Below are 115,343 nucleotides of genomic sequence, written 5' to 3'. Positions count from 1 at the left end.
TTTGTCGGCCTCTGCCAAAGTCATGCCGCCAGACCAGATCTCGCTGCCGGTACAGACACCGAACCGGCCCTCTTCATCCTGAAAGCTGACGACTGACACCCCCGGCACACAGCGCGCAACCTCAAGCGCCGCAATCACGCCCAGCGCCCCGTCCAGCCAACCACCCTCGGGCTGGCTGTCACTGTGGCTGCCCAACAGGGGGCCGGGGCGGTCGGACAGGCCAAACAGGTTGCCCATGGCATCAAACACAGGCGTCAACCCCGCCTCGGCCATCCGGCCCGCCAACCAATCGCGCGACGCGACATCAGCCGCGCTATAGGCCGGGCGCCGCACACCCTTGGCCACCCCTGCCGCGCCGAAACCGCGCAGGGTGTGAAGATCGGCAAGGAAACGGTCGGCATCTGGCTGTGTCATCTGTGGTCCTTCAAAATTTTCGTCAGACCATTTCTAGGGCCAAAGGCGCCGCCCGTCTATTCCGCCGCCAGTGTTTCGCCGGGGTTCTCGACCCGCACCGCCGAATATTTGAACTCGGGGATCTTTCCGAACGGGTCCAGCGCCGAATTGGTCAGGATATTCGCCGCCGCTTCGACATAGGCGAAGGGCAGGAATACCATGTCTTCGGCCACGGCGCGATCAGCCCGGGCCATGACATCGACCGTGCCACGCCGGGTGGTCAGGCGCACGTGTTCACCGGGTGCCACACCCAGTTTGCGCAGGGTTTTTGGATGAAGCGAACAATTCGCCTCGGGTTCGATCCCGTCCAGAACGCTGGCGCGCCGGGTCATCGAACCGGTGTGCCAATGCTCCAACTGCCGGCCCGTGGTCAGGATCATCGGGTATTCATCGTTCGGCACCTCGGCGGGCGGCGTCACCCGGGCCGGAGTGAATTTTGCCCGTCCGGCACGGCGCGGAAAGCCATCGCCAAACACCACCGGTTGCCCCGGATCGCTGGGCGACAGGCAGGGATAGGTAACGGCGCCCTCATTTTCCAACCGGTTCCAGGTGATGTGATGCAGCGAACGCATGGACATCTTCATTTCATCGAACACAGAACGCGGGCCGTCATAATCCCAATCCAGCCCCACGCGCCGGGCCAGATCGACAATCACTGCCCAATCCTCGCGCGCCTCGCCGGGGGGCGGCACCGCCTGTCGGCCCATCTGCACCTGACGGTTGGTGTTGGTGACGGTGCCGCGCTTTTCGGGAAATGCGCTGGCGGGCAGAATCACATCGGCATAATTCGCGGTTTCGGTCAGGAAAATATCCTGCACCACCAGAACATCCAGCTTGGCCAGGGCATCGCGGGCGTGTTCCACGTCAGGGTCGGACATGGCCGGGTTTTCGCCCAGAATATACATGCCCTTGATTTCACCACGGTAAATCGCATCGATAATTTCCACCACGGTCAGGCCCGGCTGCTCCTGAATTGCCGTGCCTTTCCAGATGTGGCGAAACAACTCGCGCACCTCGGGGTCGCCCACCGATTGATAATCGGGCATAAGTTGCGGGATCAGGCCAGCGTCACTGGCCCCCTGCACGTTGTTCTGCCCCCGCAGGGGGTGCAGGCCCGTGCCCGGACGCCCGATCTGGCCGCAGAGCAGCGCAAGCGCGATAAGGCAGCGCGCATTGTCGGTGCCGTGAATGTGTTGCGAAACCCCCATGCCCCAGAAAATCATCGCCCGCTGCGCGCCCGCATAGGTGCGGGCCACGTCGCGGATCATCTCGGCGCTGATGCCGCACAGCTCGGACATGCGTTCCGGGGTAAAGGCGCGGATATGGTCGCGGAATTCAAAGAACCCTTCGGTAAAACCTTCGATATACTGACGGTCATACAGCTTTTCCTCAACGATCACGTTCATGATCGCATTCAGCAGCGCCACATCGGTGCCGGGGCGGAATTGCAGCATATGCGAGGCATGGCGTTTCAACGCCTGCCCGCGCGGGTCCATCACCATCAATTTGCCGCCGCGCTTGCAGAATTGTTTGAAAAAGGTCGCGGCGACCGGGTGATTTTCGGTCGGGTTGGCGCCAATCACGATGGCCACGTCGGCGTTTTCGATTTCGTTAAATGTGGCGGTCACGGCGCCACTGCCGACATTTTCCATCAATGCCGCCACGGATGAGGCATGACACAGCCGCGTGCAGTGATCCACGTTGTTGTGGCCAAACCCCTGCCGGATCAGTTTCTGGAACAGATAGGCCTCTTCGTTGGTGCATTTCGCGCTGCCAAACCCGGCCACGGATTTGCCGCCGTAATAGCTGCGCAGATCGACAAAGCCGGCCCCGGCCTTGTCCAGCGCCTCGTCCCATGTTGCTTCGCGGAAATGGGTCCAGGGGTTGTTGGGATCAACGTTCAGCCCCTTTTCCGGCGCATCGTCGCGGCGGATCAGGGGTTTGGTCAACCGGTGCGGGTGGTGGATGTAATCGAACCCGAACCGCCCCTTGACGCACAACCGCCCCTCGTTCGCCGGGCCGTTGATGCCCTCGACATATTTCACCTTGCCATCCTTGACCTTGACCGACACCTGACACCCAACCCCGCAAAACGGGCAGATGCTTTTGGTTTCACTGTCAAAATCAGCGCGGTCGCCCACCTGCGCCGCGTTCACCACAGACGATGGCATCAGCGCCCCTGTCGGGCAGGCCTGCACGCATTCGCCGCAAGCCACACAGGTGGAATCGCCCATGGGATCGGCCAGATCGAAAGTCGGGTAACTGTCATGCCCGCGCCCCGACATGCCGATCACATCATTCACCTGCACCTCGCGGCAGGCGCGCACGCACAGCCCGCATTGAATGCAGGCATCAAGGTTGACCGACATCGCCACATGGGAATCGTCCAACAGCGGAATGCGCTGTGGTTCCAGCTTGGGAAAGCGGCTCTCGCGCACGCCCTGCTGCGCGGCCATTTCCCACAGAGGGGCCGATTTGTCGTGGGCCACGTCCTGGGTTGGCTGATCGGCCACCAGCATTTCCATGACCATCCTGCGCGCCCTGGTTTCCCGCGCGCCTTGCGATGAAACAACCATGCCATCGGTGACTTCGCGAATGCACGAGGCGGCCAGATTGCGTTCCCCATCAATGGCCACCATGCAGGCGCGGCAGTTGCCATCGGCGCGGTATCCCGGTTCATCCCGGTGGCACAGGTGGGGAATATCCGTGCCAACCCGTTTGGCCACATTCCAGATGGTTTCGCCCGGTTGGGCCTCGACCTCTTGACCATCAAGGGTGAAACGCAGGGTATCGGTCATGACAAGGCCTCCGGGCAATTATTGCGCACAGCCTAACGCCTATCACAGGCGGTGGCGATCCTCACGCGCGACGCCCCGCCCGCCATTTGCGCCACCCCCGGTGCGGATCGGAAACCTTTGTTGCACATCCGGCGTCCATGGGCCAAATCAGGGCCAACGAAGGAGTGCAGCCATGGTCGAAATCACACTGGTGCGCCACGGGCAGGCAAACTCTGCCGCGACCGATGAGGCAGAGTATGACCGGCTGTCCGATCTGGGCCGGCAACAGGCGGCATGGCTGGGCGAACATTTGCGCGACACGGATCAGACCTTTGATCATGTGATCAGCGGCACCCTGAACCGGCAACGCGATACCGCAGCGGCGATTTCAGATTGCCTGAACCTCGGGTTTCGTCAGGATGCCCGGCTGAATGAACTGGATTACTACGGCCTGGCCACGTCGCTGCGCGACAATCACGCCATCCCGATGCCGCAGGATCGCGACGATTTTTTGCGCCACATGCCGCAACTGATGACCGCATGGGAGGCAGGCCAGTTGCACAGCGATCTGGAAACCTTCGCCGCCTTCGAGGGACGCGTGCGCGCGATCATCGCCGACGCCGAATCCCTTGGCGGGCGGGTGATGCTGGTCACCTCGGGCGGATTGATCGGCATGGCCATGCGGGTGCTGTTGCGCCTTGAAGTGGCCAGTTATGCCAATGTTTTGTTGCAGATCAACAACACTTCGGTCCACCGCTATGTCAAAGGCGGCGATACACTGTTGCTGGACACCTTCAACGCCCTACCCCATCTTGAGCGGGCCGACCGGGTCCATGCGCGCACCCACATCTAGGGGCGGGCCGGTGACAAGGCAGATCGGAACAGGCACAACATGAAAAAGCTGAAACCTCGCAATTTCGCGGTGATCGGGCTGGGGTCTTTTGGGGCGACAATCGCAAAGGAACTGGCGCGGTTCGGGAATTACGTTCTGGGCATCGACCGCGATCCGGCGGCGGTGAACCGCCTGGCCGAGGAGCTTTCTCAATGCGTGATCGCAGACGGCAGCAACGAAGCCGCGCTGCGCGAAATGGGGCTTGATGGCTATGACGTGGCGGTGATCGCCATGGGCGAGGATCTGGAGGCCAGCATCGTATCCGCCATCACCGTCAAGATGGTCGGCGTCCCCGAGGTTTGGGCCAAGGCCACCAGCCGGATGCACCACCGTATCCTGTCAAAGGTCGGGGTTGATCGGATCATCCACCCCGAAGAGGAAATGGGCCGCCACATCGCACAGATGTTGCACAACCCCTTGGTGCGCGACTATGTCAGTCTTGGAAACGGCTATCACGTGGTGAATATCGTCGTTCCCGAACGGATGGCCGGAACATCCCTGGGCGATCTGAACCTGCTGGACCGGTTCGATCTGCGCTGTGTCGGGGTGATGCAGGGCAGCGAATACAAGGGCAGCGATCTGGTCAGTTGCGTATTGGAACAGAATGACCGCCTGATGTTGCTGGGCCAACGCAGCAACCTGCGCCGGTTCGCCGACACGGTCTGATGGCGCCCCGCTCGTGAACAAACTGCGCAACCTTCCGGCGCCTGCCCTTTTGGCGGCCATGTATCTGTCGCTCATCCTGATTGGCACCGTGGCTTTGCGCCTGCCCGTGTCCCACGACGGCAGCCTCAAATGGATGGACGCGCTGTTCACCTCGACCTCGGCTGTTACAGTGACCGGGCTTTCGGTGGTTGAAACCGGCAGCGCGCTGACCGGGTTCGGGCAGGTGGTACTTGCGATTCTGATCCAGATGGGCGGCGTGGGGCTTATGACATTTGCCGTGCTGTTGCTGTCGGTTCTGGGCATTCCCATCGGCCTGCCCTCACGGATGGTCCTGCGCGAGGATCTGAACCAGACCACCCTGGCAAACCTGCGAAAGCTGGCGCTTCAGGTGCTGGAACTTGCGATGATCATAGAGATAACCGGCGCGCTGGTTCTGGCGCTGGTGTTTGTCCCCGATTTCGGCTGGGGGGCGGGCCTGTGGTACGCGGTCTTTCACGCAATTTCGGCGTTCAACAACGCGGGATTTTCGCTGTTTCATGGCAATCTGACAGCCTTTGCAACCGACCCCATCGTCAACACCGCCATTCCGCTCATGTTTATTCTCAGCGGGCTGGGGTTTGTGGTCATCAGCGACATTCTCCGGGCGCGCAACTGGCACCGGCTGACCCTGCATACCAAACTCATGGTTGTGGGCACGGCCGGTCTGATCGTTTGGGGCAGTCTCAGCTTTGCCGCGCTGGAATGGAACAACCCCGACACCCTTGGCGCCTTTGATCACGCCTGGCAAAAGGCGATGATTTCCTGGTTTCAGGGGGTGACGCCGCGCACTGCGGGGTTCAACACCATTGATACCTCCGGCATGCACGACGAAACCGTACTGCTGACCATTTCGCTCATGCTGATCGGCGGCGGCAGCGCCTCGACCGCCGGGGGCATCAAGGTGACCACCTTTATCGTGCTGATTCTGGCCACGGTTGCCTTTTTCCGGCGCCATTCGGAATTGCGCGTGTTCGGGCGCAGCATCGGCGCGACGGAAATCATGAAGGTTCTGGCCCTCACCACCATGAGCCTGCTGCTGCTGATGGTGTCACTGTTCCTGCTGATGGTGGTGCAGGATGGCGATTTCCTGCGGCTCAGCTTTGAAATCGCGTCGGCCTTTGGCACTGTGGGCCTTTCCATGGGGGAAACCCCGGAACTGAATACCGCCGGTCGGCTGATCATCATCGTCGTGATGTTCCTCGGGCGGGTGGGGCCGCTGACGCTGGGCTTTTTCCTCGCCACACGCTCGCAACCCCGGGTCCGCTATCCCGAGGGGCAGGTTTATCTTGGCTAAATCGTTTCGACCTTACATTGAAACATGACAGATCGCTTTTCGCGTTCGACCGAAGGGAGAGGCAGCGAACAAGCGATGCAAGGTCAAGTCGAAACGCTATAGCACATGGCCGAATGCCTGATCGATTCAACCTCAGCCAACGCGTTGAAATCTTTGATGTCAGACAGGGTCAGGTGATTCAGGTTTTCCCAAAGGCCTTAGAAAAACAGCCGGTAATACAGCCAGTCCGGCAAGAAATTGGCCAGACGCAACATGCCCGCATACCCCAGAGGAAAGCTTTTCTTGAAGCTGTCACCCTGCATGTGTTCGAACACCTCTTGCGCCGCCGCGTCCGGCTCCATGATAAAGGGCATCTTGAAATCGTTCTTGTCGGTCAGGCGGGTTCGGATAAACCCCGGGTTCACCAGTTGCACATCCACGCCCGTCCTGCGCAATTCGCCATAAAGCGACTCGGCCAGGTACATGACACCGGCCTTCGACGCCCCATAGGCCATGCCCCCCGGCAAACCGCGATGCGCCAGGGCCGCGCCGGTCAAAACGATATGCCCCGATCCCCGGGCCGCCATCATCGGCACGACCCGGCCCAGAACCCGCGCACAGCCGGTGAAATTCACGTCACACATGGTGGCCACCTGTTCGGTGTCCCACGCGTCAACCTTTTGCGGCCAATAGGCCCCGGCCAGAAACACCAGTCCGTCGATTTCGCCCACATCCCGGGCCGCATTCGCGACACTCTGTTCGTCGGCGACATCACAGGCGACGACGCGCGCCTTGCCCGGCAGGCTGTCGGCCAGCTCTTGCAAACGGTCGGTATGGCGCGCACTCAGGATCAGATCGGCACCGCCCCTGCTCAGCCGGTCGGCCAGCGCCCGGCCCAGCCCTTCGGACGCGCCCACCAGCCAATATCGTTTGCCTTGCCATTCCCTCATGTCTTGTCCTTTGGTCGTATTGTGGCAACCAGTTCGGCCACCTTGATTCCGAATTTCCGAAACTGGCTGCGATTCATGATGGTCGATTCATCCACCAGATACATCCAATCCACAACGCTCAACACATAACCGCCCGATTCGACGGGCAGGCGGATCTTGTATTTCATTTGCACCGCCGGCCCGCATTGCCGCCCCGTACCGGCACCGATCACATCCTCGGCCAAGGCCCGAACCTCGCCATTTTCAGCCAGTTCAAGATGCCAGGCGCGGTCTTGCCGTTCTCCTCCGTCAAAATAAAACCTCTGGGTCAATGTGCCTTTGTTGCCCTCCCAGCGTCCTATCATGTCGGCAGTAAAGCGCGATGTCACCTGTCCATTAGGGCCATAAACCACCCCGTCACACAGAAGATCACCGCTCAGATGATGGCGCAGGTCAAATTCAGGGACAAGATGCGCATAATCGTCAGGCGCCTGACCGCTGAACGAGGCAAAACGATGGCGCAGCATGACCACCGCAATGGCCAGACACAGGCCAAGCAGGAAAAAAGAATCGCTTCCATCGATCAGCCTCTTTCGATGGGCAATGTCGCCAACATGGCGAATGCACAAAGTTCCGGGGTGCAGGGCACTAAAACACATAACCCTGTCAGTGTAAAAAGCCCGCTCAGGCGGATCGGGTTCCCCCTGCGGCATCGGAAAATTCCCGGCGCTCCGGTAATCTTCGGTGTTAAGAGGCGCGAGGGTGACAAGACCCCGCCTCAGTCCCTGTTGTTCAGGGCCGTTCACCCTGCTGCCCGACAAGGGCCGCTGGCCCGGCCTCCTCGGGCGGGATCTCTTCGAAATCAAAGTTATCCAGCCGCGCCGCCCGTTTTCCGGCGCGCTCTGCCGCAGTGCCGATGCCATCAAGATCGGCGCGGGCCTGATTGAAATGGGTGTTCAGCTTGTCCACCCGCTCGACCACGATCTCAACATCCCGGTGCAATTGCTTGAGCGTCTTGCGAATCGCCCCCGCCTGTTCGCGCATGCGGGCATCTTTCAGAATCGCGCGCATGGTGTTCAGGGTGGCCATGCAGGTGGTGGGCGATACGATCCAGACCCGGGCATCGAACCCATCGCGCACCAGTTCGGGGAAATTTGCGTGCAGCTCGGCATAGACCGCCTCGGACGGCAGAAACATCAGCGCGCCGTCGGCGGTTTCACCCTCAAGGATGTATTTCTCGGAAATCGCCCGGATGTGGGCGCGCACCGCCGTGCGCATCCCCGCCACCGCCGTGCGTTTTTCATGGTCCGTTTCGGCCCGGCGCAGCGCCTCGTACGCCTCCAGCGGGAATTTGCTGTCTATCACAATGGGGCCGGGCGGATTGGGCAGATGAATCAGGCAATCGGCCCGCCTGCCGTTGGACAGGGTCGCCTGCCAGGTAAAACTGTCAGACGGCAGCGCCTTGCCCACAATATCGTGCAACTGGATTTCGCCAAAGGCACCACGGGTTTGCTTGTTGCTCAGAATATCCTGCAACGACAACACATTGCCCGACAGTTTTTCGATATTCGCCTGCGCCTTGTCGATGGTCAAAAGGCGCTGCTGCAATTCACCCAACGACTGCGCGGTGCGGGTCGCGGAACCGGTCAGGTTCTGATTCATCTTTTCGGTCACTTCGGTCATGGATTGCGCCGTGCGCGCTGCCGATTCCCGCAGGTTGGTTTCCATCCGCCCGCTGACTTCGGCCAGCCGCGCCTCCATCAGTTGCAGGGTGCGCGCCTGCGCCGCCGCCTGCGCCTCGGCCACACCGCTCAGCCCGCCCGAAAGCTGCTGCTGCCCGTCGCTCAGGCTTTGCACCCGGTGGTTCATGTGCTGCAACTGCTGCCCAAGCGGCGCCAGCATGTCAGCGGTGCGCCCCGACCGGCGCAGAGCAACGATCATCAGGATCAGGAACAACAGCGCCAGCCCCAGCGCCACAGTGGCAGCGAGGGTCAGCGGATCGCTGAAATCCAGGGTGGTCTTGCCGATGGTAATCATGTGCGCCCGAACAGCCGTTCAATATCGGTCAACTTCAGCTCCACATAGGTGGGGCGGCCATGGTTGCACTGGCCCGAATGGGGCGTCGCCTCCATCTCGCGCAGCAGGGCGTTCATCTCTTCATTGCGCATCCAGCGGCCCGAGCGGATAGAGCCGTGACAGGCAACCCGGCTCAACACCGCCTCGATCCGGGTTTGCACATTGGTGCTGTCGCCCAGATCGTCCAATTCATCCAGAATATCGCGCAACATGGCCTCGGCGTTGACCGTGCCAAGAATCGCGGGGGTTTCGCGTACGGCAACAGCGCCACCGCCGAAAGGTTCAATCCCCAGACCAAGGCGCGCCAGTTCAGGGGCAAGCTCCATCAACTGGGCCGCGGCACTGTCTGACAGTTCCACGATTTCGGGAATCAGCAACGCCTGCGCCGCAACGCCGCTCTCGGCCATCTGTCGTTTCAATTTCTCATAGACCAACCGTTCATGGGCTGCGTGCTGATCGACAATGACCATACCGTCGGCGGTCTGGGCGATGATGTAATTCTCATGCACCTGCCCCCGCGCGGCGCCCAGGGAAAGCTCTCATCGCTCCCTGACGGTCGCTCTTCAAGCACGCCCCCTCCGAAGAGCGACCGTCAGGGAGCGATGAGGCGCGCGCCATCACCGGCAGCACCTCACCAAACCCCGGCGCCTGCGCCGCATGCGCCTGTCGCAACGCCCCCCGCCCGGGCGGTCCATCTGATACACGCGCCGCGCAACAGGTTCCGGGCGCATCGCCCCCAGGGTTGCCCCCGCCACAGTGCTCGAAGCGCGATGCCCCGCCTCGGCCAGCGCATGGCGCAAGGCCGATACGATCAACCCGCGCGCCAACCCGGGATCACGAAACCGCACCTCGGATTTTGCGGGGTGCACGTTCACATCCACCAGATGCGGGTCACACTCCAGAAACAGCACCGCCGCCGGGTGCCGGTCGCGGCTCAGGAAATCCTGATAGGCCCCGCGCAACGCGCCATAAAGCAGCTTGTCGCGCACCGGGCGGCCATTGACGAACAGGAATTGCGTTGTGGCCGAACCGCGCGAATAGGTGGGCAGGGCGGCATAACCGGTCAGCGAAATCCCCTCGCGCTCGGCCTCGATCCGCAGCGCGTTTTCGGCAAAATCGGCGCCGATGATCCGCGCCAGCCGCCCGTGCAAAGCATCAAACAGATCGCCACTTCCGGCATCGGCGCGCAGCACCACACGCCCTTCCCCACCCCCGACACATCGCGCAGGGTGAAGCTGACGAAAGGTTCCGCCATGGCCAGACGTTTGACAATATCGCCGATGGCCTGCGCCTCGGCCCGGTCACTGCGCATGAATTTCAGCCGCGCGGGCGTGGCGTGAAACAGATCGCGCAGCTCGGCCACCGTGCCGCCGCTGATCGCTGCCGGGCGCACGGGGGCCGCAACACCCCCACTGACCGACAGGCAGGCACCCGCGCCCCCCGCCACCCGTGACGTCAGGTTCAGCCGCCCGACCGCCCCCAGAGATGGCAAAGCCTCGCCACGAAAGCCGAATGTATGAATGTTGAGCAGGTCCGACCCGTCGATCTTTGACGTGGCGTGACGCGCCAGGGCCAGCGGCAGCGCATCGGCGTCGATCCCACAGCCATCATCCGTCACCCGGATCAGGCTTTTGCCCCCATCCGCATAGGCAATCTCGATCCGCCGCGCGCCCGCATCCAGGGCGTTTTCCACCAACTCCTTGACCGCCGAGGCCGGGCGTTCCACCACCTCGCCTGCCGCGATCCGGTTGATCGCGGCCTCATCAAGCTGTCGGATGACGGGGCGGTTGCCGCCTATGTTGGGTTGTGCTGTGGCCATGCCACAAGCCCTAGCATGGGTGCATTTGATTCGACCATGGGCAAATCCGCCTAGTCGGTCGCTGTCACGCCTTCGGGATGGCCGACGACGACAAAGTGCAGATCCTCGGGGCGGTACACCCGTTTCGCCACCCGGTTGGCATCCTCCAGGGTCACCGCGTTCACCTTGTCGTTGCGGGTCAGCATATAGTCGATCGGCAAATCCTGAGCCTGCATGCCCACCAATTGCCCGGCGATCCGCCCGTTGCCATCGAATCGCAAGGGATAGGCCCCCGTCAGATAGGTCTTGGCGGCGTCCAATTCTTCCTGCGTGACACCATCCTTGGCAAGTTTCGCCCATTCATCACGCACCACCTGCACCGTTTCACCGGCCCGGGCATTGGCGGTCGAGGCCTGCCCGATCACCGCCTGCCCGTTGTCATAGGTCGCCAGATAACTGCCGATACCATAGGTCAGCCCGCGTTTTTCGCGCACCTCGTTCATCAGGCGCGACGAAAAGTTTCCGCCGCCAAAGATCTGATTCACCACAAAGGCCGCAAAGAAGTCGGGATCGTGGCGCGCGATTCCATCCTGTTCGAACACGATCACCGATTGCGGCGTGTCAAACGGCACAACGGTCACGCCGGGTTGCAGTTGATAGGTGGCCGGCCCGGGCAAATGCGCACCCGATTGCGGCAAATCCCCCAGCAGATCATCCAGCATCTTGCCCAATGCCTCGGGTGTGATGTCACCCACCGCCCCCACAAACACCCGGTCGCGGACCATTACATCCTTGTGCGCCTGCACGATATCATCGCGATTCAGCGCAGTGACCGTTTCAATCGTGCCGCTGGAATCCGAACCATAGGGCTGATCCCCCCAGGCCAGACGCGCCGCCGTTTTCGAGGCGACAACGCTTGGGTCCGTGGCATCCGACCGCAGGCCCGACAGCACCTGATCGCGCACCCGGTCAATGGCATCCTGATCAAAGCTGGGCGCCGTGATTGCACCGTGCAACAGATCAACAGCCGCATCCCGGTTTTCGGTCAGGAATTGCGCCGACACCGACACGTCATCATTCCAGGCGTCAAACCCATAACTGGCCGCCAAAGATTCACGGGCGGCGGCAAACCCCTGGGCGTCCAGATCGCCGGTGCCTTCCTCCAGCAGCGCCATCATCAGGTTGACTGACCCGCGCTTGCCCGGGCGGTCCAGTGCAGCGCCGCCTTTGAACTGGATTTCAAGGGCGGTGAACGGCAGGGAATGTTCCTCGACCAGCCAGGCGGTGATGCCACCGGGCGATGTGACCTTTTCAATGTTCACCTCGGCGCGCAGGGGCAGCGCCGCCAGCATCGACAGGGCAAAGATGAATGTAAAACGGATCATTGGGTCACCTCCGGTGCCGCAGGGGTGGGCGCGGTCAGCCATCCGGTGACGGCATTGTTGCGGTTGAACACCTCACGTCCGGCGGCGATGATATCCTCTGCCGTCACCGCCTGAAGAAGATCGGGCCAGTCGGCCACATCCTTGAGCGTCAGGCCGCTTGTCAATGCCGCGCCATACGTCTGCGCCCGCGATTGCACCGAATCCTGCCCATAAATCAGCGAGGCACGCAGTTGCATCTTGATCCTGTCCAACTGGTCAGCGTCCACGCCACGGTCAAGAAATGCGGCGATTTCCGCATCCATCGCATCTTCGGCCTCTTGCAGGCTGACGCCCGGGGCCGGCACGATCACCAGACCAAACGTTGTGTCATCCAAAGATATGCCATCATAGAACGCCGAGGTATAAAGCGCGGTCTTTTCGTCAAACTGCAACCGCCGCCCCAGAACCGAGGTTTGCGACGATCCGCCCAGAACCGCCGCCAGCATGGTCAGCGCCGCCGCCTTTTCCTGATGTCCGGCGTCCCGTTCGGGGGCCAGATAGGTGCGGATCACATAGGGCTGTGCCACGCGCGCATCTTCAAACCGCAACCGCCGTTCCGCCCGCTGCGGTGGTTCCTGCGGGCGGGCGCGGACCGGCAGGTTTTCCGTGGGGGCCAACACCCCGTAATAGGTTTGCGCCAGGGATTTCACCTCGGCCGGGTCCACATCGCCGGCCACGACCAGAACCGCATTATTGGGCGCATAATAGGTGCGATAGAACGACAGGGCATCATCCAGCGTGAGCGATTCAATCTCGTGCTTCCAGCCAATGACCGGAATGCCATAGGGGCTGTTCTGATATTGCGCCGCCATCCGCTGTTCGGTGAACAGCGCGCCCGGGTCGCTGTCGGTGCGCTGGTTGCGTTCCTCCAGAATGACCTTGCGTTCGGTCAGAATATCGGTGCCATCCAGTTTCAGATCGCGCATCCGGTCGGCTTCCATTTTCATCATCAGTTCCAGCCGGTTTGCGGCAACCCGTTGATGATAAGCGGTCTGATCCTGCGTGGTGAACGCATTGTCCGACCCGCCATTGGCCGCAACAACCTCTGAGAATTCACCCGGCGCCAGATCGTCGGTGCCCTTGAACATCAGGTGTTCCAGATAATGGGCAATGCCCGACACGCCGGGCGGCTCATCGGCGGCGCCCACCTTGTACCAGACCATCTGCACCACAACGGGGGCGCGATGATCCTCCAACACAACAACATCAAGCCCGTTGTCTAGGGTGAAGGTTGTCAATTCATCTGCCGCCGACGCCGCAAGCGGCGTGATGGACAGGGCAAGAATGGTGAGAGTGCGGGACAGGCGGCGCATGAAGGCTCCTTCGGGCGGAATGTCTGCGAACATATGTGCCCAGAACCGGCCCGCCCGCAACCCCGCCCACGGGGACGTGAAGCGCGCCGGGGTTACTGTGCGGGGTCGGGTGGCACGGCGGGGGTGCGCACCCCGGCGCGGCGGAACCGCTCAAGTTCGCGGTACTGGTCCAGTTCGAACTTGCGATAGGCCTTGAAATAGACGTTCACGTTGAACAGCCGCTCCAACAGCCGGCCATCGTTGTCGCGCCGATATTGCAGATCAATCCCGGCCAGTTCCTGACGGATACCGGGTTTCACCCCGAACCGTGATGTATGGGCCACCAGCGCGGCATCCCGGATGCCGCCCCCCGACAGGCGCCCCGGATCGCCACCCAAGGCCGCCACGGCATCGGCCTCGGGGGTTGGGTCGGTCAGGTTCGCGCCCCCGGGGGTGGGGGCGGGCAAGGCGGCATAATCTTCGGGCGCTTGCAGAGTCTTGGTGGGCAGAATGGTAAATTCGTCAGGCCCACTGCCCGTTTTTTTCAGGTTCAGCAGATTTGGTTCACCGGGGTCGCCACAGCCCATCAGCAGGCCAAGGGCCATGATCCCCGCTCCGATCCTGAACAGCGTCGCGCCCGTGGTCATCCGCGCCTCCCTCACTCTTTGGCCGTTGGTGTAACCCATCCCCGCCAGCCCGTCACGGGCGTTTTTTCCGGGGCCGTTTCGCGCCCCCCGATTTGCCGGTGAATATCACCAACCCCAGCGCGCCGGCAAAGATCGCAATATCGGCCACGTTGAACGCATAGGGGTTTTCGATGCCACAGCACGACATGTTCAGAAAATCGGCCACCGCGCCGTAAAACACGCGGTCAACGACATTTCCCAGCGCGCCACCGACCAGAAACCCCGCCGCAATCATCGCCCAGCGTCCGGGCTGTTCGCGGCGCATCCAGACGATCACCCAGGCGACAATTACCATGGCAACCGCCACCAGAACCCAGCGCATGATGTCCTGATTGCTGGCGAACAACCCGAAATTCACCCCCCGGTTCCACGCCATGCGCAGGTTCAGAAAAGGCGGCAGCACATCGATCGAGCCGACCGAGGCCAGATTCATCATATGCACCACCAGATATTTACTGATCTGGTCGATCACAAAGACATAGGCAGCGGTTTTGAACAGCACCCCCATATCAGTGCCGGAAATGCCGCATACCGGTGAACACCATGGCAAGGCCCGCCTCATCCGCGGCGGCGATCACCGCGTCGTCGCGCATCGACCCGCCCGGTTGGATCACCGCCGTCGCGCCCGCCTCGGCCACGGTCAGCAAACCATCGGGAAAGGGAAAGAACGCATCGGACGCGGCCACCGACCCACGGGTCAGGGGGGCGGGCAGGCCCATCGCCTGCGCCATGTCCTCGGCCTTGCGGGCGGCGATCCGGGTGCTGTCGACCCGGCTCATCTGGCCCGCACCAACGCCCACGGTCGCGCCGCCATTGGCATAAACCACAGCGTTGGATTTCACATGCTTGGCCACGGTCCAGGCAAACAGCAGATCGGCCATTTCGGCCTCGCTTGGCTGGCGTTTGGTTACAACCCTCAGATCGCCCGCCGCCACATGGCCGGTGTCCTTGTCCTGCACCAGATACCCGCCAGACACCTGTTTGATCATCCGCCCCACCAGCGCCGGATCGCCAAGGCCCGCTGTGGTCAGCAACCGCAGGTTTTTCTTTTTGGCGAAAACCTCCATGGCGCTGTCGTCAGCCCCCGGCGCAATCACCACTTCGGTGAAAATTCCGGCAATCAACTCGGCCGTTTCGCCGTCCAGCGGGCGGTTCAGGGCGATGATGCCGCCAAAGGCGCTGGTGCGGTCACAATCGAACGCCTTGCGGTATGCCTCGGCCATGGTCGCGCCCTGCGCCACACCGCAGGGATTGGCGTGTTTGATGATCGCACAGGCCGGGCCGGCATCGGCGAATTCGGAAATCAGCTCAAACGCCGCATCCGTATCGTTGATGTTGTTATAGGACAGCGCCTTGCCCTGATGCTGCACCGCCGTCGCCACGCCGGGACCGTTGGACCCATCGGCATAAAACGCGGCCCCCTGATGGGGGTTTTCACCGTAACGCATGGTCTGCACCAACGTACCTGCCACGGCACGACGGCGCGGCGCCGGATCGTTCAGGGCATCCGCCATCCAAGTGCTGACCGCCGCGTCATAGGCGGCGGTGCGGCCATAGGCGATCTGCGCCATTTTCTGGCGGAACGCATATGTCGTGCCACCGCCATTTTCGGCCATTTCACCCAGCAGGGTGTCGTAATCCTGCACATCCACCACCGTCGTCACAAACCCGTGGTTCTTGGCCGCCGCGCGGATCATCGCAGGGCCGCCAATGTCGATATTTTCAACGCAGGTGGCGTAATCGGCGCCCTTGGCCACGGTTTCCTCGAACGGGTACAGGTTCACCACCAACAGATCGATCGCGCCGATCCCATGGTCCTTCATCGCCGCGACATGCCCGTCATCATCGCGCAGGGCCAACAACCCACCATGCACCATGGGGTGCAGGGTTTTCACCCGCCCGTCCATCATTTCGGGGAAACCCGTCACATCGGCCACATCGCGCACGGCCAACCCGGCCCCGCGCAGGGCCGCCGCCGACCCGCCGGTTGACAACAGCTCAACCCCCTGTTCGGCCAAGGCGCGGGCCAGATCAACCAGACCACTCTTGTCAGACACGGAAAGAAGAGCGCGGCGAATGGGGGGGCTTTGGGTCATCACAGGTCCTTTACGTCAGAAATCACGCCTCAAGCGCCAGATCGTCACGTTCGAGGTCGCGGATCGTATCGGGGGTATCCTGCGCCTTGGCAAGCGTCCAACTGACCCGGGTGGCCAAATCAAGCGCAATTGCCGATAAAACGATCTGTTTTGTCGCCCGGGGCGCCAGCCGTCCGCGCTCCAGATACACCGAAGGCTCCAGCGACATGCGCGCATCGCCGCTGTGCCGGAACACCCAGATTTCGCCGCTTTTCAATGCCATGGACACGGCCGCGCCGCCCATATCCAGTTCGGCGTCCACATCGGGATGCAGATGAAACCGCACCTTGAACGGAATTCCCTTCAATTCGGACCGGTCCAGCGCCCGGTTGAATTGTTTTTCATCGGATTTCTCGACCGTGGCCAGAACATCCTCGCCGCGCACCCCGCGCCCGTCAAAGCTCAGGTAAAGCTGGCGCACATGGGTCAACCCATGGGTGGAAAGATACCCGTCATGCCCCGCAATCAGCCCCGAGGACAGATCGCTGTCGCGCATTTCGATCCGCACATCGCGCGGGGCATCCACCAACAGTTCGGCGTTCTGCCCGGTGATCAGCCCGGTCACCCCAAGGCGCGATGATGAATACCCCTCAAGCGCCAGGGTGGAATGCGAGGGCGTGGCCCGCCCGGCCCGGCGCCACTTTTCGCCAAAGGTGCGCCCCGATCCGCAATTCACGATCAACGGGCGCCGCCCCGAGGTCAGCTCGAACGCCAACGTGCTGGCATGGCCCTGGGCGCTGGCATCGCGCACTGGCGGCGAAGCGGCATCCATGATCAACGAGGTGCGCCCATGGCTGAGCCGGGCAAACCCCATGGCAAGGCCCGCCCGCTTGGCGCCCTTCACCTCGGATGCGGCCAGGGCGTGATCCAGCCGCCCTTCGGCCCCGCGCCCGCCCCCGTGAAACCGCGCCAGCCCGCCATCATTGTGGCGCAGGGCGCGCAATGATGGCGCGATCCGTTCCATCGCGGCCAGATGCGCCGCTCCGGGCGCACGCCCCGTTTCGCGCAGGGCAGCGGCGGCCCATGACAACAGGGTGAACACCGCCATCAGTTCTTCGGGGTTGCGGGTGGGGATGCCGCCCTGTTCGTCAATCTGGCTGGCGCATTCCCGGCCCAATGCCTTGACCGCCGGGGCGATGTGGCGCTCCATTCCCGTCAACGCGATCCCGGCATAGATCAGCCCGGTCAGCGCCTCGAACCGGGGCAATCCGGGCGATGCCGCCGCCCAGCGATGGCCAAGGAAATTGGTCTGCTGCGCGAGCCGAGTCGAAAAAAGCCTCGCTGGTTTTTTTATCCTGACCATTCAACAAGACCACCGCATGATGCACCCAGCGGATCAGCCGCCGCCCGGTCAGATCAGGCGTCCAGCCCGGGCCGGTGCCTTTGCCAAAGCGGGCGATCCAGGCGTGGGTCCATGTCCGTTGGCGCAGGTTGGCCGCGCCATCCCCCACCGCCGCCAGATCGTCGATCCAGGTGAACCCGTGCAATTCCTGTTCAAACGCATGATCGGGCATCGGCAAATCCCAGATCGCGGTATCCGGTGCCTCGACCAGAAACCCGGCAAACAGGAAATTGCCGCCCGAAATCTGGCGGCCACGGGCGAAACTGCCGATGGTGCGCGGTTCAGGCTGCGAGACAAAGCCGGTCGCCGGCGCGCTCAGGGTGCTGAGGCGCGCACGCAGTCGGTTCATCAAGCGCGTTTTGCGCACTTTCCAGGGTTCAGATCGGGACACGTGCCTGTATTGCCTCGCCGGTCACATTGTGGTGCGGGGTCTGATTGTGGCCAACCATACCCCGCGCAACCCGCCCTGTCATTTCAAAACAGCCGCGCCTACAGCGGTCGGCGCAGGGCTGTGATGAAAAAGCCGTCAAGATGGCCGGTATCTGGCCAGTCGTCCGGCGTCAGGCGCAGGCCTTCGGGGCTGCGCCACTGCGCCTCGATCGCCGGGTTTTCCAGCGCCTCGACGGAAACATCCGGGTTGCGCAGCAGGGCATCGCGCACCTGTTCCTCGCCCTCGTCGATCAGCAGGGAACAGGTGCAATACACCACCCGCCCCCCCGGTTTGACCAGACGCAGGGCCGCGTCGATCATCTGTTCCTGAAGTTTGAACAGAGCGGGAAATTCGCCTCCGTCCTTAGCCTGGGGCAGGTCAGGGTGGCGGCGAATGGTGCCGGTAGCCGAACAGGGTGCATCCAGCAACACGGCATCAAAAAGCGTATCCGTGGTAAAGGTCAGCGCATCGCCCACCACAGTTTCAGCATTCAGCCCGGTCCGGGCCAGATTTTCCCGCAGCCGCGCCATGCGCGGTTCGGAACTGTCCAGCGCGCTCACCTCGGCACCGGTCGCCGCCAGTTGCATCGTCTTGCCCCCCGGTGCGGCGCACAGATCAAGCACCCGTTCACCCGGTTGCGCGTTCAACAGGCGGGCTGGCAGGGCCGCGGCGGCATCCTGCACCCACCAATCGCCACTGTCATATCCGGGCAGGGCCGAAACCTGCCCCGGAGTGGTCAGGCGCACCGACCCCGTGGGCAGGGCCACCCCCAAGGCGCGCGGCCAGTCCAGCGGCATCGCCATCCTTTGGCGTCAGATCCAGCGGCGCACCCTTGGCAAAGGCCGCTTCCATCGCCGCAACGCGCGCCTTGCCGAAATCAGCCAGCAGCGGTTTGCGCAACCATTTGGGCAGGCGTGGCAGGGGCAAATCCTCCCACGCGCCCTTGCGCAACACATTGCGCAGCACGGCATTGGTCAGCCCCGCCTGTGGTGCCGTATCGGGAACCGAACGCACCAGCTCAACAGCGGCATTCACCGCCCCGTGATGCGCGGCACCCTCAACGAATATCTCATACAGCGCCATGCGCAGGGCGTTATGGGTGCGCGGCCAGGGCTTCATCCGCAGGAACGGGCCAAGGGCGCGGTCAGCCCGGTCCATCCAACGCAGGGTGCCGGTGGCCAGCCTTTGGGCGCGGGCACGGTCGGCAGGGGCAAGGGGCGCCATCACCTTGGGCAGCATTTCCGCCAACAGGCGCTGTTCCTCGGTCACGCCCATCAACAGGGCCAAAGCCGCCCGGCGGGGCGCGTCAACGGTATCGGCCATCACTTGATCCTTGCGCGGGTTGAGAAAACCTCTGGGCGGCGTATATCAGGAACAGCGCCGGAACAAGCGCCTGCCAGCAAGGAACCCACCATGGACGAACCGACATCCGATCTTCCCCCTGCCGCCCTGCGCGCCCTGCGCGAGGCCGAAGAACGCCGCGCCAAGGCCAATGCAACGCCGCTTCCGCTGGAACTGGGCGGGCGCGATGGCCCTGAACCCGTGCGGTATGGCGATTGGGAGAAAAAGGGAATCGCGGTGGATTTCTAGCCCGCGATCACTTCAGCCCCAGAACATCCAGCATATCGTAATGCCCCGGTGCGCGCCCCTGCCCCCAAAGTGCAGCTTTCAGCGCGCCGCGCGCAAACAATGACCGGTCGGTGGCGCGGTGGCGCAGCACGATCTGTTCACCCTCGGCGGCGAACATCACATCATGTTCGCCAATGATGTCGCCGCCCCGGATCGCGCTGAACCCGATGTCGCCCTTGCGGCGCGCCCCGGTCATGCCATCACGGCCCCGGTCCGCCACATCGTTCAGGGCAACGCCCCGCCCCTCTGCCGCCGCCTGCCCCAGCATCAGCGCCGTGCCAGAGGGCGCGTCGACCTTGTGGCGATGGTGCGCCTCGATCACCTCAATATCGTAACTGTCGTCCAAGGCCGCGGCAACCTGTTTCACCAGTTGCGTCAACAGGTTGACCCCAAGGCTCATGTTGCCCGCCCGCACGATCACGGCCTGTTCGGCTGTGCGGTCTATGGCGGCAATGTCATCCTCAGACAGGCCCGTGGTGCCGATCACATGCACAATTCCCGCCTGCGCGGCCAGTTCGGCAAACCCAACAGTCGCGGCAGGGGCGGTGAAATCAATCACCGCCTGCGCGCCCGCAATCACGGCGCTGGCATCATCGCTGACCATCACGCCGCTTGCCGCACCGCCCATGACGACGCCCAGATCCTGCCCGATCCATGGATGGCCCGCGCGTTCCAGCGCGCCACACAGGTGCATCGCATCGCTTTCGGCAACCATGCTGGCCAGCATCCGGCCCATACGGCCCGACACCCCTGTGATCGCGATTCCCGGTGTCTGTGCCATGACGCACCCCCTGATTGACGTTGTGCCATGGTCTAGCCGAGCGGCGCATGGGCGAAAACCCCCAGTTGCATGGCGGGCCGATCACGCCTAAATCACCCCCATGGCAAAGAACCGATATTCCAGTGGCACCGGCCCCTCGCAACGTCAGCTTCGCGTTGGCGAGTTGATCCGACGCGCCCTTTCCGATCTGTTGAACCGGGGCGACATTCACGACCCGGACCTGAACCGCAGGTCAATCACCATCTCCGAGGTGCGCACCTCGCCTGATCTGCGGGTGGCGACGATTTTCGTCCTGCCCCTTGGCGGCAAGGAAAAGGAAGAGGCGATAGCAGCCCTCAAGCGCAACAAATACGAAATCCGCCGCGCCCTGATTCGCGAAATCACCTTGAAAAACGCACCCGAGCTGCGGTTCCTGATCGACGACACGTTTGATCGGATGGATCACACCCGCGACCTGCTGAACCGGGCCGAGGTGCGCCGCGATCTTGAGGCGCCGGACGACGCGGACGAGGTCTGATGCTGCGCCTGCTGGCATGGATTACCCTCATGGCCCTGCCCGCAGCGGCGCAGGCCACCCCCCACTGCGCCAAGGTGAAATTCGACGGCACCCCTTTCAGCTATTGCCGGATCAAACTGGCCGATGATCCCATGCGCCTGTGGCTGAACGATAAATCCGGTGCGCCCTATGGCAGCTTTCGCAATGTAAACCGGGCGCTGAACGCCGGGGGCGAACAATTGGGCGTGGCGATGAACGGCGGCATGTACCACCCCAGCCGCGCCCCCGTGGGCCTGTATATCGAAAACAAACACGAAGAAATGCGCGTCATCACGTCCGAAGGTCCGGGCAATTTCGGCCTGCTGCCCAACGGCGTGTTCTGCATCACCGGCGACACGGCGGCGGTGTTGGAAAGCCGCGCCTTTGCCAAAACCCCGCTGGATTGCGATTTTGCCACCCAATCCGGCCCGATGCTGGTGATTGACGGCAAACTGCACCCCCGGTTTCTGGAGGATGGCACGTCGCGCTATATCCGCAACGGCGTGGGTGTGTCGGCAGACGGCAGCGAGGTGGTGATCGCCATTTCCGACCGCCCGGTGAATTTTCACCATTTTGCGCGGTTCTTCCGCGATGACCTGAAAACCCCCAACGCGCTGTTCCTTGATGGCAACATCTCGCGCTTTTATGCGCCTGCCATCGGGCGCGATGATGCCGGGTTTCCCATGGGGCCGATTCTGGGCACCGTGCAGCCAATGAATTGACCTTGTGCGCGGCGGGCGTTACGCCCCCGGCTTTGACAATCAAGGAGCGACAGATGGGCCGACGCAAGAACGGGCGCGACATTTCAGGCTGGGTGATTATCGACAAGCCGGCAGGGCTGACATCAACCGCCGTGGTCAACAAGGTGCGCTGGGCGTTCGACGCGAAAAAGGCCGGTCACGCCGGCACTCTCGACCCCGAGGCAACCGGCGTTCTGGCCGTGGCCCTGGGCGAGGCGACGAAAACCGTCCCCTATATCACCGACGCGATGAAGGCTTACCGCTTTACCGTGAAACTGGGCGAGGCCACGAACACCGACGACGCCGAGGGCGAAGTCACCGACACCTCTGATCTGCGCCCCACCGATGACGGCATCCGTCAGGCCCTGCTGCCCCTGACCGGCAACATCATGCAGGTGCCACCGCAATTTTCAGCGGTCAAGATTGACGGCGAACGCGCCTATAAACGCGCCCGCGATGGTGAAACCATGGAAATCGCCGCCCGCCCCTTGTTTGTCGAAGAACTGGCCATGGTATCACGCCCCGACCCCGACCATGCCGAAATCGAAATGATCTGCGGCAAGGGCGGTTATGTCCGCTCGATCGCCCGCGATCTGGGGCAGGCTCTGGGCTGTTTTGGCCATGTGCTGTCCCTGCGCCGGGTCTGGTCAGGGCCGTTCGAGGCCGATGAGGGCCTCTCGCTGGAATTGCTCGATCAACTGGCCCGCACCCCCGCGCTCGATGCATGGTTGCGCCCGCTGGAACAGGGGCTTGATGATCTCCCCGAGGTGCGCTGCACCCCCGAAGGCGCCGCGAAACTGCGCAACGGCAACCCCGGTATGGTGATTGCATCCGATGCCGAATACGGCGACGAGGCATGGGCCAGCTTTGAAGGCCGCGCCGTGGCCGTGGGCGTGTACCGCAGCGGCGAATTGCACCCCTCGCGCGTGTTCGTGGCGTGATTACCCGCGAACACCTCAAGGGCGACGCCCACAGCGTCGCCACCTATTCCGATTGCGAACGGTATCGCTATGATCTGACCCGGGTTTGGGATGGCGCGGGGCGCAAAATCGCTTTTGTCATGCTCAACCCCTCCACCGCCACCGAGGTGCAGAACGACCCCACGGTCGAACGCTGCGAACGCCGTGCGCGGGCCTTGGGCTATGGCGGGTTTCGCGTGACGAATATCTTTGCCTGGCGCGACACGGACCCGAAAAAGATGCGCGCCGCCGCCGATCCGGTCGGCCCCGGCAATGACGCCGCGATCCGCGCCGCCGCCCAATGGGCCGATACCCTGCTGTGTGCCTGGGGCACCCACGGCGCGCACCTGAACCGCGGGCCCGAAGTGACGGCCCTGCTGCGCGAAACGGCGCGCCCCCTGTTCCACCTTGGTCTGTCCAAAGCAGGCCATCCGAAACACCCGCTTTACATCGGATACGCCGAACAGCCCCGCCTTTGGGTTTAAACGCCGGCGTCGATAATCGCCTGCGCCAAGATCGGAATCGTCCTGGCGTTCAGCCCGGCAATATTGATCCGGCTGTCCCCGACCATATAAATCCCGTTGTCGATGCGCATCTTTTCCACCTGTTCAGGCGTCGCCCCAAGGCGTGAAAACATCCCGCGATGATCGGCGATGAAATCGAACCGGTCAGAATTGCTCCGCTGACGCAATTCATCGGCCAGTTGCTTGCGCAGGGCCAACATACCGACGCGCACCTCTTCCAACTCGGCCATCCAATCGGCCTTCAGCTCCGGGTCGTTCAGAATCGTCGTCACCACCCGCGCCCCATGATCGGGCGGAAAGCTGTAATTCTGCCGGTTGAGAAAGGCCAGCGTGCCCTGGGTCACCGGCTTCATCCCCGCCTCCGGCGCAATCGCCATGACAAGGCCGGTGCGCTCGCGGTAAATCCCGAAATTCTTGGAACAGGCTCGCCGCGATCAACATCTGCGGCGCATTTGCCGCCATCAGCCGCGTTCCCGCCGCATCGGCATCCAACCCGTCGCCAAACCCCTGATAGGCAATGTCGATAAACGGAACCGCCCCCTTGGCGTTCAACAGGTCCGACACCTGCTGCCACTGCTCAAGGGTCAGGTTCGCACCGGTCGGATTGTGGCAACAGCCATGCAGCAGAACCACATCGCCCTCGGAAATCTTGTCCAGATCGGCCATCATCCCGGCAAAATCAACGTTTCGGGTGGCATCGTCGAAATACCGGTACTCGGCCATCTTGATGCCCAGATAACGAATGATCGACGGATGGTTCGGCCATGTCGGCGCGCTCAGCCAAACGGTGGCCTCGGGCGCGGCCATCTTGATCAGCTCCAGCGCCTGACGGATGGCCCCGGTTCCCCCGGGTGTGGCCGCCGCCGAAACACGCTCAACCGGTACAGCATCGCCCAGAATCATCTGGCGCATGGCGTCGGTATAGGCCGGATCGCCCAACAGCCCCACATAGGCCTTGGTGTCCTGCTCGGCCACCAACCGCCGCTCGGCCTCTTTCACCGCGCGCATGACAGGCGTGTGGCCCTCGGCGTTCTTGTAGACCCCGACGCCCAGATCGATCTTGGTCTCGCTCGGATCTTCGCGAAAGGCCTGCATCAGGGCCAGAATCTTGTCAGCGGGTAGTGGTTTCAGCGCTTCAAACATCGTCATTCTCCGGTGGCGACCTTCAGGTCGTTATACATGCCCCATTCGGCCCAAGAGCCGTCGTAAAGTCCGTGATCGCGGTGGCCCAGCACCTCAAGCGCAAGCGACAGGATCGCCGCCGTCACCCCCGACCCGCAAGAGGTGATAACCGGACGGTCCAGATCAACGCCCGCAGCCACAAAAGCGGCGCGCAGCGCGTCGGGCGCCTTCATCGTGCCGTCATCGTTCAGCAATGTCTTGTAGGGCAGATTGCGCGCCCCCGGGATATGCCCCGCCCGCAGCCCCTCGCGCGGCTCGGGCGCCGCCCCCGCAAACCGGGCGGCGGCCCGGGCATCGACAATCTGATGATCGCCCAGCTTGGTCGCCGCCGCCACCTGTGTGACATCACGCACCAGATGGTTCTGGCGCGTCACGGTGATATGGCGGTCGCGCACCACGGGCGGCATGTCCTCCGCGGGGCGCCCCTCGGCCTGCCACTTGGTAAACCCACCGTCCAGAACGGCCACATTCACCTTGCCCATCAACCGGAACAACCACCACAGACGCGCCGCAGAAAACAATCCCGGCCCGTCATAGATCACCACCTGATGGCCATCCCCCACGCCCAACGCCCGCATCCGGCTGATAAATTTTTCGGGGGGCGGCGCCATATGCGGCAGGTCCGAACGGCTGTCCGACACATCATCCAGCGCCACAAACCGGGCACCGGGAATATGCGCCGCATCATATTCCGCCTTTGGGTCGCGCCCCATATCAGGCAGATACCAGCTCCCGTCCAGCACCCGCAGGTCGGGGTCTTTCAGATGCGCGCCCAGCCATGCGGTGGACACCAGCGTTGTCGGATCGTCATAGGCCATGGCAGACACCCCGGGCGTTGAAAACCACCGACTGCCTACCCCCACAACCGCCCCATGACAAGGGCACCAGACAGGCAAGCCCCGCCATAGACTTTTCTCTGATAAAAATACTCTCGCCGAAGGCCCGCTCACAACCCGGCGCAATGATCGAACCAAAAGCGCAAACACCCACCACGGGCGCCAGACAAAAAATGGAATGGCGCGTCAGCGCCGCCTTTGGATCACCGCTAACCGTTGTGGCGCAGCAGCCGCGCCTTTTGGCGCTGCCAGTCGGCCTTGGCGGCATCGGCGCGCTTGTCATGGTTCTGTTTGCCCTTGGCCACGCCGACCTTCATCTTCACCAGACCCTTGTGATTGAAATACATCACCAGCGGCACGATGGTCATGCCCTTGCGCTGGGTGTCGTTCCACATCCGGCTCAGCTCTTTGTTTTTCGCCAACAACTTGCGTCGCCGCCGGTCCTCATGGCCCCAGGTCTTGGCCGGCAGATATGGCGCGACATAGGAATTCACCAGCCACAATTCGCCCTCCTTCACCTCGGCATAGCTTTCGGCGATGTTGGCGCTGTTCACCCGCAGGCTCTTTACCTCGGACCCCAAAAGAATGATCCCCACCTCAAGATCATACTCGATCGCATAATCATGCCGCGCCCGCCGGTTCTCGGCGATCACCTTGTAGTTTGAATTTTCTTTTGCCTTTGCCATCCGCCCCAGATAGCGATCAATGCGCCCCGCTTCAACTGCGCAAACGAAAAGGGCCACCGGATGACGGTGGCCCTTCGAATGGATTGGAGAGGGTCCGGTTAGAGTGGATACCCAATCATGGATGTTCTGCCCTCAGGATTGCCTTTGGGCGACGGCCCCCATGACTGTTCCGACCTTGATCTCCTGGATCATTCTTGACACTGGACCACCTCCTTTCAATGATTGCCGATAGGGCGAAGGTGGCACAGATGTGCGGTATGTCAAACCTTTTTACGCCCCCTGAGGCATCAACCGCCGCACGATGAGGCGGAAAGGTATCAGCGCAATCAGCGCCAGCCCCAGCTTGACGCACCAATCCGCCACCCCCAGCGACACCCAAAGCGGCACCACAGGGCCAAATCCCAACAGTGGCAGCGCCGCATTCGCCCATGACACATCGTTGCCCGGTTCGATGAATGTCAGCGCGGTGGAAAACGCGATGGTAAAGAACAACGCCGTGTCCAGCGCCGATCCAACCAGCGTTGACACCAGCGGCGCGCGCCACCATGCGCCGCCACGCAGCCGGTCAAACACCGCGATGTCCGACAATTGCGCCGCCAGAAACGCCGCGCCCGATGCCAGCGCGATGCGCCAGGTCACCAGGGGGCCGAATTCGCCGCTGATCTGGGTGCCGATCAGCGAACAGGCCAATCCGGTCACGAACCCGGCCAGAACCACCTTGCGCGCGGTTGCCGCACCATACACCCGGTTCATCACATCCGTCACCAGAAACGCCAGCGGATAGGTGAACGCCCCAAGGGTCAGCCAGTCGCCCCACAGGAATTGCACAAGGATGTTTGAGGCCAGCACGACGGCGGCCATGGCAAGGATGCCGGGAAGGATTCGGGTCATTCGGTGTTCCGTTTTGACAAGGGGTTCGGAGACTTGGCCCCACACCACGCGGGACGCGCGCTGTTACCGCCACAGCGCGCCGGAATCAAGTTATTCTGTCACCCGGTATTCCACAAACTGTGTGCGCTGAAAGATGCTGAAATTATCGTCTTCCACCATGGTCAGCCGGATCGCCCCCGCCCCGTCACGCCAGACCGACAGCCCCTCAAGGTTGCCGTGGCGCAGGTTGGGGGTGGTCAGCAGGGTTTCCTCGGCCACCGCGCCCTTTGCCCCAAGGGTGAACCGGCGCACCCGTGACGAAAACCCCAAAAAGCCGCTGAACTGCCGCTCCAGCAGGTATAATTTACCGTCCGGCCCGAAATCAGCCCCCACCGGCAAATATTCCCCCCGCCGCGACAGATGATAAGGAACGCTCCACCGTGTGCCATCAAACCGGTACAGCGGAAAAGGGCGGCTCAGGTGGCCCGACCGCTCGGGCAGGGTGAACAACGCACCTGCCTTGTCAATCGCCAGTGCCTCAAGGGATGAATTCGCCTGCATTCGGGCGAAATCAGGGTGCAATGGCAAGGCTTCGGCCACTGCACCAAACCGCGCATACCGCCAGACACGGCTTGCCCCTTCGAATGAAATGAACAGGGCGCCACCCGGGGCCATGGCCACCCCTTCGGAATCCGCGATCCGGGGCGGAATATCGCGGCCCTGTGTGTCGCGCAGCCGCTCGAACCGCAGATCGGCAACGCCGCTGATCGCGCCATCCTTGCGCAACAGCCGCCCCTGCGCGATGCGCCCCCGGTCGGAAATGGCAACAAAGGCGCTGCCATCGGGGCCCAGTTCCAGCGCTGAAAATCCGCCGTGGTGAGGATCATCGCGTTCCCACACAAAGCGCGCCAGAAACTCGGCCCCGGCGGCCTGTGCCATCGGGGCCGCCAGCGCAGCAAGCAAGGCGAAAATCAGCGCGACAGAACGGATTGGCATTGCCCCGGCAGATCGGCCACACGAATTTCACGCTTGGGTTTGGGTTTGTAATTCGGGTTCGGGGGCGGTGGGTTGAGGATATCATTCACCCAGGATTGCGCATCCGCACAGCCATCACCGGGCGGCGGTGGCGCCTGATCAACACAACCGGTCGCCCCCTTGGGGCATTTCAGACGGACGTGAAAGTGATAATGGTGGCCATACCACGGGCGGATCTTGTTCAGCCAGGCGCGATTGCCCTTTTCATCGTTGCACATCTTCACCTTGGCGCCGGGAAAAATGAAAATCCGCGCGATCCGCGGGTCACTTGCCGCGGCCTTTAACAGCGCCTGATGGGCCGGGGTCCAGTTGTCGTTGGTATAGGCCCCCTTGGCCCGGCGCAGGGAAATCGACGAAATACTCTCGCGCTCGCTCGCGCTCAGGTTCAACCGATCCGCCGGGCGCAGCCAGATATCGGCGTCCAGCCCGATCTGATGGCTGGCATGGCCGGTCAGCATCGGCCCGCCGCGCGGCTGGCTGATGTCCCCCACATACAGCCCGTTCCACCCCGGAAGTGTCGCCGCCTTGCGCGACAGGTCTTCGATGAAATCAATGGTTTCGGGATACCCCCAGTTGCGGTTCCGGCTCAGGCGCATGGCCTGCCAGGTGGGGCCGGTTTCGGGCAATTGCGCCCCCCGGCAAGGCACCCCTTGGCGTAGGAACCAAACGGCGCCGCCACCTGCCGCGACGGGCCGGTTTCGGCCCCGAACAGCTGTTTTGCAATTGCGTTGCGCGTGGCCACATCCCCGGCAAAGGCCGGAGTTGGCAGGGCGGCACCGGGGGGTTCGCGCCCACCACAAGCGGCGAGGGCGCACAGGAATATAAGGGCGTAAACGGGTTTCATGCTGCTCGATCTCCGTCGGGTTTTACCCACAGTAACAGAATCAACCCCAATGCGAAAAGACCAATCAATGGCGAAACCCCGATCTGTTGCGACCCGCTGAAATAGGTCGCCGCCCCGATCAGCAGCGGCGCGATGAACGATGTTGCCTTGCCCGCCAGCGCATAAAGACCGAACGCCTCGGTCATCCGCGCCGGATTTGCCTGCCGCACCAGCATCGTGCGGCTGGCCGATTGCAACGCGCCGCCCGCCGCCCCGATCGTGGCCCCCAATACCAGAAAGGCAAGGTCAGGTGCGCCCGAACCTGCGGGAACCATAACCCCGAACAGGCTGGTGGGCGACACGGTAACCACCCCGATGGCCGCAAGATTGAGCACCAGAATGCACGTCACGATCACCGGTTTAGGGCCAAAGGCACTGTCAGCGCGCCCGCCGATCCAGGCAAACAGGGCGCCCGCAATGATGGCGATGATCCCGAACACGCCGGTGTCCACCACGCTCCAGCCCAGAACGCCCGCAGCATAGATGCCGCCAAACACATACATCCCGTTCAGCGCATCGCGATACAACATCGACGATATGAGATAGGCGAAAAGGCTGGGCCGCCTGGGCAGGTTCTTCAACGTGCCCGCCAACCCCCGCAGGGCCAGACGCGCCGCACCCGGCGGTGCAGCAACACCGCGCGGATCGCGCACGTAAAGGAAAAACGGGATCATGAACACCACATACCAAAGCGCCGTCAGCGGCCCGACAAAACGGGTGCCTTCCCGCGCCATGGGATCAAGCCCGAAAGGCGGCACAAGCCCCACAAAGGTTTTGCCGGTCGCCCCGCTTTCGGCAAAAAACGCCAGCATGATCACCAGTGAAATCAACCCCCCGACATAGCCAAACGCCCAGCCATTGCCGGAAATACGACCGATTTCCTGGCGTGTCCCAAGTTCGGGCAGCATCGAATTGGTAAAGATCGTGGCGAATTCCATCCCGATCAGCCCGACCGCGAAACAGGCCATGATCGCGACCAGATTGAAATCATCCGGCGCCGCAAACCACAGGCCGGCCGAACCGATCACATAAAGCGCCGAAAATCCCCAGATCCAGCGCACCCGCCGCCCCGACGTATCGGCCAGCGCGCCAAGAACCGGTGCGAGCAAGGCAATAATCATCCCCGCCGCCCCGATTCCGAACCCCCAGGCCGATTGCGCCGCCGTGCCATCGCCCAGAATTTCGTTGATGTAGGGGCCGAAAATGAAGGTCAGCAGCAGGGTGTTATAGGGTTGACTGGCCCAGTCGAAAAAGAACCAGCCCCAGATGCGTTTTCGTTTGGAAATCCCGGCCATGTTGCCCCCTTGCCTTGGGGTTGATCAAACCCGCTTGGCCCCGGGGGTGCAACGTAAATCCGCCCTGCGCCGCAACTTACGGGCAAGGCTGACGGATTTTGGTCGCGCGTTCGCTCAGGTCAGCGGTGGCCAGGGGCGTTCGGATTCAGCCGCGCTCCAGGCCTGCACCCAATCGGGCAGGGGCGGGCTAAGCGGATCAAGGCCCATGGCCTGTGCCGTTTGCGCCATGGGCACCAGCCCGCCAGCACCGGTTACCGCATTGCGGAACAGGGCGTTGCTGGTGCATTCTCCGTGGCGCCACATGGATTGCTCCATATAAAGGAACCGCGCATCCCACCCCAATATCCGGGTGCGCATTTCTATCCGGTGAAACATCCGCACCCGGCGGCGATACCGCACCGAACTGCCTGCCACGGTGCCGGCCCAGCCATTGCGCCGCATCACGCCGATGATGCCCGTGCGCTGAAACAGCACCATCCGCCCCAGATCATACAGGGTCAGCGTGCGCCCGTTGTTCAGCTCCATCCACACGTCAATGTCCTGGGGCCAGCAAACATGGTGTGACACATGGGTATCGAATGCCCCCAGGCGGGGCGCCTTGCGATGGATCAACAGTTCCTTGGCAAGTCGGATCACGGGGTACATGGGCGGCTCCTTTTGGCTTTGACCTGCCGGGCGGCGCGCGCCGCGTCAAAGGCTACGTTGCGGCACAAGCTTGCCTCCGGGGCCCCGGATGATTAGCTGTGCGCCAACCGAATTGCAAAACAGGCGATCCATGACCTCAATCTTTCAAATCCTGATGCTGATCCTCAATGTTGTGTGGTTCATCATGATCGCCCATATCATCATGTCCTGGCTGATTAATTTCCAGGTCCTGAACCTGCGTCAGCCGGTCGTGGCCCAGATCTGGTTCGGGCTGAACCGCCTGCTAGAGCCGATCTATGGCCCGATCCGGCGTGTGCTGCCCGATATGGGCGGGATCGATCTTGCCCCGCTGGTCGCGCTGATCGGAGTCTATGCCGTGCGGATCATTCTGGTGAACAACGCGATGGCGTTTTACTGACAGGTGCGTGGGGGCCAGCCCCCACACCCCGGAGTATTTCGATCAGTAAAAAACACACGTATGGGGCGCGGACCTTGTTCACCGGAACCCGGTGTGGGAGAGTCGGGCCAAACGAGCGGTTGAATAAAAACGAGGCGGGTCATGACCCAGGCGAGCGATCTGTTGTCATCGGTCTTTGGGTTTCCCGAATTCCGGCCCGGTCAGGCCGAGATTGTCGCTGCCGTAACAGCAGGCAAGAACACCCTTGCCATCATGCCCACCGGGGGCGGGAAATCGCTCTGTTTCCAGCTGCCTGCCCTGTGTCGCGAGGGGGTGACGGTGGTGATTTCACCGCTGATCGCCCTGATGCGCGATCAGGTGCGCGGGTTGCGCGAAGCCGGGGTGATGGCCGGCGCGCTGACCAGTGGCAACACCGAGGACGAAACCGACGAGGTGTTCGCAGCCCTGAACGACGGCACGATGAAGCTGCTTTACATGGCGCCCGAGCGCCTTGGATCGGGCGGGACCGAGCGGCTTTTGCGCCGGGCCGGAGTGAGCATGATCGCGGTGGACGAAGCCCATTGTGTCTCACAATGGGGGCATGATTTCCGGCCTGATTACCTGCGGATCGGCGATTTGCGCCGGACGCTGGATGTGCCTTTGGCCGCGTTCACCGCCACGGCGGATGAGGAAACCCGGCAGGAAATCGTGCAACGGCTGTTTGATGGCGAACCGCCCCGCCTGTTCATGGGCGGATTTGACCGGCCCAACATCCATCTGGCGTTTGCGCCCAAGAACGGTCCGCGCAAACAGATCTTGACCTATGCCGACGCGCGCCGGGGGCAATCGGGGATCGTTTATTGTTCGTCCCGCGCGAAAACCGCGGATCTGGCTGCCGCGCTGCGGTCGGAACGGCACAACGCCTGTCATTATCACGGGGCCATGGACCCGGCTGAACGGCGCGAGGTCGAGCGGCGGTTTTCCCAGGAAGACGGGTTGATCGTCACCGCCACGGTCGCCTTTGGTATGGGGGTGGACAAGCCGGATATCCGCTGGGTTGCCCATGCCGATCTGCCCAAAAGCATCGAGAGCTATTATCAGGAAATCGGGCGCGCCGGGCGTGACGGGGCGCCCGCCGAGACGCTTACGCTGTATGGCCCTGACGATATTCGCCTGCGCCGCACCCAGATTGACGAAGGCCTGGCGCCCCATGAACGCAAATCCGCCGATCATGGCCGATTGAATGCGCTGCTGGGGCTGGCCGAGGCTCTGGGCTGTCGGCGCCAGCAACTGTTGGCGTATTTCGGTGAAGAAAGCGGTGCCTGTGGCAACTGCGATCTGTGCGACAAGGCGCCCGAGATTTTCGATGGCACCACCGCCGTGCGGATCGGCCTTTCGGCCATCCTGCGCACCGGGGAATATTTTGGCGCCGGGCATCTGATTGATGTCGTCATGGGCAACCGCACCGACAAGGTCAGCGCCCGGGGCCATGACAAGCTGCCCACGTTCGGCGTTGGCACCGGTTATTCCAAGGGTCAGTGGCAGGCGATTTTCCGCCAGATGATGGGGCGCGATCTGGTGCGCCCCGATCCCGAACGCCACGGTGCCCTGCGCATGACCGAGGCGGCGCGGCCGATCCTGCGGGGCGATGCGAAGATTGATTTGCGCCGCGATGTCATCAAGGCGGCGCAATCGGCCCGCTCGGCCGTGAAAACCATGGTCAGCGATGAAGATGCGCCGCTGCTCTCGGCGCTCAAGGCCAAACGTCGCGCGCTGGCCGAGGCACAGCGCGTGCCGGCCTATGTGATCTTTGCCGACCGCACCTTGATTGAAATGGCCGAACAGCGGCCTGAAACCCGGGACGCGATGGCAAGCATTACCGGTGTCGGCGCAAAAAAGCTGGAGCGATATGGCGCTGTGTTTCTGGAGGTGATTACCGGCGATGCGCCGCCCCCGATGCACCCGGCGCGGCGCAAACTGGCGGGGCGCGATGCCGGTGCGCTGTTTGACGCCTTGCAGCAGGTGCAACTGGAATTGACCCGGGGACCAGACGGAATTGACAAGCCGTTAAGCTGTGCCGCCGGCACCCTGCGCTGGATCGCCGAGCGGCGGCCCGATACCTTGAACGCGCTGGAGCAGGCGCCGGGCATGGGTGCGCAAAAGGCGGAACGGTTCGGGCCTGCGTTTCTCGAAGTGCTGCAAACCGCTTGAGCCTGCGCGCCTGCCTGATATCTGATGCCCTGGACAGAGGGAGATAGGGATGCTTGTCGTAATTTCGCCGGCCAAGCGGCTGAACTGGGACGTGGCGCGCGGCGCGGTGACCACACCCGATTTTCATGCCGAGGCAAACCGGCTTGCCGCCCATGCCCGGCAGCTGACACTGACCCAACTCAAGGGGTTGATGGATCTGTCTGACGATCTGGCGCGGCTGAATCGTGACCGGTTTCGCGCCTTTGAAACCGAACCGACAGCCGACAACAGCAAACCCGCCGCGCTGGCCTTTGCCGGTGACACCTATATGGGGCTGGAGGCCGGGAGCCTTGAGCCGGACGAAATGGATTGGGCGCAGGACCATCTGCGCATCCTGTCGGGGCTTTACGGGGTGTTGCGCCCGCGCGATGCGATTCAGGCTTATCGCCTTGAGATGGGCAGCCGGTTGAAAACCCGCCGGGGCAGGACGCTTTATGATTTCTGGGGAACCACCATTTCCAAGGCACTGAATGCTCAGGCCACGGCGGTGGGGGCCGACACCCTGATCAATTGTGCGAGCCAGGAATATTTTGGCGCGGTGGATCGCAAGGCGCTGAACCTGCGGGTGGTCACACCGCAGTTCATGGAGCTGAAGGACGGCAAGGCAAAGATAGTCAGCTTTTTCGCCAAAAAGGCCCGGGGCGCCATGGCGCGCCATATCGTGCAGAACCGGATAACCGATCCACAAGGGATTCTGGAGTTCGAGACTGGCGGCTATGCCCATGCGCCGGAATTGTCGGCCCCGGACAGCCCTGTGTTCCTGCGCGATTATCCCGAGGGCCGACGCGCCGCGCGCACCCTTTCGATATGTTCAAGCAGGCCCTGTTGATTGAGCGGCTTGCTCAGGTGATGGTCGATCCCGGCGCTGGCGATCTCGGCCCTGTCGCTGTCCATGGCGTGGGCCGTCATGGCAACGATAGGGGTGCCGGGCAGATCATTTTCGACCTCAAAGGTGCGGATCAGTTGCGCCGCCTCGCGTCCATCCATGCCGGGCATGGAGATATCCATGAACACCAGATCGGGCCGTTCTGCCTGAAACGCGGCGACGGCTTCGGCACCGTTAGAAACGAGGTTCAGGTCAATATCCGCATCCTTCAGCATCTTGCGCAACACCAGTTGGTTGGTCTTGTTATCCTCGGCTGCCAGAACCCGGAGTCTGCCTGCCCCGTCCCTGTCGGGGGCACGGGTGATGGGGCTGTCAACGTCGACCGGATGATCGGGCGCCGCAGCCAACGGCAAAGTCACCACAAAACGGCTGCCGGCGCCCAGCGTTGATGTCAGCACGATTTCACCGCCCATCTGCGTGACCAACTGACGGCAGATCGCAAGGCCCAGACCGGTGCCATCATAGCGGCGGTTGCGATCATCCTCGACCTGATTGAATTCACCGAACACATGATCAAACTTGTCTTCGGGAATGCCGATCCCGGTATCGCGCACCTCGATCCGGGTTTGGCCATCGTCGGTGGGGGAAACCAGAATATCAACGCGCCCGGATTCAGTGAATTTCAGGGCATTGCCCACCAGATTAATCAGAATTTGCCGGATACGCCCGGCATCCCCGACCAGCGTTGGGGGCTGATCCACGGCAAAATCGACACCCATGACGATGTCGCGGTCTGTGATCGTTGGCTGCAACAGGCGCACCACCCCGTTCACGCAATCCTCAAGATCGAAAGGATTGGGCGTCAGCGGCATCTTGCGCGCCTCGTTGCGCGAAAAATCGAGAATGTCATTCAGGATCGCCAGCAATGCTTCGCCAGAGGATTTGATCGTGCTGACACAGATTTCCTGTTCCGCCGTCAGGGCGCTGGATTGCAACAGATCCGCCATGCCCACAACACCGTTCATCGGCGTTCGGATTTCATGGCTCATGTTGGCCAGGAACGCTGATTTCGCACGGCTGGCGGCCTCGGCCCGTTCACGCTCGGCCTCAAGCGCGGCCTGCTGCGCCTTGATCGAGGTGATATCGACACGCAGCCCGACACGGCCCCCGTCCGGCGTTGCCTTTTCCATGATGCGCAGCCACCGGCCATCATCCAACCGCTGCTCAATGATGCTGTCAGCGCGGCGATGTTGGTTCAACCGATCCTCCAACCATTGTTCTTCGCATCCAATGGCACCGGTGATCTGGCCGCGTTTCAGACTGAGGCGCAGGATTTCTTCAAAGGTGGTGCCATAAGGCACTTCGGCTTCGGGCATGCGGTAAAGATCACGGTATTGATCATTGCACATGATCAGGCGATCCTCTTGATCGAACAGGACAAACCCGTCGGGAATTGCGGCGACGGCGGCCCACATGCGCAACTGATCGGTCTGGTTCACCCCAAGAGAAACCCGGCCCCCGTCAGGGGTGCTCCGGTCAACCAACTGCACGAACTGACCGTTCCACAGGCGCAAGACCAAAGCTGCCGGCTTGGGACTGTGCCAGCGTTCGATCATCTGCTCAACCCACGGGCCGGGCGCCCCCTGGGTATCGACGATCCCTTCCTCCACCAGTATTTGCACGATTTCGGCATATGTGATGCCCGGGCGCACACATTCCAGCCCTTCAAACACCGCGAGATACGGGTCGTTTGCCACCACCAGCCGGTGATCGGAGTCAAACAGGGCAAATCCGTCGCGCACCGATTGCAGGGCCATCCACAGCCGCGTTTCCGCGCGCTCCGTCGCCGAATTCGCCCGCGCCAGATCGTCGCGGGTCTGGACATATTCATCACGCAGACTGTCGGTCTGGGTCTGGATCGTTTCCATCTCGCCGCGTTTTTCGATCACCTGTTGTGACAGCCCGCGCGCGTGATCGGCCAACTTGCGATTGGCGGTTTTCAGCTCGCGCTGGCGCATGTCAAGCAACCGTTCGGCGGCCAGACGGGCGCGGCGTTCATTGGCAAGAAGCGAGGCTAGGTCCATATTTATACGCCCTGACGGCAATTTCCGCATGTCTTTCAACCGACCATCAGCGATTCACGTAAACATTGTCTTAAACGAGACATGCCACGACTCCTTGTCAGACTTGGCGCGCATGTGTCAGCATGGGCCATTGTATTTCATCGAGGTTTCCCATGGCCCGCCTGCTTTTTCTCGTCCTGTCGTTTCTGATGGCCTCTCTGCCCGCGCTGGCCGACCCGGCGATTCCCGAACGGCGGCTGTCGGTCAGCCGCGACACCGATTTTTTCGGCGGTGATCTGCAATCGATTTTCGACACCACCTATCAGGTTTGCCGCACCGCCTGCCTGTCCGATGGGCAGTGCCGCGCCTTCACCTTCAACACCCGTTCAAACGCCTGTTTCACCAAATCCTCGGTCACTGACCGGCAACCCTATCAGGGGGCATTTTCCGCCGAAGTGATCGAACAAACCCCCGAAATGCTGACCAGAGCCGAACAGCGCCGAGGCGAGCTTTCGTTTCTGGAACCACAGGATTTTACCGCCGCCCTGACCGAATCCGTCGCCCTGCCCGGGCGCCACACCAACACCGGCCTGACAGCGGTGGAATTGCTGCAATCCGCCCGCGATGCCCGCGCCAATGGCAACACCCTGGGCGCGTTGCGTTTTACCGGTATGGCGCTGGGTCAGACCGACGCCGCCGATCTGTGGGTTGAATATGCCCGCCTTGGCCTGAGTGTCGAAACCAGCGATCTCGCGCAAGCGGCGCACGTACCGCGAACACGCCCTGAGCGATGCGATCAACGGCTATCTGCGGGCCGGAACGGTGCCGCTGCGGGTGTCGGCCCTGTCGGTGATGGCCGACGCGCTGGAGCGCAACAACCGGGGGCGCGCGATGATACCCGCCCTGCGTCTGGCCCAGAGCCTGTCGCCCCGCGATGATCTGGCCACGGCACTGGACGATGCCATCGGAAAATTCGGTTTCCGCATTGCCGAACATGAGGTGGAAAGCGATCTGGCCAGCCCGCGCATCTGTGCCGAATTCAACGAACCGCTGGTGCAGGCCGGGGTCGATTACGCGCCGTTCGTGCAGACCGAAGTGTCCGGGCTGGCCGTCGATGTCGAAGACACCAAGCTGTGCCTTGAAGGCGTCGAACATGGCGGGCGCTATCGCGTGACCTTCCGCGAGGGGCTGCCTGCCGCCTCGGGCGAGGTTCTGGCCAAATCCGTGGTGCTTAACCTTTATGTGCGTGATCGTTCGCCCGTGGCGCGGTTTGCCGGGCGCGGCTATGTGTTGCCTGCGGGGGGCGATGTGGCCTTGCCCATCGTCACGGTCAACCTCACCGAGGTCGATCTGGTGCTGCGCAAGATTTCCGATCGCAACGTGATCCGCGCCATTCAGGACCGGATGTTCGGCGCGCCGGTGCCCGATTATCGGCAAGACGAATTCGCCAATGAGCTGAGCCAAGAAATCTGGCGCGGCAAGGGCGAAGTGCAGATGGAACTGAACCGCGACATGACCACCCGCCTGCCTTTGGGTGAGGTGGCCGGTGATCTGTCCACCGGGATTTATGCGGTGCAGGCCTCGATTCCCGGCGCCGATCCTTACGATAATCCGCCCGCCACCCAGTGGTTTGTCGTGTCCGATCTGGGCATGACCACCCTGTCGGGCAACGACGGGTTGCACGCCTTTGTCCGCTCACTGGCCAGTGCCGATCCCGTGGCGGGGGTCAAGCTGACCCTGTTGTCACGCGCCAACGCCGTGCTGGGCACCGCCATGGCCGATGACAAGGGGCATGCCCTGTTCCCCGTGGGCCTGACCCGTGGCACCGGCGGCGCGGCGCCTGCCCTGTTGCTGGCGGAAAACGGTGATGCGGATATGGCGTTCCTGCCGCTCACCGACCCCGAATTCGACCTGTCTGATCGCGGTGTCGCCGGGCGCGCGCCCGCCGGGCCGATGGATCTTTTCCTGACCACCGACCGGGGCGCATACCGGGCCGGAAACACCATTGTCGCCACTGCCCTGCTGCGCGATGCCTCGGCCCATGCCATTTCCGATGTGCCGCTGACCGCGATCCTGCACCGCCCGGACGGGGTGGAATATTCTCGCACGCTTTCGGCCACCGGCCATGCGGGGGGCATATGTTTCGCCTGCCCACCGGGGGCGATGTGGCGCGCGGCACATGGCGGCTGGATGTCCACGCCGACCCGGACGCTCCGCCCCTGGCCAGCCAGCAAGTGCTGATCGAGGATTTCCTGCCCGAACGGATCGACGCCGATCTGACCCTGCCCGACGGGCCGCTGTCACTGGCCGCACCCGCCGCGCTGACGGTGGATGCCCGGTATCTGTTCGGTGCCCCCGGTGCCGATCTGGCGGTCGCGGCGAATGTGCGCCTTGCCCCGACCGAAACCCTTGACGGTTTTCCCGGCTATCACTTTGGCCAGTATGATCAACCTCTGCGCCCTGAAACCCGGTATCTGAACGGTGCGACAACCGACGCGCAGGGGCGCGCCATCCTGCCCCTGCTGTTCCCCGAAATCGACGCCACCGCCCGCCCCCTTGAGGCGCGCATCACCGCACAGATCAAAGAGGGGTCGGGCCGCCCGATTGAGCGCAGCATCACCCGCGCCATCGCCCCCGCCGCGCCAATGATCGGAATCAGGCCCGCCTTTGACGGCACCCTGCCCGAAAACACCGACGCCGGGTTCAGCCTGATCGCCGCCAATGCCACAGCGCCAATTCCCGTCCGTTGGACCGTCAACCGGGTTGAGCGGCACTATCAATGGTATTCGCTCAATGGCCGCTGGGAGTGGGAGCCGATCACCCACCGCACCCGCATCGCCAGCGGCGAGGCGACGCTGGGGGCTGACCCGGTCAATGTCTCCACCCCCGTCGAATGGGGCCGCTATGAGGTAAAGGTCGAACGGCTGGGCGAAACCTATGCCGTCAGCTCGATGGAATTCTATGCCGGATGGTACACCGCCGCCTCGGCTGTCGATACCCCAGATACGCTTGAGGTGTCACTGGACAAGCCCGCCTATAATGTGGGCGATACCGCCACCCTGCGCCTTGTGCCGCGCTACGCAGGCAAGGCGTTGGTCACGGTCATGTCGGACCGGCTGATTGATATGGTCGCGGTCGATGTGGCCAAGGGCGAAAACACCGTCGAAATCCCCGTAACCGAAGATTGGGGGCCGGGTGCCTATGTGGCGGCCACGGTTCTGCGCCCCTCGGACAAGGCCAGCGAAACCGCGCCGGGCCGCGCGCTGGGGCTGTCCTATGCGCCCGTCGATCCGGGCGCGGCGCAATTGCGCGCCAGTTTCGATGTCCCCCCCGAGGCGCAACCGCGCCAACCGTTTGAGGTGGCGCTAAAGGTCGACAATATCGCGCCGGGCGAAACGGCATGGGTCAGCATCGCGGCCATTGATCTGGGCATCCTGAACCTGACCGGGTTTCAATCGCCCGATCCGTCTGGCTATTACTTTGGCCAGCGCAAACTGGGCGTGGCGATCCGCGATATGTATGGCCGGTTGATTGATGGCAACACCGGCGCCATGGGCCGGGTGCGTTCGGGGGGCGATGCGGCAGGCGGAATGCAGATGCAATCGCCACCGCCCACGGAAAAGCTGCTCGCCCTTGTCAGTGGCCCGCTTGAGGTGGGAACCGACGGCATGGTGCGCACCACGTTTGATCTGCCCGCCTTCAACGGCACCATGCGCCTGATGGCCGTGGCCTGGTCCGACAGTGGCGTCGGGCAGGCGCAAACGGATGTTCTGGTGCGCGACCCGGTCGTCGTCACCGCCACCCTGCCCCGGTTTCTGGCCCCCGGTGATCAGTCGCGCCTGTTGCTTGAGGTGGTCCATGCCACCGGCCCCACCGGTATGACCGCGCTCAGCGTGGGGGGCCGGGGTAACATTGGACACTGCCGCCCTGCCCGCGCAATTCCCCCTGGGCGATGGGGAAAAGCAGGTGTTCAGCGTGCCGGTGACGGCGGGCGAGGTGGGCGATTACACCATCGAGGTTGCCCTGACGACGCCCGAGGGCAAACACCTGACCAAGCAGCTCACGCTGCCGGTGCGCCTGAACGATCCCGAAACCCACCGCACCAGCCGGTTCACCCTTGCTGCCGGTGACACGTTCACGTTTGATTCAGATGTGTTTTCCGGCTTTCGCCCCGGATCGGGCAGTGCCACCCTGACAGCCGGGCCATTGGCGCGGTTCGACAGTCCCGGCCTTTTGACGGCGCTCGATCGTTACCCCTATGGCTGCACCGAACAGGTGACCAGCCGCGCATTGCCGCTGCTGTATCTTGATGATGTGGCGCGGGCCATGGGCCTTGGCACCCGCGACCATATCCGCGAACGGATCGAACAGGCGGTCAGCCGGGTGCTGGATAACCAAAGTTCGGGTGGCAGCTTTGGTTTGTGGGGGCCGTCGTCGGGGGATTTCTGGCTTGATGCCTATGTCACCGATTTCCTGTCGCGCGCCCGGGCCAAGGGAATCGCGGTGCCCGACATCGCGTTCCGTCAGGCATTGGACAACCTGCGCAACCGGGTGAACTACGCCCCTGATTTCGATGATGGGGGCGAAGACATCGCCTATGCCCTCTATGTGCTGGCCCGCGAAGGGGCAGCGGCCATTGGCGATCTGCGGTACTATGCTGATGTCAAGGCGGGCGATCTGGCCACGCCCCTTGCCGTGGCGCAACTGGGCGCGGCCTTGGCCAGCTATGGTGACCCGACCCGCGCCGATGCCCTGTTTGCGCAAGCGGGGCGGATGCTGACCCAACCGGTAAGCGACCCGCGCCGCTGGCGCGCCGATTACGGCACCCGGCTGCGCGACAATGCCGCGGTGCTGACCCTCGCGGTCGAGGCCGGCAGCACCGCGATCAACCGCGACCGGTTGGTCGATGCCATCGCCCCGCTTCAGGGCGGGCCTGAGCGGTCGACCCAAGAGGCGGTGTGGTCATTGCTGGCCGCCAATGCCCTGTTGGATGACACAACAGGCGGGGCCTTGACCGTGAACGGTCAGGCCCCCGACGGCCCGCTGATCCGGGTGCTGGATGCCCAGACCGCCAGCGATCCGGTGCTGATTGCCAACACCGGCAATACCGAGGCAACAGTGACCCTGACCACCTTCGGCGTGCCGCAAGTGCCCGATCCGAAAGGCGGCGAAGGCTATGCCATCGACCGGACCTATTTCACCATGGAGGGCGACCCGGTGAACGCCGAGAGCGTGGCCGTGGGCACTCGGCTGGTGACGGTTCTGACGGTGCAACCCTTTGCCGATACCAACGCGCGGCTGATCATCGACGATCCTCTGCCCGCCGGGTTTGAGATCGACAACCCCAACCTGCTGCGTTCGGGCGAAGTGGGGGCGATGGATTGGCTGGACACCGTGAACGATGTGGAACACAGCGAATTCCGCTCGGACCGGTTTTTGTCGGCGGTCAACTGGCAGTCGGACACGGCGTTCCGGCTGGCCTATGTGGTGCGGGCCGTGTCGCCCGGCACCTATCGCCACCCGGCTGCCAGCGTCAAAGACATGTATCGCCCCCGCTACCGCGCCCGCACCGCCACCGGCCAGGTGACGGTGACCCCATGAAAGGCCGGGTGCTGGCCACCGCCAAATGGCGGCGCCTTGATGGCCCGGGCGAAGATACCTGCCGTCTGGTGGAAGAACCCGAAGGCTTCATGTTGGTTGGCCATGCGCGGTTTGTTCAGGCGGGCGTGGCGGCGGCGCTGGATTATGTGGTGCGCTGTGACAAGGGCTGGCACACCACTGGCGCCGATGTGACCGGCGCCTTTGGCGGTTCAACCCTGGGCTGGCGGTTTCAGCGCAATGGCGCATGGGCGGTGAATGGTGCGCCGGTCACCGGGTCAGATGAGTGCATCGACATCGATCTGGGCTTTACCCCCGCCACCAACCTGTTGCCCCTGCGCCGCCTTGCCGGTGATCTGGATCAGCCGCAACCGGTAACTGCGCTTTGGCTCTCGTGGCCCGAGGGGCGGGTGCAAACCCTGGCCCAGACCTATCACCAGACCGGGCCTGAAACGGCGACCTATACATCGCCGGGGTTCACCGCCGATCTGGCGCTGCATCCTTGCGGCTTTGTCACCCGATACCCCACGGGGTGGGAGGGGACGGTCGATGCGCCCTGAACGGCTGCTGTTTGCGCTGGCGGTCGTGCTGGCGCTGGCGGGGTATGGGCGTGACCGGTTCGATCACTGGATCGCCACCACCGAACTGCCGCCGCTGGCCGTGGAAACCGCCCCCGAAATCCGCGACCGTGACGGGCTGTTGCTGCGGGCCTATACCGTGGCGGACGGACGTTGGCGGCTGGCCCTTGGCGCTGATGCCGTCGATCCACGTTTTATCGACATGTTGCTGACCTATGAGGACAAAAGGTTTTTCACTCACGGCGGTGTCGATCTGCGCGCCGCCCTGCGCGCCGCGCTCAGCAGTCTGGCCCATGGGCGGCTGACCTCGGGGGCGTCGACCCTGACGATGCAGGTCGCGCGCCTGCTGGAGGATGGGCCGACCGGCGAAATCACGGGCAAGCTGCGCCAGATCCGCGTCGCGCTGGCGCTGGAACGGCGGCTGAGCAAGGCTCAGATCCTGACGTTGTACCTGAACCGTGCGCCTTACGGTGGCAATGTCGAAGGGCTGCGCGCCGCGAGTCTGACGTGGTTTGGCAAGGAACCCGCCCGCCTGACTCCGGCGCAGGCGGCGCTTTTGGTGGCACTGCCGCAATCGCCCGAAACCCGCCGCCCGGACCGCCACGCCGATGCGGCCCGTGCAGCACGCAACCGGGTGCTGGCGCGGATGCAGGCCGCCGGGGTGATCAGCGCCGACACCGCCACCACGGCGACGCGCGAACCGATCCCCACCGCCCGCCGCCCGTTTCCCGCGCTGGCCCCGCATCTGTCAGACCGCCTGTTGGCCGCAGCGCCCGCTGCGGGGGTGCAGACAACAACTCTGCGCCGCGCAACCCAGCAATCAATCGAGACACTGGCAAAGCAGGCCGTCGCCGGGCAGGGCGAACAATTGTCGATCGCAATCGTGGTGGCCGATCATCACACGGGCGACATCCTCGCTCATGTGGGGTCAGCGGATTATGACAACGACCCACGGCAGGGGTTCGTGGATATGACCAACGCCCTGCGTTCGCCCGGATCGACCCTGAAACCGCTGGTCTATGGTCTGGCGTTCGATTTGGGGCTGGCCCATCCCGAAACCCTGATCGACGATGTGCCGATGGTGTTCGGCACCTATGCGCCACAGAATTTTGACGGGCAGTTTCGCGGCACCCTGCCCCTGCGCGAGGCATTGCAACTGTCGCTGAACCTGCCCGCCGTGCAACTGGCCGAGGCGGTTGGCCCGGCCCGCATTCTGGCCGAGATGCGCCGCAGCGGGATGCAGGCCGAACTGCCCGGCGGGCGCCCGGGTCTGGCGTTGGTGCTGGGCGGTGTCGGGGTGACACTGGAAGGCATGGTGCAACTGTACGCCACGCTTGCCAATGGTGGCACGGGCGTGAACCTGCACGCCCTGCAAGGTGAAACGCCCCCCGGTGCGCGCATCTTGTCGCCCGAGGCGGCGTGGCATGTGGGGGATATCCTGTCGGGCCTTGCCCCGCCCCCGGCGCCCCCCGGGGCGAGATCGCTTATAAAACCGGCACCTCCTATGGCCACCGGGATGCCTGGGCGCTGGGATGGGACGGGCAATATGTGATCGGCGTCTGGATGGGACGGCCCGATGGCACCCCGGTGCCGGGGGCCTTTGGCGGCAATCTGGCCGCGCCGGTGCTGTTTCAGGCCTTTGGCCGTGTGACGGATCAGCGCAAACCCCTGCCGCCGCCGCCCCCTGCAACGCTGATGGTTGGCACCGCCGATCTGCCTGCGCCCCTGCGCCATTTCGCCAGCCGCAGCGCCGCCTTTGCCCCCGATGCCACGGCCCCAAAGATTGCCTTTCCCCCCGATGGTGCGCGGGTGGCGCTGGAGGGCGGGCCACTGGTCGTGAAACTGCGCGCCGGACGCCCGCCTTTCACCATCCTGTCCGATGGCCGCCCGGTGGCGCGCAAACTGAGCGGGCGCGAGGCATGGATAGACGCCCCCGGCCACGGTTTTGTCACCCTGTCGGTGATTGATGGCGCGGGGCGTTCGGCGCGCAGCAGCGTCAGGTTAGACTGAGCCGCCCTACAGCCGCTCGATCGCCAGTGCGATGCCCTGACCGCCGCCGATGCACATGGTGATCAGGGCCCGCCTGCCGCCGGTGCGGTCAAGTTCATACATCGCCTTGACGGTGATGATTGCCCCCGTCGCGCCCACCGGATGACCAAGGGCAATGGCACCGCCGTTCGGGTTCACCTTTGCCGGATCAAGCTCCAGCGCACGGTTGACGGCGATGGCCTGGGCCGCGAAGGCCTCATTGCTTTCGATCACGTCGAAATCCTGCGCGCTCAGGCCCGTGCGGGCGAACAGGGCGCGCACTGCCGGAACAGGGCCGATGCCCATCACCTCGGGGCGCACCCCGGCGTGGGCGTATCCGATCAGGCGAAAGGCGGGGGTCAGGCCCGCGCCCTCGGCCGCGTCGCGCCGGGCCAGAACAAGGGCCGCCGCGCCATCGTTGATGCCGCTGGCGTTGCCTGCGGTGACGGTGCCGTCTTTCTGAAACGCCGGGCGCAGTTTGGCCAGCCCCTCGGGGGTTGTCGCCTTGGGGTGTTCATCGGTCACGAAATCCACACTTGCACGGCGGGTTTTCAGGGCAACCGGCGTGATCTGGCTGGCAAAGCGCCCCTCGGTGATGGCCGCAGCGGCGCGACGCTGGCTTTCCAGCGCAAAGGCATCCTGATCTTCGCGGCTGATCCCGTGTTCGGTGGCCACGTTTTCCGCCGTCACCCCCATATGCCCGGTGCCAAACGGACAGGTCAGCGCGCCCAGCATCATATCGCCAACGGGCACATCGCCCATTTTCGCGCCCCAGCGGGCGGTCGGCAGGATATAGGGCGCGCGGCTCATGCATTCGGCGCCACCGGCCAGCGCGAAATCAGCATCCCCCAGCATCAGCGCCTGCATCGCCGAAACCAGCGCCTGCACCCCCGATCCGCACAGCCGGTTCACATTCATGGCCGGAACATGGTCTGGAACCCCGGCCTCTATCGCCGCGACCCGCGACAGATACATGTCGCGCGGTTCGGTGTTGATGACATGGCCGAACACCACATGGCCGATCCGATCCGCGCCCAGCCCCGCGCGCTCCAGCGCGGCGCGGCTGACGGTTGTGGCGAGATCAATGGGCGGCGTGCGCGAAAACGCCCCGCCAAAGGCGCCAATCGCCGTGCGGGCGCCCGACAGGATTACGATGTCGCTCATGGTTCACTCCGTTTCTTGGGGACCAGCGCGCAGGGTTACCAAAGTCACCTCGGGCGGCTGGGCGATGCGCAGCGGAACGTGGGAATAACCGATACCACCCGACACAATCAGATGATGACCATCCTCAACCACATGTCCATAGGCATAACGATCAGGGTATTCCGACGGTGTAAGGGGGCGCCAGCCAAAGAAATTCGCCTGTCCGCCATGGGTATGGCCGCTGAGTTGCAACAGCGCCCGGGGATCGCGCAGGGCAAAACAATCAGGCTCATGGGCCAAAAGGATCGCCGGGGCACCCTCGGGAACATCGCGAAAGGCGCGGTCCGGGTCATGGCGCGCGGTGCCGTCACGCCAATGTTTGTGGCCCTGCTGGCTGTCATAGCCAACCAGCCAGAAATCGGTGCCGTGATGATCAAGGGCAACCGACGCATTCAGCAACATGGAATGCCCCGCCGCATGCAGGGCATTCAGCACGCCACTTTCGCGGTATTCCGTGTCACGGGCGATGTCATCATCGCGCCAATCGTGATTGCCCAGAACCGCATGAACCCCCAGCGGCGCGTCAAGCCGGGCCAGAACATTGGCCGTCTGTTCGGCGGTGGCGCCAAAGCCCGGCGTCGGGCGGGCCGGAATGTAATCGCCCAGCAGCACAATCAGATCGACCGGCAGCGCGTTGACCCGGTCCACCACCTTTTCCAGCGCCCGCAGCCCGTTCCACGGTGAAATCGTGTGGAAATCCGACAGGATCGCGATGGAAAGCGGCGCACCGGGCCAGCGGGGCGTTGTGACATCGTGATGCACGAAATCCGGGCGGCCAGAGCACACGAACCAGCGCCGCAATCCGCGGCGCCCGCGCGCGTGATCAATCAGTCCGCCTATGGATGGTTCGCCCTTCATTGCCGCCTCTCAGCCCGGGGTGTCCTGACCATATCGGCGGTTTGGCGGGCCTTGCCAAGGGCGCGGTGTCAGAAACGCTGGCGAACCTCGCGTCCGCGATCCGCCAGACGGGTGTTCAGCACCGCCGCCTGTACCGCCCCAAGTTCCAGCGCAAAGACATAGGCGTGGGTGAGATAGAAACAGGCCGCGTCAATATCGCCCAATGCTTCGGCGCGGTCCCCCGCCTGGGTGTAAAGCGCGATCAGCGCCGCACGATCATCCACCCTGTGGGCGTGCAGCAGCGCCGCGTTCAGCGGATCGGCCCGGATCATGTCAGCCGGGCCTTTGCAATCTGGCTGGCCACCCAATGGTGAAAATTATGGGTCGGCCCATCCATGGCGGGCGAGAATTTACCGCCGTCAAACAACACCCCCTTGCGGCCCCGCTGCATCCCTTCGACCACAAAGATGTCCTCGGCAAAGACGGTTTTCCATTGGGCCGCGTTGCGATCCAGCAGGGGGGTATCAATTTCATCGGGCGGGACAGTGTAATACAGCTCGATGTGTTCGATGGTGTGATCCACGTCCAGCGGCGCAAGTATGATCGAAAAGAAATGATCGCGGTGAATGCCCATCAGGACGTTGGGATAGACGGCGATATATTCCGCCCCCTGATCCCATTTATCAGACAGATCGGTAAAATCCGGGAAGGTGCTGCCGTCGTCGCCCTTTAGCTGGCGGTAAACGAGGGTGCCCTGGCCCGAATACCGCCCCGGTTCGGCGATGTTGTAATGATCCTCCAGCCGGGAATAACTGTTAAGACCGGGATGCACCCAGGGCAGGTGATAGCTTTCACAATAATTCTCGACCGCCAGTTTCCAGTTCGATCGCACCTCAAGCACCAGTGACGAATGCGCGCCCCCATGATACATGGGCTGATCGAATTCCGCCCAGCGCGCCAGAAGATCACCGTGAACCTTTTCAAACGGCGCGGCGGCGCCATCGACATTGACGAAAACCGTATCACACCACACATGGTGGCGCACCCGGATCAGGCCCAGTTCATCGCGCCTGATGTCTTTGTGGGTGTTGTGGCCCGGGCCGCCCACATGGGGCGTGCTGCGCAATTCGCCGTTCAGGGCATAGCACCACGAATGATAGGGACAGCGGATCGCCCCGGGAATGTTGCGCGCCTGTTCCACCAATATCATGCCGCGATGGCGGCAGGTGTTCTGAAACACACCGATGGTTCCGTCCCGATCCCGCACCAGCAACAGGGGCATTCCCATGAAATCAACCGGCCTGGCGTCACCCGGTTCGGGAATGTCCTTGCCAAAACCCACGCCGGCCCAATGGGCGAACAGAACGGCGCGGCGTTCTTCGTCGAACATGGCGGCACTGGTGTAATGTTCGTTGGGCAGGCCCCGCGCGATGTTTACCGATGTCATGACCGGGGCAAGGGTGCTGTGGAACGGCTGCGCGTTGGCGGTGTCGGGCATCGTCGGCTCCTCAGATCAGTTGCGTCAGGCCAAGGATCGCGGGCCAGGAAACACCGGTCGCACCCATTTGCGACATTCGGCGCCGCCAAAGGGCCACCACCGGCCCCGGGGCTTGAACACTGGCCCCGTGCCGGTCAGACATACAAAGATGCCATAGCAAAGAGCCACCGACATGATCCGCGCCTTCGCAAACGACGACACCCGGCTGCGCCCGACTGCGGCGCAGGCCGATGCCCTGTGGCTTGATCTTCTCGATCCGACCGAAACCGAGATCGCGATGGTCGAGAAATCCTGTGATTTCACCCTTCCGACCCTCGATGACATGGTCGAGATCGAAATTTCGTCACGGCTCTACGTCGAGGACAAGGCCGCGTTCATGACGGCGCTGATCCCGTCGCGCACCGATACGGATGATCTGTTGATGAAGCCTGTGACGTTCATCCTGTCCGCCGGGCGGCTGATCACCATCCGGTATCACGACCCACGCGTGTTTGACGCGTCGGCCAGCCGGTTTGAAAAGGGCGCGCTGGATATTGTCGATGCCGAGGGGATTCTGTTGCACCTGCTGGATTCCGTGGTTGACCGGCTGGCCGATATTCTGGAACGCGCGGGGCACGACGTTGACCACGTATCGCGCGAGGTCTTTGCGCCCAAAGGGGCCGGACCGCGCCCCGATTACAAGACAACCCTGGAAACCATCGGGCGCAAGGGCGATCTGACATCGAATCTGCGCGACAGCCTGATGACGCTGTCACGCCTGGCAACGTTTCTGGAACCAAGGCTGCAAGGCACCGGCAGTGCACGTCACGAGGTTCTGCGCACGTTGGGGCAGGATATCCGATCCCTGCTGGATCATTGCGGTTTCATTTCGCAAAAGGTGACATTCCTTCTGGATGCGACGCTGGGCCTTATCAGCATCGAACAGAACGGGATCATCAAGATTTTCTCGGTTGCTGCCGTGATGTTTTTGCCGCCCACCCTGGTGGCGTCGGTCTATGGCATGAACTTTACGGCCATGCCCGAACTGTCATGGCCTTATGGGTATCCCATGGCGCTGGGGTTGATGGTGGTGTCGGCGGTGGTGCCTTATCTGTTCTTCAAGAAACGCGGCTGGTTATAGCGTCACGCACGCCCGACCAGATCGAACCTCGGGCGCATGACGTTTAAGCAGGCACTGGCAGGCAGCGCCGTTTAAAGATGTCCAAACGTTTCAATCATCAAGATCGGCGTCATCTGGCGTGGTGTTCAAATAAATTCGCCCGATCTTCCTGACGAAAGGAATGCTCAGAAAGGCGACAACCCCTGTGGCAATGACCAGCCTGTTGAACAGGCTTACGGGCATAGGATCAGTATCATCTGAATACAGATGGATGGCCACGGTAATCACAACGAACCAGATACATAACAATCGCAGCTTGCGCAGAACGCACTGCCTTGAAATTGCCGACACCTATCGCCCTCAACATCCTGTTCATCGCGCAACCACTATTCACAGGCCATCTTGATCCGCAAGGCAAACAGGGCTGGCTGCGTCCCGCTCGGTTTGGCCTGACGTCTGGCGCGCCGGGCCTAAACCATCCGTATCACGCCCTTGTCGATCGACAGCATATAGCCTTTGCGGGCGATGTTCTTGACCAGCAATTCACTGACCATCTGATTGCCCAATGTATCGCGCAGGCGTTTGATGCGGGTGGCACCGGCCGCCTCGTCACAATCGGCGGCCTTGCGCCCCGAAATCACCGCCTCAAGCTCGGCTCCCGACAGCACATCGTCATCCATCCGCGCCTCGGCCAGCACCGACAGGGTTTCAATGGCGGCTTCGGTCAGCTTGAATTCCATGTTGTTCAGATAAACCGTGCGTTCATCCCGCGAAATCAGCAGCGATGACACCTGAATGCCGGCCCGTTCAATTTCGCCCATCCGCCGGTTCAGCGCGATCAGGGTCACCAGAAACACCAGCGATGCAATCAACAGCGCCGTGGCAAAGATCAACAGCACAAAGATAACCGTGCGATAGCTGCTCAGAACCCCGGAAAACGCCGTGCCGGATTGGGCCAGAATCTCAAGCAGCCTGATTTCATTGCTCTGGGTCAGGGCGTCATTTTCGACGAAAATCTGTTCCACCCGGGCGTTGAACGCATTGGCATCGGGCAGGTTCACAAACAGCAGCAGCGCCGCGATCAGAAGGATCGCCACAATCGCGGCAATTCCGAACCCGACGATCCGCGCTGTCGAACGCCGCGTGTCAGTAGCGGAGGAAGTATTGCCCAGCATTCGCTTTCCTTTGTGCCAGTCCCGAATCGTCAAACACTGAAAGCACGTTCAGCAGGTGCCAGCCATCCACCGCAATGCGCGCAGCGATCACCGGCCGCGCCGCGCCGGTGGAACAGGCATCGGCAGGCAGGCGGATCACCCCATAATGCAGGCGCAGGGGATTGTCGGTCTTGGCCTTGTAATCGGCATAGCAGGCGGCATTGGCACTGGCCGCAAGGCCGATCACCGACAGGGCCAGAATGAAAGGGGCAAGCAGACGAAACATGGGGCAACCTATGGGTTCAGACATTTCGGTCACGATGGCCGCAACGGCCCCGACATTCAATAACACAAGGGGTTTGGCCCGTCGTTATCCGATAACGATGGCGCGATATTGCCTGACCGGCGCGGTCAGGGCGAGGGTCGCATCAGGCCAGGTCGGCAATGTTCGGCCCTGCTGCACATCTGAACCGACCTTCGAAAGGAATATCCCATGCCCCGCACATTCATTGCCTCTGTCCTGTCTGCCGCCATCGCGCTTGGGTCGCTGGGCGCCGCCGCACCGGCCCATGCCGACAACAAGAATCTGCAACGTCTGTTGGGCGGCATCGCAACCGTTGTGATTCTGGGTGCTACCTATGATCACCTGCGCGACAAACGCCAACGCAAGGCCGATCCGGTTCCCGAATACCGGCCCCGGCCCCACGCCAAGGTCGTACCGTCGCAATGCCTGCGCCGCAGCGAAACGCGCCGCGGGGTGCAGCGGTATTTCTCAAAACACTGCCTGCGCAAGAACATGCGTCATGCCAACCGCCTGCCCAGCGCCTGCGAAATCCGGGTGCGCGACCGTCATGGCAGAGCCACCGGCTATGCCCCCCGCTGCCTGCGCGATTACGGCTGGCGCCGGGGCTGAGACCAACAGGATTGCCACAGGGCGGCCTTATCCGCACATCTCCAGCCACCCTGTGGCATGTGGGCAGGTGGCATCGCGCCGCCTGCCCTTTTTCGTAACAGCGGCAAACGCACCGTCCATTGCGCATTGGGCAGGGTCAGGTAATCTTCGCCCCAAACACCGACCCAAAAGAAACGGAGCAGCCATGCCTTTCACCCTTGCCACATGGAACATCAACTCGGTCCGCCTGCGCGAACCTCTGGTTCTGCGCCTTCTGGGCGAAGAGGCCCCCGATATCCTGTGCCTTCAGGAATGCAAAAGCCCGGTTGACAAGATTCCGCGCGATGCGTTCGCGGCCCTGGGATATACCCACATGGTGGCACGGGGGCAAAAGGGGTATAACGGCGTTGCGATCCTGTCCAAACTGCCGATGCAAGAGGCGGGCGCCCTGGATCACGCGGGCCTTGGCCATGCCCGCCATATTGCCGGGCGGCTGGAAAACGGTGTGACGATCCATAATTTCTATGTCCCTGCCGGGGGGACAAGCCGGATCGTACGATCAATGAAAAATTCGGCCAAAAGCTGGATTACCTGACCGACATGCGTGATGCCTTTCATGCCGAGAGGCCCGAAAAATCGATCCTTGTGGGTGATCTGAACATCGCCCCGCGCGAAGATGACGTGTGGGACCATAAAAAGCTGCTCAAGGTCGTCAGCCATACGCCGATCGAGGTGGAGCATCTGGCCGCCACACAGGATGCGGGCAAATGGGTGGATGTGACCCGCACCGACATTCCCGATGGGCCGCTTTATTCGTGGTGGTCCTACCGTTCGCCCGATTGGGATGGGGCCGACAAAGGGCGGCGCCTCGATCATCTTTGGGCGACGCCGGATATTGCCGGGGCGGCCCATGGTTCGCGCGTGCTGCGCCATGTGCGCGGCTGGGAACAGCCCAGCGATCACGCCCCGGTTTTCGCCACCTTCGATCTGTGAGGGCACGATGTGGAAACTGACACGACGCGCGGCATTGTTCGGCGGCGGGGCGGCTGTGGGTGTATGGGCCACGGGGCGGTTCGGCCCCGCCCTGCCCACCACTGACGGCACGACATCGCTGATCCCGCCCGCCAATGCCGGCACCCTGAACGATGCCAGCCGGTTGAACGAAACCCCGGTGTTTCGCCATGTGACCCTGACCGAGGACGTGGGCGATCTGCTGGTCAACAAACTGCGCGGAGAGCTGGACGAGGCGCGCGCCACCCGCCGCCCCGTGGCCCTGTCGGCGGCGCGCCATTCCATGGGCGGGCAATCGATTCCGCGCGGGGGACATGCGATCACCTGCGACAATGGGTTTGTCGAACCGGACACGGCAAACGGCACCTATCGCGTGCATGCCGGTGCCCGCTGGAAACAGGTGATTGCCGCCCTTGACCCTTTGGGATTTTCCCCCAAGGTCATGCAATCCAACAATGATTTCGGCGTCGGCAGCACGTTCTGCGTCAACGCCCACGGCTGGCCCGTGTCCCACGGCCCCATGGGCAGCACCGTGCGCGAATTCCGCATGGTCACCCATGACGGCGACTGGATAACCTGTTCACGCGATGAAAACCCCGAATTGTTCGGGATGACCATGGGCGGATACGGGTTGACCGGGCTGATCACCGATCTGACCGTGGAAATGGCCCCCAACCTGCGGCTGGAGCCGGAGTTCGTAAAGCTGAAAGGCAGCGATCTGGGCACCGCCTTTGCCGCAGCGCTGAGCGATGACAGCATCGACATGGCCTATGGCCGCTTGAACGTGGATCGTGACCGGTTCTTTGAGGATGCCCTGCTGATCACCTATCGCCCCGCCGCCGATCAGACCACGCTGCCGCCCGCCGCCGGGTCGGGCGCGCTCAGCTATGTGGCGCGCGATATTTTCCGCGCCCAACTGGGCAATGAGACCGTGAAAAATGCCCGGTGGGGTGTTGAATCCACCCTTGCCCCGCTGATCAGCGGCGGCGCCACCACGCGCAACAGCCTGATCAACGAACCTGTGGTCACGTTGGACGGCAACGATCCGTCACGCACCGATATCCTACACGAATATTTCATCGCCCCCGAACGCTTTGCCGATTTCATCCGGGTCTGTCAGCAGGTGATCCCGTCCAGCTATCAGGAGTTGTTGAACATCACCCTGCGCTATGTGAAGGGCGACAGCGAAAGCTGGCTGTCCTATGCGCCCGAACCGCGCATCGCGGCGGTGATGCTGTTTTCACAGGAAATGACCAACCGCGGCGAGGCCGACATGGCCCGCATGACCCGCGATCTGATCGACCGGGTGTCCGACATCGGCGGCAGTTATTACCTGCCGTACCGGTTGCACGCCACGCCCGAACAATTCCTACGCGCCTATCCCCGCGCGCCTGAATTTGCCGCCGCGAAACACCGGATCGACCCGGCCCTGCGGTTTCGCAACGCCCTGTGGGACACATATCTGGAGCCATTATGACAAAGCTTCGCCTGATCTGTCTGGCCTATTTCGTCGCCCTGCTGGGGGCTGCCGCGCTGAATTACATTCCCGGCGTGCGCGACAGCGAGGGGCTGACCTTCGGGATTTTCGAACTGGATATATTCGATGATGCGCTGCATCTGGCCTCGGCCCTGTGGGCGCTGGGGGCGGCGCTGACATCGCACCGGGCGGCGCGGCTGTTTCTGCTGCTGTTCGGCGCGCTTTATCTGGCGGATGGTGTGATGGGGTTGTTCACCGGGTCAGGGTATCTTGATTTCGGGATATTCTTTTACGGGGTGCAGGATTTCCCGCTGTCGTTCAAAATTCTGGCCAACCTGCCCCACATTGGCCTTGGCGGTGTCGCCCTGCTGTCGGGCCTGTTTCTGGCGCGCCGATGATCCGCTTTGCCGGCAGATGGCTGGGCCGGTTTCTGCTGGCCCTGCTGTTGCTGATATTGGTGCTGCTTGCGCCCATTGTCTGGATCGAAACCGCCTGTCGCGGCACCGCTGTGGGGTCGGAGTATCAACCGATTCTGCCCCCGAACACCGGCGCGCGGAATCCCGCAGCTTGCTCACTTATCCTGAATGGCACATCGTCCACGCCTATGACGATTACGCCAGGGTGATCGCCAGTGACGATCCTGATGATTTCGGGTTCTTCCGGGCCATCACCGGGTTTTGGTCGGCCCTTTGCCCCCTGAACCGGCTGGCGGCGCAACACGGCGGCGCGACGGGTGAAACAAAGATGACCATCTATACCATCGGCGTCAGCTTTACCGCCGAACTGGCAATGAAGGCGCTGTATGAGGAAACCCTGGGCCGTGTGGCCACATGGGTGCGCGGTGATGCCCGCGCGCCGCTGGATGATCTGTCGGCGCGGCAAGCGGCCCAATATGCGCAGTTCTTGCAACAGGTGCCGTGGTACAAATGGGATTTCGCCAGTGATGCCGCGGCATTGCAGGCCGCCAAAACCGATCTGTTCCGCGACCGCGAACGCGCCTTTGCCCTTGGGCTCGAATATCGCGCCAAGGCGGCCTATGCCAAGGTGATCGAACAGGCGGTGGGGCAAGTGGGCGGTGATGATCTGCGCATCCGCAGTATCGCGACCGGCATCCCCCCCGACGAGCTGCGCAAGATGGACGGCGTGGAGGTGATCGCCCCCCGCAATGAGGGGTTTGAAATTGAAACGCCCCGCTATCGCGCCTTCACCACAATCCTGTCGGATCTGGCCAATAAGGGCGCCGATATTGTCGAAATCGCGGGGAATGACGATATCTTGTTAACCCTCATCGCCCCTGCGCCCGTTCCTGGCGCTGCCTATTCATTCCCACGGCAGGGCTATGGCGACACCCGGTCGCTGATGCTGGTCAAGCTGCGTGATCTGGCGGCGCTGCTGCGCGATTTGCCCGCCGGGGCGCGGTTGGAGCATATCCATGATTATTAAACGCCTGTTGATCGCCCTGCCCCTGCTGTTCATCGGCTGGATCGGGGTCATGGCCGGGGTGATGCTGATCAGCGATACCGCCCCGGCGGCGGTTGTGGTGTTCCCGCCCGATGGCTTTGCCGCCCGTCTGCCCGAGGGCACCGGGATTATCGCTGCCGGGGCGCTGCACCTGACGCTCAAGAATGACAGCCCCGGTTTCGCCCGCGCGCTTTATGCTGCGGGGGCGCGTCTGGTGTTGCCTGCGGGGCTGACCGGGTGCCTGCCCCTGCCGTCGGGCAAACCTGCGCGCTGACCTTGTAACCCCGCGCCCTTTACGCCATCTAAACCTGCAACAAAGACATTGCACGAAGGACCGCCCATCATGCTGGAATTTGGCCAGACCCCCGCCGCCACCGACCTGATCAAAGACACCACCGAGGCCACCTTTATGGTGGATGTGATCGAAGCCAGCAAAGAGGTGCCGATCATTGTCGATTTCTGGGCGCCGTGGTGCGGGCCCTGCAAAACCCTTGGTCCGATGCTGGAATCCGCCGTGACCGCCGCCAAGGGCGCGGTGAAGATGGTCAAGATCAACGTGGACGAAGCCCAGCAGATCGCGGGGCAGTTGCGAATTCAATCCATCCCCACGGTCTATGCCTTTTTCAACGGCCAGCCTGTGGATGGGTTTCAGGGGGCGCAACCGCAATCGGAAATCACCGCCTTTGTGGATCGGGTGATCGCAGCGGGGGGCGGCGAAGCGCCGGGCGCCGGTCTGGCCGAGGCGCTTGAGGCTGCCGAGGCCATGCTGGCCGAGGGGGCCGTCACCGACGCCGCCCAGACATTCGCCGCCATTCTGGGCGAAGACCCCAAGAACGCCGCCGCCTATGGTGGGATGGTGCGCGCCCATATCGCCCTTGGCGATCTGGATCAGGCCGAGGCGATCCTGAACGGTGCCGACGCCGACATTTCACATGCGCCCGAACTTGAGGCCGCGGCAGCCCAGTTGCAACTGGCCCGTCAGGCCGCCGATGCCGGACCGCTGGACGATCTGCGCGCGGCCGTCGACGCAAACCCCGACGATCATCAGGCCCGGTTCGATCTGGCGACCGCCCTTCATGCCGGTGGCGATGCCCAAGGCGCGGTTGCTGAATTGCTGGAGCTGTTCCGCCGCGACCGGGAATGGAACGACGGCGCCGCCAAGACACAGTTGTTCACGATTTTCGACTCGCTTCCGGCCAAGGATCCGGTTGTGCTGAACGGTCGCAGAAAGCTATCCTCGATGATATTTGCCTGAGCGGCCTCACGGACTATCTTGTCAGCCATGTTTCCGATCAAAGACCTGCCCGACACATTGCCTGTCTTTCCATTGCCCGGGGCGCTGCTGTTGCCCCGGGCCCGTCTGCCGCTGCATATCTTCGAGCCGCGCTATCTCGCGATGCTTGAGGACGTGCTGAAAACCCCCGAACGCCTGATCGGAATGATTCAACCGCGCGAGGTGCCCGGATCGGACGAAATGCGCCTGCACTCCATTGGCTGTGCGGGCCGTCTTACCGCGTTTTCCGAAACCGAGGACGGGCGGTACATGATCACCCTTGCCGGGGTATCCCGGTTTCGGATCACCGGCGAAGTGAACGGTTTTGAACCCTACACCAAATGCGATGTGTCATGGGATGGTTTTTCCCGCGACCGGGGACCGGTGGAAAAAGACGATCATTTCGACCGCCCCCGGTTTCTGAAACTTCTGGGCCGGTTCTTTGAAACCGAAGATCTGAAAACCGACTGGGAATCATTGAACGAGGCCGAGGACGAACTGTTGATCAATTCGCTTTCGATGCTCTGCCCTTTCGAGGCCGAAGACAAACAAGCCCTGCTTGAGGCCCCTTCCCTGACAACCCGGCGCGAAACCCTTGTCACCCTGATCGAATTCGCCCTGCTGCGCGGCGATTCCGAGGATATCATGCAATGACCGACCAACCCTATGATCGCCGGATGCTTGAATGCCTTGTCTGCCCACAGACCCGCGCGCCCCTCACCTTCGATCCCGAACGGATGGAGCTGATCAGCAAGGCGGCGCATCTGGCCTATCCGATCCGCAACGGAATTCCCGTCATGCTGGTGAACGAGGCCCGCGCCCTGGAGTAACAACGGCACGATTGCGCCGACGCGCGGATTCGTGTCTATGGCGACAAGCCATATTTTCTGTTGCAAGGAGCCTGCCCCATGTCGAACGCCGCCCTGGAAACCGCCATCGAAGCCGCATGGGATGCGCGCGACACGATCACCCCCGCCACCACGGGCGAAACACGCGACGCCATCGAGGACACGCTGAACGCGCTGGATTCCGGCAAGCTGCGCGTGGCAGAACCCCGCGAAAGCGGTGAATGGCATGTGAACCAATGGGCGAAAAAGGCCGTTCTGCTGGGATTCCGCCTCAAGGATATGGAAATGCAGGCCGGTGGCCCGCAAGGCGCCGGCTGGTGGGACAAGGTCGACAGCAAATTCGCCGGCTGGGGCGAAACCCAGTGGCAGGCGGCCGGATTTCGCGCCGTTCCCAACTGTATCGTGCGCAAATCCGCCTATATCGCACCGGGCGTGGTTTTGATGCCGTCCTTCGTCAACCTCGGCGCCCATGTGGACAGCGGCACTATGGTGGACACATGGGCCACCGTGGGCAGTTGCGCGCAGATCGGCAAGAACGTGCATTTGTCGGGCGGTGTCGGCATTGGCGGCGTGTTGGAGCCAATGCAGGCCGGGCCGACCATCATCGAAGACAATTGCTTCATCGGCGCACGCTCTGAAGTCGTGGAAGGCTGCATCGTGCGCGAGGGTTCGGTGTTGGGCATGGGCGTGTTCATCGGCAAATCCACCAAGATCGTGGACCGCGAAACCGGCACCGTCACCTTTGGCGAAGTGCCGCCCTATTCCGTGGTCGTCGCCGGGTCGATGCCTTCAAAGAATGGCATCAACCTGTACTGCGCCGTGATCGTCAAACGTGTCGATGCGCAGACACGCTCCAAAACCGGGATCAACGAACTGCTGCGCGACTGATCTCAACCCTGGTTGAAGCCACCTGAAAAATTCAGGATTTCAAGGGTTTTCGCGCTGGTTGCGCGACGGTTTGGGGTCTTGCAGCCAGCAGAATTGTCCCGCCTCATCGGCCGATCTGCCCTGGCACCTCAGCCGGTCGAAACCAGAGCCGGTAGAGTTGGCCGGCCATATGGCGCGCGTGCGGAAACAGGCATCCGCGCCGCGCCAACTGACAGCGCCCCGCGGATCACGCTCGCCCATTTTGGCGCCATTCGATCAATCTGTATGGGCACGGCAAAAGCCGGTTCGCCGACCATGGTTTCATTCAACAGCGCATCACGCCTGCGCCCGTTGGCGTTTTCGCCAACGCTGCTCTGTATGGGCTTGCCGCACGCCCCGGGGCCGCTGAACCTTGCGTTCGAAAACAAAGGTCAGGCTCGCGCGACCGGTCAGTTTGGGACCGCCAGACGCGTCGCATGCGGCACCCATCGCGGTGTCGTAGTGGCTGCCCCGAACAGCACGAAAAAATATCAGTTTCAAGGATAAATGGTGCCCCAAGACGGACTCGAACCGCCGACCTACTATTTACGAATTGTTTGGCGTTTTCTTTGGCGCATGTTGCACGCGGGCGTAAGACGCATGCTCAAGCCCTACAACACCTTGGCATAAAACGCGATTTTCAGCATGCCATCTTGGACAGCGTCGCACCTGTCCGTCACCGTTTTCTTCCGCTGTTTCCGACCAGGGATGCATGCGCGTATCCCTTTGTCTTTCAACGCTTCTCTGAACCAATCCGCGTCATAACCACGGTCGCCGAGCAGCCAGTCGACCCTAGGCAGGCTGCTCACGAGCGCCCGTGCGCCGATGTAATCGCTGACCTGACCGGCGGTGACAAACAGGTTGAGCGGTCGGCCTTGGCTGTCGCAGATGGCGTGCAGCTTCGTGTTCATACCGCCTTTGGTCCGGCCAATCAGGCGTCCGCGCCCCTTTTTTGACGCCCAAACTGGTCGCCGTGCGGTGTGCCTTCAGGTAGGTCGCGTCGATCATCACGGTCTTCTCTTCACGATGTTTGACGGCTAGGCCGACCATCATCCGAGCGAAAATGCCCTTGTCGCTCCACCGCTTCCAACGGTTGTAGAGGGTCTTATGAGGCCTGTTTGATCCCACGGTTTAATGGTGCGATCCTTTTTCAGGCTTGGAAGGAAGCATTATGGGACAAGTTCGTCACGGGAGCGCCACGACCACGCACGCCGTCAGAGCTGCAATACAGCGATCGCAGGCTTCGGCTCGCGCAGTTGAGCAAGGAGTTAGGTATCAATCCCAAAACCGTTGCAAAATGGCGCAAGCGTGCGACGGTGGAGGATCTGAAGACCGGGCCGAAGGAGCCGCGTTCAACCGTTCTCACGGAAGCAGAGGAGGCATTGATCGTCGCATTCCGGCGGCACACGCTACTGCCGCTGGATGATTGCCTCTATGCTCTTCAGCCGTCTGTCCCGCACCTGACACGGTCGGCACTGCATCGGTGTCTTCAGCGGCATGGCATCTCGCGCTTGCCAGATGTTGAGGGTGACAAGCCAAAGCGGCAGAAGTTTAAACACTATCCCATCGGCTTCTTCCACATCGACATAGCCGAGGTTCAGACGGTGGAGGGCAAGCTCTATCTCTTTGTGGGCATTGATCGGACCAGCAAATTTGCGATCACCCAACTCATGGAAAAGGCGGATCGCAAGACCGCTTGGGAGTTCCTCGAACATCTGCTCAAGACCGTCCCCTAGGTGACGTCCCCGGACGTGGTGTAGCTTGCGGTGGCCATCGGGTTTCTCGGTAGGGTCGGGTTGTGATGACCAACCTGAACCGAGGATTACAGCCGATGACCAAACAGATGATGGACCTGCGTGCGCTTGTGGAAAAGAGCGCCGATGCCGATTTGCTCCGCGAGATGATCGGTTTCGCCGCCGAACGGCTGATGGACCTGGAGGTCGGCGCCAGGACCGGCGCCGACTATGGCGAGAAGAGCGTCGAACGTCTGGCGCAGCGTAATGGCTACCGCGACCGGGATTGGCAGACCCGGGCAGGCAGTGTGGAGTTGCGTATCCCCGGCTGCGCACCGGTTCCTACTTTCCCTCTTTCCTGGAGCCTCGACGGGCCGCGGAGAAGGCGCTGACGGCCGTTATTCAAGAAGCCTATGTCCATGGCGTATCGACCAGAGCCATGGACGATCTCGTGCAGGCCATGGGCGGGACCGGAATCTCCAAGAGCCAGGTCAGTCGGCTTTGCGAGGAAATTGATGAACGGGTCGATGCCTTTCTGACCCGACCGATCAACGGCGAATGGCCATACCTCTGGATCGATGCCACCTACCTCAAGGTTCGCCAGGGCGGCCGGATCGTCAGTGTCGCGGTTACCCTCGCAGTCGGCGTGAACACCGACGGGCGACGCGAGGTTCTGGGCATGGCGATCGGCGCTTCGGAGGCCGAGCCTTTCTGGACCGAATTCCTCCGTGACCTTGTCCGCCGCGGGCTGAGTGGCGTGAAGCTCGTTATCTCGGATGCGCACGAAGGCATCAAGGCCGCGACGGCCCGCGTGCTGTCCACAACCTGGCAGCGCTGTCGCGTCCACTTCCAGCGCAATGCCCTGGCCCATGCCGGCAAGAACAGCCGACGTGTCGTGTCCGCCTTCATCGCCACCGCCTTCGCCCAACCAGATCACACGGCCGCCAAGGTGCAGTGGCGTCTGGTGGCCGATCAGATGCGGCCCAAGCTGCCGAAGCTCGCAACGCTCATGGATGGAGCCGAGGAGGACGTTCTGGCCTGCATGGGGCTCAGCCCGTTCTTGCCTCAACCCGTCCCCCGGACGGTTTGCCGCCTTCGGCGGACCGGCGCGAACTCCCCAGCAACATCGCACCAAGCTGCACTCCCCCAACCCCATCGAACGACTGAACGGCGAGATCAAGCGGCGCACCGATGTCGTCGGGATCTTTCCGAACGAGCCCTCAATACGACGTCTCGTCGGCGCGATCCTGATGGAACAGACCGAGGAATGGACCGTCCAGCGTGGTCGCTACATGACACTGGAAACGCTCGCACCAGTCTGCGATGATGCCATCGTCAGCTTGCCTGCCGCGCAGTGCGACTGACCAACTCCGCCCGCCCGGAAGCGCGAGGCCCATCCGGAGCTACACCACGACATGGGACACCATCCAAGCCCTTTGTCGTCGCCTATCCCGGCGAAGCCCAAGAGATGGTGCTGGATGCCTTTGTGCGGGCGTTGTCCTTCTACGGCGGGGTCCCGCGACGGGGTGAACATCGACCCACCGAAGGTGGCAAACCGTCCGGGGGACGGTTTGAGATGTGAACGGGCGGAGCCCCGGGATCATCGACAATCCCAAAACGATGGTGACCTATGTCTCCCGCTCGAAGGATCGGATATTCCATCCGCGGTTCCTCGCGTTGATGAACCACTATGTCATGGAGCCGCCGTCCATTGGGCTTGAACCAATGGCGCCCTTCTGGACGGCCCTGCCCCCCGCGTCGGGCTGGGAGAAGGGTCAGGTCGAGAACCAGGTCCAGTTTTTGCGAGGCCGGTTGTTTGCCCCAATGCCAGCCTTCGATGATCTGGATGGGCTGAACGACTGGTTGCGCCTGCGCTGCGAGGAGCTGGCAAATCGCGCTCATCCTGAACATTCGACCCGCACGGTTGCAGAGGTTTTTGAAGATGAACGCGCCGGGCTGCGCCCCCTGGGGCGGGCTTTTGATGGCTATGTGGAGAAGACGGTGCGTGTCCGTTCCACCTGCCTGGTTCAATATGCCAGCAATCGCTACAGCGTGCCGTCCCGGTTTGCAGGCCAGCATGTCTCCTTGCGCGCCTATGCGGGCCGGATCGTGCTGGTGTCAGGCCAGGATGTCATTGCCGAACACAGGCGCCGCTTTACCCGCAACGTCAGCTACTTTGAACCGTGGCATTACGTTCCTCTGCTGGACCGCAAACCCGGCGCCTTGCGCAACGGGGCACCCTTCGTGGACTGGCAACTGCCCGATGCCATGCATCGGATCAGGGAACATTACATGGCCGGCAAAGGTGGGGATCGGGAGTTTGTCGATCTGCTTCTGCTGGCCCAGGATCACCGGATCGAGGTCGTCGAGATTGCGTGTGATCTGGCGGTGGAGCAAAACACCCTGCGCCTGCCCGCCATCATCAACCTGATTAACCAGCTGGTCGAGCCGGTCATCACCTCCTTGAGCGAAACATACGTCTATCCACAGCTGACCCTGCGCCCGGAGGCCGATTGTAAGCGCTATGAAACGCTGTGCTCGGCAGAGGGGGCCGTCATATGAACGCTCTCATTGATCAACTGACCGCCCTGAGGCTGCATGGAATGGCAGCTTGCGCACATGATTTGCTGTCCGCGCGCAAGCCGCCCAGTCTGACCACAGCGATAAAGCAACTGATCGACGCAGAAACTGTAGAGCGCCGGGTGCGCTCCATCTATTAGCTGACAGGCGATGCTTTGCATCGCCGAGAGGCCAGTATCAAATGCGCATCGCGAAGTTCCCGCATCACAAGGACTTCGCCACCTTCGATTACGGCGCGGCAGCCGTCACCAAGGCCCGGATCGAGCCCTTCTGCTCGGGCCAGTTTACCGAAGAGGCACACAACCTCATCCTGGTGGGCGGAACCGGAACAGGCAAAACCCACATCGCCATCGCGCTTGGAACCGCCTTGATCAACAACGGCAAAAAGGCCCGCTTCTTCAACGCGGTCGATCTGATCAATGCCCTCCCTCTCATGCATGTAAACATGCACTGCCGGGCAGTGGATCAAGGAACAGGCCGATGGCAACGCCGGGAAGATCATCCGGCAACTGTCGGCCCTGGATTGCGCCATCATCGACGAGTTGGGCTACATCCCCTTCCCGAAATCCGGCGGCGCACTGCTGTTCCACCTGATCAGCAAGCTCTACGAGAAAACCAGCGTCATCATCACCACCAATCTGGAGTTCGGGGAATGGGTCGCTGTCTTCGGCCCCTCTCATCGCTGCAAGCAGCGACTGCCGGGCAGTGGATGCCAAGATGACAACCGCGCTGCTGGACCGCGTCACGCACCACTGCGCCATCATCGAGACCGGCAATACGTCATACCGCTTCGCGCAGAGCAAAAGCCGCAGAGAAGAATAACCGCACCGCAAGCAAAGCCCACAGACGGACTCGCTATATGAGGGCGGCCCGCCTGAGGGCTTTGCCTCCCAATAGGCGGGTCAAAATCAAATGCTGAAACCGGGTCAGTTTTGAACGCTCATTGACAGGTAGGCAACGGCACACCACAAGTACGCCCCATATGGCCCGCACCGGGCCTCTGCCGACCGTTGCGCAGAGCTGGTAACCTCCCCCGCACCTACGTCAGCTGCGTTGAGCGCGGTATACGAAACCCCATAACCCTAATCGTCGCAAAGCTCGCAAACGCGCTGGGCGTAGAGAGATCGAAACTATTGCAATTAAATGATTAGCTTGTTGAGGGTGGTGCCGCACAAGGGATTCGAACCCCTGACCTCCGCATTACGAATGCGATGCTCTACCAGCTGAGCTAGTGCGGCGTCCTTCTCTGTATCGGCCCTACTATGGCCCTACTAGTTATGTTGCGCCGCTTATAAGCGACTGGTTTTTAACGTCAATCGTGAGCGGACCCGCTACTTACGAAACAGTTGCTCTACCAGCTGAGCTATTGGGGCCACGCGGATGCCCGTTTAAACGCAACACACTATCCGCGCAAGACAGAAACAGAACGAATGTTGTCAAAGCTTTCCGCCCGGGCAAAGGAGGCGGGAATTTCATCGTCGCCGGTGGCCCTCTTTCGCCAGGGCTTCACGGTTGTCTTAGTGCTTGTCCTTGTCCATGCCCGGATCGTCCTCTTCCCACAGCGCGCGGTCGCGCTGCATTTCAAGCCACATCGCGTTAACGACGGCAAAGACTGCCGCAAGGGGCAGGCCAAGCATCCAGGCGAAATACCACATTTCGCGTTCCTTTCCTTAATATGCGGAACCAGAATCGGTCACATCGGCTTCGGTGACCTTGCCCCAGAGCACTTTGTAGACCCATGCGGTATAGACCAGAATAACCGGCAAAAAGATCACCGCCGCCACCAGCATGACGAACAACGTCTGGTGCGAGGAAGAACTGTCCCACACCGTCAGCGAAGACCGCGGATCAAGCGACGACGGCAAGATGAACGGAAACATCGTCAGCCCCACCGAAGAAATTGCACCGAATATGCCGAGTTTGGACCAAAGCAATGTCGACCCTTCGCGCCCGGCCCGCAGGCCCAGCACCGCCATAGTCATGCCAAGCAACCCGAGAAGCGGTGCCAACGCGATCCACGGGCGTGCGGCATAGGCGGCAAGCCAGCTTTCTGTGCGCACGACCTCGGAATAGAGCGGATTTGACGGGCCGTTTGCGACGGCCTCGGTTGCCAACCCATATCCGTCGATCCCCACGGCAAGCCACAAACCGGCCAGCACATACCCCACGATGGTCACGAGGCCGGACCGGCTTCCGATCACGCGGGCCCTTGCGGCGACCCGACCTTCGGCTTTGAACGACAGCCAGGCGGCGCCATGGGTGGTGAGCATCGCAACCGACACCCCCGCCAACAAGGCAAACGGGTTCAGCAGGCCCGCGAATTTGGCATAGAAGGCCCCCTCATAGCGGGCGAACAGATCGGGGGTCAGCTCGAACGGGACGCCCTGCAACACGTTGCCCACCGCGACCCCGAAGATCAGCGCAGGCACGGCCCCACCGGCAAACAGCGCCCAATCCCAGCAAGAGCGCCACGCGGTGGAATCGCGTTTAGAGCGGTATTTGAACGCCACGGGCCGCACGATCAGTGCCGCGAGGATGACGAACATGGCAAGGTAAAAGCCCGAGAAACTGACCGCGTAAAGCGGCGGCCATGCGGCAAAGATCGCCCCGCCACCAAGAATGAACCAGACCTGATTACCCTCCCAGACCGGGCCGATCGTGTTGATGGCGATGCGCCGTTCGATATCGGTCTTTGCCACAAACGGCAAAAGCACACCAACCCCCATGTCAAACCCGTCCGTCAACGCAAAGCCAATCAGCAAGACGCCCAGCAGCAGCCACCAAATGACCCGCAACACATCGTAAGAAACAAGTTCATACAGGATCATGGCCTTACTCCGCTGGGGTGTTGGCAAAGGGGCCCTTGCCATCGGTGGTGCGCAGGCGGTGTTCGTGCCGCGCCATCCAGATTTCGGTTTCCTTCACATCCTCGACCGGCCCTTTGCGGATGTATTTCAACATCAGCCCCATTTCGACAATGAACAGGATTGTATAAAACACCATGAAACCCGCCAGCGTCAGGAGCAGATCGCCGACCGACAGGTGACTGACCGAAAGCGCGGTGGGCAGCACCCCGTCCACGGTCCAGGGCTGGCGGCCATATTCGGCCACGATCCAGCCCAGTTCTGCCGCGATCCAGGGCGCCGGAATAACGGCAACAGCCCCCCAAAGCGCCCAGCGCGGATAGACCTGACCACGAAAGCTCGACCGCCAGAAGAAATAGGCCATCACGGCAATAAAGCTGAAGCCAAGGCCAACCATGATCCGGAAGGACCAGAACAACGGCCAGACATGCGGAATCGTGTCATTGGCGGCCTGATCAATCTGCGCCTCGGTCGCCTGGCGCGGATCATCCAGATAGCGTTTGAGAAGATAGGCATAGCCGAGGTTGCCGCCATGATCCTCGAACGTCTTGCGCACGTCGGGCGGGGTTTCGCCCCGCTGATCGCGGATCGTCATCAACGCGTCATAAGCGATCAACCCCGAGCGGATACGGACCTTGGAATCGGCGACCAGCTCGTTTATTCCGGGGATTTCTTCGGTCAGGGAACGGGTGCCGATCAGGCCCATCACCCAGGGAATCCTGATCGCATAATGGGTTTCGCGCGCCTCCTGATCAGGGAAACCAATCAGGTTAAAGGGCGCGGGGGCAGGTTCGGTTTCCCACATGCCCTCGATCGCGGCCATTTTCATTTTCTGGTTGTGCGATACATCATAACCGGATTCGTCACCCAGCAGAACCACCGACAGCGCCGAGGCAAGGCCGAACGACGCTGCCACGGTGATCGAGCGGCGGGCAAGTTCGATATGGCGACCCTTGAGCATGTACCACGCCGACACCCCCAGCACGAACACCGCAGCCGTGACATAGCCCGCCGAAACCGTATGGACGAATTTCGCCTGTGCGACCGAGTTGAACATCACATCAAAGAAACTGGTCAGTTCCATCCGCATGGTATCGGGGTTGAATTCCGCCCCCACCGGGTTTTGCATCCAGCCATTGGCGATCAGAATCCACAGCGCGGAAAAATTCGACCCGATCGCGACAAGCCAGGCAACGATCAAATGCCCGACCTTGCTCAGCTTGTCCCAGCCGAAAAAGAACAGGCCAACAAATGTCGCCTCAAGGAAAAACGCCATCAGCCCTTCAAGCGCAAGCGGCGCGCCGAAGATGTCACCGACATAATGACTGAAATACGACCAGTTCATCCCGAACTGAAATTCCATGGTGATGCCGGTGGCCACGCCAAGCGCAAAGTTGATCCCGAACAACATCCCCCAGAATTTTGTCATCTGGCGCCAGATCGGCCGACCAGTCATGACATAGACCGTCTCCATGATCGCAACGATCACCGACAGACCAAGGGTCAACGGCACGAAAAGGAAATGGTACATAACCGTCGTCGCAAACTGGAGGCGGGACAATTCTACAACACCGAAATCCATGGCTCGGTTCTCCTGTTTTTCGGGGCGGTCGTTGTGGCAAGGCTTGCCCTGTACCGATCCTTAACCTGCCCGAACGTATTTCGATACCTGTTGTCCGGTTGGCGGCATCGTCACAAAGTCAGCGCGATTTGTCTATTGAACACCAAGTGATCGGCCCTGTGGTGTAAGGCCGCAAGGATCGCCGCCTCTGGCAGGGCCGCGCGGATGCCCGACAACACCCGGTTGGCCGTCTCGAAATCCAACCCTTCGGTTGGTTCATCCAGCAGCAGAATCCGGGGGATTTCAGGATTGCCCGTGCCAGCGTCAGGCGACGCGCCTGCCCCCCGACAGGCCGGCGCCCGCTTCGCCCAGCCGGGCGTCCAGCCCGCCACGGTCCCGGATCACGCCCCTTAGGGCCACCGCACCCAAAGCGCGCCAGAGCGTTTCATCGTCCGCATCAGCCGCAAGGCGCAGGTTGTCGCGGATCGTTCCGGCGATAAGCGCGCTGCGTTGCGGCACCATTGTGACAATCCCGCGCAGCGCCATATCCGGCCAATAGTCCGGGCGCCGCCCCAAAATGGTTATCCCATCGCTTTGGGCAAGTCCGGCAACCTGCATGAGAAGGCTCGTCTTGCCGCTGCCGCTTGGGCCGGTAAGTGCAATCGCATCGCCCGGTTCAATTTTCAGGCTCAGCCCCGGTTTGCGGATCATGAGAAGCGGCGAGCGGCCCACAGACGCGCCGTGACCGTTAGAATCAGGGTCGCCAGAAACCGCTGGCTTTGGCCGGGCTTCCGGGCCGATCCGCGTCGCGGCGCCGGTCATTTTGCCGTATTCGGAAAGCCCCCGCCGAAGCGGCAACAGGGTTTCCGCCAACGCCAGGGCAACAAAAACACCGATCACACCAACAGCCGGCCCCACGGCGCCCTCGGAAACCAGCCAGCCACCGGCCACCAGGGCAAGGCCCGTGACCCCAGCAACCAATGCCGAAAGTGCCGCACCCGCATCCCGATCTGCCCGGTCAAGCGCCCGCGCGGCCCTGCGGGAGTGCGCGTCGATCCGCCGCAATCCGGCCTCGCGCTTTTCAAGACCGGCCTCAAGGATCAGCGCCTCGCGGTTGCGGATCATGTCAATCACACCGCGCCGCAATTCCTGATCCTGCGCCTCGACCGTATCCGAGGGGCCGATACTGCGGCGCGCCAGATGCCACAACACAAGGGTCGCCAACGGAACATATCCCCCCAGAACGGCCCAGGCGATGGGCCAGCCCACCAGCCAGCCAAGGGCGAGAAAAACCAGCCCATGGGTAACAAGCGCCGCCGCCCCCGGCAGCAACAGGCGCAGCACGACACCATCCAGCGCATCCACATCCGACACGATTCGCGTCAGAACGGCTTCGCTGCGCAGACGGGCCAGATCGCGATCACCCAGCCGGGATTGCCGGCGAAGCAACGTCACCCGCAACGCCGCCAGCGCCCGCAGCGTTGCGTCATGGGTCAGCAACCGTTCGCCATAGCGCGCGGCGGTGCGCCCAAGCGCCAGAAACCGCACCCCCGCAGACGGGCGAAACACGTCAAATGCGATCCCGACCCCGGCGATTCCCGCGATTCCCGTGGCGGTGATGAACCAGCCCGACAGGCCCAGCAGTGCCGCCCCCATCAACAACACGATCACCGTCAGCGCCGCCCCCGCGCCATCGCCCAGGGGGCCGCCGACAACAACAGCCGGATGAGTGGGAAAAGCGGCCTCATGGCTGCACGGCGATGGATCGCCCCATTGCCGCCGCCAATGCAGGATCGTGGGTTGCCACGATCAGGCTGTGTCCGTCAGCGTTCAGACGGTTCAATGTGCCGATAATCTGCGCCGCCGTTTCAGGGTCAAGATCCGCTGTCGGCTCGTCGGCAAGGATCAACGCCCGCCCGCTCAGGATCGCGCGGGCGATCATCAGCCGCCGCGCCTCGCCGCCCGAAACACCGCCGCCCGTCTCGCCCAGCCGTGTGCCCAACCCCTTTGGCAGACGCCGGACAACGCCCGCCGCCCGGGCCTGTTGCAGGGCGGGCCAAGGGTCTGCGCCGCTGCCCGTGGGATCAAGCCAGTCGCGCAATGGCAGATCGGAAAAATGCGGCGATTGCGGGATCAGGGTGATATGTGCGCGCCATCCATCGGCCGTGTCATCGCTCAACGGCTGACCACAAACGAGGATTTGCCCCGTCGCCAGCGGAATCAGCCCCGCGATGGCGGCAAGTGCCGTGCTTTTGCCAGCACCGCTTGGTCCGGTCAGCGCAAGTGACTCACCAGCGCGCAGGTGCAGATCGGGCAGCGCCACCCTGCGCCCCGGCAAGGCCGCAACGGCGCCTGAAAGCGTTACCATCACCGGGCCGGGCAGCGGACCCGAGCCATCGGCGCGCCCGACAAACCCCACCCGTTCGGCCCCGTCCAGCGCATCCAGATCGGCCACTACCGACAACCCGGCGGCCCGGTCATGCCAGGCGGCGGCCAGATCGCGGAAAGGTTGAAAGAATTCGGGCGCGATCAGCAACAGGAACAGCCCCTCGCCAAGGCCAAGGGGCGTGCCCCAACTGCCAAACCCGATCACCCCCAAAAGAGAAAATCCCACAAAGACCGCGACCATCGCAACACCGATGGCGCTGAACAGTTCCAGCACGGTTGACGACAGGAACGCGACGCGCAGCACCGCCATGGTGCGGATACGCAACGCCTCTGCCCGATCCGCAAAATCCGCCGCCGCCCGATCTGTCGCGCCCAACAGCCGAATGTCGAGCATGGCCGACAATCGGTCCATCAGCATCGCATTCATCGTTCCGATCTCGTCCATCTGGCGGCGCGATGCCTCTTCTGCGGCCATGCCCACAAGCGCCATGAAAACCGGAATCAGCGGCCCCGCCACCAGCAGGACCAGCCCCACCGCCCATGAATACCAGAACGCCAGCCCCAGCAGGACAAGCGGCAGCACCGAAACCCGCACCATCGCCACATGATAACGGATGATCCAGGGCTGAAGCAGCGGCAGCTTTTGCACAATCAACGCCGCAATCTCGGCCGAGCTGACCCCGGCACGGGCGCGCGCCTCGCGCCCGATCAGGGCGACACGTTCACGGGTGATCGTCCGGTCAGCCGCATCGAAAAGGTAACCACCGGCCCAATGATCAAGCCCCGCGCGGGCAATCCCGCCAAGGAAAAAGACAAGGGCGGCCATGCCCGTGCGATCAAGGTTTCCCGCCACCCAACCTGAAATGGCCCATGCCAGCGCCGCCGCCTGCACCGGCCAGATCACCCCAGAGATAACCGATATGGCGCCCGCAATGCGCAACAACCGCGACACCGGCGCAATAATGCGCATTCTGGCACGTTGCCGCGCGGTTGGTCCATGTTCTGATTGCGCGCTGTTCATCGTGATCGTCGTTTCCGTGCATCCCGGAAACACCGGATCATCTGGCCCCGTCTCTTGCAACCCACGACAACGCCGCAGCGCCGACATCAGGCGGGCGCGGATCAGCGTCGTTCAAGGGCGTTTATGAAAGGACGCTTAAACAGACACCGCCTTGAGGACAGATTCCCTGGAGATGCCGGTCTTGGCGCCGGATTTTGTGACCCGTCCGCGCCGCATGACGACAAAGCGGTCCGCCTGTTCGAAGGCGAAATCGAAATATTGTTCGACCAGCACAATCGCCATATCGCCCCGGTCCCGCAGTTGCGCAATGACCCGGCCAATCTGCTGAATGATATTGGGTTGAATTCCCTCGGTCGGTTCATCCAGCAACAGCAGTTTTGGCTTGGTGATCAAGGCGCGGGCGATCGACAGTTGCTGTTGCTGCCCGCCCGACAGATCCCCGCCGCGCCGGTTTGTCATGTCTTTCAGTACCGGAAACAGATCGTAAATCTCGTCCGGGATAAAATGTTCGGATCTTGGCAGGCAGGCAAAACCGGTTTCCAGATTTTCTTTCACGCTCAACAGGGGAAACACATCGCGCCCCTGCGGGACATAGCCAACGCCAAGCCTGGCCAGCCTGTGCGCCGGTTCCCGGCCAACGCTGTGCCCATCAATGCTGATACTGCCGCCAGAGCGTGGATGAGTGCCCGAGATCGCCTTTAGCAGGCTGGTCTTTCCAACCCCGTTGGTGCCCATTATGCAGGTCACTTTGCCCAGTTCCGCCTCTAGCGAAATGTCGTGCAATATCTGGCTGGAGCCATAGTGCAGGGACAGGTTTTCAACTTTCAGCATGGCCTAGCGCCCCAGATAAACGTCAATGACGTCTTGGTTTTTGGTTACATGATCCAGAGTGCCCTCGGCCAGAACCGAACCTTCGTGCAGCACTGTTACCCGGCAATTCAGACGGCGCACGAATTCCATGTCATGTTCCACCACGACAACGGCGCGGGTCTTTGCGGCCCGCACCAGAATGTCGGTCGTATGTTCGCGTTCTTCCGGCGTCATGCCTGCCGCCGGTTCATCCACCAACAGCAATTTGGGTTCCTGCGCCAACAGCATTCCAATCTCCAGCCATTGTTTCTGACCATGGCTCAACTCGCCGGACTTGCGGTCAAGTTCGCCGGTCAGCCCGATATCCGCCGCCAAAAGCCGCACTTTTTCAGCGTCGCTTTCACTGCGCCGATAGAACAGCACCGCCAGCGGATGGCGATCCTTCTTCAGCGCAAGAAGAAGGTTGTCGAACACCGTTTGATCCTCGAAAACGGTCGGGCGCTGAAATTTGCGCCCCACCCCTGCCTGCGCGATCCTGGCCTCGGACATCTTCAGCAGCGACATGGATTTTTCACCCCAGATGACATGGCCCTCATTCGGTTTCGTCTTGCCCGTAACGATGTCCATGAATGTGGTCTTGCCCGCACCGTTCGGCCCGATGATCGCGCGCATTTCGGCGGGGCCAATCCGAAACGACAGATTGTTGATCGCCTTGAATCCGTCGAACGAAACCGAGACGCCCGAAACCTCCAGCAACGTTTTCATCGATGTGCCTCCTGTTCCTGCAACGATCCCTTGTCGGGGCCAAGGTCCGCGCCGTGCCGGTTCGGCGACAGCCGCCCGGTCACCAGATCGACCAGCCCGCCGATGCCCTTTGGCGCGAACAGGGTGACCAGCACAAAGGACAGGCCCAGCACCACTTGCCACCAATCAACCCAGTCGATCGTATAGAATCCCAGCGGCACGGCAGGCACCTGCCCGCTGGTGAACCAGGTCGACAGCAGGCTGACAATCGCCGCGCCGATGACCGCCCCGTAAAGCCGCCCGCGCCCGCCGATCGCGACCCAGACCGCCAGGTAGATAGAGGCGATGGGCGCAACCTCGGCCGGATTGATGATGCCGGCCTGCGGATAATACAGCGCGCCCGCTATGGCGGCGATCACCGCAGTCAGAACAAAGATGAACAACTTGTAGGCCTCGACCGAATACCCAAGGAATCGCGCTCGTGCCTCGTCATCGCGGATGCCGCGGATGACACTGCCGAACTTGCCCGAAACCACCCAGGCCGCCAGCAAATAGCCCAGCCCGAGGGCCAAGGCGCTTGCCCATAGAAACCACAGCGACACAAGGGCCTGCGGCGTGTCCCCGGCGCCGGGAATGTTTTGCAACCCGGACAGGCCGTTGTTGCCGCGCAGGCCGCTATCGTTCTGGAACAGATACAGCGCCAACGCCAGGGTCATCGCCTGGGTCAGAATCGACAGGTAAACCCCGGTGACCCGGCTGCGAAACGCAAGCCAGCCAAACACCAGCGCCAACAGGCCCGGCACAAGCACCACCAGCATCAGTTGCAGGGTCAGCGAATGTGCAAACATCCAGATCGCCGGAAACTCGCTGCTGCCCACCACGCCGAATATCTGGTTGCCGATGGCGCCAACAACCTCGTTGTCGGTCGGGGGGATCGTGGCATTGGCCATGGAGGCGACGACGATATCACGGGTGCGCGCGTACATCAGCCACATGCCCATCATATATCCGCCGATTCCGAAAAAGGCGAAATGCCCCAGGCTCAGAATGCCGCAATAGCCCCAGACCAGATCCATCGCGATGGCGATCAGACACAGGCACAGGGTTTTGCCCAATGTCTTGACAAAGCTGGTTGAAATCAGCCCCGGCCCCGCCGCCTCTGACATCAGGGTCACGGTCAGTGTAAAGACGGCAAGACAGCCAAGAAAAATCAGAACCGATGGATTGCGGGCGATGAATGTGCGTTGCATGTGTCTAGTCCCCCGCCGCGCGGCCCTTGAGGGCGATGATGCCCCTTGGCCGGAACTGGATGAAAATGATGATGAATATGATCATGTAGGTTTGGGCCGCCAATGTGTTGGAGGGATTGCCCCATTCGATTCCCTTCTGAAGGAACCCGATCATTGCCGCCCCCGCCAGGGTGCCCCAGATATTGCCGACGCCGCCGACAACGACGGTCATGAAGCTTTGGACGATATAGTCGCTTCCCAGTTCTGACGTGACCTTGGCAAACAGCCCGATGGCGACCCCGGCGATCCCGGCAATGCCAGAGCCAAGCCCGAACGTGAGCATGTTCACCCGATCCGGGTTGATCCCCATACTGGCCGCCATGCGCGGGTTTTGGGTGACGGCCCGGGTTTCAAGCCCGACGCGCGTGCGTTTCATGATGAACAGAAAGACCCCGAGGAAAACCAGCGCCAGAACGAAAATCGCGATGCGGATAAAGCTGATCGACACCACGTCATTCAGTGCCCATGCCCCGTCAAGCCATGCCGGAGAGGTCAGCGGCCGGGCCTGTGTGCCAAAGACGTTCTTGGCGATCTGTTGCAGGGCAATCGAGATGCCAAAGGTCGCCAGCAGGGTTTCCAGCGGACGGTTGTAAAGGTGGCGGATCACCAGCCGCTCCATCGCGACACCGGCACCGAAGGTCACAAGGAACGCCACCGGCAGGGCGACAAGGATTGATACCGTATAATTGGGGATCACCTGTTGCACGACATAGCCTGTATAGGCACCCATCATGATGAATTCGCCATGGGCCATGTTGATCACCCCCATGACGCCAAAGGTGATGGCAAGGCCGATTGCAGCCAGAAAAAAGATCGATGCCAGCGACAGCCCGTCCAACATCAGATCAAGGGTCTGGTTGAGCGCAACATTGATGCGGATCGATTTCAGCGCCTTGACCGCCGCAGCGGTCACCACAGGCGACGGGTCGGCGTATGCGTCAAGAAACGTGTACTTTGACACCGTTTCGGCAATCGCGCTTTCGGGAATGAACGGCGGCGCGGTGCCGTCACGGGCAAGGGTTTCATAGGCGCGGATACGGGTTTCCGCCTTGTCGAGTTGGGCAATGGAAACGCCCCCGACCCGGCCATTGTCGATGTTCGCCGCCAGCGCCGCCGCAATATCCGCATCGCGCACGCGCGGCGGTTCCAACCCTTCGGCAACCAGCAGGCCATAGGCCTCGTCAAGGCCAAGGGCGTCGCTGCCCGGCGTCAGAATCCGGGCCACGTTGGTTGCCCCATCCGGCGGCCCGACCACAACAAGGCGGCGCGTTTCGACCAGGGGATTCAGGGTCGAACGCAAATCAAGCGAGATTCCGCCCGACGCCGCCTCGATCGCCGCAACACGGCGGTCGGTATCCGCATCATAGCCAATGGTCAGCAAACGCTCCAACTGCTGCTTTCTTGCCTTGATTTCCGGGTCGGCTTCGCCCGCGATCGAGGCCCGCAAAGGGGCCAGATGCCCCGCCTCGGGGTCACGCTGAATCGCCTGCAAGGCCGCAAGACGGCGCGCCCGGTCTGGATCGGACAACTGAAACTGTACCAACGCCGCCCCCATCAACGCCCGGACACCGCTGTTGGGCTTGAGATGGTCCAGATCAGAGGTTGCGAAACTGCCGATTGGTGCGTCATCAGTGAAATCGAACAGCGCGACCTGCTGATCCGCGCCTTCGGTGCCGTAAAAGAACAACCCGTCCGCCGTCCGCTGCCACATTTCCTTGGCCTGCCATTTTTGCAGAACCCGCTGCGCCTGTGGCAGCCCGCTGTTTGCCAGCGCGTCAATGGCCGGGCCAATCGTCTTGCGTGAACTTTTCTCGATCACCGCGCGGTGCTGCTGCAACACATCCTGAATGTCCCGCGCCTGAGCGGCCAGCCCCAATACGCCAAAGCACAGCGCGAAAGCCATAAGAATAAATACCCGCATCATGTCTGCCTTGCCTGTTGTGAAAGGGGGCACAGCCCCTTTCACCGGTTGCCCTGGGATCAGTAGTTCGACAGCGTCTGCACGCAGGATTTGGTTTTGGTGTTGTACATACCGCAATCCAAATTCTTCCAATCGGACTTGAGCACAGCGGATTCCGGCAGGAAGTCGGTCCAGGCATCGCCCGCCACCTCGGCCGTCTGGCTGATAATGTCGAACTGCCCATCGGCCTGGATTTCACCGATCAGAACCGGCTTGGTCAGGTGATGGTTGACCAGCATCTCAGCGGTGCCGCCGGTCAGGTTTGGCACCTTGATGCCATACATCGCCTCACGCACCGCATCGACGTCAGTGGTGCCCGCCGCTTCAACCGCCTTCACCCACATATCAAAGCCGATGACATGCGCCTCCATCGGGTCGTTGGTGACGCGATCTTCGCCCATGCGGGCCTTCCATTTGGCAATGAATTCCTTGTTCAGATCGCTTTCGGCGGACTGGAAATAATTCCATGCCGCCAGATGCCCAACAAGGTTCGAGGTATCAAGACCGCTGAGTTCTTCTTCACCGACCGAAAACGCCACCACCGGAATGTCATCCGCCGAAACGCCAGCCGCCGCCAGTTCCTTGTAAAATCCGATGTTGGCGTCGCCGTTGATGGTCGAGATCACGCCGACCTTCTTGCCGTCAGCGCCCAGTGCCACCACGTCGGCCACGATCTTGGACCAGTCGGAATGGCCAAAGGGGGTGTAGTTCACGAAAATATCGCTGTCGGGAATTCCCTTGCTGGAAAGGTAGCTGGCAAGAATATTATTGGTGGTCCGCGGATAAACATAATCCGTGCCCAGCAGGGCGAATTTCTCGACGCCCAGTTCATCCAGGAAATAATCCGTCGCCGGGATCGCCTGTTGGTTCGGGGCGGCGCCGGTGTAAAACACGTTTTTGGAGCTTTCCTCGCCCTCGTACTGCACCGGATAGAACATCAGACCGTTCAATTCCTCCAGAACCGGCAAGGCGGATTTGCGGCTGACCGAGGTCCAGGCGCCAAAGATCACATCCACGTTTTCGACGCTCAGCAGTTCACGGGTTTTTTCCGCAAACAACGGCCAGTCAGACGCCGGATCGACCACGACCGCCTCGATCTGCTGGCCCAGCAGACCGCCCTTGGCGTTCTGTTCGTCGATGAGCATGAGCATCGTGTCTTTCAGCGTGGTTTCCGAAATCGCCATCGTGCCTGACAGGGAATGCAGAATGCCAACCTTGATGGTATCGGCAGCGGCGGGCAGCGCCAGTGCGCCGGCGCTCAGGGCGACAACAGCGGTTTTTGCAAATAAGTTCATGGAGTTCCTTCCATGCAGGTCAGAACATATGGGCCTGTCTTGCCGTGCAAGACGCGATGCCATACGTTCCCCCTGCAACATCAGTGTTGCATCCGTGTGGCGGCCCGTCAGATGTCCAAGTCATCGGGTCGTCACACACCCTTTCCGTCTGTCGTGGTGCAAACAGCGTGTCAGGCACCCACAGCAATGCGGCGACGCGGCAAGAACACAACGCATCTGCAAAATTCTTGGGGGCCGTCACGGCATTTTGCCAAATATTTGGGCGAAATCCTGCAACCTGCCCGAGTTTTGAACAAACACGGCGGCTTGGACCGGAAAACCACCGGATAAACCGTGCGTCCGCCGCCTGATTGACTCATCTTCACCACGTCGCAACGACGTCCGAAGGATCACAGCATCAACGTTACCCCGACAATATCGCCCCCGCAGCCAGAGCAGGCTCAGCCCCGGGCACGCGGCACCCTGCACCTGACCTCGGTGGCAGGGCCGGGCGGCGCCTGTCTGGGGGAGTTGCACCAATCCGGTTCGTCCAAGGTGTTGTTCCCACGCCCCGCAACCCGAACAGACCTGATGGGGGTTTGTATCAACACCGCCGGGGGCATCACGGGCGGCGACCGGTTTACCATTTCCGCGCAAGCCGGGGCGAACAGCCGCCTGACCCTGACATCCCAGGCTGCCGAACGGATCTATCGCGCGAAAACCGGCGAGATCGCGACTTTGTCTAGCGATCTGACCGTGGCATCGGGCGGCAGAATCGACTGGCTGCCGCAGGAAACCATTCTTTTTGATTGCTGCGCCTTTCGACGTAACCTGTCGGTGACCATGGCAAATGACGCCACCTTTCTGGCGGTCGAGCCGCTGGTCTTTGGCCGTATCACCATGGGCGAACACCTGCGCGACATCGCCTTTACCGACAACATCCGCCTGTACCGGGACGGCGCGCTGATCTTTGCCGATGCCATCCGCCTGCACGGCGATGTGGCAACGCAGCTCGCGTCGCCGTTCACCGCGCGCAACGCCGGGGCAAGCGCCAGCGTGATCTATGCGGCGCCCGACGCGGATCTGTACCTGTCGCGCCTGCGGGCCATCCTGCCTGAAAATTGCGGTGCCGGGCTGATCCGCCCCGGCCTGCTGTTTGCGCGGCTGCTTGCCGATGACAGCTATCTGCTGCGCAAGTCCCTGATCCCGATACTGGACATCCTGCGCGGCGCCCCTTTGCCCAGAACATGGACCCTTTGACATGCAACTGACCCCTCGCGAAAAAGACAAACTGCTGATCGCAATGGCCGCCGAAGTCGCGCGCAAGCGTCTGGCCCGTGGCGTCAAGCTGAACTATCCCGAAGCAATCGCCCTGATCACCGACGCCGTGGTCGAAGGCGCGCGCGACGGACGGTCCGTTTCCCGGATGATGACCGAAGGCGCGCAAATCATCACCCGCGATCAATGCATGGACGGCATCCCCGAGATGATTCCCGAAGTGCAGGTCGAGGCCACGTTCCCGGACGGCACAAAACTTGTCACCGTTCACCAGCCCATAAGGCAAGCCCCATGATCCCCGGAGAACTGTTTCCCGCCGATGGCATGATCACCCTCAACGATCAGCGCGCGCCGACGTCGCTGATGGTGTCCAACACCGGCGACCGGCCTGTTCAGGTCGGCTCTCACTATCATTTTGCCGAAACCAACCCGGCCCTGGATTTTGACCGGCACGCGGGGCTTGGGAAACGGCTCGACATTCCTGCGGGCACGGCTGTGCGGTTCGAGCCGGGCCAGCGGCGCGAGGTACGGTTGATCCCGTTTGCGGGCGACCGCCGTATCTTTGGTTTCAACCAGCACATCATGGGAGATCTCTGATGCCCGGAAAACTCTCACGCGCCGATTATGCCGGAATGTACGGCCCCACCACCGGCGACCGCCTGCGGCTGGCCGACACCGACCTGATCATCGAAGTGGAGCGCGATCTGACCACCTACGGCGAAGAGGTGAAATTCGGCGGCGGCAAGGTGATCCGCGATGGCATGGGCCAAAGTCAGATCACCCGGGCCGCCGGGGCGGTGGACACGGTTGTTACCAATGCGCTGATCGTCGATCATTCCGGGATCTACAAGGCAGATGTTGCGCTGAAAGACGGCCGCATCCACAGGATCGGCAAAGCGGGCAACCCCGACACTCAGCCCAATGTCGACATCATCATCGGCCCCGGCACCGAAATTATCGCAGGCGAAGGGCGCATCCTGACGGCTGGCGGCTTTGATTCCCACATCCACTTTATCTGTCCGCAGCAGATCGAGGACGCCTTGCACTCCGGCGTTACGACAATGTTCGGCGGCGGCACCGGCCCCGCCCATGGCACCCTGGCCACCACATGCACCCCCGGTCCCTGGCATATCGGGCGAATGCTGCAATCGCTGGACGCTTTCCCGATGAACTTTGGCCTGTCGGGCAAGGGCAACGCCAGCCGCCCCGAGGCATTGGTGGAAATGGTCGAAGGCGGCGCTTGTGCCTTGAAACTGCACGAGGATTGGGGAACGACCCCGGCGGCGATTGATTGCTGTCTGTCCGTCGCCGATGACATGGATGTGCAGGTGATGATCCACACCGACACCCTGAATGAAAGCGGCTTTGTCGAACATACCCTGAAGGCGATGAAGGGCCGCACCATTCACGCCTTTCACACCGAAGGCGCAGGGGGCGGCCATGCCCCCGACATCATCAAGGTCTGCGGCGAACAGCACGTTCTGCCCAGTTCGACCAACCCGACGCGCCCCTTTACCGTCAACACCATCGAAGAACACCTCGATATGCTGATGGTCTGCCACCATCTGGATAAATCCATCCCCGAGGACGTTGCCTTTGCCGAATCCCGCATCCGCCGCGAAACCATCGCAGCCGAGGATATTCTGCACGACATGGGCGCATTTTCAATCATCGCATCGGACAGTCAGGCCATGGGGCGGGTTGGCGAAGTGTTGATCCGCACCTGGCAGACCGCTGACAAGATGAAAAAGCAGCGCGGGCGACTGGCCGAGGAAACGGGCAACAACGACAACTTTCGCGTCCGCCGCTATATTGCGAAATACACCATCAACCCGGCCATCGCTCAGGGGGTTTCGGCCCATGTCGGCAGTATCGAGGTGGGCAAACGCGCCGATCTGGTGCTGTGGCACCCGGCATTCTTTGGGGTGAAGCCGGAAATGGTGCTGATGGCCGGCACCATCGTCTGTGCCCAGATGGGCGATCCGAATGCCTCCATTCCGACCCCGCAACCTGTCTATTCGCGGCCCATGTTCGGTGGCTTTGGCCGGTCGGTTGAACATTGCGCCGTGCTGTTTGTTTCTGGCGCCGCACAGGCGGCGGGGGTCGGTGGCCGGCTGGGGTTGGCCAAACAGACCGTTCCTGTCGAAAACACCCGAAATATCGGCAAGCGCGATCTTGTGCTGAACGACGCCACCCCGAAAATTGACGTAAACCCCGAAACCTACGAGGTTCGCGCCGATGGTGAATTGCTGACCTGCGCGCCCGCCGAAGTGCTGCCCATGGCGCAGCGCTATTTCCTGTATTGAGGTCCGTGATGATTTTACAAACCTGTCAGACGATCCGAATGTCCGGTTCCTGGAGCGGCGCCTTTGATCATTGTATGCTGGGGTATGACGACCGCTTTTTGCGGCGCAAGCGGCTGGAAACCAGCAACGGACAGCCCTTTGTTGTCGATCTAGCGCACACCACATCGCTGAACCACGGCGATGCCTTTGAACTTGCCGATGGTCGCCTGATCGAAATCCGCGCCGCCGCCGAGGAACTTCTGGAGGTGACGGGCGGCGATCTTGTCCGTCTTGCCTGGCACATCGGCAACCGCCATACGCCGTGCCAGATCGAAACCACCCGGCTGCTGATTCAGCGTGATCATGTGATCCGCGATATGCTGCTCAGGATCGGCGCCAACGTCCGCGAAGTGGTCAAACCCTTTACCCCCGAAGGCGGCGCCTATGGCCACGGGCGCACCCATTCCCATGGCCCTGCCCATGATCATTGACGATCTGACAGAGGGCGATCTTCTGACCCTGGCGCAATGGTTTTCGCCCGGCTTTCCGGTCGGGGCGTTCAGCTATAGTCATGGGCTGGAATGGGCGGTGCAATCGGGCGAAGTGTGTAACGTTGACGGTTTTCGACACTGGCTGACAGATGTGATCCGGCATGGCGCCGGGCGCAATGATCTGATCCTGATGGGGCAGGCCTATCACGCGCAATCGACGTGCCACCTGACAAAGATCGACGCCCTGGCGCGCGCCCTGTCCCCCACATCGGAACGCCTGCTGGAAATCAGCGAACAAGGCGCGGCATTTGCTCGGATTGCCTCGGATATCTGGGGGTTGGCATTGCCGGAGTTGACCTATCCGGTTGCCGTTGGTGCCGCTGCGAAATTGCGCCGCATCCCGCAGGCCCCAACGGCGCGGCTGTATCTTCAGGCATTCGCGGGCAACCTGACCTCGGCGGCGATCCGTCTTGTCCCGCTTGGCCAGACAGACGGCCACAGATGCCTTGCCGCCCTGGCACCACTGATCAACCGGACCGTCCGATCGGCGATGCGCCAGAACATGAACGATCTCGGATCGGCGACCTTTGCGGTCGACATCGCCTCCATGCGCCATGAAACCCAATATTCAAGGATGTTCCGCTCATGACTTCGCCAAACGGCCCCTTGCGCGTCGGAATCGGTGGCCCTGTGGGGGCTGGCAAGACAACGCTGACCGCCGCACTGTGCCGACAGATGCGCGACCATTTTTCCGTCGGCGCCATCACCAATGACATCTACACCCGCGAAGATGCCGAAGCCCTGCTGCGGATGCAGGCCTTGCCGGGGGACCGGATCATCGGCGTTGAAACCGGCGGCTGCCCGCATACGGCAATCCGCGAGGATGCCTCGATCAATCTCGCCGCCGTGGCCGAAATGACAAGGCGGCACCCCGATCTGGACATCGTTTTCATCGAATCCGGTGGCGACAACCTGTCCGCCACATTCAGCCCCGAATTGGCCGATCTCACGCTCTACGTCATCGACGTTGCCGCCGGCGAGGAAATCCCGCGCAAAGGCGGGCCGGCAATCACGAAATCGGACCTGTTGATCATCAACAAGACCGATCTGGCGCCCCATGTGGGCGCCTCATTGGACATCATGCAGCGCGACAGCCGGAAAATGCGTGGGGTGCGCCCTTTCGTATTTGCATGCCTGCGATCTGAACAAGGGGTTCAGGCGATCATTCAGCACATCGTGAAAATTGGCGGACTTGCCGGTTCGGTGGCCTGAGCCGGCGCTGTCGGGCTCAGGTCGCATATGGCGCGCCTTCTTCGTCAAGAATCGCCTTTAATTCTGCGAGGTGCCGAATGTCCTGTTCTGGGTATTGCTCCAGTTCACGCGCGGTTTTCTCGGCGATGTCATCGGGCAGGATGCGCAGGGCGCGGCCGGTTTGCAGGGCACGGATATAGGTTTCGGCGGCACGTTCGAAATAATAAAGCCGGTTAAAGGTTTCCGCCACCGTCGCGCCAATAACCATGACACCGTGGTTGCCCATGACCATCACCTTTTTCCTGGGATCGTCAAACAGGTGGGCGCAACGGATGCCCTCGTCCTCGAACGCCAGCCCGCCATAGTTATTGTCAATCACCACCCGGTTGAAGAAGGTCGCACAATTCTGGTCGATGGGCGGCAGGGTGCTGTCGGCCAAAGCGGCCAGAACCGTGGCGTGAATTGAATGAACATGCATGGCACAGCGCGCATGGGGACAGTGACGATGCAGCCCGCCATGCAACCCCCAGGCCGTTGGATCGGGGGCGTCCGGGCCGTTCAGGGCATCGGGATCATTGGCATCAACCAGAATCAGATCAGAGGCACGAATGCGGGAAAAATGCATCTGGTTCGGGTTCATCAGGAATTGGGTTCCGCTATCATTGATCGCCAGGGAAAAATGATTGGCCACCGCCTCGTGCATGTTCAGGCGGGCGGTCCAGCGAAAAGCGGCGGCCATATCTACCCGTTCGGGCCAGTGATTCATGTTCGGGCGCAGGGTGGTGGTCATGTCGGTGCTCCTTGTTTCGGGCCAAACACAGCACAAGTGCCCCCCGCTGTCACGGGGCTGTCATGGCGGTGTCATGCCCGGATGGGACAAGCACCCATCGCACCGCTTGCCCGGGTGGGGCTATTTGGGATAGGCAATGCTATTCCCGCATAAGGGGAACCCCAATGAGAAAGGATGCGCCATGTACGCCCCCACACAAAATCTGCCCATCGTCACGCCCACCGTGCAGCCCCACGAAACATTCACCGATCCCAAGGCCGCCGTCGCGCGGTTGCAAGAATTATACGATCAATCCTGTCAATTTCTGGGCCAGCATTTTCTGGCTGCGATTTCCGGCGACGCGCCAACATCGCGGTATCGCGCCTTCTATCCCGAAATCCGCTTTACCACCACAAGCTTTGCCGCAGTGGACAGCCGGTTGAGTTTTGGCCATGTGGCGACACCCGGCACCTATTCCACCACCATCACCCGGCCGGATCTGTTTGCCAGCTATCTGCAACAACAAATCGCCCTGTTGGTCGAAAACCACGGGGTAGGCGTGCAGATCGGCCCGTCGACCACGCCAATTCCGGTGCATTTCGCCATGGCGGGCGATGGAACAGTGTCCATGCCCCACGACGGAACGATGGAATTCACCCTGCGCGATGTGTTCGATGTCCCCGATCTGGCAACGACAAACGATGATATCGTCAACGGATTCGGGTTTACCTATCCCGATGGGGCCGCGCCCCTTGCCCCGTTTACCGCCCAGCGGATTGATTACTCGTTGGCGCGGCTGTCCCATTATACCGCCACCAACCCAAGCCATTTCCAGAACCACGTCCTGTTCACCAACTATCAGTTCTATATCGAAGAGTTCGAAACCTACGCCCGCGCCGTGCTGGCCGATCCCGACAGTGGATATGTCAGCTTTGTCGGCCCCGGCAATCTTGAGATCACCGAACCCGACGCGCCAATGCCGATCCCGGCCAAGCTGCCGCAGATGCCCTCGTATCACCTCAAGCGGGCCAATGGGGGGCATTACGCTGGTCAATATCGGGGTGGGGCCAAGTAACGCCAAAACCGCGACCGACCACATCGCGGTGCTGCGCCCCCATGCCTGGATCATGGTGGGCCATTGCGCCGGGCTGCGCAATTCCCAGCGGCTGGGCGATTTTGTGCTGGCCCATGCCTATCTGCGCGAAGACAAGGTGCTGGATGACGATCTGCCGGTCTGGGTGCCGGTTCCGGCCCTTGCCGAAATCCAGATCGCGCTGGAAGATGCCGTGGCCAGGGTCACCGCGCTCGAAGGGTTCGATCTCAAACGTATCATGCGCACCGGCACTGTCGCCAGCCTGGACAACCGCAACTGGGAATTGCGCGATCAGTCGGGCCCCGTGCAACGCCTGAGCCAGTCGCGCGCCGTGGCACTGGATATGGAAAGCGCCACGATCGCGGCCAACGGTTTTCGGTTCCGTGTGCCCTATGGCACCCTGCTGTGCGTGTCCGACAAACCGCTCCATGGCGAATTGAAACTGCCCGGTATGGCATCGGATTTCTATCGCACCCAGGTCGCACGCCACCTTCTGATCGGGATAAGGGCCATGGAATCCCTGAACGGAATGCCGCTGGACCGCATCCATTCCCGCAAGTTGCGGTCGTTTGAAGAAACCGCCTTCCTGTAATGCGCAAAAACCGACGCAAAGCGCATGTTTTATTGGGAAAAGGCACCACTAGTCGTTGTGTCGCCCCTCTGGATAGGTCTAAATTGCGCCAATGACCCCTAGGTAGGGCAGATTGAGGAGACCATACATGGCAAAACCAATGACCAAGACCCAACTTGTCGCCGCCCTGGCCGATGACATGGGAAGCGATAAAAAGGCTGCGGGCACCGCGCTGGACAGCATCATCAACATCATCACCCGCGAAGTGTCGGGCGGTGGTGCCGTAACACTGCCCGGCGTTGGCAAGATTTATTGCCGCGAACGCCCCGAGCGGATGGTGCGCAACCCCGCCACCGGCGAGCAGATCAAGAAAGACGCCGACAAGGTGGTAAAGATGACCATCGCGAAGGCACTGAAGGACAGCGTCAACGGCTGAACCTGCGCCTTACAGATTCTCAACGGGCTGCCCCATATTCGGGCGGCCCGTTTTCGTTTGGCGTGACGCCGTGAGTATTTTTATCAGTAAAAAGCGAAACCGGGCTTTTTACTGATGCAAATACTCACGGCGCAACGCAGGCCATGCTCACAGCGTTTCGGGCAGGCGCCCTGCGGGGGCGTGTTGCGTGACCGGGTCGAGGTAATACGCCCGTCGATCACGGTCATCCCAACCCCGGGAAGGTTGCCCAGTTGCACGGATTCAAGAATCGTTTTTCCCGGCGCGTGCTGGGCCTGATCCATCAGAACGAAATCGGCGCACATGCCAGCTTCAATCAATCCCGTGTCCAGCTTGCGCTGTCGCGACGTATTGCCGTTGCCAAAGCAGAACGCGATTTCGGCGGGGACGTTCCCGAGGGATGAGAGCATTGCGATCATCCTGAGGATGCCCAGAGGTTGCACCCCCGAACCGGCCGGCCCATCGGTGCCAAGGATCACCTGATCGAGCTTTTCCAACTCGCGCGCAGTGTTCAAAGTCAGCAGCGCAGCGCGTTCGTTGCCGTTGTGCACGATTTCCAGCGCTGCCTTGCACGACTCGCACAGACAGATGATCTGATCGTCGGGCAGGGCGGAATGACCGCCGTTGATATGGCCCACCACATCGGTGCCGGTTTCCAGCACCATATCGGCGTCGATCAACCCCGACCCGGGGATTGACGGGCCGCCGGTGTGAATCGTGCTTTGCATCCCGTATTTGCGCGCCCAACCGACCATCTCATTGGCGGTTTTGCCATCCTTGATGGTGCCAAGGCCCACTTCACCGATCAGGCGCACGCCTGCGTCGGCCATCTGCTTGAAGTGGTGTTCCTCCAGCCCCTTTTGCAGCAGCGGCGCACCGGCGTGAACCTTCATCCCCGAAGGACGCAGGTTTTCGTACCAGCGTTGCGCGGCAATCGCCATGGCCACAGTGCCGACCGGGTCGTTTGGGCGGCCGGGCATATGCACCTCACCCGCCGAAATCAAGGTTGTCACACCGCCGTGCAGCGTGCTGTCAATCCAGTGTAACTGTTGCTGGCGGGGGGTGTAATCGCCGACCACAGGGTGGACGTGGCTGTCGATCAAACCGGGCGCAAGAGTGATACCATGGGCATCAACAGTGGTGGTGGCGCCTTCGATATCCAGGTCTTTTTCCCGGCCCCATTCGGTGATCTTGCCATCCACGGCGATGATGGTATCGGCGTCATAGATCGGTTCTTCCATCTTGCCTGACAGCATCAGGCCGATGTTTTTGATGACGAGTTTTTCGGGCATATCAGACTCCCAGATGGCGGGTAAGGGTTTCGGGGTTGGCGCGCAGGGCGTCGCCGCTTGCCATGTCGATGGTGCGGCCATTCTCGATGAAAACCGCGTGATCGGCCAGTGACAGGATCGCCTCCATTCGCTGTTCGACCAGAACAACGGCAACGCCTTCGGATTTCATCCGCACCACCACCTGGCGGATCTGGTCGATCATGCTGGGCTGCAAGCCTTCGGTGGGTTCGTCCAGCAACAGAACCCGGGGCCGCAGACACAGGGCGCGGGCGGTGGCCAGCATCTGTTGTTCGCCCCCCGAAAGGGTTTCGGCGCGCTGTTTCAGGCGTTCGCGCAGGCGGGGAAAGATCGACAGCACCCAATCGCGGGTGTCGCGCCCTTCGCCGCAGGTCATCAGGCCCACTTCGATATTTTCCGCCACCGTCAGTTCGGCAAACAGGCGGCGCCCCTGAGGGATATAGCCGATCCGCTGTTTCGGAATGTGATCGGGGGGCAGGGTTTGGAGGACCATGCCCTCCAGCGTGATCGTGCCGCTGGAAATCGGCAGCAGCCCCATGATGGCACGCATAACGGTGGTTTTCCCCGCCCCGTTGCGCCCCAGCAGACAGGTGATTTCACCCGGTTTCGCCGTCAGAGTCACACCAAACAGCGTGTTCACCCGACCATAGGCGGCGTGGATGTCGGACAGTTCAAGCATCCTCGGTTCCCAGATAGGCGGCTTGCACATGGGTGTTGGCACGGATGTCATCGGGGGTGCCTTCGGCCAGTATCCGGCCCTGATTGAGCACCGTGATACACTCTGCCGTTTCCATCACCACCGACATGTTGTGTTCGATCAGCAGGATGGTGGTATCGCCCAACCCTGTGATCAGTGTCTTGAACGCCGCGATTTCGGATTCCGCCAACCCCTGGGTCGGTTCATCAAGGATGAACAGGCGCGGATTTTGCGCCAACCCCATGCCGATTTCCAGAATCCGCTGGTGGCCATAGGAAAGATCGCCCGCCACCTGTTCAGCACGATCCAACAGACCGACGCGCCCCAGAACATCGGCTACCTGCCCATTACCGCCTCCGGCACGGCGCGCCGCAAGGGCCACGTTTTCATGAACGCTGAGCCCCGCGAAAACCGAAGTGATCTGGAACGTATAGGCAATGCCAAGGGCGATGCGTTTGTGGGCCGGCAGGTTTGAAATGTCCTGTCCGTCAAACATCACCGTGCCGCGCGTCGCCTCGATCCGGCCACAGAGCATTCCGACAAAGGTGGATTTCCCCGCCCCGTTCGGTCCGATCAGGGCGCGGATTTGCCCGGCCGGCAGATCGAAATCCACGTCTGTATTGGCCTCAACCCCTGCATAGGTTTTGCTCAGGCCCCGGGTTTGCAACATCATGGAAGCCATGGCAGCCACCGTTTGCGCAATGTCCCAAGGATGCCCTGAGGCAGGAACATGGTCAGCGCGACCAGCGCCACGCCAGCCACCAGCATATAGGCGTCAGTCACGCCACTGGACAGATCAATCAGATAGAACATGAACGCCGCCCCAACCAGCGGGCCAAGGGTGGTGCCCGCCCCCCAACAGCACGTAAAGCAGCGGAAAAATCGAATAGGGGACGGCGGCGAAACTGGCCCCGGCATAGCCAAACAGCAGGGCATAGGTGGCCCCGGCCAACCCCGAGATCGTGCCAGATGCAACCAGCGCCAGCCATTTCAACCGCTGCACATCATACCCCAGCATGGTCGCCCGCGCCTCATTCTCGCGGATCGCGATCAGGGTACGCCCGAAGGGTGCGCGCACCAAAGCTCCGATCAGCAGGAGAGTAATCGCAAACAGAATCAGCGCGGCGAAATAGCGCCCTGCCGCGCCAGTCAGATCAACGCCCGCAATCTGACGCATGGCCTGGGGAATGACAAAACCCTCATCGCCCCGGGTCCATTCGCCAAAATACAGAACTGTCAGATAACCGGCCTGGGCAAACATCAGCGTGACAATCATAAAGGCCACGCCCCGGGTGCGCAGGGCCAGCGCGCCGGTGATCCCTGTTACCACGGCCGCGCCGATCAGGGCTATGGCAAGGGCCGGCAGGGGTGGCATGGCGAAATGCTGCATGGTTAACGCCAGCCCATACATCCCGGCAGCAAAGAACAACGCATGGCCCAGCGACAACAGCCCAGTGTACCCAAACGCCAGATTATACCCCATGGCATAGATCGCCAGCACCATGATCCGCGCCAGATTGCCCGAGTGATAGGCGGGCAACACCGCATAGGCCAAGGCAAGCAGGGCGATCACGCCAAGGTGCAGGACAATATCGCGCGCCATCAGTGGGCCTTTTTCCAAGCAGCCCCTGAGGCCGAAATACCAGCACCATGGCCACTGCGAGGGTTGCAAGGATCTTGGCCAAGGTGGGTGAAAGGAACACCGAGATCACCCCATCGCTCATCCCGATCAACAGGGCGGCGATGACGGTGCCGGGCAGTGACCCAAGCCCGCCAATGATGACGACAATGAAAGACAGGAGCAACGGATCACCCCCCATCAGATAATGCGCCTGCTGGATTGGCACGACCAGAACAGCCCCCATGGCCGCAAGGGCCGCGCCAAGGCCAAAGACCAAGGCATAGACCCGGCTCACAGGGATGCCGAAAGCCTGGGCCATGGCGCTGTCCTGTTGGGTGGCGCGCATGATCAGCCCCGCCCTGGTGCGGGTCATGAACAACCACAGGGCAATCAGGATCGCGGCAGCGGCGACAATGACGAACAGCTTGTAAGATGTGATCGACAGCCCCCAGGGGTAATAAAACGACAGTTTTCCCTCGGCCCATTCGAACCAGGGCAGTGGAATACGGCTGTTGAACGGGGGCGCAACGGGCCGGGCATCGGGGCCGAACGTCATCAAGGTGCCTTGCTGGATGATATAAAGCAGGCCGATTGTGGCAACGATCGTGCGCTCTGGATCATAATTGATGCCCTGCAAGATCAGCTTGTCCGCCGCCGCGGCCAGCGCCCCGACCACCACAGGCGCAATCAGCAGGGCCGCGACAAAGCCAAGGGCCGGGTGGGTGCCAAGGGTGGTGGCGACGAACCATGCAATCACGGCACCCAGCATGTAGAATTCACCATGCGCCACGTTCACGACCCGCATCACCCCGAACACCACCGACAGCCCCATGGCCGTTAGCGCCAGAATTGCCGCGCTGACCGCGCCTTCGAGCATGGCAAGCATCAGGTGTGGGCCGAAATCCATCGTTCTCGCGAACCTTTTCGTGGGAAATGCCTGTGGCAAAGACACTGTCAGCCTCTACCGTCGCGCCGCTGTTTGAGCGCAGAATTGAGTATTTTTATCAGTAAAAAGAGAAGCGAACTTTGCGCTTTTTACTGATAAAAATACTCATTCCAGGGGGAAATCCGGGCAGAGCGGCACTTGTTTCCTGCGCCGCCCGGGGGCGGTCAGAACGGCTGTGTGGTGTAATCCACCTCATCATCGTACAGGGTGTCTTCGATGCTGGTGGTATGAACCACATTCATCCGCCCGTCTTCGACCTTGCTGATATACTGATGGCCGAACACCTGATGGGTCTTGCCATTGAACAGCTTGGCACCCTGGGGGTGGTCCTGGCCAAGGGGCATATCGGTCATCGCTTCGACCGCCTCGATCAGTTTGCTGCGGTCCTTGGGGCCCTGATAATCTGCGGCCTCCATCCCGGCCTTAATGACGTTCAGGGTTTCCCAGCAGCCGAACATATGGGCATAGGTGCTGACGTCCTTGCTGTCAGAGACCGAAGCCCCGTTGGCATCCACGCCGACCGCTTCGCGGTAAACCTTGTCATATTCGGTCTGGTCGGACTGGGCATAACGGGGGTCGCCTTCCCACATGTAGGATCCTTCGAGGAACTCCAGCCCGGGTGACGCCATATCCACCGCTTCCAGGCTGTCGATGAAACCGAACAATTCCGGGCGCGAGGGGCCGAAGAATTCGCCGAGTTCCTTTACAAAGGTGAGAACGGCAGGGCCGGTCATCACGTGATAGATCACCTCGGTATCCCGGGGGATCTGGGGGAAATATTTGGTAAAGCTGGTTTCGGTGGGCGGGATGGCGATCAATGCGTTGATTGTGCCGCCCTGTGCCTCGAACGCCTTTGAGAAATAATCGCGGTGATCGTGCCCGAACGCGAAATCGGGATAGATCATGCAAACCTTTTTGCCCAGATTGTCAGACACGAAGGGGGCCATGGCCTGGACCTGGCTTTTCACGTCGGTGATGCCCGGTTGCAGGGTATAGCGGTTGAGGATGCCGCTGGCCACGTGATGCCCCTCGGACACCACGAAATAGGGTAGTTTCAGCTCACCCGCCCGGGGGGCGGAGCCGATGACAACATGGGAAAACAACGTGCCGAACGCCACGTCGCAATTTGACTGGGTGGCGAATTTTTCAACCACTTCGGCGCCGCGCTTGGGGTCGGTGCCGTCATCCTCGGGCACCAGTTCCACCATGCGTCCGTTGATCCCGCCCGCATCGTTGATCCGTTTGACGGCCGCTTGCGAGGTGCGATCATACCAGCGGCCATAAGAGGCGCCGATGCCGGTGCGGTGCACCTGAAACCCGATTCTGATCGGCGCGCTGGATTGCGCCTGAAGAAAGCCGGGCATCGCCGTGCTGGCGGCCAACGCCCCGGCGCCAAGGCCAAGGGTCTTGAGCGCGCCACGCCGATTGAGCGATGTAGGTGCAATGATCTTTCGGGTCATGTATTCCTCCAGGTCGAATGGCACCCCGTGGCGCCTTATGATTGGTGCAACGTTGTATTTCTACGCGCCGACTGTCCAGATATTTCTTTCCCCAAGGTCATGCGCCCCGTGGCGCCGCAAGGAGCCATAGCCCCAGAAGGGTGTAGAGCACCATGAACAGCGCCAGGGGAATCTGACTGATCAGGGCGGGTCTGCCACGCCCATACAAGGACACAGCCATCCGGTGCGCCATCAGCACCGCCAGAACATGGCCGAGAACAATGATTCCCGCCTGTGTCAGCCAGATCGCCTGAACCGTGGCGCGGGTGTTGAAGAAGCCCGTCGTCACATAGAACTGTCCCAGCCCCAGCAGATCGGCGCCATTGGCCAAGGGGTCGGTCAGGGCGGCGATGGCATATTGACCGTTCACAAGGAACGTCGTCAGAAAATGCGCACCATGATAGGCAAAGGCGATGGGCAGCACCGACATGGCCAGCCGTGCTATGCTTTGGGCAAGCCGGGGCAGCGGCAGGCCGGGGGTTGTGGCCTGCACGGCCAGATGGCCCGTGGCAACACAGGCGGCGAAGGCCGTAACCAGCGCGGCATTTGCCCCGATCAGGCCCAGCGTCGTGGGCCACACCACCGCCGAGCGCCCGGGAAAGGCCAGCGGGTTGATCCCGATCTGTGCCAGCCACCAGAAGGTATCGTTCAATCCGTCAAAGCTTCCTGAACCCAGCAGGATGATGACAAAAATCCCCAGCGACAGGGGCGTTTTCTGATCCAAAGCGGCCCAGCCGGGCAGCCCGATTGCCATACGTGGGTGCCATTGAACCGGCGCCAGCAGGGCAAAGAGGCGCAGCATGAGGGTGAAACATTCGGCCCGCTCCAGCCAATCGTCGGCCCCGAACAGGGCCATGCCAGTGAAGGTGAACAGGGCATACCCCATGACAAATGCGCCCAGACGGGCCGGATCATCGGGTGCCGGATCGGCAAGGGCAAAGCTGATAACGGCGAGAAAGGCCATGATCGCCGGACCATGGCCCAGCCACACCGGCAGGCGCAGAGGTGGCGTTGCATCGCCCCATAACAGCCCGTGCAGCCCGCGCCAGGGGGTCACCCATGCCCAGACATCACCCAAAACCCCCTGCATGGTGAACAGGGCAATCCACCACAGGGTCCAGATGGTCAGGGGCAGCAGGTTGGACAGCGGATCACGCGGCCCGGTGAACCCGATCCACAGCAACCAGCCCAGCAGCGCCAGCGACAGCAGGCTGGTGATGCGCCGCGCCATGGCCATATCCGGCAGGCGGCAAAGGGTGATCGGGGTGAACATCCGCGCCAGCCAGCGGTCGGGCAGCACCGCGACAACCAGCACACTCAGGCCAACGGCAAGACACCCGGCCGTGATATAAGCCTTAGTAGGCAGCAGCAGAACAAACCCGCCCTGCGCCGCATGGGCCGCAACCCCCGTGGGCAGCAGCATGATGGCAAGGCAGAGAGGAATTAGTCTGGGCAAGATCAACATGCACCGCACCAAGCCACAGGTTTGCGGAAATGCCAATTGAAGAGAGGCCGCAACGCGGAACGTGACCCCACGGGCAAGGGTTGCATTGTTCGGTCGGTTCTCGTCAGGTTGGCACATCTGCGTGCAACGATGCCTTGCCAAACACCGACAGTATTCATTGGAGCCGCCCCCCATGCCTCTACGCCGCGCCTTTGCAATATGTGTAACCGTCGCCCTTGTGGCGGGGGGCGTGCTGTTTCTTGCCCTGCGCCCCGGGCCGGTGGCGATCCGCGCCGAAGGGGCCACTGCGGTGCCATTGCAGGACGAACCCGACACCCTGCGTCTGTTCATGACACTGCACAATGATGGCGGGCCGGATCGGTTGACAGGCGCGGAAACCACGATGGCAGAACGGGTGGAGGTGGTTGCCCCCAAGGGAGAAATCACATTGCCAGCCCAAAGCGCGCCGGTCCTGGCAGTTGATGGCGCGCATCTGCGGATCGTGGGGTTGCACGCCATGCCGGGCGACGGTGCGGTGCTGCCGATTACCCTGAATTTCGCCAGCGGGGCGCAGGTGACGACCCGCGCGATCCTGTCTGATCCGATTGTCCGGGGCGACGCGGGCGAAGTGGGCCTGCTGTCGCTCGGGGGGATCTGCCGGGTGGGCAAGGGCGAACCGGCGCCACAGGTGGCACTGCGCATCACCCCTGACGGCACCGGATGGCGGGTTTCTGTCGATTCGCAAGATTTCACCTTTACCGAGCCGGTCGCAGGCATAGGGCATATCCCCGGTTATGGCCACGCACACCTTTATCTCGACGGGGTGAAGCTTCAGCGGATGTATACCCCCGAGGCCCGTATAGGCGCGCTGCCAACCGGCCCCCACCACATCGAAGTGACCCTGAACACCAACGATCACCGCGCCTATGTGGTGGACGACCGACCGGTTCGCGTCGAGGCTGTTGTGCAGGTGCCCTGAACGGGATGCCCTTGGGGAAACCTGTTGACACTCGCGGGTTAGTGGTTTGACAGTGTACGAATGAAATACCCGGATTCAGGAGGTCGCGTTGGGCTATTCCATGCCGCACAGTCTGAGCGAGGCCTTGACCGCCCTCGGGCGTGACGGGAACGCGCGTATCGTGGCAGGAGGGACAGATTTCTTTCCCGCCTTGGGCGACGCACCTGCACCCGACCACATCATCGACATCACCCGCGTGGCGGGATTGCGCGGCATCACATCTGACGGGGGCGGCTGGCGGATTGGCGCCGCAACCCGGTGGAGCGATGTGGTGCGCACCGATCTGCCCCCCTGTTTCGATGCGTTGAAAGCGGCGGCGCGGGTGGTTGGCTCGGTTCAGATTCAGAATGCCGGCACCGTCGCGGGGAACCTGTGCAACGCCTCACCGGCCGCTGATGGTGTTCCGCCGCTGCTGGCGCTTGACGCCGGGGTGGAAATTGCCGGGCCGGGTGGGATGCGACAGATCGGATTGGCGGATTTCCTGCAAGGGGTGCGTAAAACGGCGCTGGCGCACAATGAGCTGGTGTCGGCGGTGCATATCCCGCCACAGCCCGCCGCCATGACCTCGGCGTTCGAAAAACTGGGAACGCGGCATTATATGGTGATTTCCATCGTGATGGTGGCCGTGAACCTGTGGAAGGTGGATGGCCGGATCGCCGGGGCGCGGGTGGCCGTTGGTGCCGCCTCGCCCGTGGCGCAACGCCTGCCCGCCCTTGAGGCAGCGCTGATCGGTATCCCGACAGACGAACCGGGGCCAATTACCCGGCCCGAATACCTGAGCCACCTGACCCCGATTGCCGATGTGCGCGGCAGCGCCGATTACCGGCTTGAGGCAGTGGGCGAACTTTGCGATCGGGCCATCCGGCGGGCGATGCATCATGAATAACCCCCCATCATCACGCTGACCCTGAATGGCCAGCCCGTTGAAACGCACCCCCATGCGGGCGAACGCCTGTCCCACACCCTGCGCGAACGGCTGGGCGCGCGGGATGTAAAGGTGGGCTGCAACGCGGGCGATTGCGGCGCCTGTACCGTGCTGGTTGACGGTGCGCCGGTCTGTGCCTGCCTGATGCCCACGCAACAGGCGGCAGACTGTAACGTGGAAACCCTGAAAGGGCTGCGCGACAGCCCCGAAGGCCGGGCGTTAAGCGACCGGTTTCAGGATCATCAGGCCGCCCAATGCGGCATCTGCACGCCGGGGATGATCGTTTCGGCCATCGCCCTGCTGCGCGATGTACCTGATCCGAGCGAGGAGCAGGTGCAGGATGCCCTTGGCGGGGTGCTGTGCCGTTGCACCGGGTATCGCAAGATCATTGATGCGGTGATGGGGCGCCCTGCCCCGCTGACCGGTGAGGGCGCCGTGGGCGATGCCGTTCGGCGGGTCGATGGGGCCACGCGCGTGTCGGGTGATGTGGCCTTTGGCGATGATGTTGCGCCGCCCGATGCCCTGGTTGTGCGCATTGTCCGTTCGCCCCATCCCCGTGCAGCGTTCGCCCTTGGCGATCTGGCGGCATGGGCCAGTGCCACCCCCGGCGTGATCGCCACGCTGACGGCGCAGGATGTGCCGGGGCTGAATGCCTTTGGTGTGATCCCGGCCTTTGTGGACCAACCGGTGTTCGCCGAAACCGAGGCCCGTTTTCGCGGCGAGGCCGTGGCAGCCGTCATCTGCGCCCCCGATGCACAGGTTGATCTGGCCGGTTTCCCCGTCACCTTTACCCCCTTGCCTGCCATCGAAACATTGGATCAGGCCATGGCCGATGGCGCGCCCCTGCTGCATGCCGACCGCCCCGGCAATGTGATGACCGGCGGTTTCGTGCAATGCGGCGATGTGGGCGCGGCGCTGGCCCGGGCCGATGTGGTGGTCGAGGGGCATTTCAACAGCGGTTTCGTCGAACACGCCTATATCGAACCCGAGGCCGGTTTTGCCCGGATGATCGGTGAGAGGATCGAAATCCACGCCTGCACCCAGGCACCAGTGATGGATCAGCAAAGCATGGCCCTGATCCTTGGCTGGCCCGCTGAACGGGTGCGGATCGTGCCAACGGCGGTGGGCGGTGGCTTTGGCTCCAAGCTGGATCTGTCGGTGCAGCCCGTTCTGGCGCTGGCCGCGATCAAGACCGGCAAGGCAGTGCGGATCACCTATTCGCGCACCGAATCCATGCAATCGACCACCAAACGGCACCCCTCCGACCTGCGCGTCAGGATCGGCGCGACGAAAGATGGCATGTTGTGCGGGATGCAGTTTGACGGGCTGTTCAACACCGGCGCCTATGCGTCGTGGGGGCCGACCGTGGCCAACCGGGTGCCGGTTCATGCCTCGGGGCCGTACCGCATCGCCGATTACCGGGCCGAGGCGCAGGGCATCCACACCCATTGCCCGCCCTCTGGCGCGTTTCGCGGCTTTGGCGTGCCCCAATCGGCCATCGCCCAAGAGGTGCTGTTTGATGAGCTGGCCGAAAAGCTGGGCCTTGATGCACTGGAATTTCGCGCCCGCAACGCCCTGAAAAACGGCGAACCGACAATCTGTGGGCAGGTGTTTGAACAGGGTGTGGGCATCGGCAAATGCCTTGACGCCCTGCGCCCGGCCTGGGGCGCGGCCAAGGCCGATTGCGCCACATTCAACGCCGCCAACGAAGGTGTGAAACGGGGCGTGGGCATCGCGGGCGGCTGGTATGGCTGTGGCAACACATCTCTGCCCAACCCCTCGACCATCAAGGCGGGCATTCGCGCCGATGGCACGTTGGTGCTGCATCAGGGGGCCACGGACATCGGGCAGGGATCAAACACCGTGATCGCCCAGATATTTGCACAGGCGGTGGGCCTGCCCCTGTCACAGATCACCCTGATCGGCCCTGATACGGACGTGACCCCTGACGCCGGAAAAACCAGCGCATCGCGCCAGACATTCGTGACCGGCGCCGCCGCGAAACTGTCGGGCGAGGCCATGCGCGCCAGCATCCTGAAACTGTGCAATGCGCCAGCGGATGCCCAAATCACCCTGTCGCCAGAGGGGCTGTCCGTGCGTGGCATAGAAACACACCATATCGCGCTGGCACACATGACGCCCGACGCCGAAGGCTATGTGATCCGGTCCGAGGAAACCTATGATCCGCCGACCAAACCGCTGGATGAAAACGGACAGGGCCACCCCTATGCCCAGTTCGGCTATGCCGCGCATCTGGCGGTGGTCGAGGTGGATCTGGCCCTTGGCACCGTCAAACCCATAGCCTTTACCGCCGCCCATGACGTGGGACAGGCGATCAACCCGCTGCTGGTTGAGGGGCAGGTGCAGGGCGGCATCGCCCAAGGTTTGGGCATGGCGCTGATGGAAGAATACCTGCCCGGGCGCACCGAAAACCTGCATGATTACCTGATCCCGACCATCGGAGACATGCCCCCGGTCGAAACCCTGATCGTGGAAGAACCCGACGCCCACGGCCCTTTTGGGGCCAAGGGGTTGGGGGAACATGTGCTGATCCCCACCGCGCCCGCCCTGCTGAACGCCATTTACCATGCCACCGGCGCGCGCATGCGCCGCGTTCCCGTCACCCCATCGCGCCTGCGCGCCGCCCTGAAAGACCTGCCATGAGCGATGAGAAAATCCGCTGCGATGCCTGCCCGGTGCTGTGTTTCATCGCCGAGGGCCGGTCGGGTGCCTGTGATCGCTATGCCAACCATGGGGGTGAATTGGTGCGCCTTGATCCCTTGACGGTGATCGAGGGCGGCGGGCCGATGGTGCCGTTTCTGGGCCGCGACTGGGACGGCGACATCGTGCAAGGGGATCGCCCCTTTGTCACCGCCATCGGCGCTGGAACCACCTATCCCGATTACAAACCGGCCCCTTTCATCGTATCGCAACTGGTGGATGACGCCGACATGATCACGGTGGTGACCGAGGGCATCTTTTCCTATTGCGGGGTGAAGGTGAAAATCGACACCGACCGCCACATCGGCGAGGAACGCGCCATTGTGCGTGTGGCGGGCGAACCGATCGGCCATGTGATGACCGGTGAATATGGTTCAAAAATGCTGTCCCTTGGGGGGGTCGATCACCTGACCGGCGGCACCAAGGCCGAAGGCCGCGTGACCTGCGATGCCCTGCTGCGCCTGTGCAACCGCGACGCGGTGGAAATGACCATTGACGACGGGGTGAATATCACCGTGCAGGCCGGCCATGCGCCGGTGATCGACGGGGTGACGGAAACCCTGATGCGGGTTGGATGCGGGTCGGCCACCATCGGGATGTTTGCCCTGCAATGGGTGCCCCATGTGGACGAGGTGATCGTGGTCGATGATCACATCACCGGCGTGCTGAGCGAACATGAGGCCGGGAAACAGTTGAATATGAAACCCGCCGGTATCCGCGTGACCGGGCGGCGCTCGACCTCGGGGAGGTATTTTCAGGTGGCGCAGCCCGGCACCGGCTGGGGTGGCACGGATGTGACCGATCCGCTGACCATCATCAAAAAGATTGACCCCAAGGTGGCCTGGCCCGGTCTGCGCCTGTTGATGATCTCAACCACGGGCGAACAATGGGCCTATTATGTGCTGGACGGTGATCTGGTGCCGCAACCTGCCGATATTTCCGACCCCCTGCGCGTGATTGCGGAAAAGATTGCTGATAATTGCGAACCCTCGCTGTGTTCGGTGCTGTTCATGGGTGGTGCGGGGGGCAGTCTGCGCGCCGGGGTCACGGAAAACCCCGTGGGGCTGACGCGATCGGTCAAGGATGCCCTGACGCGGGTGACGGTCGGCGGTGCCTTTGGCTATGTCTGGCCCGGAGGGGGGATCACGGTGATGGCCGATGTGATGGACATGCCCAGCAACGCCTTTGGCTATGTCCCCACCCCGGCCCTTGTGGCGCCCATCGAATTCACCATGCGCCGCGAGGATTACGCCACATTGGGTGGCCATATGGACCGTATCCGCCCGGTGGGTGACGTGCTGAACCCTGCAATCCGCCGGGTGCCACAGGGGCGGGGGCGGTGATTGCGGCGCGCCTGCCGGGGGGCAGGTTGCACCTGCAACACGGCCCGATCGACCTGATTATCGGGGCGGACGGCGCACGCGAGGTGGCGTTTGCCGCTGCGCAGGCGCGGTTTGCCACGGTGCTGCAAGAACTGGCCAGCGAACTGCCTCTGTTGCGCCGCGCGGTGGGAATGTCCCCGAAGGGCGCGATTGCCAGGGTGATGCACGCGGCCTGTCAGCCTCACCGCGATATGTTCGTCACGCCCATGGCGGCGGTCGCCGGCGCAGTGGCCGAGGCGGTGTTGCAGGCGATGGTTTCCGCCGCCAGCCTGACCCGCGCCTATGTGAACAATGGCGGCGACATCGCGGTTTTTCTTGCAGACGGCGCGCATCCGTCCTTCACCCTTGCCATGGCATCCCTTGATGGCCGTGATCGTGGCCGCATCACCCTGCGCGCTGATGATCCGGTGCGCGGAATCGCCACCAGCGGGCGGGGCGGGCGCAGCCTGACCATGGGGATTGCCGATCAGGTAACGGCCCTTGCGCAAACGGCGGCGATGGCGGATGTTGCCGCTACGTTAATCGCCAACGCAGTTGATTTGCCTGACCATCCGTCGATTGCCCGCCGTCCGGCCCACCATCTGGTGCCTGACAGCGATCTGGGCGCGCGATTGGTGGTGACCGGCATTGGGCGTCTGGGCGACCATGATTGTAATATCGCGCTGGATCGGGGGGCGCGGGTGGCCCGGAAAATGGCCAATCGCGGCCTGATCAGCGCTGCTGCATTGTTTCTGGGCGATCATTCCCGCGTTGTCGGGGCGCCGCATTTGATAAGACAAAAGGAGCCTGCCAATGCCTGAGGTGCAGATACGCAAGGTAGCGACACAGATCGAAGAAATCTTTCACGAATTCGGCCCCGCCCCCGAAACACCCCTGTTGCGGGGGGCCATCATTGCCGTGATCGCCAACCCTTTTGCCGGGGGTTATGTGGCCGATATTCAGCCGTTCATGGAAGATCTGAAACCCCTTGGCCTGTCCATGGCCCGCCGTCTGCTGAACGATCTGGGGGGCGATGCCACCCGGATCGAGGGCTATGGCAAGGGTGCGATCATCGGCACCGATGGCGAATTGGAACATGGCGCCCTGTGGCACGCCCCGGGCGGATATTCCATGCGCGAGGTGTTGGGCGCGCCCAAGGCCATCGTGCCATCGACCAAAAAGGTGGGCCGTGCCGGGGCGCGGCTGGATGTGCCGATCACCCATATCAACGCCAGCTATGTACGCAGCCATTTCGACAGCATCGAAGTGGGGCTGAACGATGCCCCCCGCGCCGGTGAGTTGGCCTATGTTCTGGCCATGACAACCGGCGCGCGGATTCACAGCCGCTCGGGCGGGTTGCTGGCCGAAAACATCACCGGAGAGGATGGATTGAGATGAGCGCCGATATTCGCAAGATCGCCGTCTGGGTGGAAGAAACCCACGCTGAAATGGGCCGCGCCATCACCCCGCCAACCCGCAAGGCGGTGGCCGTGGCCGTGATCGCCAACCCCTTTGCCGGGCAATATGTCGAAGATCTGACGCCGCTCATGGACATTGGCGCCGAACTGGGCGCGCTGTTGGGGGAACGCTGTGTCAGGGCGCTGAATATCGCCCCGGACCAGGCCGAAAGCTATGGCAAGGCGGCGATGGTGGGCGAAAACGGCGAGTTGGAACATGCCGCCGCGATCCTGCATCCCAAATTGGGCGCGCCCCTGCGTGCGGCGGTGGAAAAGGGCGCGGCCCTTGTGCCGTCCAGCAAGAAAATGGGCGGGCCGGGGCAGGATCTGGACGTGCCGCTGGGCCACAAAGATGCCGCCTATGTGCGCAGCCATTTCGACGGCGTCGAGGTGCGTTTGAACGATGCGCCCCGGGCCAATGAAATCATGGTTGCCGTTGCCGTGACCGACAGTGGCCGCCCCCTGCCCCGCGTGGGCGGGCTGACCCATGGCGAGGCTTTGGGCAAGGATGGGCTGCGGTGACGGATGGTGGCGGTGAATACCGGTTGGATGAACAGGTCGGATTCGTGCTGCGTCAGGTCAGCCAGCGTCACACGCTGATTTTTCAGGCCGCGGTGCCCGAGGGGCTGACGGCCACACAGTTTTCGGCGCTGATTCGGCTGGATGAAAACGGCCCCGGTTCGCAGAATGAGCTGGGCCGGGCCGCTGCCATGGATGTGGCCACGATCAAGGGCGTGGTGGACCGGTTGCGCGCCAAGGACCTGGTAGAGCAAATGCCCTATCCCGGTGACAAACGGCGCACACTGATTGCCCTGACCCCCAAGGCCCGTGCAATGATCGGCGATCTCAAGGCCGCCGGCACACGGATCACCGATGAGACACTGGCCCCCCTTGCCCCGGCAGAGCGCGAGACGTTCGTGGCGCTGTTATCGCGGTTGATGTGAATGGGACAGGCGGTGCAGGTTGAGCATTTCCGGCTGACGCGCGGCACCATTCGCGATAGCGCTGTCGCGTGATAACCGGAACAGGGGCAGGACATGGATATCAAGGCAATCCTCATGGGCGTGGCCTTTGCGGCGATGTGGTCATCGGCGTTCACCTCGGCGCGGATGATCGTGCTGGACGCACCGCCCCTGATGGCGCTGTCGTTGCGGTTTCTGATTTCCGGCATTCTGGGTGTCGGGATCGCCCTTGCATTGGGCCAGACATGGCGGCTGAGCCGTGGCCAATGGCGCGCGACAGTGGTGTTCGGGATTTGCCAGAACGCGCTTTATCTTGGGCTGAACTTTGTGGCGATGCAAAAGATCGAGGCGGGCCTGGCCTCGATCATCGCATCGTCCCTGCCGCTGATGGTGGCCTTCGCGGGCTGGATGTTTCTGGGCGAACGCACGCGCCCGCTGGGGTTGGTGGGTCTGGCCGCCGGGATGCTGGGCGTTCTGTTGATCATGGGGTCGCGATTGTCTGCGGGTGTCGATCTCGGCGGGCTGGTCCTGTGCCTTTTGGGCGCCGTGGCGCTGACTGTGGCGACGCTTTCGGTCAGGGTCGCATCGTCCGGGGGCAACCTGTTGATGGTCGTCGGGTTGCAGATGTTCGTGGGCAGTGCCTGCCTTGCTGTGGTTTCCATGGCCACGGAAACCTATGCGGTGAATTGGTCGCTGCAACTGGTTCTGGCGTTTGCCTATACCACCGTGGTGCCCGGGTTGATTGCCACGCTGGTGTGGTTCCTGCTGGTTGAACGGATCGGCGCGGTGCGCGCGGCCACCTTTCATTTCCTCAATCCGTTCCTTGGTGTGTCGATTGCGGCGCTGTTGCTGGGCGAGCATCTGGGCTGGGTCGATGTGCTGGGTGTGGCGGTGATTACGGCGGGCATTGCAGCCGTTCAGCTTTCAAAGGCGGCGCGGGTCGGGGTGCCGGTTGCAGGCGTCGGAAAGTAGGGCCGAAGCGGAACATTTGCCCTCTTGATACGTTGGTTAGACGACGCATCAGAGAAGGAGGATCTTCCGATGGCCTTGAACACCGTAACCGACAAAGCATCCACCCATGTTTCGTCACGCGACGTGACCGGAACCGAAGTCTACAGCCCCACCGGCGATCACATCGGCACCATTGACCATGTGACCATCGACAAGAAAAGCGGCAAGATCAGCTATGCCGTCATGGGGTTTGGCGGCTTTCTGGGGCTGGGCGAAGAACATGTGCCGATCCCCTGGGCCAAACTGTCCTATGACACGACCAGGGGCGGCTATGTCACCGACATCACCAAAGAGCAGCTTGAAACCATGCCGCCGCTAGACGACGATTGGTCCCGCGACCGTGATCGCCGCTGGCAAATGCAGGCATACGGGCATTTCGGACTGCCCTATTATTGGCTTTGAATAAAGGTAGGGGCCGGTCAAATGACCGGCCCTTATTTTAAAAGCGTATTGATGATTGCATGATTGATTTGCAGCAAGCAGTGAGCGCGGAATAACGGAAGGCTCACTGTCAAAAATTTTATGGCGAAAGGCGTTGAAACTGCGTATTGTTTGGCGCACTCTATGATTGGCCGCGATCATTTACATCGCAGAATTCATATATTTCTCCGGAGGCAATTTCATGGATGACTTTTCCGCCGACATCACAACCACAGGAACAATCGCCGTTGGTGGCTCGGTGACGGGTATCGTAAATTTCCCCGATGATGTTGATTGGTTTCAAATCAATTTAGAAGCTGGCGCATATTACCGGATAAATCTTAGCGGTTTCACCACGCTGATTCGGGGTGTTTACAACAGCGCCGGTGGCTATCTGCCTGGAACAATGGGTATTGTCGGCGGCCCCCCCGAGAACCAGGTTGATTTCAGGTCATCTGCACCGGGAGATTACTTCATTAGTGCGAGAGGTCGGGGTCCAGCAACCGGTACATACACCTTGTCCGTTGAAGAACAGGGGCCTCCGCAATTTGGGAACAGAGCCGATGATGTCCTTGTGGCATCCAACCTGCCAACATTGCTCGATGGCAGGTTCGGTAACGACACGCTGACCGGCGGTGCGGGCAACGATACTCTACGCGGTCGCGACGGTTACGACCGATTGTTCGGCGAGGGTGGCGATGACAGCCTTAATGCGGGCGTTGACGGCGGCCTCATGCGCGGCGGTGACGGCAACGACACGCTTTTGGGGAGCCACGGCAATGACAATATTGGCGGTGGCAATGGCGATGACGTAATTCGCGGTGTCGGCGGCCTCAACATCATCTGGGGTGGAGAAGGGAGCGACCACATTGCAGCAGGATTTGAAAACGATACCATATTTGGCGGCGGGACCGGAACCAACACCATCTATGGCGGCAGTGGCGATGACGTAATCTATGCTGGTGGCGGGGGTGATTTAATCTATGCCGCCAAGGGCGACGATACCATTTCGGGCGGCGTCGGAAACGATACCATCTTTGGCGGTGACGACAGTGACGCAATTTATGCTGGTGGCGGTGATGATTCCATAGATGCAGAGGCTGGTGATGATACCGTTGAGGGCGGCATTGGAGAGGATACCATCCACGGCGATTACGGTGATGATTTCATTCTTGGTGGCGCAGGGGACGACATGCTGTTGGGCCAGGGTGACAACGACCGCATCGAAGGTCGCGCCGGAAACGACCTGATCGGTGGTGGCTGGGGGAATGACCTGATTTTTGGCGGTGCTGGGGATGACACGCTTTATGCCAGTCAGGGCAGTGACACCCTTTCTGGTGGGGAAGGCAATGATATATTGTATGCTGGTGCTGGGTATAAAAACTGGCTTGATGGCGGCGCCGGGGCGGATACGCTTGTGTCGGGTTTCGGGCGGGACGAATTGACGGGCGGCGCGGGCGCGGATGTATTCCTGTTCACGAGCGCGGCGAAGATCGGAATCCGGGCCGCACGGGACGCTATCCATGATTTTAGAACCGGGCTAGATCAGATTGATCTGTCGGAACTGAACACCCAATTCAATGGCACAGACGGCCTTCTTGGCGGCGGAACTTCTTCGTTCTATCATTATACCGACGGTAGGTTGCTGATCGGCGATTCCAATGGCGACGGCGTGGCAGACTGGGTGATAGAAGTTGACGGCGTAGCACAAATTGCAGAAACCGACTTTATCCTCTGACAGGGGGTCGTTTCACAAACGACGTATTGTAATGGGACAAATAAACGCGGAATTTCGGACCAATTAAACAATATGTTCCGTAAAGGGCCGGTCAGCCGATCGGCCCTCTTTTTCCGCCGGTCTGGCCACGATCCAGCAGCAGGTGGTCGAGGATAACACAGGCCATCATCGCCTCGCCCACCGGGACGGCGCGGATGCCGACGCAGGGGTCGTGGCGGCCCTTGGTCACGATCTCGGTTGCCTTGCCCGATTTCGTGATGGTCTGGCGGGTTTTCAGGATGCTGGATGTGGGTTTCACGGCGAAACGCACCACCACATCCTGCCCTGTCGAAATGCCGCCCAGAATGCCACCGGCGTGGTTTGACGAAAACACCGGCACTCCATCGTTGCCCATGAAAATCTCATCGGCGTTCGCCTCGCCGGTCAGGGCGGCGGCGCCCATGCCTTCGCCGATTTCCACACCTTTGACGGCGTTGATGCTCATCATCGCGGCAGCCAGATCGGTGTCGAGCTTGCCATAGATCGGGGCGCCGAGGCCCGCAGGCACGCCCCGCGCCACCACCTCAACCACCGCACCGCAGGAATTGCCGGATTTGCGCAGGGTATCAAGATACTCGGCCCAATCCGCCGCCGCCTTGGCATCGGGTGTCCAGAACGGATTGCGGGTGATTTCATCCCGATCGAACCGCTCGCGGTCCATCCCGTGTGGCCCCATCTGCACCATGTAGCCAGTGATCGACAGGTCCGGCACCAGTTGCGCCAAAGCGGCCCGCGCCACACCGCCCGCGGCCACCCGCGCCGCCGTTTCGCGGGCGGATGAGCGCCCGCCACCGCGCGGATCGCGCACGCCGTATTTCTGCCAATAGGTAATGTCGGCATGGCCGGGGCGAAATTTCTCGGCAATCTCGCCGTAATCCTTTGAGCGCTGGTCGGTGTTCTGAATCGCCAGTTGAATCGGGGTGCCGGTGGTTACGCCCTCATACATCCCCGACAGGATTTCAACGGCATCCGCCTCGCGCCGCTGGGTGGTGTATTTGTTCTGCCCCGGTTTGCGCTGATCCAGCCAATGTTGCAGCGCCTCGGCGGTGATCGGAACGCCGGGGGGCAGCCATCAATGGTGGCGCCCAAGGCAGGGCCGTGGCTTTCGCCCCATGTGGTGACGCGGAACAGATGTCCGAAGGTGTTCAGGCTCATGGTGCAGGCTCCCTTTTGCCGCCTGTTCCTATGCGGATTGGAACGGCAAGGAAACCCACTTGCCACCCGTCCGGCGCTGTCCTAAGTCTTGGCCCACCTCGGGGGCCTTTGACAAGGCTGAGATGCACATCGGTGCGGACCCGTCGAACCTGAACCGGTTAGCACCGGCGGAGGGAAGGTCTGCGTTTCCGCACACCCCTGTTCCGTCCGTGGCCAATGACCGTCGCACAAGATGGAGTATGACATGTTGCGAAGATCACTGATTGCTGCGGGTTGCCTGATGGCCAGCATGGCGGGGGCTGAAACCCCTGTCCTGACCATTTACGCACCCGATTCCTTTGGCTCTGAATGGGGGCCGGGGCCGCAGATCGAACAGGCGTTCGAGGCGGTCTGTGCCTGCGATGTGCAGTACAAGACCGGCGATATCCTGCCCCGATTGATGCTGGAAGGGGCGCGCAACACCGCCGATGTGGCCATCGGATTTACCACTGACGTGACCAAACGCGCCCGCGCCTTGGGCCTGTTTGCGCCGCATGGGCAGGACACCAGCGACCTGACCATGCCGATCGAATGGAAAGACGACATCTTCCTGCCCTACAACTGGGGCCATACCGCGTTTGTCTATGATGCCACCCGCCTGAAAGAGGCGCCCGACAGTTTCGCCGCCCTTCTGGCTGCGCCGGATGACCTGAAAATCGTTATACAGGATCCCCGCACCAGCAACGCGGGCCTGTCTCTGTTGTTGTGGATCAAGGCAGTTTACGGCGACAAGGCCCCCGAGGCATGGGCAGCACTGGCGCCCAAGGTTCTGACCGTGACCAAGGATTGGTCCACCGCCTATGGGATGTTTTCCGAGGGCGAGGCCGACATGGTGCTGAGCTTTACCACATCACCGCTTTATCACATTCTGGCCGAGGGGGATTATACCAAAAGGGCGGCGATTTTCCCCGAGGGGCATTATTTCATGGCAGAATCCGCCGCGATGATGAACACCGCCAAACACCCAGAACTGGCGCGGGAATTCATGGCCTTCATGCTGTCCGAACCGTTCCAGAAAATGATCGTGCGGGCGAATTACGGCTTTCCCACCAAACTGGATTCGTCCCTGTCACCGCCCGAGCTGGCAACTCTGGAAATGCCGCAAAAGGTGCTGTTCTTTGATGAGGATGAGGCCGCCGCCCTGCGCGACCCGGCCCTTGCCGAATGGCTGACCGCCTTTGGAGGTTAGGCCGGTTGCGATGGTCGGGCACCTGTCCTAGGGTGCCCGACACCTCGGGGTGCCTGATTGGCTGAGATGAAACCCGTAGAACCTGAACCGGTTAGAACCGGCGGAGGGAAGGTGAGACGCGCGCTCCCCCACTTCCGATCACGTCGCCCTTATGGGCCATGAAAGGATTGTTACCGATGAAATATCTGATTGCCCTCGCCGCCCTTGCCGCAACCCCCGTGGCCGCACAGGAAAAACCGGTGCTGACGGTCTATACCTATGACAGCTTCGTCACCGAATGGGGGCCTGGCCCGGCGGTGGAAAAGGCGTTCGAGGCGCAATGTGCCTGCGATCTGCAATTTGTCGGGGCGGGCGATGGCGCGGCCCTGCTGGCGCGGCTCAAACTGGAAGGCGCCCGCACCAAGGCCGATGTGGTTCTGGGCCTTGATACCAACCTGACCGCCGATGCCGCCGCCACAGGCCTGTTCGGGCAACACGATCTGGGCGATCTCAAACTTGATCTGCCGGTGCAGTGGGAGGACGACATCTTTGTCCCCTTTGATTGGGGCTATTTCGCCTTTGTCTATAACAAGGGCATCACGCCCCCCGCCGATTTTCGCGAACTGGCCGACAGCGACCTGAAAATCGTGATTCAGGATCCGCGCAGTTCAACCCCCGGGTTGGGCCTGCTGCTCTGGGTCAAGGCGGCCTATGGCGATAACGCCCCCGAGATTTGGCAGGGGCTGGCCGATAATATCCTGACCGTGACCAAGGGCTGGTCCGAATCCTATGGCATGTTCACCGAAGGTGAGGCGGACATGGTGCTGTCTTACACCACCTCACCCGCCTATCACCTGATTGCCGAGCAGGATGACACCAAGGCCGCCGCGCCGTTCTCCGAAGGGCATTACCTTCAGATTGAGGTCGCGGCGACGGTGGCGTCATCCGAACACCTTGATCTGGCGAATGAATTCATCGCCTTCATGTTGAGCGATGCTTTTCAATCGGTGATCCCGACAACGAACTGGATGTATCCCGCCGTAACCCCCGCCGAGGGCCTGCCCAAGGGGTTCGGCACGCTGATCACCCCCGAAAAGGCGCTGCTCTTTCCGGCGGGCGAGGCAAAGGAGGCGCGGGATGTCGCGCTTGACGAATGGCTGACCGCACTCAGCCGCTAGGCGCGGCCCCATGGGCCGGGATCATCGCCGCGGCGGTTGTTCTGGCCCTGACCTTTGGCACCGTCGCGGCGGTGCTGGCCCGGGCCGAGGGCAGCTTTGCCCTTGGTGCCGGGGATTGGTCGGCGATCCGGTTCACCGTGATACAGGCGCTGTTGTCGGCGGGGCTGTCGGTGGCGCTGGCGGTGCCGGTGGCCCGGGCGCTGGCGCGACGGCGGTTCGCGGGGCGCGCGGTGTTGGTCACGCTGATGGGTGCGCCGTTCATCCTCCCGGTGATCGTGGCCGTTTTGGGGTTGGTCATGGTGTTCGGGCGCTCGGGCTGGGTGTCGGATCTGCTGGCCCTGTTCGGGCTGGCGCCGGTGAATATCTATGGGCTGCACGGGGTCGTCATTGCCCATGTGTTTTTCAACCTGCCACTGGCCACCCGGTTGATCCTGCAAGGCTGGCTGGCCATTCCCGCCGAGCGGTTTCGCCTTGCCGCAACGCTGGCCATGACACCCCGCGACATTGCCCGGCACCTTGAACGCCCCATGTTGCGCGCCATCGTGCCGGGGGCGTTCATGGTGATTTTCCTGATCTGCACCACCAGTTTCGCGGTGGCATTGGCCCTGGGGGGCGGGCCAAGGGCCACGACGGTGGAACTGGCCATCTTTCAGGCGTTTCGTTTCGATTTCGATCTGTCACGCGCGGCGGTTCTGGCCCTGATTCAACTGGCAATTTCCGGCGCGGCGGCGCTGCTGGCGCTTTGGGTTGCGGTGCCACAGGCCACGGGCGCGGGGCTGGACCGGACGGTTGAGCGCTGGGATGCTGCGCGCCCCGCCTTGCGCCTGCTCGATACCGCCCTCATCACCCTCGCGGCCCTGTTCCTGTTACTGCCCTTGCTGGCCATCGCCCTGCGGGGATTGCCCGAGGTTGCCGCCCTGCCCGGTGCGGTCTGGGCCGCCGCTTGGCGGTCGCTTTGGGTGGCGGGGCTGTCGGTGGTTGTGGCGCTGGTGCTGGCCATGGCGATGACGCTGGCCATCACCCACCTGCGCCACCGCCCGGCCCTGTCGCGCGGGATCGAGATGACCGGCTATCTTGCCGTGGCGGCGTCGCCCCTAGTGATCGGCACCGGGTTGTTCCTGATCCTGTTTCCGTTGGTCGATCCCGTGGCGCTGGCCCTGCCGGTGACGGCGCTGGTCAACGCGGTGATGTCGCTGCCCTTTGCCCTGCGCGCCCTTGTTCCGGCGGCGGGTGAGGTCGAGGCCCGCTTTGGCCCGCTGGCCGATTCTCTGGGGATGACAGGGTTCAACCGGTTGCGCCGCCTGACCCTGCCGCGTCTGCGCCGCCCGCTTGGGTTTGCGGCGGCGCTGAGTGGGGCACTGTCCATGGGTGATCTGGGGGTGATCGCATTGTTCGCTGATCCTGATGGCGCAACCCTGCCGCTGTTGCTGTTCCGCTATATGGGCAGTTACCGGATGGATACGGCGGCGGGGGTTGCCCTTTTGTTGCTGGGGCTGAGCCTGCTGATTTTCTGGCTGCTGGACCGTGGAGGCCGGGTGGATGCTGACGTTTGACGATATGGTGATCGAACAGGGCGCCTTCCGGCTGGCCGCTGACATGGCGGTGCCATTTGGTGCGCAAGTGGCGATCATGGGGCCGTCGGGCGCCGGAAAATCCACCCTGCTGGCGGCGATTGCCGGATTTGTGGCGCCGGTGTCGGGGCGGCTGTTGTGGGAGAGCGGCGATCTGTTGGCGCTGCCCCCGGGCAACGCCCGGTCAGCATGATCTTTCAGGACAACAACCTGTTTCCCCACCTCACCGCGTTCCAGAACGCCGCCCTTGGGGTGCGGCCTTCGGGGCGGTTGGACCGGGGGAAACGGGCATGGTGGCCAGGGCGCTGGCCGATGTCGGGCTGGCCGGGATGGAACAGCGCAAACCCGCCACCCTGTCGGGCGGGCAGCAAAGCCGCGCCGCGCTGGCCCGGATGCTGGTGCAGGATCGCCCGCTGGTTCTGCTGGACGAACCCTTCTCGGCCCTTGGCCCGGCACTGCGCGCGGAAATGATCGGGCTGGTGGCCGGTTTATGCGCGGCGCGACGCGCGACCCTGCTGATGGTCACCCATGATCCCGCAGATGCGGCGCGACTGGATGGCAGCCTGTGCATCCTGTCCGACGGCCATGTCACCGCCCCTGCCCCGGCGCGCGCCACCCTTGCCGACCCGCCCAAAGCCTTGCGCGCCTATCTGGGTTAAGGATTACCGCAGCCGGTTCAGAATGGCGAGCGAGGCATAGCCGTCGGGTGGTTGCCCGATCGAGCGTTGAAAATCACGCACCGCCTGAATCGTCAGCGGGCCGATTTTACCGTCGATCCCCTTGGTGTTGTACCCTTTACCGGTCAGCAGGCGCTGCATCTCCTGCCGTTCATCAAAGGTCAGCGCGCGGTCACCCCGGGGCCAATCGCCCTTGAACGGTCCCGCCCCGGCGATCCGGTCGGCCAGATGGCCGACCCCGATCACATAGGCATCGGCGGTGTTATAGCGTTCGATCACCGCGAAATTGCTGAACACCAGAAATGCCGCGCCTTTCGCCCCGGCAGGCAACAGAACCGAGGCCGTGCCATGATCGGCCACCGGTTTGCCATCCATCCCGACAACCCCCAGCCGTGCCCATTGCGAGGGCAGTTTGGTGTTTTTACGGTTGGCGCTGGCATAGTCGAACCCCTTGGGCAGCTTCACCTCAACCCCCAGGGTTGCCCCTTTTCCCAGCCGAACCGCGCCAGATAGGCGGCAGTGCTGGCCAGGGCATCAGCCGGGTTATCGCCCCAGATGTCACGCTTGCCATCGCCGGTGAAATCCACGGCATAGGTCAGAAAGGATGTGGGAATGAACTGGGTGTGGCCCATGGCACCGGCCCAGCTTCCGGTCATGGAACGGGGGGCCACATCACCCGCCTGAAGGATTTTCAGGGCCGCAATCAACTGGGTTTCGAAAAACGCGCCGCGCCGGGCGTCAAAGGCGAGGGTGGCAAGGGATCGCACCACATCATTGCTGCCCTTGAAGGTGCCATAGGCCGATTCCAGCCCCCAGATCGCCGTGACCACCTCTTTATCCACACCGTATTTCGTTTCGATCCGGTTCAAGGTTTTGGCCTGTGCCGCCAGCGCCTTTTTGCCGTTGGCAACGCGCAGGTCAGAGGCGGCTGAATCGAGGTAATCCCAGATTGTTTTGGTGAATTCGCTTTGGTTGCGGTCCCGTTCGATCACGTCCGGGTCATAATGCACCTCCTGAAACGCCCGATCAAACACCGCACTGCTTATTCCCTGGGTCAGGGCACGACCCCTAAACGCGCGAATCCATGCCTGAAATTCACGGGCCTTCATGGGGCTGGTCGCCTTGCCTGTGCTGGCCCTGGCCGGGCGGGTGCGCGGGCGCATGCCGGTCACATCGTCGGCCTGATTGCGCACCAGACTGACCGGCTGCACCGCACTGGCCAGCACCGCATCGCCCCGATGGGGTGGGCGCGGCGACCGGTCAACCGGGGCCGCAAACGACGCCGATGCACAGACCAGCGCGGCCAACCAGATTGCCAAAAATTTCACAGCCATCACCACACCCGCCTTACCTGTTCGATACCCGGATTATTGTATCGAAAGATGAAACAATCGCAAAGATTCGGGCGCGCGCGTCGGCATTTTTCCGTCACTTGCGGGTGCGTTTGACCTTGCGTTTGATCTTGGCCGCCTTGGCGCGCCCCTTGCCTGCCTTGCGCCCCACGCCACGCCGGTGGCTGGCGGATTTTGGCCCACGGGGCAGGGCATTGCCCTCAACCTCCAGCAGTTCCAGCATCAGACCGCCAGTCACGGGCACCGCCTCGGTCAGGCGCACAGACACCCGCTGCCCGGGCGACAGGACAAGGCCGGTATCCGACCCCATCAACGTCTGACTGTCGGCATCGAAATGGAAATATTCCGCCCCGATGGTGCGCACGGGAATCAGCCCGTCAGCGCCGGTTTCATCCAGCCGGACAAAGGCACCGAACCGTTGGATGCCGGAAATCCGCCCGGTCAGCTCGGTTCCCACCCGTTCAGACAGATAGGCCGCCAGATAACGGTCGGTCGTGTCCCGCTCGGCGACCATGCTCCGGCGTTCGGTGTCGGAAATGTGCTTGGCGGTGGCCTCAAGGTTTTCGATCTCGGACGCGCTTAACCCATCGTTGCCCCAGCCGTGGGCGGCAATCAGGGCACGATGCACGATCAGATCGGAATAGCGCCGGATCGGCGAGGTGAAATGGGCGTAATTTTTCAATGCCAACCCGAAATGGCCGAAATTTTCAGGCGAATAATAGGCCTGTGTCATCGCCCGCAGGGTCGAAATGTTGATGAGTTCGCCAAAGGCAGTGTCCTGCGCCTGTTCCAGCAGCCGGTTCAGGGTGCGCGTTTGCAACACCTGCCCCTTGGCCAGCGTCAGCCCCGATGCCTGCGCCACCTCGCGCAGCGCGTCGAGCTTTTGCGGGCTGGGTTCCTCATGCACCCGAAACAACAACGGTGTGCGGCGTTTGACCAATTCCTCGGCGGCGGCGACATTGGCCAGCACCATGCATTCCTCGATCAGCCGGTGGGCATCCATCCGATCCTTGAACGCCACGGTTTTCACCTTGCCATCATCGCCCAGCACAATCTGGCGTTCGGGCAGGTCCAGTTCCAGCGGCTGGCGCGCGGCGCGGGCTTTGCGCAGGGCGTGATAGGCCGCGTAAAGATGTTCGATCTGCTCCAGCATCGGCGCCAGACGGTCGGACACGTCACCGTCCATGGCCGCCTGCACCTCTTCATAGGGCAGCGAGGCATGAGAGCGCATCATCGCCCGGGTGAACCGATGGTCGATCTTGTTGCCATCCGCATCAAGGCGCATTTTCACGGCGATACAGGCGCGATCAACGTGGTCGTGCAGCGAACACAGATCACCTGACAGGATGTCAGGCAGCATCGGCACCACGCGATCAGGGAAATAGGTGGAATTGCCCCGGTTGCGCGCCTCGCGGTCCAGCGCGCTGTCGGGGGTAACATAATGGGCGACATCGGCGATGGCGACCCACAGGATATGCCCCCCTTGTTGCCCGGATCATCATCGGGCGCAGCGAACACCGCATCGTCGCGGTCGCGGGCATCGGCGGGGTCGATGGTGACAAGGGGCAGATCGCGCAGATCCTCGCGCTGGCCCAAGGGGGCGGGGGTGGCGGCATCGGCCTGTGCCATGGCGGCATCGGGAAAGGCGTCGGGGATATCGTGCTGGTGGATCGCGATCAGCGACACGGCACGCGGCGCCGAAGGATCGCCCAGCCGGTCGGTGATCCGGGCTGCGGGCAGGCCCATGCGTTTTGGCCCGGCCTGTTCCGCCTCGACCAATTCGCCGTCTTTGGCACCGTGGGTGGCGCCGGGGGCGACTGTCCATTCGCGGTCGGCGCCTTTGTCGATGGGAACAATCCGCCCACCTTCGGAACCGGCACGGAACACCCCCAGTACCCGGCGCGGATTGGTGCCGATGCGGCGGATCAGGCGCGCCTCATAGCGGTGATCCTCGCCTTTCACTTCGGCCAGACGGGCCAGAATCCGGTCACCCGCACCGAGGGCCGGATCGGCGTCGCGCAGAATCAGCAGAATACCCGGCTCGGGGCCGTCACCCTGCCATTCCATGGGGCGCGCGTGCAGGTCGCCGTCACTGTCGGGGGCCAGCACGGTCAGAACCGAAACCGGCGGCAGGCTTTGCGGATCACGGTACACCTTGCGCCGCTTTTCCAGATGCCCTTCGGCCTCAAGCTCTTTCAGCAGGCGTTTCAGATCAATCCGCGCGGCCCCCTTGATGCCAAAGGCGCGGGCAATGTCGCGCTTGGCGGTCAGGGTGGGATTGTCGGAAATCCATTGCAGGATTTCGGGTTTTGATGGGATCTGGGTCATGTCTGCTGGCTAGCACGGGGCGCACGGGGCGTCACGCAAGATCGGCGGCCGTATCCACATCACGCAGGGTATCGACCTTTGCCCACCGCAATCCGGGGGCCGAGGCAAGGGTATCGGCCATGGCGTGTTGCGACGACCAGCGCACATTGGCAAACAGGCCGGCAGGCGTGGCCGCGACCCGTTTCAGCCCGATCAGCCAATACCCGCCATCCACCGCCGGGCCGATCACCGCGTCGTGGCGGCCAAGGGCGGCAAACGCCCGGGCGATATGGGCGGGGGTGATGCCCGGAATATCGGCCCCGATCACCACTGCAGGCCCCGGTGGCGCAATGCGCAGGGCGCGCGCCATCCGATCCCCCAGATCACCCGCCCCCTGTGGTATCCGGGGCAGATGCGCAGGCCAGATGCGGCTGGTCATGCCGTCACGGTCGGGGGAAACGGCCAGCATCATTTGCCAGCGCGGATCGTCCAGCCGACGCAACAGGCGGCCCGTCTGGTGGCGAAACCACCATGCGGCATTCACCATGCCAATATCGCGGCCAAGTCGGGTTTTCACCCGCCCCGGGCGCGGTTCTTTCACCATGACCATCAGGCGGGGTGTCACAAGGGGCAATCCATGTCGCGATGGTCGATCCCGGCATCGTCATAGATCGGGCCATGGGCGACAAAGCCCAGCTTTTCGTAAAAGCCGATCACCTGAACCTGCGATCCTAACCGCGCAACGCGCAGATCAGGGCGGCGGCGCAATTCAACCAGTGCGGCGCGGATCAATGCCGCCCCAACGCCCGTGCCCCGATGAGAGCCCAGGACGCAAACACGCCCGATCTTGGCCATATCGCCCTTGATCAAAAGGCGTGCAGTGCCAACCGGCGCACCATTGTCACAGGCCAGAAGATGCAGGGCGTCGCCGTCGTATCCGTCGATCTCTTCGGCTTCGCTCACGCCTTGTTCGTCGATGAATACGGTGCGGCGGACGGTATGGCAGGCGGCAAGGTCATCAGTCAGGCTTACCGAAATCATGAAAAGTAATCCCGCAGAATGCGGCCATAAATTGCCTTGAGCTGGTGGATATGGGCCACCTCAACACATTCATCGACCTGATGCATGCTGCGCCCCACAAGGCCGAATTCCACCACCGGACAATGGGATTTGACAAAACGGGCGTCCGACGTACCGCCGGTGGTCGAAAGCACCGGGTCCAGCCCGGTTTCGCCCTTTACCGCGCGCCCGATTATATCGGACAGGGGGCCGGGAGGCGTGATGAAGCTTTCGCCCGACACTTTCAGGGTCATATCAAAGGCCACGCCGGTTTCTTCAGCGACGCGATCTGCCTCGCCTTGCAACCAATCGGTCAGGCCAACCGAGGTTTGCGCATCGTTGAACCGGATGTTCACCGTGGCGCGGCAGGTGGCGGGAATGACGTTGTTGGCCGGATTGCCGGTGTCGATGGTGGTGACAGCCAAGGTGGTGGCATCGAAATGATCGGTGCCGGTATCAATGGGATGGCTGGCCAACCTGTCCATCAGGCGCGCCATGGCGGGAACCGGGTTTTTCGCCCGGTGCGGATAGGCCGAATGGCCCTGCACGCCGGTGGCAGTGAAATAGGCGGTCATCGAGCCGCGCCGCCCGATTTTCATCATCTCGCCCATGGTGTCGGGGCAGGTGGGTTCGCCCACGAGGCAATGATCCATCCTCTCGCCGGTTTCGGCCATCCAGTCGAGGATCGCGGCGGTGCCATCCACGCCGTCGCCTTCCTCATCGCCAGTGATGGCCAGCACCACAGCGCCCTCGGGGGGCGTTGCGTGCACAAAGTCGATGGCAGCAGCGGCAAAGGCGGCCACGCCGGATTTCATATCGCAGGCACCGCGCCCGTACATCACACCATCCACCACTTCGGCGCTGAACGGATCATGGCGCCAATCGGCGGGGTTGCCCACGGGCACCACATCGGTGTGACCGTTAAAACCGAACACGCGGCCATTGCCCAGATCGCCCCAGCGGGCGTGCAGATTGGCGATGCCACCCCGGTTCACCCGGGTGCAGGTAAAGCCGGCCTGTTCCAGAAGCCCGTGCAACAGG

92 protein-coding genes, 1 tRNA gene, 18 pseudogenes and 2 riboswitches (2 of these 113 cut by a window edge) are annotated in these 115,343 nt (G+C 62.2%); of the genes and pseudogenes, 54 read left to right on the top strand and 57 right to left on the bottom strand.

Annotated features, from left to right (window positions below; genetic code table 11):
- A protein-coding gene (locus AC0L7P_RS04420; protein ID WP_473434662.1) for a hydantoinase/carbamoylase family amidase crosses the window boundary here: on the bottom strand, nt 1-414 show its 5' portion. It extends 771 nt beyond the left edge of the window; the window shows 414 of its 1,185 coding nt (coding positions 1-414); it begins with the start codon at nt 412-414; the stop codon falls past the left edge of the window.
- A gap of 56 nt (nt 415-470) precedes the next feature.
- A complete protein-coding gene (gene fdhF, locus AC0L7P_RS04415) occupies nt 471-3,251 on the bottom strand; it encodes a formate dehydrogenase subunit alpha (protein ID WP_473434661.1) in 2,781 nt (926 codons plus the stop codon).
- Nucleotides 3,252-3,423: 172 nt separating this feature from the next.
- On the opposite strand from fdhF, the gene AC0L7P_RS04410 reads away from it, so the two are divergent.
- Genes AC0L7P_RS04410 through AC0L7P_RS04400 form a run of 3 tightly spaced genes read left to right on the top strand, consistent with a single transcriptional unit; the run spans nt 3,424 to nt 6,121 of the window.
- Complete coding sequence (locus AC0L7P_RS04410; protein ID WP_473434660.1) at nt 3,424-4,083, top strand: histidine phosphatase family protein; 660 nt, start codon at nt 3,424-3,426, stop codon at nt 4,081-4,083.
- A gap of 39 nt (nt 4,084-4,122) precedes the next feature.
- Nucleotides 4,123-4,788: a potassium channel family protein gene (locus tag AC0L7P_RS04405; RefSeq protein WP_473434659.1), complete on the top strand. Its 666-nt coding sequence runs from the start codon at nt 4,123-4,125 to the stop codon at nt 4,786-4,788.
- A gap of 13 nt (nt 4,789-4,801) precedes the next feature.
- Nucleotides 4,802-6,121 (top strand): TrkH family potassium uptake protein, encoded by a 1,320-nt coding sequence (locus tag AC0L7P_RS04400; RefSeq protein WP_473434658.1) that lies wholly within the window; start codon nt 4,802-4,804, stop codon nt 6,119-6,121.
- A 197-nt stretch (nt 6,122-6,318) separates the two neighbouring features.
- Here AC0L7P_RS04400 and AC0L7P_RS04395 read toward each other — a convergent pair whose 3' ends face one another.
- The 11 genes and pseudogenes from AC0L7P_RS04395 to AC0L7P_RS04345 all read right to left on the bottom strand — a co-directional run bounded on the left by AC0L7P_RS04395 (nt 6,319) and on the right by AC0L7P_RS04345 (nt 19,535).
- Nucleotides 6,319-7,050 carry an SDR family NAD(P)-dependent oxidoreductase gene (locus AC0L7P_RS04395; protein ID WP_473434657.1) on the bottom strand — a complete coding sequence of 244 codons (732 nt, stop codon included), beginning with the start codon at nt 7,048-7,050 and terminating at the stop codon, nt 6,319-6,321.
- On the bottom strand, nt 7,047-7,556 hold the full coding sequence (locus AC0L7P_RS04390) for a DUF3833 domain-containing protein (RefSeq protein WP_473434656.1): 510 nt from the start codon (nt 7,554-7,556) through the stop codon (nt 7,047-7,049). Before AC0L7P_RS04390 ends, AC0L7P_RS04395 begins: the two co-directional genes overlap by 4 nt.
- Nucleotides 7,557-7,821: 265 nt before the next feature.
- Nucleotides 7,822-9,066, bottom strand: a complete 1,245-nt coding sequence (locus AC0L7P_RS04385) for a DNA recombination protein RmuC (protein ID WP_473434655.1) — start codon at nt 9,064-9,066, stop codon at nt 7,822-7,824.
- Nucleotides 9,063-10,924: pseudogene (mutL, locus tag AC0L7P_RS04380) on the bottom strand (DNA mismatch repair endonuclease MutL). The gene AC0L7P_RS04385 and the pseudogene mutL overlap by 4 nt, the downstream one beginning before the upstream one ends.
- A 50-nt stretch (nt 10,925-10,974) precedes the next feature.
- Nucleotides 10,975-12,288, bottom strand: coding sequence for a M16 family metallopeptidase (locus tag AC0L7P_RS04375; RefSeq protein ID WP_473434654.1), 1,314 nt, complete (start codon nt 12,286-12,288; stop codon nt 10,975-10,977).
- Nucleotides 12,285-13,640 (bottom strand): M16 family metallopeptidase, encoded by a 1,356-nt coding sequence (locus AC0L7P_RS04370; RefSeq protein ID WP_473434653.1) that lies wholly within the window; start codon nt 13,638-13,640, stop codon nt 12,285-12,287. Before AC0L7P_RS04370 ends, AC0L7P_RS04375 begins: the two co-directional genes overlap by 4 nt.
- A gap of 92 nt (nt 13,641-13,732) precedes the next feature.
- Nucleotides 13,733-14,266, bottom strand: coding sequence for a DUF3035 domain-containing protein (locus AC0L7P_RS04365; RefSeq protein WP_473434652.1), 534 nt, complete (start codon nt 14,264-14,266; stop codon nt 13,733-13,735).
- Between the two features lie 52 nt (nt 14,267-14,318).
- Nucleotides 14,319-14,813, bottom strand: a complete 495-nt coding sequence (lspA, locus tag AC0L7P_RS04360; RefSeq protein ID WP_473434651.1) for a signal peptidase II — start codon at nt 14,811-14,813, stop codon at nt 14,319-14,321.
- Between the two features lies 1 nt (nt 14,814).
- Entirely contained in the window at nt 14,815-16,401 is a 1,587-nt protein-coding gene (gene purH / locus AC0L7P_RS04355; RefSeq protein WP_473434650.1) for a bifunctional phosphoribosylaminoimidazolecarboxamide formyltransferase/IMP cyclohydrolase, read from the bottom strand.
- Nucleotides 16,402-16,423: 22 nt separating this feature from the next.
- A pseudogene (locus tag AC0L7P_RS04350) lies at nt 16,424-18,131 on the bottom strand (heparinase II/III family protein).
- Nucleotides 18,132-18,271: 140 nt separating this feature from the next.
- Nucleotides 18,272-19,535: pseudogene (locus tag AC0L7P_RS04345) on the bottom strand (RsmB/NOP family class I SAM-dependent RNA methyltransferase).
- A gap of 90 nt (nt 19,536-19,625) precedes the next feature.
- On the opposite strand from AC0L7P_RS04345, the gene AC0L7P_RS04340 reads away from it, so the two are divergent.
- The gene (locus AC0L7P_RS04340) at nt 19,626-19,802 is read left to right on the top strand and encodes a DUF1674 domain-containing protein (RefSeq protein WP_473434649.1); all 177 of its coding nucleotides are present in this window, start codon (nt 19,626-19,628) and stop codon (nt 19,800-19,802) included.
- Nucleotides 19,803-19,809: 7 nt separating this feature from the next.
- On the opposite strand, the gene dapB is transcribed toward AC0L7P_RS04340, so the two are convergent.
- A complete protein-coding gene (gene dapB, locus AC0L7P_RS04335; RefSeq protein ID WP_473434648.1) occupies nt 19,810-20,622 on the bottom strand; it encodes a 4-hydroxy-tetrahydrodipicolinate reductase in 813 nt (270 codons plus the stop codon).
- Between the two features lie 100 nt (nt 20,623-20,722).
- On the opposite strand from dapB, the gene rbfA reads away from it, so the two are divergent.
- From rbfA to AC0L7P_RS04315, 4 genes are read left to right on the top strand one after another with little or no spacing between them, the layout of a single operon-like run.
- Nucleotides 20,723-21,139, top strand: a complete 417-nt coding sequence (gene rbfA / locus AC0L7P_RS04330) for a 30S ribosome-binding factor RbfA (RefSeq protein ID WP_473434647.1) — start codon at nt 20,723-20,725, stop codon at nt 21,137-21,139.
- A complete protein-coding gene (locus AC0L7P_RS04325) occupies nt 21,139-21,879 on the top strand; it encodes a phosphodiester glycosidase family protein (protein ID WP_473434646.1) in 741 nt (246 codons plus the stop codon). The genes rbfA and AC0L7P_RS04325 overlap by 1 nt, the downstream gene beginning before the upstream one ends.
- 53 nt (nt 21,880-21,932) lie before the next feature.
- Nucleotides 21,933-22,838: a tRNA pseudouridine(55) synthase TruB gene (gene truB / locus AC0L7P_RS04320; RefSeq protein ID WP_473434645.1), complete on the top strand. Its 906-nt coding sequence runs from the start codon at nt 21,933-21,935 to the stop codon at nt 22,836-22,838.
- The gene (locus AC0L7P_RS04315) at nt 22,835-23,341 is read left to right on the top strand and encodes a DUF1643 domain-containing protein (RefSeq protein WP_473434644.1); all 507 of its coding nucleotides are present in this window, start codon (nt 22,835-22,837) and stop codon (nt 23,339-23,341) included. Before truB ends, AC0L7P_RS04315 begins: the two co-directional genes overlap by 4 nt.
- Here AC0L7P_RS04315 and AC0L7P_RS04310 read toward each other — a convergent pair.
- The 8 genes and pseudogenes from AC0L7P_RS04310 to AC0L7P_RS04275 all read right to left on the bottom strand — a co-directional run bounded on the left by AC0L7P_RS04310 (nt 23,338) and on the right by AC0L7P_RS04275 (nt 30,812).
- A pseudogene (locus tag AC0L7P_RS04310) lies at nt 23,338-24,523 on the bottom strand (amino acid aminotransferase). The gene AC0L7P_RS04315 and the pseudogene AC0L7P_RS04310 overlap by 4 nt on opposite strands.
- 2 nt (nt 24,524-24,525) lie before the next feature.
- Nucleotides 24,526-25,380, bottom strand: a complete 855-nt coding sequence (sseA, locus tag AC0L7P_RS04305) for a 3-mercaptopyruvate sulfurtransferase (protein ID WP_473434643.1) — start codon at nt 25,378-25,380, stop codon at nt 24,526-24,528.
- Between the two features lie 227 nt (nt 25,381-25,607).
- Nucleotides 25,608-26,084, bottom strand: a complete 477-nt coding sequence (gene smpB / locus AC0L7P_RS04300) for an SsrA-binding protein SmpB (protein ID WP_473435391.1) — start codon at nt 26,082-26,084, stop codon at nt 25,608-25,610.
- 270 nt (nt 26,085-26,354) lie between these two features.
- Nucleotides 26,355-26,975: a queuosine precursor transporter gene (locus tag AC0L7P_RS04295; RefSeq protein ID WP_473434642.1), complete on the bottom strand. Its 621-nt coding sequence runs from the start codon at nt 26,973-26,975 to the stop codon at nt 26,355-26,357.
- 90 nt (nt 26,976-27,065) lie between these two features.
- Nucleotides 27,066-27,950, bottom strand: coding sequence for an esterase-like activity of phytase family protein (locus AC0L7P_RS04290; RefSeq protein ID WP_473434641.1), 885 nt, complete (start codon nt 27,948-27,950; stop codon nt 27,066-27,068).
- A pseudogene (gene mepA / locus AC0L7P_RS04285) lies at nt 27,926-28,833 on the bottom strand (penicillin-insensitive murein endopeptidase). The gene AC0L7P_RS04290 and the pseudogene mepA overlap by 25 nt, the downstream one beginning before the upstream one ends.
- Nucleotides 28,830-30,167, bottom strand: coding sequence for an MFS transporter (locus AC0L7P_RS04280; RefSeq protein ID WP_473434640.1), 1,338 nt, complete (start codon nt 30,165-30,167; stop codon nt 28,830-28,832). The pseudogene mepA and the gene AC0L7P_RS04280 overlap by 4 nt, the downstream one beginning before the upstream one ends.
- Nucleotides 30,168-30,281: 114 nt before the next feature.
- The gene (locus tag AC0L7P_RS04275; RefSeq protein ID WP_473434639.1) at nt 30,282-30,812 is read right to left on the bottom strand and encodes a thioesterase family protein; all 531 of its coding nucleotides are present in this window, start codon (nt 30,810-30,812) and stop codon (nt 30,282-30,284) included.
- A gap of 130 nt (nt 30,813-30,942) precedes the next feature.
- Here AC0L7P_RS04275 and AC0L7P_RS04270 point away from each other — a divergent pair, with 130 nt between their 5' ends.
- The 3 genes from AC0L7P_RS04270 (at nt 30,943) to yaaA (ending at nt 34,288) form a co-directional block, all read left to right on the top strand.
- On the top strand, nt 30,943-31,230 hold the full coding sequence (locus tag AC0L7P_RS04270; RefSeq protein WP_473434638.1) for a YggT family protein: 288 nt from the start codon (nt 30,943-30,945) through the stop codon (nt 31,228-31,230).
- 141 nt (nt 31,231-31,371) lie between these two features.
- Nucleotides 31,372-33,420: a DNA helicase RecQ gene (recQ, locus tag AC0L7P_RS04265; protein WP_473434637.1), complete on the top strand. Its 2,049-nt coding sequence runs from the start codon at nt 31,372-31,374 to the stop codon at nt 33,418-33,420.
- A gap of 49 nt (nt 33,421-33,469) precedes the next feature.
- Nucleotides 33,470-34,288 carry a peroxide stress protein YaaA gene (yaaA, locus tag AC0L7P_RS04260; protein WP_473434636.1) on the top strand — a complete coding sequence of 273 codons (819 nt, stop codon included), beginning with the start codon at nt 33,470-33,472 and terminating at the stop codon, nt 34,286-34,288.
- On the opposite strand, the gene AC0L7P_RS04255 is transcribed toward yaaA, so the two are convergent.
- Nucleotides 34,228-36,369 (bottom strand): hybrid sensor histidine kinase/response regulator, encoded by a 2,142-nt coding sequence (locus AC0L7P_RS04255; protein ID WP_473434635.1) that lies wholly within the window; start codon nt 36,367-36,369, stop codon nt 34,228-34,230. The genes yaaA and AC0L7P_RS04255 overlap by 61 nt on opposite strands.
- Before the next feature lie 152 nt (nt 36,370-36,521).
- Between AC0L7P_RS04255 and AC0L7P_RS04250 the strand changes: the two are divergent.
- The 3 genes and pseudogenes from AC0L7P_RS04250 (at nt 36,522) to pbpC (ending at nt 44,534) form a co-directional block, all read left to right on the top strand.
- Nucleotides 36,522-41,949 (top strand): annotated as a pseudogene (locus tag AC0L7P_RS04250) (alpha-2-macroglobulin family protein).
- A complete protein-coding gene (locus AC0L7P_RS04245) occupies nt 41,946-42,506 on the top strand; it encodes a putative glycolipid-binding domain-containing protein (RefSeq protein WP_473434634.1) in 561 nt (186 codons plus the stop codon). Before AC0L7P_RS04250 ends, AC0L7P_RS04245 begins: the two are co-directional and overlap by 4 nt.
- Nucleotides 42,496-44,534: pseudogene (pbpC, locus tag AC0L7P_RS04240) on the top strand (penicillin-binding protein 1C). The gene AC0L7P_RS04245 and the pseudogene pbpC overlap by 11 nt, the downstream one beginning before the upstream one ends.
- 6 nt (nt 44,535-44,540) lie before the next feature.
- Here pbpC and AC0L7P_RS04235 read toward each other — a convergent pair.
- The 4 genes from AC0L7P_RS04235 to AC0L7P_RS04220 all read right to left on the bottom strand — a co-directional run bounded on the left by AC0L7P_RS04235 (nt 44,541) and on the right by AC0L7P_RS04220 (nt 48,090).
- Entirely contained in the window at nt 44,541-45,716 is a 1,176-nt protein-coding gene (locus AC0L7P_RS04235; RefSeq protein WP_473434633.1) for an acetyl-CoA C-acyltransferase family protein, read from the bottom strand.
- Between the two features lie 3 nt (nt 45,717-45,719).
- Nucleotides 45,720-46,613 (bottom strand): metallophosphoesterase, encoded by an 894-nt coding sequence (locus tag AC0L7P_RS04230; protein ID WP_473434632.1) that lies wholly within the window; start codon nt 46,611-46,613, stop codon nt 45,720-45,722.
- Nucleotides 46,614-46,681: 68 nt separating this feature from the next.
- Complete coding sequence (locus AC0L7P_RS04225) at nt 46,682-46,924, bottom strand: hypothetical protein (RefSeq protein ID WP_473434631.1); 243 nt, start codon at nt 46,922-46,924, stop codon at nt 46,682-46,684.
- A complete protein-coding gene (locus tag AC0L7P_RS04220; protein WP_473434630.1) occupies nt 46,921-48,090 on the bottom strand; it encodes an aromatic ring-hydroxylating oxygenase subunit alpha in 1,170 nt (389 codons plus the stop codon). Before AC0L7P_RS04220 ends, AC0L7P_RS04225 begins: the two co-directional genes overlap by 4 nt.
- A 172-nt stretch (nt 48,091-48,262) precedes the next feature.
- Here AC0L7P_RS04220 and corA point away from each other — a divergent pair, with 172 nt between their 5' ends.
- Nucleotides 48,263-49,210, top strand: coding sequence for a magnesium/cobalt transporter CorA (gene corA / locus AC0L7P_RS04215; RefSeq protein ID WP_473434629.1), 948 nt, complete (start codon nt 48,263-48,265; stop codon nt 49,208-49,210).
- Nucleotides 49,211-49,300: 90 nt separating this feature from the next.
- Here corA and AC0L7P_RS04210 read toward each other — a convergent pair whose 3' ends face one another.
- The 3 genes from AC0L7P_RS04210 to AC0L7P_RS04200 form a co-directional block, all read right to left on the bottom strand.
- Nucleotides 49,301-49,468, bottom strand: a complete 168-nt coding sequence (locus AC0L7P_RS04210) for a hypothetical protein (RefSeq protein ID WP_473434628.1) — start codon at nt 49,466-49,468, stop codon at nt 49,301-49,303.
- Nucleotides 49,469-49,659: 191 nt separating this feature from the next.
- Nucleotides 49,660-50,364 (bottom strand): winged helix-turn-helix domain-containing protein, encoded by a 705-nt coding sequence (locus tag AC0L7P_RS04205; RefSeq protein ID WP_473434627.1) that lies wholly within the window; start codon nt 50,362-50,364, stop codon nt 49,660-49,662.
- Nucleotides 50,336-50,629, bottom strand: coding sequence for a hypothetical protein (locus AC0L7P_RS04200; protein WP_473434626.1), 294 nt, complete (start codon nt 50,627-50,629; stop codon nt 50,336-50,338). The genes AC0L7P_RS04205 and AC0L7P_RS04200 overlap by 29 nt, the downstream gene beginning before the upstream one ends.
- Before the next feature lie 207 nt (nt 50,630-50,836).
- Here AC0L7P_RS04200 and AC0L7P_RS04195 point away from each other — a divergent pair, with 207 nt between their 5' ends.
- The 11 genes and pseudogenes from AC0L7P_RS04195 (at nt 50,837) to dapD (ending at nt 58,193) form a co-directional block, all read left to right on the top strand.
- Complete coding sequence (locus AC0L7P_RS04195; RefSeq protein WP_473434625.1) at nt 50,837-51,256, top strand: hypothetical protein; 420 nt, start codon at nt 50,837-50,839, stop codon at nt 51,254-51,256.
- A gap of 184 nt (nt 51,257-51,440) precedes the next feature.
- Nucleotides 51,441-52,228 (top strand): annotated as a pseudogene (locus tag AC0L7P_RS04190) (exodeoxyribonuclease III).
- Between the two features lie 7 nt (nt 52,229-52,235).
- Entirely contained in the window at nt 52,236-53,723 is a 1,488-nt protein-coding gene (locus AC0L7P_RS04185; protein ID WP_473434624.1) for an FAD-binding protein, read from the top strand.
- Nucleotides 53,720-54,121: a DUF4383 domain-containing protein gene (locus tag AC0L7P_RS04180; RefSeq protein ID WP_473434623.1), complete on the top strand. Its 402-nt coding sequence runs from the start codon at nt 53,720-53,722 to the stop codon at nt 54,119-54,121. Before AC0L7P_RS04185 ends, AC0L7P_RS04180 begins: the two co-directional genes overlap by 4 nt.
- Nucleotides 54,118-54,348 carry a hypothetical protein gene (locus AC0L7P_RS04175; RefSeq protein WP_473434622.1) on the top strand — a complete coding sequence of 77 codons (231 nt, stop codon included), beginning with the start codon at nt 54,118-54,120 and terminating at the stop codon, nt 54,346-54,348. Before AC0L7P_RS04180 ends, AC0L7P_RS04175 begins: the two co-directional genes overlap by 4 nt.
- Nucleotides 54,291-55,166, top strand: a complete 876-nt coding sequence (locus tag AC0L7P_RS04170) for a hypothetical protein (protein WP_473434621.1) — start codon at nt 54,291-54,293, stop codon at nt 55,164-55,166. Before AC0L7P_RS04175 ends, AC0L7P_RS04170 begins: the two co-directional genes overlap by 58 nt.
- On the top strand, nt 55,156-55,458 hold the full coding sequence (locus AC0L7P_RS04165; protein ID WP_473434620.1) for a hypothetical protein: 303 nt from the start codon (nt 55,156-55,158) through the stop codon (nt 55,456-55,458). The genes AC0L7P_RS04170 and AC0L7P_RS04165 overlap by 11 nt, the downstream gene beginning before the upstream one ends.
- A gap of 69 nt (nt 55,459-55,527) precedes the next feature.
- Nucleotides 55,528-56,439: a thioredoxin gene (trxA, locus tag AC0L7P_RS04160; protein WP_473434619.1), complete on the top strand. Its 912-nt coding sequence runs from the start codon at nt 55,528-55,530 to the stop codon at nt 56,437-56,439.
- A gap of 27 nt (nt 56,440-56,466) precedes the next feature.
- The gene (locus AC0L7P_RS04155; RefSeq protein ID WP_473434618.1) at nt 56,467-57,111 is read left to right on the top strand and encodes an LON peptidase substrate-binding domain-containing protein; all 645 of its coding nucleotides are present in this window, start codon (nt 56,467-56,469) and stop codon (nt 57,109-57,111) included.
- Complete coding sequence (locus tag AC0L7P_RS04150; protein ID WP_473434617.1) at nt 57,108-57,287, top strand: Trm112 family protein; 180 nt, start codon at nt 57,108-57,110, stop codon at nt 57,285-57,287. Before AC0L7P_RS04155 ends, AC0L7P_RS04150 begins: the two co-directional genes overlap by 4 nt.
- A 78-nt stretch (nt 57,288-57,365) precedes the next feature.
- Nucleotides 57,366-58,193 (top strand): 2,3,4,5-tetrahydropyridine-2,6-dicarboxylate N-succinyltransferase, encoded by an 828-nt coding sequence (gene dapD, locus AC0L7P_RS04145; RefSeq protein ID WP_473434616.1) that lies wholly within the window; start codon nt 57,366-57,368, stop codon nt 58,191-58,193.
- Nucleotides 58,194-58,888: 695 nt separating this feature from the next.
- Here the strand turns inward: dapD and AC0L7P_RS04140 are convergent.
- A pseudogene (locus AC0L7P_RS04140) lies at nt 58,889-59,324 on the bottom strand (IS5 family transposase); the annotation flags it as partial.
- A gap of 58 nt (nt 59,325-59,382) precedes the next feature.
- On the opposite strand from AC0L7P_RS04140, the pseudogene AC0L7P_RS04135 reads away from it, so the two are divergent.
- The 4 genes and pseudogenes from AC0L7P_RS04135 to AC0L7P_RS04120 all read left to right on the top strand — a co-directional run.
- A pseudogene (locus AC0L7P_RS04135) lies at nt 59,383-59,944 on the top strand (transposase family protein); the annotation flags it as partial.
- A gap of 98 nt (nt 59,945-60,042) precedes the next feature.
- A pseudogene (locus AC0L7P_RS04130) lies at nt 60,043-61,308 on the top strand (IS256 family transposase).
- Between the two features lie 214 nt (nt 61,309-61,522).
- On the top strand, nt 61,523-62,506 hold the full coding sequence (locus AC0L7P_RS04125) for a Mu transposase domain-containing protein (RefSeq protein WP_473432711.1): 984 nt from the start codon (nt 61,523-61,525) through the stop codon (nt 62,504-62,506).
- A pseudogene (locus tag AC0L7P_RS04120) lies at nt 62,503-63,346 on the top strand (ATP-binding protein). The gene AC0L7P_RS04125 and the pseudogene AC0L7P_RS04120 overlap by 4 nt, the downstream one beginning before the upstream one ends.
- 340 nt (nt 63,347-63,686) lie before the next feature.
- On the opposite strand, the gene AC0L7P_RS04115 reads toward AC0L7P_RS04120, so the two are convergent.
- From AC0L7P_RS04115 to urtA, 11 genes are all read right to left on the bottom strand, one after another.
- Nucleotides 63,687-63,762: transfer RNA gene (locus AC0L7P_RS04115), tRNA-Thr, on the bottom strand.
- Between the two features lie 279 nt (nt 63,763-64,041).
- Nucleotides 64,042-64,179: a cytochrome bd-I oxidase subunit CydX gene (gene cydX, locus AC0L7P_RS04110; RefSeq protein ID WP_473434615.1), complete on the bottom strand. Its 138-nt coding sequence runs from the start codon at nt 64,177-64,179 to the stop codon at nt 64,042-64,044.
- A 15-nt stretch (nt 64,180-64,194) separates the two neighbouring features.
- A complete protein-coding gene (gene cydB, locus AC0L7P_RS04105) occupies nt 64,195-65,352 on the bottom strand; it encodes a cytochrome d ubiquinol oxidase subunit II (protein WP_473434614.1) in 1,158 nt (385 codons plus the stop codon).
- Between the two features lie 4 nt (nt 65,353-65,356).
- On the bottom strand, nt 65,357-66,970 hold the full coding sequence (locus AC0L7P_RS04100) for a cytochrome ubiquinol oxidase subunit I (protein WP_473434613.1): 1,614 nt from the start codon (nt 66,968-66,970) through the stop codon (nt 65,357-65,359).
- A 303-nt stretch (nt 66,971-67,273) separates the two neighbouring features.
- A complete protein-coding gene (locus tag AC0L7P_RS04095) occupies nt 67,274-68,620 on the bottom strand; it encodes an amino acid ABC transporter ATP-binding/permease protein (RefSeq protein WP_473434612.1) in 1,347 nt (448 codons plus the stop codon).
- A 73-nt stretch (nt 68,621-68,693) separates the two neighbouring features.
- Nucleotides 68,694-70,307: an ABC transporter ATP-binding protein/permease gene (locus AC0L7P_RS04090; protein ID WP_473434611.1), complete on the bottom strand. Its 1,614-nt coding sequence runs from the start codon at nt 70,305-70,307 to the stop codon at nt 68,694-68,696.
- 186 nt (nt 70,308-70,493) lie between these two features.
- A complete protein-coding gene (gene urtE / locus AC0L7P_RS04085) occupies nt 70,494-71,189 on the bottom strand; it encodes an urea ABC transporter ATP-binding subunit UrtE (RefSeq protein WP_473434610.1) in 696 nt (231 codons plus the stop codon).
- A gap of 3 nt (nt 71,190-71,192) precedes the next feature.
- Entirely contained in the window at nt 71,193-71,933 is a 741-nt protein-coding gene (gene urtD / locus AC0L7P_RS04080; RefSeq protein WP_473434609.1) for an urea ABC transporter ATP-binding protein UrtD, read from the bottom strand.
- Nucleotides 71,930-73,162 carry an urea ABC transporter permease subunit UrtC gene (gene urtC / locus AC0L7P_RS04075; protein ID WP_473434608.1) on the bottom strand — a complete coding sequence of 411 codons (1,233 nt, stop codon included), beginning with the start codon at nt 73,160-73,162 and terminating at the stop codon, nt 71,930-71,932. The genes urtD and urtC overlap by 4 nt, the downstream gene beginning before the upstream one ends.
- A gap of 4 nt (nt 73,163-73,166) precedes the next feature.
- Nucleotides 73,167-75,125 (bottom strand): urea ABC transporter permease subunit UrtB, encoded by a 1,959-nt coding sequence (urtB, locus tag AC0L7P_RS04070; protein ID WP_473434607.1) that lies wholly within the window; start codon nt 75,123-75,125, stop codon nt 73,167-73,169.
- Nucleotides 75,126-75,181: 56 nt separating this feature from the next.
- A complete protein-coding gene (urtA, locus tag AC0L7P_RS04065) occupies nt 75,182-76,456 on the bottom strand; it encodes an urea ABC transporter substrate-binding protein (protein ID WP_473434606.1) in 1,275 nt (424 codons plus the stop codon).
- Between the two features lie 570 nt (nt 76,457-77,026).
- Here urtA and AC0L7P_RS04060 point away from each other — a divergent pair.
- The 7 genes from AC0L7P_RS04060 to ureG are packed head-to-tail and all read left to right on the top strand — an operon-like array spanning nt 77,027 to nt 81,761.
- Nucleotides 77,027-77,695 (top strand): urease accessory protein UreD, encoded by a 669-nt coding sequence (locus AC0L7P_RS04060; RefSeq protein WP_473434605.1) that lies wholly within the window; start codon nt 77,027-77,029, stop codon nt 77,693-77,695.
- A gap of 1 nt (nt 77,696) precedes the next feature.
- Nucleotides 77,697-78,008, top strand: a complete 312-nt coding sequence (locus AC0L7P_RS04055; RefSeq protein WP_473434604.1) for an urease subunit gamma — start codon at nt 77,697-77,699, stop codon at nt 78,006-78,008.
- A complete protein-coding gene (locus AC0L7P_RS04050) occupies nt 78,005-78,310 on the top strand; it encodes an urease subunit beta (RefSeq protein ID WP_473434603.1) in 306 nt (101 codons plus the stop codon). Before AC0L7P_RS04055 ends, AC0L7P_RS04050 begins: the two co-directional genes overlap by 4 nt.
- The gene (ureC, locus tag AC0L7P_RS04045; protein WP_473434602.1) at nt 78,310-80,019 is read left to right on the top strand and encodes an urease subunit alpha; all 1,710 of its coding nucleotides are present in this window, start codon (nt 78,310-78,312) and stop codon (nt 80,017-80,019) included. Before AC0L7P_RS04050 ends, ureC begins: the two co-directional genes overlap by 1 nt.
- A gap of 8 nt (nt 80,020-80,027) precedes the next feature.
- Nucleotides 80,028-80,489 carry an urease accessory protein UreE gene (locus AC0L7P_RS04040; RefSeq protein ID WP_473434601.1) on the top strand — a complete coding sequence of 154 codons (462 nt, stop codon included), beginning with the start codon at nt 80,028-80,030 and terminating at the stop codon, nt 80,487-80,489.
- Nucleotides 80,443-81,138 carry an urease accessory protein UreF gene (locus tag AC0L7P_RS04035; protein ID WP_473434600.1) on the top strand — a complete coding sequence of 232 codons (696 nt, stop codon included), beginning with the start codon at nt 80,443-80,445 and terminating at the stop codon, nt 81,136-81,138. Before AC0L7P_RS04040 ends, AC0L7P_RS04035 begins: the two co-directional genes overlap by 47 nt.
- Nucleotides 81,135-81,761 (top strand): urease accessory protein UreG, encoded by a 627-nt coding sequence (gene ureG / locus AC0L7P_RS04030; protein ID WP_473434599.1) that lies wholly within the window; start codon nt 81,135-81,137, stop codon nt 81,759-81,761. The genes AC0L7P_RS04035 and ureG overlap by 4 nt, the downstream gene beginning before the upstream one ends.
- A 16-nt stretch (nt 81,762-81,777) precedes the next feature.
- Here ureG and AC0L7P_RS04025 read toward each other — a convergent pair whose 3' ends face one another.
- Nucleotides 81,778-82,530, bottom strand: a complete 753-nt coding sequence (locus tag AC0L7P_RS04025) for a class II aldolase and adducin N-terminal domain-containing protein (protein ID WP_473434598.1) — start codon at nt 82,528-82,530, stop codon at nt 81,778-81,780.
- Nucleotides 82,531-82,711: 181 nt separating this feature from the next.
- On the opposite strand from AC0L7P_RS04025, the pseudogene AC0L7P_RS04020 reads away from it, so the two are divergent.
- Nucleotides 82,712-84,194 (top strand): annotated as a pseudogene (locus tag AC0L7P_RS04020) (AMP nucleosidase).
- Between the two features lie 127 nt (nt 84,195-84,321).
- On the top strand, nt 84,322-84,609 hold the full coding sequence (locus AC0L7P_RS04015; protein ID WP_473434597.1) for an HU family DNA-binding protein: 288 nt from the start codon (nt 84,322-84,324) through the stop codon (nt 84,607-84,609).
- Between the two features lie 83 nt (nt 84,610-84,692).
- Here the strand turns inward: AC0L7P_RS04015 and AC0L7P_RS04010 are convergent, their stop codons facing one another.
- The 7 genes and pseudogenes from AC0L7P_RS04010 to AC0L7P_RS03980 all read right to left on the bottom strand — a co-directional run bounded on the left by AC0L7P_RS04010 (nt 84,693) and on the right by AC0L7P_RS03980 (nt 92,165).
- Nucleotides 84,693-85,919: an amidohydrolase family protein gene (locus AC0L7P_RS04010; RefSeq protein ID WP_473434596.1), complete on the bottom strand. Its 1,227-nt coding sequence runs from the start codon at nt 85,917-85,919 to the stop codon at nt 84,693-84,695.
- A 1-nt stretch (nt 85,920) separates the two neighbouring features.
- Entirely contained in the window at nt 85,921-86,616 is a 696-nt protein-coding gene (locus AC0L7P_RS04005) for an ABC transporter ATP-binding protein (RefSeq protein WP_473434595.1), read from the bottom strand.
- Nucleotides 86,609-87,307 carry an ABC transporter ATP-binding protein gene (locus tag AC0L7P_RS04000; protein ID WP_473435390.1) on the bottom strand — a complete coding sequence of 233 codons (699 nt, stop codon included), beginning with the start codon at nt 87,305-87,307 and terminating at the stop codon, nt 86,609-86,611. Before AC0L7P_RS04000 ends, AC0L7P_RS04005 begins: the two co-directional genes overlap by 8 nt.
- Nucleotides 87,304-88,177: pseudogene (locus AC0L7P_RS03995) on the bottom strand (branched-chain amino acid ABC transporter permease). The gene AC0L7P_RS04000 and the pseudogene AC0L7P_RS03995 overlap by 4 nt, the downstream one beginning before the upstream one ends.
- Nucleotides 88,107-89,162 carry a branched-chain amino acid ABC transporter permease gene (locus AC0L7P_RS03990; protein ID WP_473434594.1) on the bottom strand — a complete coding sequence of 352 codons (1,056 nt, stop codon included), beginning with the start codon at nt 89,160-89,162 and terminating at the stop codon, nt 88,107-88,109. The pseudogene AC0L7P_RS03995 and the gene AC0L7P_RS03990 overlap by 71 nt, the downstream one beginning before the upstream one ends.
- A 203-nt stretch (nt 89,163-89,365) precedes the next feature.
- Complete coding sequence (locus tag AC0L7P_RS03985) at nt 89,366-90,661, bottom strand: ABC transporter substrate-binding protein (protein ID WP_473435389.1); 1,296 nt, start codon at nt 90,659-90,661, stop codon at nt 89,366-89,368.
- Nucleotides 90,662-90,758: 97 nt separating this feature from the next.
- Nucleotides 90,759-92,165, bottom strand: coding sequence for a hypothetical protein (locus AC0L7P_RS03980; protein ID WP_473434593.1), 1,407 nt, complete (start codon nt 92,163-92,165; stop codon nt 90,759-90,761).
- A 172-nt stretch (nt 92,166-92,337) separates the two neighbouring features.
- Between AC0L7P_RS03980 and AC0L7P_RS03975 the strand changes: the two genes are divergently transcribed.
- The 11 genes from AC0L7P_RS03975 (at nt 92,338) to AC0L7P_RS03925 (ending at nt 103,757) form a co-directional block, all read left to right on the top strand.
- Nucleotides 92,338-93,123, top strand: coding sequence for a copper chaperone PCu(A)C domain-containing protein (locus AC0L7P_RS03975; protein WP_473434592.1), 786 nt, complete (start codon nt 92,338-92,340; stop codon nt 93,121-93,123).
- An 88-nt stretch (nt 93,124-93,211) separates the two neighbouring features.
- Nucleotides 93,212-94,048, top strand: coding sequence for an FAD binding domain-containing protein (locus AC0L7P_RS03970; RefSeq protein ID WP_473434591.1), 837 nt, complete (start codon nt 93,212-93,214; stop codon nt 94,046-94,048).
- 6 nt (nt 94,049-94,054) lie between these two features.
- Nucleotides 94,055-96,751 carry a molybdopterin-dependent oxidoreductase gene (locus tag AC0L7P_RS03965; protein ID WP_473435388.1) on the top strand — a complete coding sequence of 899 codons (2,697 nt, stop codon included), beginning with the start codon at nt 94,055-94,057 and terminating at the stop codon, nt 96,749-96,751.
- Entirely contained in the window at nt 96,748-98,151 is a 1,404-nt protein-coding gene (locus tag AC0L7P_RS03960; RefSeq protein WP_473434590.1) for a 6-hydroxynicotinate reductase, read from the top strand. The genes AC0L7P_RS03965 and AC0L7P_RS03960 overlap by 4 nt, the downstream gene beginning before the upstream one ends.
- A complete protein-coding gene (locus tag AC0L7P_RS03955) occupies nt 98,148-98,990 on the top strand; it encodes a UPF0280 family protein (protein ID WP_473434589.1) in 843 nt (280 codons plus the stop codon). The genes AC0L7P_RS03960 and AC0L7P_RS03955 overlap by 4 nt, the downstream gene beginning before the upstream one ends.
- On the top strand, nt 98,983-99,567 hold the full coding sequence (locus AC0L7P_RS03950; RefSeq protein ID WP_473434588.1) for an amino acid synthesis family protein: 585 nt from the start codon (nt 98,983-98,985) through the stop codon (nt 99,565-99,567). Before AC0L7P_RS03955 ends, AC0L7P_RS03950 begins: the two co-directional genes overlap by 8 nt.
- The gene (locus AC0L7P_RS03945; protein ID WP_473434587.1) at nt 99,564-100,148 is read left to right on the top strand and encodes an amino acid synthesis family protein; all 585 of its coding nucleotides are present in this window, start codon (nt 99,564-99,566) and stop codon (nt 100,146-100,148) included. Before AC0L7P_RS03950 ends, AC0L7P_RS03945 begins: the two co-directional genes overlap by 4 nt.
- Nucleotides 100,145-100,570, top strand: coding sequence for a MarR family winged helix-turn-helix transcriptional regulator (locus AC0L7P_RS03940; RefSeq protein WP_473434586.1), 426 nt, complete (start codon nt 100,145-100,147; stop codon nt 100,568-100,570). The genes AC0L7P_RS03945 and AC0L7P_RS03940 overlap by 4 nt, the downstream gene beginning before the upstream one ends.
- Before the next feature lie 93 nt (nt 100,571-100,663).
- On the top strand, nt 100,664-101,560 hold the full coding sequence (locus AC0L7P_RS03935; protein ID WP_473434585.1) for a DMT family transporter: 897 nt from the start codon (nt 100,664-100,666) through the stop codon (nt 101,558-101,560).
- Nucleotides 101,561-101,629: 69 nt separating this feature from the next.
- Entirely contained in the window at nt 101,630-102,001 is a 372-nt protein-coding gene (locus AC0L7P_RS03930; RefSeq protein ID WP_473434584.1) for a PRC-barrel domain-containing protein, read from the top strand.
- Nucleotides 102,002-102,167: 166 nt separating this feature from the next.
- A complete protein-coding gene (locus AC0L7P_RS03925; protein WP_473434583.1) occupies nt 102,168-103,757 on the top strand; it encodes a calcium-binding protein in 1,590 nt (529 codons plus the stop codon).
- Nucleotides 103,758-103,848: 91 nt separating this feature from the next.
- Here the strand turns inward: AC0L7P_RS03925 and aroC are convergent.
- A pseudogene (gene aroC, locus AC0L7P_RS03920) lies at nt 103,849-104,951 on the bottom strand (chorismate synthase).
- An 89-nt stretch (nt 104,952-105,040) separates the two neighbouring features.
- A riboswitch (TPP riboswitch) is annotated at nt 105,041-105,144 on the top strand.
- Nucleotides 105,145-105,195: 51 nt separating this feature from the next.
- On the opposite strand from aroC, the gene AC0L7P_RS03915 reads away from it, so the two are divergent.
- The 4 genes and pseudogenes from AC0L7P_RS03915 to AC0L7P_RS03900 all read left to right on the top strand — a co-directional run bounded on the left by AC0L7P_RS03915 (nt 105,196) and on the right by AC0L7P_RS03900 (nt 109,566).
- Entirely contained in the window at nt 105,196-106,179 is a 984-nt protein-coding gene (locus AC0L7P_RS03915) for a thiamine ABC transporter substrate-binding protein (RefSeq protein WP_473434582.1), read from the top strand.
- Between the two features lie 35 nt (nt 106,180-106,214).
- Nucleotides 106,215-106,305: riboswitch (TPP riboswitch) on the top strand.
- A 50-nt stretch (nt 106,306-106,355) separates the two neighbouring features.
- On the top strand, nt 106,356-107,336 hold the full coding sequence (thiB, locus tag AC0L7P_RS03910) for a thiamine ABC transporter substrate binding subunit (protein ID WP_473434581.1): 981 nt from the start codon (nt 106,356-106,358) through the stop codon (nt 107,334-107,336).
- Nucleotides 107,312-108,889, top strand: coding sequence for an ABC transporter permease family protein (locus tag AC0L7P_RS03905; RefSeq protein WP_473434580.1), 1,578 nt, complete (start codon nt 107,312-107,314; stop codon nt 108,887-108,889). The genes thiB and AC0L7P_RS03905 overlap by 25 nt, the downstream gene beginning before the upstream one ends.
- A pseudogene (locus AC0L7P_RS03900) lies at nt 108,876-109,566 on the top strand (thiamine ABC transporter ATP-binding protein). Before AC0L7P_RS03905 ends, AC0L7P_RS03900 begins: the two are co-directional and overlap by 14 nt.
- Before the next feature lie 3 nt (nt 109,567-109,569).
- Here the strand turns inward: AC0L7P_RS03900 and AC0L7P_RS03895 are convergent.
- The 6 genes and pseudogenes from AC0L7P_RS03895 to dapE form a co-directional block, all read right to left on the bottom strand.
- Entirely contained in the window at nt 109,570-109,725 is a 156-nt protein-coding gene (locus AC0L7P_RS03895) for a peptidoglycan-binding domain-containing protein (RefSeq protein ID WP_473435538.1), read from the bottom strand.
- Between the two features lie 138 nt (nt 109,726-109,863).
- Nucleotides 109,864-110,693 (bottom strand): annotated as a pseudogene (locus AC0L7P_RS03890) (lytic murein transglycosylase); the annotation flags it as partial.
- Between the two features lie 319 nt (nt 110,694-111,012).
- A pseudogene (rnr, locus tag AC0L7P_RS03885) lies at nt 111,013-113,264 on the bottom strand (ribonuclease R).
- Between the two features lie 31 nt (nt 113,265-113,295).
- Nucleotides 113,296-113,847 (bottom strand): TIGR04282 family arsenosugar biosynthesis glycosyltransferase, encoded by a 552-nt coding sequence (locus AC0L7P_RS03880; protein ID WP_473435537.1) that lies wholly within the window; start codon nt 113,845-113,847, stop codon nt 113,296-113,298.
- Between the two features lie 17 nt (nt 113,848-113,864).
- Nucleotides 113,865-114,284, bottom strand: a complete 420-nt coding sequence (locus tag AC0L7P_RS03875; protein ID WP_473434579.1) for a GNAT family N-acetyltransferase — start codon at nt 114,282-114,284, stop codon at nt 113,865-113,867.
- Nucleotides 114,281-115,343: the 3' portion of a succinyl-diaminopimelate desuccinylase gene (dapE, locus tag AC0L7P_RS03870; protein ID WP_473434578.1), read on the bottom strand. It continues 95 nt past the right edge of the window; only the last 1,063 of its 1,158 coding nucleotides appear in the window; the start codon falls outside the window, past its right edge; it ends in the stop codon at nt 114,281-114,283. Before dapE ends, AC0L7P_RS03875 begins: the two co-directional genes overlap by 4 nt.

It is taken from the genome of Oceaniglobus sp. K40-3 (assembly GCF_055808395.1).
The sequence above is the reverse complement of the archived record's forward strand: the minus strand, read 5'-3'. Positions and strand labels throughout refer to the sequence as shown.

What these genes read in the sequence shown, in the direction of transcription:
- cydB (WP_473434614.1), bottom strand. Translation starts at nt 65,352, where the DNA reads ATGATCCTGTATGAACTTGTTTCTTACGATGTGTTGCGGGTCATTTGG.
- ureG (WP_473434599.1), top strand. Translation starts at nt 81,135, where the DNA reads ATGACTTCGCCAAACGGCCCCTTGCGCGTCGGAATCGGTGGCCCTGTG.
- AC0L7P_RS04015 (WP_473434597.1), top strand. Translation starts at nt 84,322, where the DNA reads ATGGCAAAACCAATGACCAAGACCCAACTTGTCGCCGCCCTGGCCGAT.
- AC0L7P_RS04340 (WP_473434649.1), top strand. Translation starts at nt 19,626, where the DNA reads ATGGACGAACCGACATCCGATCTTCCCCCTGCCGCCCTGCGCGCCCTG.
- lspA (WP_473434651.1), bottom strand. Translation starts at nt 14,813, where the DNA reads ATGGGGGTGCTGTTCAAAACCGCTGCCTATGTCTTTGTGATCGACCAG.
- urtC (WP_473434608.1), bottom strand. Translation starts at nt 73,162, where the DNA reads ATGCAACGCACATTCATCGCCCGCAATCCATCGGTTCTGATTTTTCTT.
- AC0L7P_RS03985 (WP_473435389.1), bottom strand. Translation starts at nt 90,661, where the DNA reads ATGACCCGAAAGATCATTGCACCTACATCGCTCAATCGGCGTGGCGCG.
- AC0L7P_RS04230 (WP_473434632.1), bottom strand. Translation starts at nt 46,613, where the DNA reads ATGAAGGGCGAACCATCCATAGGCGGACTGATTGATCACGCGCGCGGG.
- AC0L7P_RS04060 (WP_473434605.1), top strand. Translation starts at nt 77,027, where the DNA reads ATGGGGGTTTGTATCAACACCGCCGGGGGCATCACGGGCGGCGACCGG.
- AC0L7P_RS04090 (WP_473434611.1), bottom strand. Translation starts at nt 70,307, where the DNA reads ATGCGCATTATTGCGCCGGTGTCGCGGTTGTTGCGCATTGCGGGCGCC.
- urtE (WP_473434610.1), bottom strand. Translation starts at nt 71,189, where the DNA reads ATGCTGAAAGTTGAAAACCTGTCCCTGCACTATGGCTCCAGCCAGATA.
- AC0L7P_RS03980 (WP_473434593.1), bottom strand. Translation starts at nt 92,165, where the DNA reads ATGTTGATCTTGCCCAGACTAATTCCTCTCTGCCTTGCCATCATGCTG.
- truB (WP_473434645.1), top strand. Translation starts at nt 21,933, where the DNA reads ATGGGCCGACGCAAGAACGGGCGCGACATTTCAGGCTGGGTGATTATC.
- thiB (WP_473434581.1), top strand. Translation starts at nt 106,356, where the DNA reads ATGAAATATCTGATTGCCCTCGCCGCCCTTGCCGCAACCCCCGTGGCC.
- AC0L7P_RS04000 (WP_473435390.1), bottom strand. Translation starts at nt 87,307, where the DNA reads ATGATGTTGCAAACCCGGGGCCTGAGCAAAACCTATGCAGGGGTTGAG.
- AC0L7P_RS04010 (WP_473434596.1), bottom strand. Translation starts at nt 85,919, where the DNA reads ATGCCCGAAAAACTCGTCATCAAAAACATCGGCCTGATGCTGTCAGGC.
- AC0L7P_RS04235 (WP_473434633.1), bottom strand. Translation starts at nt 45,716, where the DNA reads ATGAGCGACATCGTAATCCTGTCGGGCGCCCGCACGGCGATTGGCGCC.
- ureC (WP_473434602.1), top strand. Translation starts at nt 78,310, where the DNA reads ATGCCCGGAAAACTCTCACGCGCCGATTATGCCGGAATGTACGGCCCC.
- AC0L7P_RS03990 (WP_473434594.1), bottom strand. Translation starts at nt 89,162, where the DNA reads ATGGATTTCGGCCCACACCTGATGCTTGCCATGCTCGAAGGCGCGGTC.
- AC0L7P_RS04280 (WP_473434640.1), bottom strand. Translation starts at nt 30,167, where the DNA reads ATGGCCGGGATTTCCAAACGAAAACGCATCTGGGGCTGGTTCTTTTTC.
- purH (WP_473434650.1), bottom strand. Translation starts at nt 16,401, where the DNA reads ATGACCCAAAGCCCCCCCATTCGCCGCGCTCTTCTTTCCGTGTCTGAC.
- AC0L7P_RS04410 (WP_473434660.1), top strand. Translation starts at nt 3,424, where the DNA reads ATGGTCGAAATCACACTGGTGCGCCACGGGCAGGCAAACTCTGCCGCG.
- AC0L7P_RS04055 (WP_473434604.1), top strand. Translation starts at nt 77,697, where the DNA reads ATGCAACTGACCCCTCGCGAAAAAGACAAACTGCTGATCGCAATGGCC.
- AC0L7P_RS04180 (WP_473434623.1), top strand. Translation starts at nt 53,720, where the DNA reads ATGACAAAGCTTCGCCTGATCTGTCTGGCCTATTTCGTCGCCCTGCTG.
- AC0L7P_RS03960 (WP_473434590.1), top strand. Translation starts at nt 96,748, where the DNA reads ATGAGCGATGAGAAAATCCGCTGCGATGCCTGCCCGGTGCTGTGTTTC.
- AC0L7P_RS04325 (WP_473434646.1), top strand. Translation starts at nt 21,139, where the DNA reads ATGCTGCGCCTGCTGGCATGGATTACCCTCATGGCCCTGCCCGCAGCG.
- AC0L7P_RS04405 (WP_473434659.1), top strand. Translation starts at nt 4,123, where the DNA reads ATGAAAAAGCTGAAACCTCGCAATTTCGCGGTGATCGGGCTGGGGTCT.
- AC0L7P_RS04195 (WP_473434625.1), top strand. Translation starts at nt 50,837, where the DNA reads ATGCCCCGCACATTCATTGCCTCTGTCCTGTCTGCCGCCATCGCGCTT.
- AC0L7P_RS03875 (WP_473434579.1), bottom strand. Translation starts at nt 114,284, where the DNA reads ATGATTTCGGTAAGCCTGACTGATGACCTTGCCGCCTGCCATACCGTC.
- AC0L7P_RS04025 (WP_473434598.1), bottom strand. Translation starts at nt 82,530, where the DNA reads ATGACCACCACCCTGCGCCCGAACATGAATCACTGGCCCGAACGGGTA.
- AC0L7P_RS04050 (WP_473434603.1), top strand. Translation starts at nt 78,005, where the DNA reads ATGATCCCCGGAGAACTGTTTCCCGCCGATGGCATGATCACCCTCAAC.
- AC0L7P_RS04255 (WP_473434635.1), bottom strand. Translation starts at nt 36,369, where the DNA reads ATGGACCTAGCCTCGCTTCTTGCCAATGAACGCCGCGCCCGTCTGGCC.
- sseA (WP_473434643.1), bottom strand. Translation starts at nt 25,380, where the DNA reads ATGGCCTATGACGATCCGACAACGCTGGTGTCCACCGCATGGCTGGGC.
- AC0L7P_RS04295 (WP_473434642.1), bottom strand. Translation starts at nt 26,975, where the DNA reads ATGACCCGAATCCTTCCCGGCATCCTTGCCATGGCCGCCGTCGTGCTG.
- AC0L7P_RS04220 (WP_473434630.1), bottom strand. Translation starts at nt 48,090, where the DNA reads ATGCCCGACACCGCCAACGCGCAGCCGTTCCACAGCACCCTTGCCCCG.
- AC0L7P_RS04390 (WP_473434656.1), bottom strand. Translation starts at nt 7,556, where the DNA reads ATGCTGCGCCATCGTTTTGCCTCGTTCAGCGGTCAGGCGCCTGACGAT.
- AC0L7P_RS03880 (WP_473435537.1), bottom strand. Translation starts at nt 113,847, where the DNA reads ATGGTGAAAGAACCGCGCCCGGGGCGGGTGAAAACCCGACTTGGCCGC.
- dapD (WP_473434616.1), top strand. Translation starts at nt 57,366, where the DNA reads ATGTCGAACGCCGCCCTGGAAACCGCCATCGAAGCCGCATGGGATGCG.
- AC0L7P_RS04200 (WP_473434626.1), bottom strand. Translation starts at nt 50,629, where the DNA reads ATGTTTCGTCTGCTTGCCCCTTTCATTCTGGCCCTGTCGGTGATCGGC.
- AC0L7P_RS04275 (WP_473434639.1), bottom strand. Translation starts at nt 30,812, where the DNA reads ATGTACCCCGTGATCCGACTTGCCAAGGAACTGTTGATCCATCGCAAG.
- AC0L7P_RS04385 (WP_473434655.1), bottom strand. Translation starts at nt 9,066, where the DNA reads ATGATTACCATCGGCAAGACCACCCTGGATTTCAGCGATCCGCTGACC.
- recQ (WP_473434637.1), top strand. Translation starts at nt 31,372, where the DNA reads ATGACCCAGGCGAGCGATCTGTTGTCATCGGTCTTTGGGTTTCCCGAA.
- AC0L7P_RS04225 (WP_473434631.1), bottom strand. Translation starts at nt 46,924, where the DNA reads ATGATCCGGGCCGATCCGCTGAACGCGGCGCTGCTGCACGCCCACAGG.
- AC0L7P_RS04370 (WP_473434653.1), bottom strand. Translation starts at nt 13,640, where the DNA reads ATGCGCCGCCTGTCCCGCACTCTCACCATTCTTGCCCTGTCCATCACG.
- cydX (WP_473434615.1), bottom strand. Translation starts at nt 64,179, where the DNA reads ATGTGGTATTTCGCCTGGATGCTTGGCCTGCCCCTTGCGGCAGTCTTT.
- AC0L7P_RS04365 (WP_473434652.1), bottom strand. Translation starts at nt 14,266, where the DNA reads ATGACCACGGGCGCGACGCTGTTCAGGATCGGAGCGGGGATCATGGCC.
- dapB (WP_473434648.1), bottom strand. Translation starts at nt 20,622, where the DNA reads ATGGCACAGACACCGGGAATCGCGATCACAGGGGTGTCGGGCCGTATG.
- AC0L7P_RS04150 (WP_473434617.1), top strand. Translation starts at nt 57,108, where the DNA reads ATGACCGACCAACCCTATGATCGCCGGATGCTTGAATGCCTTGTCTGC.
- AC0L7P_RS03895 (WP_473435538.1), bottom strand. Translation starts at nt 109,725, where the DNA reads ATGCAGCGCCTGCTGACCGGTAAAGGGTACAACACCAAGGGGATCGAC.
- urtA (WP_473434606.1), bottom strand. Translation starts at nt 76,456, where the DNA reads ATGAACTTATTTGCAAAAACCGCTGTTGTCGCCCTGAGCGCCGGCGCA.
- trxA (WP_473434619.1), top strand. Translation starts at nt 55,528, where the DNA reads ATGCTGGAATTTGGCCAGACCCCCGCCGCCACCGACCTGATCAAAGAC.
- corA (WP_473434629.1), top strand. Translation starts at nt 48,263, where the DNA reads ATGATCCGCGCCTTCGCAAACGACGACACCCGGCTGCGCCCGACTGCG.
- AC0L7P_RS04245 (WP_473434634.1), top strand. Translation starts at nt 41,946, where the DNA reads ATGAAAGGCCGGGTGCTGGCCACCGCCAAATGGCGGCGCCTTGATGGC.
- AC0L7P_RS04005 (WP_473434595.1), bottom strand. Translation starts at nt 86,616, where the DNA reads ATGCTTGAACTGTCCGACATCCACGCCGCCTATGGTCGGGTGAACACG.
- AC0L7P_RS04165 (WP_473434620.1), top strand. Translation starts at nt 55,156, where the DNA reads ATGATTATTAAACGCCTGTTGATCGCCCTGCCCCTGCTGTTCATCGGC.
- AC0L7P_RS03945 (WP_473434587.1), top strand. Translation starts at nt 99,564, where the DNA reads ATGAGCGCCGATATTCGCAAGATCGCCGTCTGGGTGGAAGAAACCCAC.
- AC0L7P_RS04175 (WP_473434622.1), top strand. Translation starts at nt 54,118, where the DNA reads ATGATCCGCTTTGCCGGCAGATGGCTGGGCCGGTTTCTGCTGGCCCTG.
- rbfA (WP_473434647.1), top strand. Translation starts at nt 20,723, where the DNA reads ATGGCAAAGAACCGATATTCCAGTGGCACCGGCCCCTCGCAACGTCAG.
- AC0L7P_RS03915 (WP_473434582.1), top strand. Translation starts at nt 105,196, where the DNA reads ATGTTGCGAAGATCACTGATTGCTGCGGGTTGCCTGATGGCCAGCATG.
- AC0L7P_RS04270 (WP_473434638.1), top strand. Translation starts at nt 30,943, where the DNA reads ATGACCTCAATCTTTCAAATCCTGATGCTGATCCTCAATGTTGTGTGG.
- AC0L7P_RS03950 (WP_473434588.1), top strand. Translation starts at nt 98,983, where the DNA reads ATGCCTGAGGTGCAGATACGCAAGGTAGCGACACAGATCGAAGAAATC.
- urtB (WP_473434607.1), bottom strand. Translation starts at nt 75,125, where the DNA reads ATGATGCGGGTATTTATTCTTATGGCTTTCGCGCTGTGCTTTGGCGTA.
- AC0L7P_RS04155 (WP_473434618.1), top strand. Translation starts at nt 56,467, where the DNA reads ATGTTTCCGATCAAAGACCTGCCCGACACATTGCCTGTCTTTCCATTG.
- AC0L7P_RS03905 (WP_473434580.1), top strand. Translation starts at nt 107,312, where the DNA reads ATGGCTGACCGCACTCAGCCGCTAGGCGCGGCCCCATGGGCCGGGATC.
- yaaA (WP_473434636.1), top strand. Translation starts at nt 33,470, where the DNA reads ATGCTTGTCGTAATTTCGCCGGCCAAGCGGCTGAACTGGGACGTGGCG.
- fdhF (WP_473434661.1), bottom strand. Translation starts at nt 3,251, where the DNA reads ATGACCGATACCCTGCGTTTCACCCTTGATGGTCAAGAGGTCGAGGCC.
- AC0L7P_RS04185 (WP_473434624.1), top strand. Translation starts at nt 52,236, where the DNA reads ATGTGGAAACTGACACGACGCGCGGCATTGTTCGGCGGCGGGGCGGCT.
- smpB (WP_473435391.1), bottom strand. Translation starts at nt 26,084, where the DNA reads ATGGCAAAGGCAAAAGAAAATTCAAACTACAAGGTGATCGCCGAGAAC.
- AC0L7P_RS04395 (WP_473434657.1), bottom strand. Translation starts at nt 7,050, where the DNA reads ATGAGGGAATGGCAAGGCAAACGATATTGGCTGGTGGGCGCGTCCGAA.
- AC0L7P_RS03930 (WP_473434584.1), top strand. Translation starts at nt 101,630, where the DNA reads ATGGCCTTGAACACCGTAACCGACAAAGCATCCACCCATGTTTCGTCA.
- AC0L7P_RS03935 (WP_473434585.1), top strand. Translation starts at nt 100,664, where the DNA reads ATGGATATCAAGGCAATCCTCATGGGCGTGGCCTTTGCGGCGATGTGG.
- AC0L7P_RS04100 (WP_473434613.1), bottom strand. Translation starts at nt 66,970, where the DNA reads ATGGATTTCGGTGTTGTAGAATTGTCCCGCCTCCAGTTTGCGACGACG.
- AC0L7P_RS04205 (WP_473434627.1), bottom strand. Translation starts at nt 50,364, where the DNA reads ATGCTGGGCAATACTTCCTCCGCTACTGACACGCGGCGTTCGACAGCG.
- AC0L7P_RS04290 (WP_473434641.1), bottom strand. Translation starts at nt 27,950, where the DNA reads ATGCCAATCCGTTCTGTCGCGCTGATTTTCGCCTTGCTTGCTGCGCTG.
- AC0L7P_RS04375 (WP_473434654.1), bottom strand. Translation starts at nt 12,288, where the DNA reads ATGATCCGTTTTACATTCATCTTTGCCCTGTCGATGCTGGCGGCGCTG.
- AC0L7P_RS04035 (WP_473434600.1), top strand. Translation starts at nt 80,443, where the DNA reads ATGGCCACGGGCGCACCCATTCCCATGGCCCTGCCCATGATCATTGAC.
- AC0L7P_RS03975 (WP_473434592.1), top strand. Translation starts at nt 92,338, where the DNA reads ATGCCTCTACGCCGCGCCTTTGCAATATGTGTAACCGTCGCCCTTGTG.
- urtD (WP_473434609.1), bottom strand. Translation starts at nt 71,933, where the DNA reads ATGAAAACGTTGCTGGAGGTTTCGGGCGTCTCGGTTTCGTTCGACGGA.
- AC0L7P_RS04040 (WP_473434601.1), top strand. Translation starts at nt 80,028, where the DNA reads ATGATTTTACAAACCTGTCAGACGATCCGAATGTCCGGTTCCTGGAGC.